We start from the raw sequence: 112894 nt of genomic DNA on the forward strand, positions 1-112894 counted from the left end.
AATAGTCATTGCCTTCGGCCGCGCAATAGACGGGATCGGGCAAGGTCGCTGTCTGGCTATACACGGTGGGGCGGTGCAGGTCCGACATCGACGGCGCGCGGAAGCCCTTGCCGGCGGAGGCGCGCATCAGCACCTGCTTGCTGGGCATGTAGGTCAGGCCGATCTTCGGACTGAGCGCCCCGCCCACCTGCTGATAGTGGTCATAGCGGCCCGACAGCTGCGCCTGCCACTGTTTGGTAAACGGCAGCAGCAGTTCGCTATACACGGCTTGTACCTTGCGGCTGTCACTGGTGGACATGCCACCCTCGGGCGCCGCATCGTCATTGATGTTGTCGCTCATCAGCAAGGCCGATGGCCGGAACTCCGTGCGCTCGCGGCGCATCTCGCCGCCGATCGCCAGCGCCATGTCGCCGCCGCCCATGGCCATCAGCGCGCGTGAGGCCTTGAAATCGATCGCATCCATGACGCCGCGCGCATGGCGTACCTCATCATTGACCTGGATGCTGTCGATCAGCGCCAGGCCTTCGGCACTGGAGGGTCCGAAGGGATTGATACGGCCATCGGCAATGCCTTCGCGCAGCTTGTCCTTCAGCAGATAGCCGTGCGTATCGCGGTCCCTGACGGTATTGACGCTGTGATTGAATCCCACGTCATAATCCCAGCCCGCCACGGTGCCGTTCGCTCCAACCACGAAACGCTGGCTTTCGCTGGTCAGTTCACTGGTGCGGTTGCCCGCTTCCTTGAGGCGCAGGCGCAGTTCCAGTTCGCCCGGAATATCGTCGTCGAGCTGGTCCAGGCCGGTGCCCGCCAGTTGCGGCACCTTGCGATAGTCCATGTAGCCGATCACCCGCGTCGAGGAGGCGACATAATTGGTGCGCGAACGGCTCAGCGCCACTTCTGCATACAGCTGATGGTCGGCATTCAGCTTCAGCACGCCCCGCGACAGGAAATTCTGCTTTTCCGATTTCGGGTACAACTCCGTGTCGCGCATGTAATCGTAGGTGCAGCCATCGACGCCGCCAGTGCCATTGGGCAGGTACAGGTTGGCGGGCGGGTTGCAGTCGGGGAGCGACAGGTTGATCTGCCGGTTGGTAATCGGCTTGCCGTTCAACAGGAAACCGGTCTCCTGCAGATAATCGCGCTGGGTTCCCGTCAGGCGGATATTCGCGGGACTGGTAAAGCTCGACAGCATGTGGCCAAGGCGCTCGGGCACATGCAGGTTCGGAATGAACTTGCGCTGCGAGGTGCTGAGGCGGTCCGTCTGCTGCGCGTCAAACACGGCGAAGATATTGTAGCCATCCGTGGCCAGGTCGCCCGTGCCGGCCGTGATGCTGGCAGTGCGCTTGCCGGCGCCGCCCTCCTGCGTGCCGCTGCCATACGCGTTGAGCTCCACGCCCTGGTAATCCTTGCGCGTAATAAAATTGATGACGCCGCCGATGGCGTCCGTGCCATACAGGGCCGAGGCGCCGTCAAGCAGCACTTCCACGCGCTGCAGGGCGGCGGCTGGGATGTTATTCAGGTCCACGCCCGCATCGTCGCCGGGCGAGGCGAAGTTCGCCATGCGCCGGCCATTGAGCAGCACCAGGGTCGATGACGTGCCCACGCCACGCAGGTTGGCGCTGTTGAAGCCCCGCTGGTCGCCGCCGATATTGATACTGGCGCCATCGGTCAGGCCGCCCACGTTGGCCGACACGCGCGCCATCAGCTCGGCCGCCGTCGTCACGCCGGCCTTTTCGATATCGGCGCGCGTGATGACCTGCACGGGCAGCGCCGTCTCCGATTCCAGGCGCTTGATGGCCGATCCGGTGATTTCCACGCGCTGCAGCTTGGGCTGCGCCGCTTCCTGCGCCGGCTCCTGTGCCAGCGCGCCATTGCCCAGCATGCCCAGCGCCGCAGTCATCCCCGCCGCGCCCACTGCCTGGCGCACGGCATGCGCAAGTACCGAGACGCGTGGCGGCATCGGCCTGTTTTGTTGTTTTTCTGTGTGCATTCCAATTCTCCTGATGGTGTTAACCCCGATTTTTATAATGACTTCTTTTTAGGTCCTGCCCTGCGCTGCTTTGCTACTGTTTTCCGTGGCCCCTGCGCACCATGCTCGCCGCCATACAGATAGGCGGCAATCACTTCGCTGAGGCGTTCTGCCTTGTCGACGTTGTCCTTGTTCGAGACCATCAGCGCCACGGCCAGCGCCTCGATCATGGCCAGTGCCGTACTGGCGCTGCTGGGCAGGACCGGATGCGTGCTTTGCGCATACAGCGCGTGGTCAGCCAGTTCCGCCAGGGGCGAGGCGGGTGAATCCGTGAGCGCCACAATGCGGGCGCCGCGATCGCGCGCGAAGCTGGCCAGGCCGATGCAGTCAAGCGTGTAGCGGGGGAAGGAAATCACCACCAGCACGTCTTGCGCCGTCAGGTTGACCAGGTGGCCGGCAGCCACTTCCGAACCGCCGATGCCCACCACTTCCACGACGTGCGGACAAAACGGCTGCAAGTGCTGCACCAGCATGCCGGCCAGGTTGGCCGACAGGCCAAAACCCATCACATACACCACATTGGCGCGCGTCAGGCGGCGCACCACGGCCTGCATCCCCGGCAGGGACAGGGCGCCGGCCGTGGCGGCGATATTCGCCGCCGCATATTCCAGGCTTTCCGTGACGGGCGAGGTGGCGCACGCGCGCCGCTCTATCGTGTGGCGCAGCTTGTCGACCGGCTGCAACAGTGCTTGCAGGGTTTCGGCCATGGCGCCGCGCATGGCCGAGTAATTCTTCTGGCCGATGTCGCGCGCGAAACGGCTGATGGTGGCCGTCGATACCTGGCAGCTGTCGGCCAGTTCCTCGATCCCCAGTGCGGTCACGCGCATCTGGTTGCGCAGCAGGTAGTCGGCAATCTGCCGCTGCGAGGCCGAACCGTTCGCCAGCACATGCATCAGGGCCTGTCCCAACGGAGACTGCGCAAAAGCGGCATCGGGCGACGACAGCGTGGCGGCCGATGCCGTGCGGAGGCTGCTGCGGGCAGGACTGGCGGATGGTTTCATATCACTGGCGGCCTGTGTTCTTGTGTATGGCGGATGGCGGATAAAAAGGCGAGAACGGGTCGCTGGAACTTACTGTACTCATATCAAAAACAAAACTCAACAAATATTTGTAAAAGAATTTTCATTGATTTACTTCGTGAAAATAATGCTACATAATCGACCGAAATCCATCAACCGCGCCCCGTTTTGGGGCAAATCCATCATGCAAGCACACCAGCATCCGATCTCCACGCCCCACGCCAGCGTCGCCTGCCAGTTGATCAGTTTTCACTTCGGCGGCGCGGCCGCCGACAGCCGCAGCGGCAAGAAGGTCTACATCCAGGCAGCGCTGCACGCGGACGAAGTGCCGGGCATGCTGGTGTCGCAATTCCTGCGCCGCGAGTTGCTGGCGCTGGAAGCGGCCGGCAAGCTCCATGGCGAAGTGATCCTGGTACCGGCGGCCAATCCCATCGGCCTGGCGCAAGCCATCCATGGCGCGCCGTTCGGCCGCTTCGACCTGACCACCGGCATCAACTTCAACCGCGCCTACCGCCACGTCGCCGATGAACTGAAGACCACGCTCGATGGACAGCTGGGACAGGATGCGGGCGCCAACGTGGCCCTGATCCGCCAGCATGCGCGCGCCGCCGTCGCCGCCTGGCAGCCCGGCACCGATGCGGAAGTGCTGAAAAAGACCCTGCTCGGCATGGCCATCGACGCCGACATCGTGCTCGACCTGCACTGCGACAATGAAGCGGCGCTGCATATCTATACGGGCACGCCGCTGGCCGCACAGATCGCGCCCCTGTCCGCCCTGCTTGGCGCGCGCGCCGTGCTGCTGGAACTGGCGGCCGGCGAAGAGCCGTTCGATGAAGCGTGCAGCCGCCTGTGGTGGGATCTCGACGCGCACTTCAAAGGACGCTACCCGATTCCCGCCGCCTGCCTGTCGACTACCGTCGAATTGCGCGGCGAAGTGGAAGTAAGCTACGACCTGGCCGAGCGCGATGCGCGGGCGCTGCTGCGCTTCCTCGCCATCGAGGGCGTGCTGGATATCGATGGCGCCGGCGACGACCTGCCCGCGCCGCAATGCCAGCCAACGCCGCTGGCCGGCGTGGAACCCATTCTCGCACCGCACCACGGCGTACTGGTCTACCTGCGCGAGATGGGCGACGTGCTGGCGGCCGGCGATGCGCTGGCCGACCTGATCGACCCGGTCAGCGGCGAGACGACGACTTTGCGCTGCACGGTCGCCGGTGTATTCTTCGCGCGCAGCGCCCACCGCCACGTCTTGCGCGGCATGAACGTCGGCAAGGTCGCCGGTGCCGTCGCCTTCCGCGGCGGCAAACTACTGAGCCAATAGAACACTCTCCGACATGAAAAAATTCAAGCTGCCGAATACCTTCGTCCTGCTATGCGGCATCCTGGCCATGATCGCGCTGGCGACGTGGCTGGTGCCGGGCGGGAAATTCGACACCCAACTGGTGAACGGCAAGCAGTTGATCGTTCCGGGCACCTTCCACTACATCGACAACAAGCCGCAAGGGCTGGCCGCGCTGTTGATGTCGCCCATCAAGGGCTTCGTCGACGCCAGCCTGATCATCGGCTTCATCCTGATCGTCGGCGGCGCCTTCTCGGTGCTGCAGAAAACCGAAGCCTTCGATTCGCTGATCAAGGCCATCGCCAAGGCCCACACCAGTTCGCGCTTCGTGCGCGCCGCCATCATCCCCGTGTTTTTCACCATGTTTTCGCTGGGCGGTGCCACCTTCGGCATGAACGAGGAGGCGATCCCCTTCATCCTGATCTTCGTGCCGCTGGCCCTGGCGCTGGGCTACGACACCATCACTGGCGTGTCGATTCCCTTTCTGGGCTCGCAGGTGGGCTTTTCCGCCGCCTTCCTGAATCCCTTCAATGTCGGCATCGCGCAGGGCATCGCGGGCGTACCCATCTTCTCCGGCATCGGTTACCGCCTGATCGTGTGGGCCATCGCCACGTTTGTCAGCATCGTTTTCCTGATGTGGTACGCGGCGCGCATCAAGCGCCATCCGGAAAAAAGCCCGACCTACCTGCTCGACATCGAAAAGCGCGGCGAACATTCTCTGGACCTGGACGGCTTTGCCGGCATGACGCGCAGACACCGCGCGGTGCTGTGGATCTTCCTGGCAACCCTGCTGACGATGGTGGTCGGCGTCGTCAAGTACGACTGGTTCATCGATGAAATCGCCGCCCTGTTCCTGGTGATGGCCATCGTCGTCGGCCTGGTCGGCCGGCTCGATGCCGACAGCCTGGTGGCGTCCTTCGTGCAAGGCGCGCGGGACATGGTGGGCGTGGCGCTGGTGATCGCACTGGCGCGCGCCACCATGATCCTGGCGCGCGACGCGCAGATCATCGACACCATGCTGCATGCGCTGACACCCCTGGTCGCCTCGTCCAGCCCCATCTTCGCCGCGCAAAAGATGTTCTTCATGCAATCGGTGATCAACTTCTTCATCCACTCGGGCAGCGGCCAGGCCGCGCTAACGATGCCCATCATGGCACCGCTGGCGGACCTGGTGGGCGTGACGCGGCAGACGGCAATCCTGGCGTTCCAGTTCGGCGAATTCACCACGCCGATGATTCCCACCTCCGGCATCACGGTCGGCGTGCTGGCACTGGCGCGCGTACCCTGGATTACCTGGGCCAAGTGGATGATCCCGCTGCAGCTGATCTACCTGGTGCTGGCGCTGCTGTTGCTGATTCCACCTTGCCTGATGCACTGGCAATGAAGGCCACGGCCCGCGCGGGAACACCCCGCGCGCGATAAATGGCTTGACCTTGTCCGCGCGGGAAGGTCCAAGGTGGCGGCATTCATGGAGATCCCTGTATGCCAAAAATCACAATTTTGCCCCATCCCGAACTGGCCCCCGCCGGCGCCGTGCTGGAAGTGCCGGCGACAAGCAGCATTTGCGATGCATTGCTGCTTCACAATATTGAAATTGAACACGCTTGCGGACAGGTCGGCGCATGCTCGACTTGCCACGTCGTCGTCGTGGATGGATTTGAATCGCTCAATGGCCTGGGCGATTATGAAGAAGATATGTTGGACCAGGCCTGGGGCCTGCAGCCTCAGTCCCGGCTATCCTGCCAGGCACGCCTGAACACCACAGACATTACGGTAGCCATTCCAAGGTATTCCCTCAATCATGCCAAGGAAAAACCGTAGGCCTGCTTGCTGGCGTTCATATGCATGCCGCAAGACGCTGCCCTTGCATGGGTATTGCCTGCTGCGGCTGTACTGACTACAGATACGACTGCCTGCGTTGCATCGCAACGCGCTTACAGTGCGGCCTTTTCTTCCGCGCTCAAACGCTTGGCGCTGACGTACACGGTATGCATGGTGATGGCGTCGGCGCTGGCGACGACCGTGGCTGGCGCGGCGCGGACCGGCGATACCGAAGCCGTGGCCATGCTGCTGGCGGCGCCAATGGCGATGATGGCAACGAAGATGGCTTCCATGTGTTTGGCGATGTTCATGATGTTTTTCCTTGAGGTTGAGGGACGTTGCTGTTTGTCCTGCGATGATTGAACTTTAGGCCCGCACCCGCCGGAACGCCATCGGATTGCGACAAGATGCACAATTTGCGGGACAGAATACAAAAAGCCCGGATTGAACGCGCAGATGCGCTGCGCGCGCGCGGTTTGACGCCTGGCAGCCCCATTCCTGGCCATTTCCCCGCCTTCCAGGCCGCTAAAAGCCCTACCGCCCGTCAACCTTGTTTATAATCGGCATACACTAAAGGACTTCTTTCATGACTGATCAATTCTCCAAAAAGGGCGAAGCCTGGTCGGCCCGGTTTTCCGAACCGGTCTCGGACCTCGTCAAGCGCTATACCGCTTCTGTATTTTTTGACAAGCGCCTGGCGCTGTTCGATATCGAAGGTTCGCTGGCCCATGCGGAAATGCTGCATGCGCAAGCCATCATCAGCCCTGCCGACTACGCGGAAATCCAGCGCGGCATGGCGCAAATCTCGCAGGAAATCGCCGCCGGCCAGTTCGAATGGCTGCTGGACCTGGAAGACGTCCACCTGAATATCGAAAAACGCCTGACCGAACTGGTAGGCGATGCGGGCAAGCGCCTGCACACTGGCCGTTCGCGCAACGACCAGGTGGCCACCGACATTCGCCTGTATGTGCGTTCCGCCATCGACGACATCACCGCGCTGCTGGGCACCTTGCGCAGCGCGCTGACGGACCTGGCCGAGCAGCACGCCGACACCATCATGCCGGGCTTCACGCACATGCAGGTGGCGCAGCCGATCACCTTCGGCCACCACATGCTGGCGTATGTCGAAATGTTCGGCCGCGACGCCGAGCGCATGGCCGATACCCGCAAGCGCGTCAACCGCCTGCCGCTGGGCGCGGCCGCGCTGGCCGGCACCACCTTCCCGATCGACCGCCTGCGCGTGGCAAAAACACTGGGTTTCGACGACGTCTGCCACAACTCGCTCGACGCCGTGTCGGACCGCGATTTCGCCATCGAATTCTGCGCCGCCTCCGCCGTGCTGATGATGCACGTGTCGCGCATGGCCGAAGAACTGGTGATCTGGATGAGCCCGCGCATCGGCTTCATCGACATCGCCGACCGCTTCTGCACCGGCTCGTCGATCATGCCGCAAAAGAAAAACCCGGACGTGCCCGAGCTGGCGCGTGGCAAGACCGGCCGCGTCTACGGCCACCTGACCGGCCTGTTGACCCTGATGAAAGGCCAGCCGCTGGCCTACAACAAGGACAACCAGGAAGACAAGGAACCGCTGTTCGACACGGTCGACACCGTCATCGATACCCTGCGCATCTTCGCCGACATGGCCGGCGGCATCACGGTAAAACCGGAAGCGATGCGCGCGGCCGCCCTGCAGGGCTACGCCACGGCGACCGACCTGGCCGACTATCTGGTCAAGAAAGGCTTGCCGTTCCGCGACGCCCATGAAGCGGTGGCCCTGGCCGTGCGCGCCTGCGTCGACGCGGGCTGTGACCTGGCCGACCTGTCCTTGGACCAGCTGCGCGCGTTTTCGCCATTGACGGGCGAAGACGTGTTTGAAGTGCTGACCCTGGAGGGCTCCGTGGCCGCGCGCGACCACGTCGGCGGCACCGCGCCGCGCCAGGTCCGCGCGGCGATCGCCCGCGTGCGCACGCAACTGGAAAAATAAACCGACGCTCCCGCCACGGGACCAGCCGGCGCCCCGCTGCAGCGATGCAGCGGGGCGTTTTTCATTGGGCGACGATTTTCGACAGCACGGAAAAAGCAGCCCCTGTCTGCGATGCTTCCAGCAGCAGGGTCAGTTCCGTATAGGTGCAGATGATATTGATCAGGTTGATGCGGTCCCAGGCCAGGCGCTTGAGGATGGCGTGATACACGCCCGGCGTATTGCAGGTTTCCGGTGCCAGGTGCAGGGTGACGGCCGTCACGCGCTCCAGGCGCGCCAGTTCCTGCTCCGTGCCAAAGACTTCTTCCACCAGCGATTGCAGGGAGCGGCTGCAGATCACCATCACTTCGTTGACGCCGCGCGTCACCGTGATGAACATGCCGCGCTGCGGCGCGGCCAGCGCCAGCAGCTGCCGCTGGCAGGCATAGGTCTGGTCCGAATAACGGTAGGTAAAAACCATCAGCTCGCTGCGCGTGCTGATTTCTCCTGCGCGGTGCGCCAGCACGATCTCGCCGCTTTTCTGCTGCGGCAGCCGCTCGGCCAGGCGGCGCAGCGCCATCACCACGGCCGCCTGGCCCACCGGCTTCCACAAATCGGTCTGCAATTGCGGCTGCAGCTGGCGCGCCAGTTCCGAAAGATTGAGCAAGCCCCGGCCCAATCCCTCGCTGAGAAAGGCCGATTCCATCACGATCTGTTCCACTTTGGTCGCTATCGAAAGCATAGTTCACGGGCCGGGAATTCCGGTGCACGCACCAGGAGCCGGCATCCCTTCCTGAAAAAGAGGACGCACTGCGCCAGCGGCCGCGCCAGATGGCGCGGTCGGTCTCACGAAACACCCTTGCGGGAAAATCCGGAGGGTGGCGGCTAGGAAGGCGGATGCAGCATCAGCGCCGCTCCAGAGGGAAAATGGCTGAAACCAACAGCAGAAAACAGAACTGGTGTCATGTGAAACTCCCGATTTTTTTCCCGATGCGCTGCATGAACGCGGTCATTGCCGCGTGCGCTTTTTTTGTCTTGTGCCCTCCCGCCAGCGGGCAGCACGAATTCCTAGTGTAGATCGCAATATTTGAAAAACGCAACAGTGTTTTGCGAATAAAACGGACGAGTACGGCGACTAGTCCAAAACAAAAAATTCGGTTTGTCACAGATCAATCTTTCGTACGATCCATGCCAAATAAATGTTCAATTCTTAACAAAAATTCGCGTAGTGACCCATTTCTTGAATTTTTTGACATGGCGATCTCGACACGTTTAGTGTCCCCCTACCCGGCGTGATCGCCATCACACAACGGCAGGCTAGCCGGGGTGGCCATCAGACAATCGCGGCCAGCTCATTCACCATTTCCTTAACCGATACCATGGAGCAGAAATGAATTTACGTTTGACGATAGTTGCCGCATCCATCGCCGCCCTGCCGCTGATGGCCACCACGGCCCATGCCGCCACGCCGCTGCCACACACCTTGATGGCCGCCCCGGTCACCCTGGCTTCGCCACAGGAAAACGCCAGCCTGGTCAACAAGCTGGCGGCACAGGCGCGCTCGCGCGGCCTGAATGCCGAACATGGCTTCGTTGTCGGCGCACAGCATCCGGGCGTCAGCGGCACGCGCGTGAGCCGCGTGCAGCACACCTACAAGGGCTTGCCCGTGTTCGGCTCCGAGACGGTCGTGGTCAGCAACAACGCCGGCGACATCGTCAGCGAATCCGTGTCGGACCGCGCCTCGGGCCTCGGTAGCGGCGGCGTCAATTCCGTCACCCGCAACGCCACCACCGATATCGATACCACGCCGGCCGTCAGCGCCGCCGCCGCCATCGCCGCCGCCGTGAAAAGCATCGGCGTGCCGGCCGTCGACCATGTGCCGCCGCATGCGCAGCTGCTGATCTACCCCGTCATGAAAACCGTGCGCGTGGCCGGCGCCGAAAACAAGTCGGAAGCGGCGCTGAACGCCCTCGACGTGCAGGACGTGGTCGACCACTACGAGCTGGCCTACCTGGTGCAGACGCGCATGATCAGCGGCAGCAAGCCCGTCTACTACGACACCGTCGTCAGCGCCAGGGACGGCCGCATCCTGCGCCAGTGGAAAGCCCTGAAAACCGTCGCCGGCATCGGCAACAGCCAGTACAACGGCCAGGTGCCGCTCAACACCACGCTGACCGGCAGCACCTACACCATGAAAGATCCGAGCCGCGGCACGGGCGGCAGCTTCGGCGGCATGGCCATCACGAATGCCAACCACGGCACCACCTCGGGCAGCGTGTACAGCAGCACCAGCAATACCTGGGGCGACGGCCAGCAGTACATCAGCGGCGGTAGCACCACCAACGCCAACGGCCAGACGGCCGCCGTCAACGCCATGTGGGGCTTGATGAACACCTACGACACGCACAAGAATGTGCTGGGCTGGTCCAGCCTGGACGGCAACAACACGGCCACCCACATCGCCGCCCACGTCAACACGGCCTACGACAACGCCTATTACGATGGCAACTGCAAGTGCATGTACATCGGCGACGGCGGCAGCGCGTTCAACAACCTCGGCTCCATCGACGTCATCGGCCATGAGATGGGCCACGGCATCACGGACGCCACCTCGGGCCTGATCTATTCGCAGGAGTCGGGCGGCTTGAACGAGTCGAGCTCGGACATCGCCGGCGAGATGGTGGAAGCGTATGCGCGCGCCGGCGGCACGGGCACCACGATTCCCAACACGGGCAACGATTGGATGACGGGCAAGGAGATCGCCAAGAATGGCCAGCCGCTGCGCTGGTTGTACAAGCCGAGCAAGGATGGCAGCAGCCCGAACGCGTGGAGCAGCACCATCAAGAACCTCGACGTCCACTACAGCAGCGGCCCGAACAACCGCATGTTCTACTTCCTGTCGCAAGGCTCGAATTCCACGTCCAGCAGCGACTACTACAGCTCCTACCTGAACAAGAGCCCGCTGGCCATGACCGGCATCGGCAGCGACAAGGCCTATCGCATCTGGTTCAAGGCCGCCACCACCAAGTTCACCTCGTCGACCAACTATGCCGACGCGCGCAACAAGGTGCTGCAGGCAGCCGAGGAACTGTATGGCGTGGGCAGCGCGGAATCGATCGCCGTCAAGCGCGCGTATGCGGCCATCAACGTCGGCACCGACGTCGATGAAACGACGACGGGCGGCGCCGTGACCATCACCAGCCAGCCGGCCAGCATCAGCGTCGCACCGGGCGCCACCGCCTCGTTCGCCGTGGGCGCCGGCGGCGGTACTGCGCCATACACCTACACCTGGTACCGCAACGGCGCCGTGATCAACGGCGCCACCTCGCCCGCCTACAGCTTCACGGCGCAGGCGGCCGACAATGGCGCCGTCTTCAAGGCCACGGTGACGGATTCCTCGTCGCCCGCCGTGACGGCCACGTCGAACAACGCCACCCTGACGGTGGGCACCAGCAGCGCCACCGAGCGCGTGACGAACGGCGGCTTCGAGTCCGGCGCCACGGGCTGGAGCGGCACCACGGGCGCCATCGGCACGTTCACGGGGCAAGCTGCGTACGAAGGCACGCAGTACGCCTGGTTGGGCGGCAATGGCGTCACGGCCAGCGAATCGCTGACGCAAAGCGTGGCCATTCCCGCCGCCGCCACCTCGGCCAGCTTGAGCTTCGCGCTGCATATCGACACGGCGGAAACGGGCAATACCGTGTACGACAAGCTGGTCGTCACCGTGAAGAACAGCGCCGGCACGGTGCTGGGCACCCTGGCCTCCTACTCGAACGTGAACAAGGCGGCCGGCTACCAGATCCGCACCTTCGACCTGATCGCCTACAAGGGCCAGACCGTGCAACTGTCGTTTGCCGCGACCGAGGACGCGTCGCTGCAAACCTCGTTCGTGATCGACAAGGTCAGCCTGGTTACCCAGTAAGCGGCTGAAGATGCGGGCAAGCCATCGATGTATCGGCTTGCCCGCACGGCACGATTGATTTTCTGGCAATTCCAGTCTACCCTGAGGCAGTGATTGCATCTTGCCTGCTGCCGGTACCCGCGACGAATTGAACTTTTTTTGGATGGTTCCTGACCGATGCCTACTTCGACCTTGCCCGCGCGCGCACTCCCCTTTTCACATCACCCCATTTTCACGCCCCAGGCCACCAGCATGGTCGCCTGAGCCGGACATGCAGTTCCACCTCCAGGTGCAGGGCCCGGCGGGCAGCCAGGCGCTGGCCATCGACGCCGCCAGCGAGGCCGAGGCGATCCGCGCGGCCGTGCGCGGCGGCTGGCGCGTGCTGGCCGTGGACGACAGCATCGTTGAAAGTGCGGGCGCCGCGGTCCGTCCGGGCAAGCAGGGCCTGCCCCTGCTGCAATTCAGCCAGGAGCTGCTGGCCCTGCTCGAAGCGGGCCTGAACCTGGGCGAGGCCATGGCCACCCTGCACAACAAGGAAACGCGCCCGGGCGCGAGGAGCACCCTGGCCGCCATCGTGCTCACCCTGCAGCAGGGCCTAAGCTTTTCCGACACCCTGGCCGGTTTCCCCGACATCTTCCCCGACATTTACATCGCCACCGTGCACGCGGCCGAACGCTCGGGCAACCTGCCCGAGGCGCTGGCGCGCTTTGTCGCCTACCAGCTGCAGTTCGACGCCATCCGCAAAAAACTCATTTCCGCCGCCATCTATCCGTGCATGCTGCTCGTCGTCGGCGGCCTGGTGACGTTGTTCCTGCTCGGCTACGTGGTGCCGAAGTTCAGCGTCGTCTACGAAAGCGCGGGCCGCGAGATTCCCTGGATGTCGCAGATGCTGCTGGGCTTTGGCCAGACCCTGGCCGCGCATCCGCTGCTGTGCGCCGGCGCGCTGGCCGCCGCCGTCGGCGCCGTGGTCTTTGGCCTTGCCAATGCCGGCGCGCGCCGCGCCCTGGTCTTGCGCCTCTTGCGCCTGCCCGTGTTGGCGGACAAGGCGGCCGAATTTCGCCTGGCCCGCTTCTACCGGGCACTGAGCCTGCTGCTGCATGCCGGCATCCCGCTGCACAAGGCGCTGGCCATGGTCGCGCCCATGCTGCTGCCGGCGCAGCAGGCGCAGCTGGGGCAGGCGCGCCGCGCGGTGCAGGAAGGCATGCCGTTTTCCACCGCCCTGGAACAGGCCGGCATGGCCACGCCGGTGGCGCAATCGCTGCTGAAGGTGGGAGAAAACACGGGCCGCCTGGGCGACATGCTGGAACGCTCGGCCAAGTTCCACGACGAGGAATTCGCCCGCTGGGTGGACTGGGCTTCACGCCTGCTCGAGCCGCTCTTGATGACCATCATCGGCGTGGTGATCGGCGGCGTGGTGGTGCTGATGTACATGCCGATCTTTGAACTGGCGGGGAGCTTGTCTTGAACCTTATCGTGAAGGTGCTGCCATGAACGCGCGCGACGAAGAACGGGCCGTGCTCGATGCGGCCATGCTGCGCCGCGCCCACGCGAGCGCGCTGGAACAGGGCCGTCCGCAGATGGCCGTGCTGCAGGAAACGGCGGCCCTGCCGCCCGAAGTGTTTTTGCGCCAGCTGGCCGCCCTGTTCCGCTACCCGGCCTGGACGATGGCCGAACTGCAGGCCGCCCTGCCCGCCTTTGCCCTGCTGCCCTACACCGATTGCGCCCAGCGCGACTGCGTGCTGCTGCAGCCGGCTGCGCCGGGCGCGCCGCCCGTGCTCGTCATCGGCAACCCGTTTGCCGAAGACCTGCTGCAGTGGGCCGACTTCGCCCTGTCCACGCCCTTCACGGTGGCGCTGGCCCATCCGGACGACCTGGCCGCCTACCTGCAGCAGCAGGAAAGCGTGCAGCAGGCGATGCAGGAAATGCAGCACGGAGATGACATTCCAGGACTCGACCAGAGCATCGAGGATATCTCGCTCATCCGCATCAGCGAAGACAGCAGCCCCGTGGTCAAACTGGTGAACTCCACCATCTACGATGCGCTGAAATTCCAGGCCAGCGACATCCACCTCGAATGCGACGTGGCCAGCCTGGTCATCAAGTACCGCGTCGACGGCGTGCTGGTGCAGGCAGGCCAGGTGCAGGGGCTGCAGATGGCCGAACAGATCATCTCGCGCATCAAGGTCATGGCCGACCTCGACATCGCCGAGCGGCGTATCCCGCAGGATGGCCGCTTCAAGGTGCGCGTCAAGGGGGCGGAAATCGACTTTCGCGTTTCCATCATGCCCAATATCTTTGGCGAGGATGCCGTGCTGCGCCTGCTGGACCGGCGCGCGCTGACGGAGGCGGCGCAGGCGCTGCGCCTGGAAAGCCTGGGCCTGAACGAGGATGCCATCGAACAGATCCGCCGTCTGGCCGCCAAGCCGCACGGCATGCTGCTGGTGACGGGGCCCACGGGTTCCGGCAAGACCACCACCCTGTACGCGGCCATCACGGAAATCAACACGGGCCGCGACAAGATCGTCACCATCGAAGACCCCGTCGAATACCGGCTGCCGCGCGTGCTGCAGATTCCCGTCAACGAAAAGAAGGGGCTGACGTTCGCGCGCGGCCTGCGTTCCATCCTGCGCCACGATCCCGACAAGATCATGATCGGCGAAATCCGCGACGATGAAACGGCGCAGATCGCCGTGCAGGCGGCGCTCACGGGCCACCTGGTATTTACCACCGTGCACGCGAACAACGTCTTTGACGTGGTCGGCCGCTTCCTGCACATGGGCGTCGACGCCTACAGCTTCGCGGCGGCCCTGAACGGCATCGTGGCGCAGCGCCTGCTGCGCCTCAATTGCGTCCATTGCGCCGTCGACGCCAGCGCCGAGGTGCTGGCCGACGCGCAGCAGCTGCGCGACAGCGGCCTGGCCCTGCATCAGGTGCAGGACTGGCAATTCATGGCCGGCAAGGGCTGCGGCCACTGCCGCGGCACCGGCTACAAGGGCCGCAAGGCCGTCGCCGAGGTGTTGATGCTCAGCGATACGATGCGCGAAATGATCTGCACGCGCGCGCCCCTGAGCCAGATGAAGGAAGAGGCGGCGCGCAACGGTTTTCGCCTGGCGCGCGAGGCGGGCCTGGACCTGGTGCGGCGCGGCGAAACCACTTTAGCGGAGCTCAATCGTGTCACTTATTGAACGCCTTACCCGCGCCACCGTGTGCCTGCACCTGGCCCCGCACGGGCTGCACGGCGTGCTGCGCCGCGCCGGGCGTCCCTTGCCCGACAGCGCCTTCCACCTGCCCATTGCGAATCCCGACGCCAGCTGGGAAGTGGCGCTGGCCGCCCTGCGCGGCTGGCTCGAACAGCACAATGAAAAAAAACTGCCGCTGGCCGTCAGCCTGGCCAGCCGCTGGTGCGCCATGCTGATGGTGCCGTGGAGCGGCGCCCTGCTCGACCGGAGCAGCGCCCAGCGCTACCTGCACAGCCAGTTCGGCGCCGTGTATGGCGAGGGCGCGCGCGCCTGGCGCCTGGCCGCCGAGGATGCCCCGTACGGCATGCCGCGCCTGGCCTGCGGCATCGATGCGGCCCTGCTGCAGGGCGTGCAGGACGCGGCGGCCGCGCATGGCCGGCGCTGCCTGTCCATCGAACCGATCGCCGGGCCGGCCTGGCGCAGCATCGCCGGGGAAAAACCTGCCGCCTTCGCCCTGGTGGAAGCGGGACGGCTGCTGCTGGCGACAGGCAGCGGCGGGCGCATCACAGCCCTGCACAGCCAGCCCTGTGGCGCCGCCTGGGGCGATGAACTGGAACGGGCATGGCAGCGCTGGAACTTGCGCGCACCGCAGCTCGACGCCATCGAACAGGTGGCCCTGATCGACGTGAGCGGCGTGCCGCAGGCGAATGTGCCCGAACGCTTCGTGCCCATCGCCGTGGCCGGCGCCGCCCACCTGATGCGGGAGGCCGCATGGGCCTGAGCCGCCTGGAATTGCTGCCGCCCGGCGCCGCGCAGACGTTCCAGGGCTGGCGCCTGGCCCTGTGCCTGGCGGGCGGCTTGCTGCTGCTGCCGGCCGCCGGGTACTGGCTGGTGCAGGCGCAGGAAACGCGGCGCCTGGAAACGCAGCTGGCGCAGTTGCAGCCGGCGCGTCCCGTGCGTGCGCCGCTATCGGCGAGCCAGCAGCGCGAACGCGACCTCGAACTGAAACAGGTGGCGGCCGCCGTGCGCCAGCTCAACCTGCCCGTCACGCGCCTGGTCAGGACGGTGCAGGCGCCGCGCGACGTGCGCGTGGCCCTCCTGGGGCTGGACCTGAACGCGCAGCAAGGACAGGATGGCGCCAGCGTGCTGAAAATCGCCGCCGAGGCGGAAACTCCGCAAGATATGCTCAATTACCTGGCCTTCCTGAACCAGCAGCCCATGTTCAGTTCCGTGTATCTGCTCAAGCACGAGATGAATATGAACACTCCCGAACACCCTTACCGTTTTCAGCTGGAGGCGCAATGGCGGCAATAAAACCCGTGCTGAAAGTCGCTACGCGCGCGATGCGTCCGCGCCTGCAACTGCGCCTGCCGCCGCGCCTGCAGTGGGAAGCGCGGCGCCTGTGGCGTACCCTGGGCTGGCCCAGCGCCATCGGCGCGGCCTGCCTGGCGCTGGCCGCCGTCGCCGTGCAGCAGGGCGACGCGCTGGCGGGACGCCAGCAGCCATTGCGCGCGCAACTGGCCGTGATGGCGAAACAGGCGGCGCTGCCGCCGGCACCCGTCACCCTCGATGCGGATGCCGACAGCCTGGCCGCCTTCCACGCCTACCTGCCCGCGCACGACAGCATTCCGGAGCAGCTGAAAACCTTGCTGGAAGTGGCGCAACAGAGCGGCGTCACCCTGGCCAAGGCCGACTACAAGCCGCAGGAAGACGGCAACACGGCCTTTTTGCGCTACCAGATCACCCTGCCGGTAAAAGCCGAATACGCGCAACTGCAAGTCTTTATCGTCGACGCCCTGCAGGCGCTGCCCACCCTGACCCTCGACTCCGTGCTGTTCAAGCGCGAGCAGATCGAGGCGGGCGAGATCGATGCGCGCATCCAGTTCATCCTGCTGGTGAAAAAGCCGGAGGTGCGTCCATGAAAAAAGCCGTACTGGGGACGGCTGCCGTGGCCACACTGCTGGCCGCCCTCTTCGCGCCCGAGGATGAAGGCAGCATCGTGGGCCCGGCCACGGCCACGCCGCGCCAGGTGGAACGGGTGGCGGTCGCGCCCCTCGTCGCCGCCATTGCCGCTGCGCCAGCCAATCGCGCGCTGGCCATCGAACCGCGCCGGGGGCTCGATGACGAGGAAGCGGCCACCCTGTTCGCCAAGCAAAGCTGGCAGCCGGAGACGCCGAAAAAGATCATGCTCGACCAGCAAGCGGCGCAGGCCGCGCGCACCGTCGCCGCCGTCGACGCGAACGCGCCGCCGCCTTTGCCCTTCCAGTTCCTCGGCCGTTTCGTCGACGAAGGCAAGGCCGCCTATTTTCTCCAGGCGGGCGAACGCAACGTGGTGGCGCGCCCCGGCGACACGCTCGAAGAGCGCTACCGCTTCGACGGCGTGGTGCAGGGTTCCCTGCAATTTACCTATCTGCCGCTCAACCTGAAACAGACACTCGCCGTAGGGGACCTCAATTGAAACGACGCACACCACGTACCGGCATCACCCTGCTGCCGATGCTGTCCCTGCTGGCCGCCTGCGCCGGCAACCAGGCCTATACCGACGGCCAGGCCATGCTGGGCGCCGGCCGCACGGAACAGGGCCTGGCCCTGCTGGAACAGGCGGCGCAGGCCGAACCGACCAACGCCAAGTACCGCATCGCCGTCACCAATGGCAGGATGCGCGCGCTGAACAAGCTGAATGGCGCTGCCGAGGCGCTGCGCCAACAGGGCAAGCTGCCCGAAGCGCAAGCGCTGTACCAGCAGGCGCTGGCGCTGGACGCCAGCAACGACGTGGCACAGCGGGGCCTGGCCGGCGTGGCGCAGGATGAACGGCACCGCAAGCTGGTGCAGGAAGCGCAGTCCAGCTACCAGCGCGGCGGCGCAGCGAATGTCGCGCAGGCGCAGGAAGCCTTGCGCCAGGTGCTGCAGGAACGTCCCGCGCAGCGCGAGGCGCAGGCCCTGAAAGGCCGCATCGGCGACGAACAGGCCAAAAGCAGGCCGGCCGGCGGCAAGCTGGCGGCCGCCTACCGCAAACCCGTGACCCTCGAGTTTCGCGATGCGCCCCTGCGCTCCGTGTTCGATCTTCTCAGCAAGGTGTCGGGCCTGAACTTCGTCTTCGACAAGGAAGTCGACCCGGCCCTGCGCGCCACCATCTCCGTGCGCGACACCAGCATCGAGGAAGCGATCGCCATGCTGCTGGGCGCCAACCAGCTCGAGCAAAGCGTCACCAGCGACAAGTCGATCACGATCTACCCGAACACGCCGCAAAAGGTGAAGGATTACCAGCAGCTGGTGGTACGCACTTTTTTCCTCGCCAATGCGGACGTCAAGACGGTGGCTTTTTCCATCAAGACCCTGCTCAAGGCCAAGGACGTCGTCACCGACGAGCGCCTGGGCATCATCATGCTGCGCGATACGCCGGAAATGGTGCGCATGGCCGAGCGCATCATCAACGTGCAGGACCTGGCCGACCCGGAAGTGATGCTGGAAGTGGAAGTGCTGGAAGTCAAGCGCACGCGCCTGATGGAACTGGGCGTGCGCTGGCCCGACCAGGCCAGCCTGACCCTGGCCGGCGTCGCAGGCAGCACGGGAGGCCTGGGCGGCCTGAAGGTGGCGGACCTGCACCGCATCAATGGCGAGAATATCAACCTGGGCATCGGCGGCGTCACCCTGAACGCCAACAAGACGGACAGCGACAGCAATATCCTGGCCAACCCGCGCATCCGCGTGCGCAACAAGGAAAAGGCGAAGATCCTCATCGGCGACCGCGTGCCCGTCATTACCGTCACGACGAATAACGGCGTCAGTTCCGACAGCGTCAACTACATCGACGTGGGCCTGAAACTCGACGTGGAACCGAACGTCTACCTGGACGACGAGGTGGCCATCAAGATCAGCCTGGAAGTGTCGAACGTGGTCAAGGAAGTGATCAGCAAGACGGGCACGCAGGCTTACCAGATCGGCACGCGCAGCGCTTCCACGGTGCTGCGCCTGAAGGATGGCGAGACGCAGGTGCTGGCGGGCCTGATCAGCGACGAGGACAGGGGCACGGCCAACAAGGTGCCCGGCGTGGGCGAACTGCCCGTGCTGAACCGCCTGTTCGGCAGCCAGAAGGATGACGCCATGCGCAGCGAGATCGTGCTGTCGATCACACCGCGCCTGCTGCGCAGCATCCGCCGCCCCGACCTGATGACGGCCGAATTCAACTCGGGCACCGAGGCGTCCGTGGGCGGGCGCGCCAGCGTGGGCGGCACACAGGAAGCCATTGCAGCGCCCGAGCAAGCCCCGCCGCGCGCCGGCTCGCCCATGACGGGCGGCGACGAGGCGCCCGCCGCCGACAAGACAAGCAAAGGTGGCCAGTGAAGCATAAAGGCTTTACCTTCATCGAACTGATGATCACCCTGGCGATCATGGCGACCCTGGCCACGGTGGCCGTGCCGATGGCGCAGGTGGCCTTGCAACGGGCCAAGGAGCAGGAACTGCGCAGCGCCCTGATCGAGATGCGCGAAGCGATCGACGCCTACAAGCGCGCTTCGGACAATGGCCGCATCAAGCTGTCGCTGGGCGCATCGGGCTATCCGAAAAAACTCGAGGAACTGGTCGAGGGCGTGCCCGACCAGCGCAGTCCATCAAAACAGAACATCTATTTTTTGCGCCGCCTGCCGCGCGACCCGTTCCAGCCCAGGGAAGCCGGCAGCGCGGCCGACAGCTGGAGCAAGCGCGCCTATGCCTCGCCGCCCGACAATCCCAGCGAAGGCGAAGACGTGTTCGACGTCGCCTCGCGCTCGACCAAGGCTGGCCTGAACGGCGTGCCGCTCAATCAATGGTGACCGCCATGCATACCCCGACCATCCGCCGCGGCTTTACCCTGGTCGAACTGCTGGTGGTGCTGGCGATCATCTCGCTGCTGCTGACGATCGCCATCCCCCGCTATTTCGGCTCGGTGGAAAAATCGAAGGAAGTCGCCCTGAAGGAAAACCTGCAGGTGCTCAGGAGCGGCCTCGATAAATACTATGCCGACAAGGGAGAATACCCGGCCGCGCTGGCCGACCTGGTGACCCACCACTACTTCCGCAGCGTGCCGCTGGACCCTGTCACGGAATCGGCCGCCACCTGGCAATTGATCCCTTCGCCGAATGGCGAGATCGGCGGCGTGGCCGACGTGCGCAGCGGCGCCAAGGGCAAGACGCGCGAGGGCATCCCCTTTGAACAGCTCTAGTGTCCGGCGCCGCACGCGGGGCTTCGCGTATATCTGGACCCTGATGCTGGTAGCCTTCATGGGCGTGGGCCTGGTGCTGGCCAGCGAACTGTTTGCCACGGCCGCGCGGCGCGACAAGGAGCGCGAGCTGCTGTTCATCGGCCATGAATTCCGCAACGCGCTGGGCCGCTACTACGACAGCACGCCGGGCGACGGGCGACCCCGCTATCCCTTGACCCTGCAGGAACTGCTGCGCGACCCGCGCTTTGCCAACACCCGGCGGCATCTGCGACGCCTGTACGCGGACCCCGTCACGGGCAAGGCGGAATGGGGCGTGCTGCGGCAGGAGGGACGCATCGTCGGCATCCATTCGCTGTCGCCGCAGCTGCCCATCAAGCAGGACAATTTTCTTGACGAAGACGCCAGCCTGCGCCGCAAGCAGCGCTACGCGGACTGGCACTTCACGTATCCGCACGACCTGGTGCTGGCCCCGCCCGATGCGGCCGGCGGCGCGCCCGGCCTCAAGCCGAAAGGCGCGAACTGATATCATGCCCGCATTCCATATTCAGCATCGAGCAAAGGAGCAGGCATGAGCATAGGTGGCACTTCCATCGAACAGGCATTGGCGTCGCTGTCGGACATGACGGGCGGCATGGTCGCCATCGGCAAGGACGAACATGCGCAGCGCATCGCCAGGGCGCAAGCGTTCATGCGCGAACAGGGCATCGCGGCCATCTACCTGAATGCGGGCGCCAACCTCACCTATTTCACGGGCACCAAATGGTATGCCAGCGAACGCATGGTGGGCGCCATCCTGCCGGCCAGCGGAGAGCTCGAATACATCGCTCCCGCCTTCGAGGAAAGCACCTTGCAAGGCTTCATGCTCATCGAGGGCCGTGTCAATTGCTGGGAAGAGCATGAAAGCCCGTACCAGCTGTTCGTCGACGTGCTGGCGCGCATGGGGATAGCTCAGGATGAGACTGCACCGCCGCGCGTGGGCCTCTGCGAAAGCGCGGCCTTCTTCATCTATGACGGCATCCGGCCGCTGGCCCCCGGCTACGCGCTGGAAAACGCGCGTACCGTGACGGCGTACTGCCGCAGCAGAAAATCACAGGCGGAAATCGCCCTGATGCAGCGCGTGATGGACATGACCCTGGCCGTGCACGTGGCCACGGCCAGCATGCTGTACGAAGGCATCACGACGGTGGAAGTGGAAGAATTCATCCAGCGCGCGCACCGCAAGGTGGGCGCACCCCGCTCGTACTTCTGCATCGTGCTGTTCGGCGAGGCGACCGCCTATCCGCATGGCGTGAATTACGTGCAAACCCTGAAGACGGGCGACACAGTGCTGATCGACACGGGCTGCCAGGTGATGAACTACATCTCCGACATCACGCGCACCTATGTTTTCGGACAAATCAGCGAACGCCAGCGCAGCGTCTGGAACAGCGAAAAGGCGGCGCAAGCCGCCGCATTCGCCGCCGCCCGCCTGGGCGTACCGTGCGGCGACGTGGACCGCGCCGCGCGCGTCTCGCTGGAAGCGGACGGCTACGGCCCCGGCTACAAGCTGCCCGGCCTGCCGCACCGCACGGGCCATGGCATCGGCCTCGATATCCACGAGTGGCCTTACCTGGTGGGCAACGACACGACGCCGCTCGACGTGGGCATGTGCTTCTCGAACGAGCCGATGATCTGCATCCCCGGCGAATTCGGCATCCGCCACGAAGACCATTTTTACATGACGCAAGACGGTCCACGCTGGTTCACGCAGCCGGCGCACAGCATCGACGATCCGTTCGGTTTGTGCGCGTAAGCCGGCGCTCCTGTGTTGGATTACGCTGCGCTAATCCAACCTACGCATACGCCAATACCTGGTAGGTCGGATTAGCGGGGCCGCCGAGGCGCGCAGCGCGCAATCCGACATCACCGCAACGCCAGGTAGGTCGGATTAGCGCTTCGCGCGTAATCCGACACGGCACCCTGCGCCAGCTTGAACACGGCCAGCGCCGTACCCAGCTGCACGGCCTGTTCCTGCAGCGATTCGGCCGCCGCCGACGCTTCTTCCACCAGCGCGGAATTTTGCTGCGTCATCTGATCCATGCTGCCGATGGCCACGCCGATGTCGCCGATGCCGGCGCTTTGCGCCTGGCTCGCGGCGCTGATCTCGGCCATGATGTCGGCCACCTTTTTCACGGAATCGACGATCTGGCCCATGGTCAGACCCGCCTCGTCGACCAGCTGCGAACCCACGTTGACCTTGGCCACCGAGTCACTGATCAATTGCTTGATTTCGCGCGCCGCTGCCGCGCTGCGCTGCGCCAGGTTGCGCACTTCGGATGCCACCACGGCAAAGCCGCGCCCCTGTTCGCCGGCGCGCGCCGCTTCCACGGCCGCGTTCAAGGCCAGGATATTCGTCTGGAAGGCGATGCCGTCGATGACGCCGATGATGTCGACGATGCGTTTCGATGCATCGTTGATCTCGCCCATGGTGGTCACCACCTGGCTGACCACCTGCCCGCCCTTCACGGCAACCGACGATGCCGACACCACCAGCGCATGCGCCTGGCCCGCGTTGGCGGCGTTGTCGCGCACGGTGGAAGTCAGGCTGTCCATGCTGCGCGCCGTCTGATCCAGGCTGCCCGCCTGCGATTCCGTGCGCGCGGCCAGGTCCGCATTGCCCTGGGCGATCTCCGCGCTGGCCACCTGGATGGTTTCGGCCGACGCCTTGATGTCGGAGACCATGCCGCCAAGCTTGGCGCGCATGTCCTTCAGCGCCGCCAGCAGGCTGCTCTGGTCGCCCGCCTCGGTCACGATGTGCATCGACAGGTCGCCATCAGCCACGGCGCGCGCGATCTGGCGCGCATATTCGGGTTCGCCGCCCAGTTGCTGCCAGATGGCGCGCACGACGAAGTGCGACACGGCCACCAGGCAGACGATGACGGCCAGCGCCACGGCGATGCTGGTATTGAGCGCATTGCGCACATTGGCCGCGCTGCGCGCTATGCCCTGCCTGAACTGCGCTTGCGCCTGTTCATTGGTCTTTGCCAGGTCGACATTGAGCACCGCCAGCGCGCCCTGCATGCGCGCCACGGTCGCCTGCGGATCGCCCTCTTCCATTTCCAGCATGATGCGCGCCGCGCTCAGGGCCGGCGCATAGTAGGCATCGAACTCCTTGGCCAGCCGCGCACCGTGCTCGCGCTGGCCGGGGATCGCCGCAAAGTCGCCCAGCCTGGCGCGCAGCTTGGTAGCCTGGCCGCCGACTTGCCCGATACGTTCCTTGTCGCCTTCGCTGACGGCATCGCGCAGGGCGTCGCCGACGGCGGCCACGTCCAGGGTCAGCGACTTGGCCAGGTCAAGCACGGGATAGTCGGCGCTTTCGGTGGCGTGGATGGAATTGAGCGTGGCCGTGGACAGATAGGCGCTGACGGCCAGCCCCAGCCCGAAAATCACGGCCGAGACGACAGGCAGCGCCCATATCTTGCGTTTGATGCTCATTGCTGTCTCCTGATGTTATCTCGTGCAAAAGACGGCATGCGTCGCCGCATGCCGTCATGGCGGCCTTATGGCGTCGTCAGCACCACTTTGACGCTGGCGTCGACGGCACTCTTTTCGATATAGCCGATGGCTTTCGGATCGGCGGCCACGGCCTTCTTCACGTCGGCGCTATTGGCCACTTCCTTCGGCAAGGTGGCCTTGCCCGTGAAGACCAGCTTGGACCACAGGGCCTTCGCTTGCGACGGTTCCTTGTCCGTCACCTTCTTGTAGAACTCGGCGCGCACGGGGGCGCTTTCCGGCTGGTCGATCGGTGTCATGGCCGTCGATTTACCGAGGAAAAACTGCGCCACCTGTTCATTCGTCATGGCGCCGGCGGCGCTCTTGGCATTGACGACCACCACCACTTCGGCCATGGCGGGAATGGCGGTCGACAGCGCCAGCAAGGCAGCCGCAAAAATAAAGGGTTTCATGCGGCACTCCTCAGAAAACGAAATCGATGGCGGCGGCGGCCACCGTGACAGGGCCATGGAAGCCCGGCTTGGCTTGCACAAACAGGCCTGGGCCATTCTTCGGCTGGATGCGGTCGATCTGCACTTTCAGGGCGGCCGAACGGTGGAAGTCCCAGCGCACGCCGATGCTGTGCGTCGATTGCTCGAGCTGGTTGCGCATGGTGGCCAGGGTGTCGACGCCGGCCGACAGGGCGCGCAGGGTCGGCGTGCAGGCGGCCGGGTAGCCGGCAGGGCAGGATGCGGGCACGGTGTTGTTCACGCGGCCATCGGCCTTCAGGCTGGCGTGGCTGTAGTAGGGCAAAAAGGCGCCGATGCGGTAGCCGCCCATCACGTACCACGAGGTGCTGTCGCTGACATAGCTGTCCGTCTTGCGCTTCGCATATTCGGACTGCAGCAGCACGTTGTTCCAGTCCAGGCCCAGGCCCACGGAAGTGAACGACGCCTTCTTGTCCTTGACTTCCAGCGCATCGGCCAGGGCGCTCAGCTGGGCGATCCGGTAGCCGCTGCCGGCCGCGCGCAGGCTGCCCATCAGGGTGTTCAGGCTCGGCGAATCGTTGATCGTCAGCTTGGTCTCGGCACGGCCGAAACGCACGGTGACGGGACCGTGTTCGGCCACCACGTTGAGGGCGACGATGGACTTGCCTTCCACCTGCACGGTCGAAGCAGGGCCCGTGGCCAGGGTGGCCTTGGTGCGGCCCAGCGCCAGCTGCGTGGTGATGCTGGTATCGCCCGCGCTGAACTGGTAGCTGCCATCGATGCCGTCGATGCTGTTCAGCGGTACCTGCGAATACATTTCGCCGGGTGGGCGCAGCATGGTGTTGGCATAGCCCACGTTGCGATAATCGGAAATCATGAAGACGGGCAGGCCCATGCGGCCGACGCGCACGCTGAAGCTGTCCGACACCTTGGCCTTGACGAAGGCCCACGCCAGCTCGGCGCCAAAATCGTCCTCACCATCCTTGCGCGCCAGGCCCTGCACGGTGGCCGACAGCCACGGGTTGACGGTCACATTGGCTTGCAAGCCCAGGTTGGAATCGACGCCCGTGCGGGCGGTGCGGCCGGCGCCGGCAGCCTGGTTCGGACGCGCGAACTGGGCGTTGTCGGTATCGGCCATGGTCAGGGCGGCCGTGCCGTAACCGCTGATCTTGACGGCGGGGCCAACGGCCTCCTCGGCATAGGCATGGCTGATGGCCAGGGGCATGGCCAGCAGGAAAAGCAGAACGTGTTTATTCATAGTAATTAAATACCCGTAGCGGTGAACGTTAATCGTGGAATGGGACTCGAGGTCGATGGCTCACCGGCCGTAACAGGCCGGGTCCATTTTTTCGCGCCGCCATCGCCTTGGGCGTCCTTGGCGGCGTGACCAGTGAGTAAAACCATGCTACATAGAAAAGGTTTTACGTTGGAAAGTTTTCTTGAGGCAATGCACGATTTCGCCCCTTTTCATGAAAAAAGCACGCGTTCTAGAGGGGTTTATCTAAATAGCACGCCGTGCAAAACCACACTTAGGCTATATTTTTCATACACTTATGGATAATTCAAGACGAAAAGAATCCGGATAAAAAAAAGCGCCGCCCGCGCGAAGATCGCGGGCGGCGCCGGTGCAGGCAGTCTTGCGTCTGAAGCTTATTCGCGCTTGGACACCAGGGTCAGGATGTCGTAGCTGGCGACCAGTTCCTCGTTCTGGTTGGTCACCTGCACGTCCCACGCGACCACGCCCTGGCCCACGCCAAAGACGTCCTTGCGGTTGCGATCGACCTTGCGCTTGCACGTGAGGCGCGCGCGGATGGTGTCGCCAATCGCCACCGGCGCGACGAAGCGCAGATTATCCAGGCCATAATTGGCCAGTACGGGGCCGACGCCGGGCGAGACGAACAGGCCGGCGGCGGCCGACAGCACGAAGTAGCCGTGGGCGATGCGCTTGCCGAACTGCGACTCTTTCGCCGCGATTTCATCGAAGTGCATGTAGAAGAAATCGCCCGATATTCCGCCGAAGGCGACGATATCCGCCTCGCTGACGGTGCGGCGGTGCGTGAGCAGCGAGTCGCCCGTCTTCAAGTCCTCGAAGTGCTTGCGGAACGGGTGGATCGGGCTTTCATTGACGTCAGCGCCGCGCACGTACTCGCCCGTGATGGCCGCCAGCATGGTCGGCGAGCCTTGCACGGCTGCCCGTTGCAGGTAGTGGCGCACGGCGCGCACGCCGCCCAGTTCCTCGCCGCCGCCCGCGCGGCCAGGGCCGCCGTGCTTCAGTTGCGGCAGGGGTGAGCCATGGCCCGTCGAATCGACGGAGGCCACGCGCTCGAGCACGTGCACGCGGCCATGCGTGGCCGCCACTTGCGGCACCACGCGCGCGGCGATCTTCGGATCGCGCGTCACCAGGGTGCTCACCAGGCTGCCCTTGCCGCGCGCGGCCAGGGCCAGCGCTTCGTCGATATCGTTGTAGCCCATCATGGTGCTGACGGGGCCGAACGCTTCCACGTCATGCACGGCGTCGTTGCCGAAGGCGTCGCGGCACAGCAGCAGGGTCGGCGAGAAGAAGCTGCCATCCTGCGCGCCATCGCCGAGCGGATTGAATCCGTCGGCCGCGCCGAATACCACTTCGTTACCCTGCGACAGGGTGGCGACACGTTCGGCCACGTCGTTCTGCTGTTCCTTCGAGGCCAGCGCGCCCATGCGCACGCCCTCGATGGACGGGTCGCCCACCACCACCTTGGCCAGGCGCTCGCGCAGGCGCGTGCCGACGGCGTCCATCAGATGCTCGGGCACGATGATGCGGCGGATCGCCGTGCACTTCTGGCCCGACTTGCCCGTCATCTCGCGCACGACTTCCTTGACGAACAGGTCGAATTCCACGTCATCGGGCGTGACGTCCGGCGCCAGGATGGCGCAGTTGAGCGAATCGGCTTCGCCGTTGAACGGCACGGACTGGGCGATCAGGTTCAGGTTCGTGCGCAGCTTGGCGGCCGTGGCGGCAGACCCTGTAAAGGTGACGAAATCCTGGCCATTCAGGCGGTCCAGCAAGTCGCCCGTGGAGCCGATCACCAGCTGCAGGCTGCCGGCCGGCAGCAAGCCCGATTCATGCATCATGCGCACGACGGCCTGCGTCAGGTAGCTGGTCGCCGTGGCCGGCTTGGCGATGCAGGGCATGGCGGCCAGGAAGCTGGGCGCGAATTTTTCCAGCAAGCCCCAGATGGGGAAGTTGAAGGCGTTGATGTGCACGGCCAGGCCGCCGCGTGGCACCAGGATGTGCGTGCCGGCGAAACCGCCCTTCTTGCCCAGCGCGATGGCCGGGCCTTCGTGCAGCACGTTCGACGACGGCAGCTCGTTGCTGCCCATGCTGGCGTAGGCGAACAGGGTGCCCGTGCCGCCTTCGATGTCGACCCAGCTGTCGGCGCGCGTGGCGCCCGACAGGTGCGAGATCGCATACAGTTCTTCCTTGCGCTCGACCAGGTACAGGGCCAGCGCCTTCAGGCGCGCGGCGCGCTGCTGGAAATCCAGCGCCATCAGGCCCGGCACGCCCGTCTTGCGCGCATACGTGACGGCTTCGTCGAAGTCGATCTTTTCCGCATGCGTGTGATAGATGACGCGGTTGTTCAAGGCGCTGTGCAGGGGCACGGCGGCGCTTTCGCCCAGCCAGCGGCCGGCGATCAGGCTTTGCAGGGTGGATATGTGAGCCATGTGGTTTCTCCGTAAAACGAGGGTGTTGGTGACGTTGGTGGTGGTGTCGGATGACGCGAGGCGCAGCCCCGCTGATCCGACCTACGCTCATATGGTTTATTGTGCGGCGGCGTTCTTGTGCAAATGCAGCGGCAAGGCCGATTCGAAATTGAGGCGCTGGCGGTTCGCCTCGACTTCCGTCAAGGCGTCCACTTCGCGCATCGTCTGCATGGAGCGCACGGCCAGTTCGTGGTACTGGCCCGTGCCCGAGCTTTTCCATTTGATTTCATCGTCGGTCAGCGCGCGGATGATCTTGGCGGGCGTGCCCACCACCATGCTGCGCGGCGCGACGATCATGCCCGCCTTGACGAAACTCATGGCGGCGACGATGGATTCCTCGCCGATGACGGCATTGTCCATCACCACGGCGTTCATGCCGACGAGCGCGTTGCGGCCGATGCGGCAGCCGTGCAGCACGGCGCCGTGGCCGATATGGCCGTCGACTTCGACCACCGTGTCGCAGCCGGGGAAGCCGTGCATGACGCACGTGTCCTGCAGGTTTGCCCCTTCTTCCAGGATCAATCGGCCGAAGTCGCCGCGGATCGAGGCCAGCGGACCGATATAGCAGCGCGGACCGACGATCACGTCGCCGATCAGCACGGCCGACGGGTGCACGTAGGCGCTGGGGTGGACGACGGGGGTGACGCCGTTGATTTCGTAAACTTTGACCATACAGACTCCTTACATGCCCAGATAGGCGCTTTGTACCTGCTCGTTATGCAGCAATTCGGGACCGGGACCGGACAAGGTGATGGCGCCCGTCTCGATCACATAACCCACGTCGGCGATCGACAGGGCCGCGTGCGCGTTCTGCTCGACGAGGAAGATGGTGATGCCCTGGTCGCGCAGTTCGGCGACGATACGGAAGATTTCCGCGATCAGGAGGGGCGCCAGGCCCATGCTCGGCTCGTCGAGCAGCAGCAGTTGCGGGCGGCCCATCAGCGCGCGCGCCATGGCCAGCATCTGCTGCTGCCCACCGGACAGCGTCCCGGCCAGCAGCAAGCGCTTTTCCTTCAGGATCGGGAACAGGCCGTACATGCGCTCCATGTCGCCCGCCACGTCCTGTGCGGGGCGTGTAAACGCGCCCAGGCGCAGATTATCTTCCACCGTCATGGGGCCGAACACTTGCCGTCCTTCCGGCACCTGGCAAATGCCGGCGCGTACGCGCTTGTCGGCGCTCATGCGGCTCACATCCTGGCCGGCGAAAGCGACGCTGCCGGCGCTGATCGGCTGCACGCCCGAAATGGCCCGCAGCAGGGTCGTCTTGCCGGCGCCGTTGGCCCCCACCAGCGCCACCAGTTGGCCCTGGCGCACCTGCAGGTCGATGCCGTGCAGGGCCTGGATGCGGCCGTAATGGCTGGTCAGGCCTTTGATATCGAGCACCAGCGGCGCTTGAGGTTTTTCCATCTTCATCATGCCGCCACTCCCAGGTATGCCGCCACCACGTCGGGATTGGCGCGCACTTCGGCGGCGGTCCCTTCGGCCAGCTTCTTGCCATAGTCGAGCACCAGGATATGGTCCGACAGATTCATCACCAGTTTCATGTCATGCTCGACCAGCACCACCGTCACGCCCGATTGCGCCACCTTGCGGATCAGGGCTTCGATCTCTCCCGTCTCCGTGTGGTTCAGGCCCGCCGCCGGTTCATCGAGCAGCAGCACTTTCGGCTTGGCCGCCAGCGCGCGGGCGATTTCCAAGCGTTTCAAGGCGCCGTACGACATCTGTCCCGCCTCGTCGCCGATATGCCGGCCCACGCCGACAAACTCCATCAGGCTCGCCGCCTCGTCACGACAGGCCGCATCGGCGCGGCGCACGGACGGCAAACGCAGCATGGAGGCGAACAGGTTCTGGTTCAGGCGCAGGTGCGCGCCCACCATCACGTTGTCGATGGCCGTCATGTTCATGCACACCTGCAGGTTCTGGAAGGTGCGGCTCATGCCGCGCCGCGCCAGCGCATCGGGCGACATGGCGGCCACGTTCTCGCCATTGAGCAAAATCTCGCCCTTGGTCGGCGTATAGACACCGGTGATCAGGTTGAACAGGGTCGTCTTGCCGGCGCCGTTCGGCCCGATCACGGAATGGATATTGCCTTCCTTGACGGTAAAGCTCACGTCCTGCACCGCATGCACGCCGCCGAAGCTCTTGCTCAGGTTGTTAATCGTCAGCATCTCACACCTCCTGTGCAGATTGAGGCGGTGCTTTCGGCGTAGCAGAACGCTTGCGCGAACGGCTGGCCAGGCTCGGCACCAGGCCCTTGGGCATGAAGATCATGGTCGCCATCAGGATCACGCCGAACACCACCGTTTCCCAGCCTTCAAAACTGGACAGCAGTTGCGGCAGGATCGTCAGCAGCGCGGCGCCGATGATGGAACCGAAGATCGACGCCATGCCGCCCACCACCACCATCGTCACCAGCTCGATCGAGTGGAAGAAACCGGCCAGGTTGGGCGTGATGAAGCCGATGTAATGGGCGCTGATGCTGCCCGCGATGCTGGCAATGACGGCCGACAGCACGAACACGCGCACCTTGAAGCGCGTCGTGTCGACACCGACCACGCGGGCCGCCACTTCCGAACCGTGGATGGCCTGCAGCGCGCGGCCGACAGGCGAATCGATGAGATTCAGGGCCAGCCACGTGACCAGCAACAGCAGCACGGCGCTCACCAGGTACCACGATTTTTCGCCGGCGATTTCCAGGCCGGCGATACTGAAGGCGGAGACGCCGATGCCGTCCGGGCCGCCCGTCCATTGCGTCTCGTTGTTGATCACGATGGAAATGATGATGCCCAGTCCCAGGGTCGCCATGGCCAGGGTATGGCCCTTGAGTTTCAAGACGGGACGGGCCAGCAGCAGCGCCAGCAAACCCGTGGCGACGGCGCCGGCGGCCAGCGCCGCCAGCGGCGGCCAAGCATAGTGCGTGGTCAGCACGGCCGACGCATACGCGCCCAGGCCATAGAAACCCGCGTGCCCCAGGCTGATCTGGCCCGTATAGCCCATCAAGAGGTTCAGGCCGATGACGACGATGGCGTTCAGCGCGATGCGGATCGCCACGTCATAGTAAAACGCATTGCTGAGGAACAGCGGCAGGATTGCCAGCACCAGGGCCAGCACGAGCAAGCCGCCATGGCGCGAGCGGGTAAGGAAATGTTTCATACACGCTCCGAATTCTTGGCGCCAAACAAGCCTTGCGGCAGGAAGAACAGGATCAACAGAATCAGCACGAAAGGCACGGCGTCCTTGTAGGCCGACGAAATATAACCGGCCGTCATGGCTTCGGCGATGCCAAGGATCAGGCCGCCGGCAATGGCGCCCGCGCCGCCACCGAGGCCGCCGAGGACCGCGGCGACAAAGCCTTTCAAACCCAGCATGATGCCCGCGTCATACGAGGTATACGTGATCGGCGCGACGAGGATGCCGCCCGCCGCGCCCAGCAGGGCCGACAGGCCGAACGAGAACAGCAGCACCTTGCGCGTGTTGATGCCCACCAGTTGCGCGGCCAGCTTGTTGTGCGAGGTGGCCAGCATGGCCTTGCCCATCAGCGTGCGGCCGAAGAACCAGCCCAGCACCAGCACGATGACGACCGTCACGCCCAGCACCCACAGGCTTTGCGGCAGCAGGCTGGCGCCCAGAAATTCGATCGGCGCGTCGCCGGAAAAGGCCGGCAGTGTATGCGTGTCCTTGCCCAGCCAGATTTGCACGAGGCCGCGCAGCACCAGCGAAGCGCCGATGGTAATGATCAACAGGGTGATGACCTGCGCATTTTGCGCCGGTTCGATCACGGTTTTTTCCATCAGCAGGCCAACGATGCCGGTGGCGATGACGGCCAGGATGATGGCCAGCGGCAGCGGCACGCCGGCGGCCGACATCACGGCGGCCAGCATCCCCCCCAGCATGATGAATTCGCCCTGGGCGAAATTGATCACGCCGCTGGTGTTGTAGATGATGGTAAAGCCCAGCGCCGCCAGCGCATAGGCGGAACCGACCGTCATCCCGGAATACAGAAATTGTAGAAATTGAGCGACTTCCATGGTGTCTCCATTATGTTCGGCTATGCGCGGGCCGCCTTCGAGGGCGGCCTCGCGCAGGTACTCTGGCTTACATCACTTCGACAATTGCCATTCGCCGTTCTTCACTTCCACCATGCGGAAAGCCGACAGGTCCAGGCCCATGTGGTCTTTGGCCGACATATTGAACACGCCGGTCGTGCCCACAAAACCCTTGGTCTGTTCCAGCGCCGTGCGCACTTTTTCGCGGTCCGTGCCGCCGGCGCGCTTGATGGCGTCCACCGACAGGTTCAGCGCATCGAGCGCGTAGCCGCCGAAGGTCGACGGGTCGATCTTGTAGCGCTCTTTATACGTCTTGTCGTAGCCGACGACGATGGCCTTTTGCGCGTCGGCGTCCGGCAGCATGGCGCCGATCAAGAGGGCAGGTGTCGGCAGGCGCACGCCTTCGGCGGACTTGCCCGACAGCTTCAGGTATTCGTCCGACGCCACGCCATGCGACTGGTACAACGGCAGCGCGGCCATGCCCAGCTGGCCATAGTTCTTGGTGACCACGGCCGGGCCCTGGCCCAGGCCGAAGACGAAGACAGCTTGCACGCCCTTGGTATTCTTGATGCGCGTCAGCTGCGCTGTGATGTCCGTGTCCTTCGGGCCGTAGGTTTCATCGGCCACCAGGGTGATGCCATATTTGGAGGCGACGATCTGCGACTCCTTGCGGCCGGAGGCGCCAAAGCCGCTCGTTTCCGACAGCAGGCCCACCTTGCTGATGCCGCGCTTCTTCATGTCTTCGAACACCTTCTCGGCCGCCATGCGGTCCGTATGCGGCGTCTTGAAGACCCATTTCTTGACCGGATCGATGATCACCACGGCCCCCGCCAGCGAGATGAACGGCATGCTGGCGCGGTCCACCAGCGGCGCCATCGCCATCGTCGCGCCGGTGGTGGTGCCGCCGATCAGCACATCGACCTTGTCCGACTCGATCAGGCGCTTGGTAAAACCGTTGGCCTTGGCCGCGTCGCTGCCATCGTCGTAATGCACCAGTTCAAGCTTGCGCCCCAGCACGCCGCCGGCCGCATTGATCTTCTCGATGTACAGTTGCAGGGTTTTCAGTTCCGGGTCGCCCAGGAAGGCGGCCGGTCCCGTGACGGACAGCACGGAACCGATCTTGATGTTATCGGCCGCGTACGCACCCGCGGCAGTCATGGCCAGCACACCGGCGATCAGGGTTTTCTTGAAGATATTGGCAATCATTGTGGTCTCCACCAGGTTGGCACTACGGTCAATTATGGTTGGCGCTTTTTTGCAAGCCTGCGCCTTTTTTGTTTTTACTTTGTTATACGCGTTCAATGACGACAGCAATACCCTGCCCCACGCCGATGCACATGGTGCACAGCGCATAGCGCCCGCCCGTGCGTTCCAGCTGGTTCAGGGCCGCCATCACCAGGCGCGCGCCCGATGCGCCCAGCGGGTGGCCGATGGCGATCGCGCCGCCATTCGGATTCACGTGGGCCGCATCGTCGGCCAGGCCCAAGTCGCGCGTGACGGCCAGCGCCTGCGCCGCAAACGCTTCATTGAGTTCGATCACGTCCATCTGTTCGATGGTAAGACCCGTCTGCGCCAGCACCTTGCGCGACGCGGGCGACGGGCCAAAGCCCATGATGCGCGGCGCCAGTCCGGCCGTGGCCATGCCCAGCACTTTTGCGCGCGGCGTCAATTTGTATTTATCCACGGCGGCGGCGGACGCCAGCAAAATCGCGCAGGCGCCGTCGTTCAAGCCCGAGGCATTGCCGGCCGTGACGGTGCCGTCGGCCTTGACCACGCCTTTCAATTTCGCCAGCATCTCGATCGAGGTGTCCGGACGCGGATGTTCATCCATCGTCACCATCTTCGGCTCGCCCTTTTTTTGCGGCACGGCGACGGGCACGATTTCGCGCTCGAACACGCCAGCAGCATGGGCGGCGGCCCAGCGCTGCTGGCTGCGCAAGGCCAGACCATCCTGGTCGGCGCGGCTGATGCCAAATTCCACGGCCACGTTTTCCGCCGTTTCCGGCATGGTGTCGATGCCGTACTGCGTTTTCATCTTGCCATTGACGAAGCGCCAGCCCAGGGTCGTGTCTTCGATCTTGGCCGCGCGCGAAAACGCGCTGTCGGCCTTGCCCATCACGAAAGGCGCGCGCGTCATGCTTTCCACGCCGCCGGCGATGACCAATTCCGCCTCGCCCGCCTTGATCGAGCGGGCAGCGAGCCCGACCGCATCCAGGCTGGAACCGCACAGGCGGTTGATGGTATTGGCCGGCACAGCGGCCGGCAAGCCCGCCAGCAGCGCGGCCATGCGGCCCACGTTGCGGTTGTCTTCACCCGCCTGGTTGGCGCAGCCGTAGAACACGTCGTCGATGGCGGCCCAGTCGACGGACGGGTTGCGCGCGATCAGCGCGGCGATCGGCAGCGCGCCCAGGTCGTCCGCGCGCACGCTGGACAAGGCACCGCCGTAGCGGCCAAAGGGAGTGCGCACGGCGTCACAAATAAAGGCTTCGTTCATGTTTGCTTCCTTGTTCGGGCTATCAGGAGAAAATCTTCGGGCGCTGGTCGACCACGCGACGGGCCTTGCCCGTCAAGGTGCGTTCGATGCCGGCTGCGGCCACCAGGCGCACGCGCGTGCTCACGCCCACGTGCGTCTTGATACGGTGTTCCAGTTCGCGCGCCAAGGCGTCCGTTTCGCTGGTCGAGACGGTGGACGTCAGGTCGATGCGCAGTTCGGCGATCACTTCAAGCTTGTCGAGGTGACCGTCGCGCGTGACCACCAGCTGGTATTGCGGCGCCAGCTTCGGCATTTTGAGGATCAGCTCTTCGATCTGCGTGGGAAAGACGTTCACGCCGCGGATGATCAGCATGTCGTCCGAGCGGCCCGTGATCTTGCCGATGCGGCGCATGGACCGCGACGTCGGCGGCAGCAAGCGCGTCAAGTCGCGCGTGCGGTAGCGGATGACCGGCAGCGCCTCCTTCGACAGCGAGGTAAATACCAGTTCGCCCTCTTCGCCATCCGGCAGCACTTCGCCCGTTTCCGGATCGATGATCTCGGGATAAAAATGATCTTCCCAGATGACGGGACCGTCCTTGCTTTCGATGCATTCGGAGGCCACGCCAGGGCCCATCACTTCGGACAGGCCGTAGATGTCGACGGCGTCAATGCCGGCGCGCGTCTCGATTTCCGAACGCATGGCATCCGTCCACGGCTCGGCGCCGAAGATGCCCACTTTCAGCGACGATTCCGCCGGGTCCAGGCCCTGGCGCGTGAATTCCTCGACGATGTTGAGCATGTACGACGGCGTGACCATGATGATGGACGGCTTGAAATCCTGGATCAGCTGCACCTGCTTTTCCGTCTGCCCGCCGGACATGGGGATGACGGTGCAGCCCAGACGCTCGGCGCCGTAGTGCGCGCCCAGGCCGCCCGTGAACAGGCCGTAGCCGTAGGAGATATGCACCATGTCGCCCGAGCGCCCGCCGGCGGCGCGGATCGAGCGCGCCACCACGTTGGCCCAGGTGTCGATGTCGTTCTGCGTATAGCCGACCACCGTGGCCTTGCCCGTGGTGCCGCTGGACGCGTGGATGCGCACCACCTGCTCGCGCGGCACGGCGAACAGACCGAACGGATAATTGTCGCGCAAGACTTTTTTATCGGTGAACGGGAATTTGGCCAGGTCGGCCAGGGACTTCAAGTCGTCCGGATGGACGCCAGCTGCATCAAAAGCGGCGCGGTAATGGGGCACGTTGTCATACGCGTGCTTGAGCGTCCATTTCATGCGTTCGAGCTGCAGCGCCTGCAGTTCATCCTTGCTCGCGCGCTCGATCGGCTCGAGGTCATTCGGGGCGGGATAGCGTTGGACCATTTCTGTCTCCTAATCGGTTCTTCAATTTTTCAAATCAGCTGCGGCAGTTCAAGCCTGCTCTTGGATGACTGCGCCCGCCACGCGGATGGACTTGCCGCGGAAGAGCGCGATGGCGCGTCCCTCCTGGTTGCTCACCTTGACGTCGTAGACGCCGCTTTTTCCCGCCAACGCCTGCTCGACGGCGTGCGCCGTCAGCACGTCGCCTTCGCGGCCGGGCGCCAGGTAATCGATGGTGCAGCCGGCGCCCACGGTGTTCATGTTGTAGCTGTTGCAGGCAAAAGCGAAGGCGCTGTCGGCCAGGGCAAAGATAAAGCCGCCGTGACAGGTCTGATGGCCATTGAGCATGTCTGCGCGCACCGTCATCGTCATGCGCGCATGGCCGGGGCCCACGTCGGCCAGGGCGATGCCCATGGCGGCAGTGGCGCTGTCGCGCGACAGCATGGAAGCGGCGGCCGCTTCGGCCAGGGCCTGGGCGGCGTAGATAGGGTCTTCCTTATGCATGAAACTGTGCTCCATTGGCGAGTTTGCGGCGCAGCAGCGGCGAGACCCGGTAGCGGTCTTCGCCATAGCCTTGCGCCAGGTGGTGCAGCACGGTCACGATATGGGCAATACCGACGGAATCGGCCCAGGCCAACGGTCCGCGCGGGTAGTTGACGCCCTTCTGCATGGCGATATCGACGGCGTCCACCGTGCACACGCCCTGGTTGACGGCGTCGGCCGCCTCATTGGCCAGCATGGCGACCGTGCGCATGACGGCCAGTCCTGCCACATCGTCGAGGCGCGTGACGATAAAGCCGGCGGCTTGAAACAAGCCCACTGCGGCAGCATAGGCACTGTCGCTGCACTGGTCGGCGCGGGCCACGGCGATGCGCCTGGCACTGGCGTAGTCGAGCGCCAGGTCGAACAGCACCGTATCCGGATGCTGGTTGTCATGCGCGCGCTGGGTGGCGCTGCGGCCGTCGGTGAGGTAGATGGCGGCGCCATTGCAATGCAGGGCGGGTGCCTCGTCATCAGATTTCCCGTCCTGCATCACGCGGCTGCTGACGGTGAGACCGGCATGTTCCAGGCGCTGCACCAGGCTGTGGACAATGCCGCTGTGGCCGCGTCCATCGCCGCCGATGGCAGAGGAAAGAGCGACGAATTCAGGCTGTGACTGCGCGCTTTCCGCCTGCGCCACGGGAGCAGGCGCACCTTCGCCGTACGGGTAAAAACCACGGCCCGATTTGCGCCCCAGGAAACCGGCGTTGACCATTTCCTGCTGCAACACGGACGGCGTGAAGCGCGGGTCGTTGAAGTAGGCGCCGAATACGGATTGCGTAACGGAGAAATTCACGTCATGGCCGATCAAATCCATCAATTCGAAGGGCCCCATGCGGAAACCGCCCGCTTCGCGCAGCACGGCATCGATAGTGGCGGCATCGCCCGCCTGCTCGTTCAACAGGCGCCAGCCTTCCGCATAGAACGGACGGGCGACACGGTTGACGATGAAGCCCGGTGTCGATTTCGCATGCACGGGGTTCTTGCCCCAGGCGATCGAGGTATCGTAGACGGTGGCGGCGACCTGCTCGCTGGTGGCCAGGCCACTGATCACTTCCACCAGCGCCATCAGGGGCACGGGATTAAAGAAATGCATGCCGACCAGGCGTTCCGGGCGACGCAGCCTGGCGGCAATCGCCGTGACGGAAATCGACGAGGTATTCGTCGCCAGGATGCAGTCGTCGCTGACTAACGCTTCGAGTTCGGCGAACAGGCCGCGCTTGACGTCGAGGTTTTCCACGATGGCTTCCACCACCAATGCGCAATCGCTGACATCGGCCAGGCCGCCTGCCGCCTGCAGGCGCGCCGTGGCGGCGGCGGCTTCGTCAACGCTCATGCGGCCCTTTTCCGCCAGCTTCGCATACATCTTGCCGATGTCGGCCAGCGCCTTGCTGACGGCTTCCGCGCGCGTGTCGTACAGTTTGACTCTGTAGCCGGCGGCGGCAGCTACCTGCGCAATGCCGGCGCCCATGGCGCCGCTGCCGATGACGGCGACGATACTGTTGTTGTCCAAAGCTGCCATATCAATGTCCCTTGAATTGCGGCGTGCGCTTTTCCATGAACGCGGCCACGCCTTCGCGGTAATCGCCACTGTTACCGAGTTCGCTCATCATGCGCGCTTCCAGCGCCAGCTGCTGCGGCAGGGTATTGGCGCCACTTAGCGCCAGCGCCTGCTTGGTGTAGGCCAGGCCCTTGGTCGGCGCCGTGGAAAAGTGCACGGCCAGCTTGCGCGTTTCCTGCGCCAGTTCGGCGTCGTCCACGCATTTCCAGATCAGGCCCCAGTCCTCGGCCTTTTCCGCAGTCAGTTTTTCGCCGAGCATGGCCAGGCCCATGGCGCGCGCCGAACCGATCAGGCGAGGCAGGAAGAAAGTGCCGCCCGTGTCCGGGATCAGGCCCAGCTTGCAGAACACTTCGACGAAACTGGCCGACTTGCCGGCGATGACGATGTCGCAGGCCAGCGCCAGGTTGGCGCCCGCGCCGGCGGCCACGCCGTTGACGGCGCAGATCACGGGCATAGGCAAGGCTTTCAAGGCCAGCACCAGCGGCGCGTAGTTCTTTTCCACCGACTCGCCCAGGTCCACGCCCTGCGAACCCGGTTCCACGGCGCGATCGGACAAATCCTGGCCCGCACAAAAACCGCGGCCCGCGCCCGTCAGCACAAAGACGCGCACGGAACTGTCGGCATTGACTTTCGCAATCGCGTCGCGCACTTCCTCGTGCATGGCTTGCGTAAAGCTATTGAGCTTGTCGGGACGGTTCAGGGTCAGGGTGGCGATGCCCTGCTCGATGGTGAAGAGGATGTTTTGGTAGCTCATGGCGTCTCGTTTTTTTTAATGGATACGGCAGGGCACGTGCCCTGCGCCGGCTTTATTCTGCCTGGTCGAAGTCCACCACGACCTTGTCGGTCAGCGGGAAGCTCTGGCAACTGAGGACGAAACCGCGCGCCACTTCATAGTCTTCCAGCGCGTAGTTGACGTCCATCTCGACCTTGCCATCGAGGATCTTGCAGCGGCAGGTCGAGCACACGCCACCCTTGCACGAGTAGCGCATGTCCAGCCCTGCCCGCAGGCCGGCGTCGAGGATGGATTCCTTGTCCTTGTCCATCGTGAAAGTAGTGTGGTTGCCATCCATGACGACGGTCACTTCCGTTTCCTTCACGGCATCCGCAGCCAGCTGCGCGCGCGGCTTGTGGGCGTTTTTCGGGATACTGGCGGCGAACAGTTCGACCTTGATATTCTGCTTGGGCATGCCGGCCGCCTGCAGGGCGGCTGAGACGCCGAGCATCATGTCTTCCGGGCCGCAGATAAAGGCATTGTCGTAGTCTTCGACTTTGATCCAGTGCTGCAGGAACTGCTCGCATTTTTCCTGCGTGATGCGGCCGTTGAACAGTTCGATGTCCTGCTGCTCGCGGCTCATCACGTAGACGAGGTTCAAGCGCTCCAGGTACACATCCTTCAGGTCCGTCAATTCTTCCTTGAAGATGACGGACGACGAAGCGCGGTTGCCGTAGAACAGAGTAAAACGGCTCAGGGGTTCCGTCAGCAGGGTCGTCTTGATGATGGAGAGGATGGGCGTGATGCCGCTGCCGGCCGCGAATGCCAGGTAGTGCTTGCGGTTGAGGCAGTCGAGCGGCACGTTGAAGTGGCCCATGGGCGGCATCACCTCGATCGTGGCGCCGGCTTTCAGGGTGTCGTTCGCCCAAGTAGAGAAAGCGCCGCCCGGCGTGCGCTTGATGGCCACGCGCAGGGTGCCGTCCTGCACCGCCGAACAGATCGAGTACGAACGGCGCACGTCTTCCGCATTGATATGGGCGCGCAGGGTCAGGTGCTGGCCCTGCTGGAAGCGGAACTGCTGCTGCAGTTCTTCCGGCACGTCGAACGTGACGGCGATGGTGTCGCGCGTTTCGTTGCGCACGTTCGCTACGCACAGCGGATAAAATTTACTCATGCTTCATCTCCAGTTTCTTCGGAACGTGTGCCTGATTTTTTTAGTGGCACTTGAAGTAGTCAAACGGTTCGCGGCAAGCCAGGCATTTGTACAGGGCCTTGCACGGCGTGGAGCCGAACTGGCTGGTCAGCTGCGTATGCGTCGAGCCGCAGTTCGGGCAGATGACGTCCAGCTTGGGGCCAGCCTGGCGCTTGACGCCACCTTTCAAACCACTGATGTCGATCACCTGCTGCTGCGGCGGGGCGATGCCATAGCCTTTCAGCTTGGCCTTGCCCGCCTCGCTCATCCAGTCCGTGGTCCAGGCGGGCGCCAGCTGGTTCACCAGCGTCACCCTGGCTACACCATGGCTGCGCAAGGCATCCGTGACGGCGTCGGCGATCACTTGCATGGCCGGGCAGCCCGAATACGTGGGCGTGATCGTCACGATGCAGGCATCGCCATCCGTGACTTCGACGGCGCGCACGATGCCCAGGTCCACCACCGAAATGACGGGGATTTCCGGGTCGGGCACGTCACCCAGCCAGGCCCAGACCTGGGCGGCGTCCAGCGCTGCCATGGGCGTGTTCATTACCACTCCGCCCCGGGATAGGCGCGCTGCAGGAACTGCATCTCGGCCAGAATAAAACCCAGATGTTCCGTGTGCGTGCCCTGCTTGCCGCCCTTTTGCATCCAGGCGTCGGGCGCCGGCATGGCCAGGGTGGCTTCGGCGAAGATCTCGGCCACGTGCTCGAGGAAGGCCTGGCGCAGCACCTCCGATGGCGGCGCGATGCCGGCGGCGACCATGGCCTGGTCGACGGCGTCGTACTTGAACATCTCGCCCGTGTACATCCACAGCTTGTCGGCCGCGGCCTGTGTTTTCGCGTGACTGTCCGGCGTGCCGTCGCCAAGCCGCACGACAAGATCGCCGCTGCGGCGCAGGTGGTACGTGACTTCCTTGAGCGATTTTTGCGCCACGTCGACAATGCGACCATCCGCCGATTTCGTCAGTTCCAGCAGCTGGAAGTAGTGCCAGCTGTCGAAGAAGAACTGGCGCATCATGGTGTCGGCGTAATTGCCGTTCGGCTGCTCGAGCAGCAGGCAGTTCTTGAAATCGTGGGCATCGCGCAAGAAGGCAATGTCGTCCTCATCGCGGCCTGCATTTTCCAGTTCGGCCGCATAGCTGAACCACAAACGCGTCTGGCCCAGCAGGTCGAGCGCCACGTTGGTCAGCGCCATGTCTTCTTCCAGCGCCGGGCCCTTGCCGCACAGCTGCGACAGCTGCTGGCTGAGGATCAGGGCATTGTCGCCCAGGCGCAGCAAGTAGTTAACCTTGTCATCCATTGCAGGCGCTCCCATCACAGGTTCTTGACTTCTTCCGGCATCGGGAAGAAGGTGGGATGGCGGTACACCTTGCTGTTCGACGGTTCGAACAGGGCGCCCTTGTCGCCGGGGCTGCTGGCGACGATGTCGGCCGCGCGCACCACCCAGATGCTCACGCCTTCATTGCGGCGCGTGTAGACGTCGCGCGCATGATTGACCGCCATGGTGGCGTCGGAGGCGTGCAGGCTGCCCACATGCTTGTGCGCCAGGCCGTGCTGGCTGCGGATGAACACTTCCCACAATGGCCATTCTTTGCTCATGTTGCTATCCCCTTTTATAGATATTTCAGGCTGCCGCTTTGCCAGCGGCTTGCTTGTCTGCATACGCGACCAAGGCGTCGCGGAACCATTCGCCCTCCTCATACGCTTTCACGCGCGTTTGCAAACGCTCGCGGTTGCACGGGCCGTTGCCCTTCAGGACATTGTTGAACTCGGCCCAGTCGATCTCGCCGAATTCATAGTGGCCCGTTTCCGCATTGAACTTCAGGTCGGGATCGGGCACGGTCAAGCCCAGGTATTCGATTTGCGGAACGGTCTGGTCGACCATGCGCTGGCGCAATTCATCGTTCGAGAACAGCTTGATGCGCCATTGCGCCGATTGGGCGCTGTTGACGGAGGCGGCGTCGGACGGGCCGAACATCATCAGGGACGGCCACCACCAGCGGTTCAAGGCATCTTGCGCCATGGCTTTCTGCTCGGGCGTGCCCTTGCACAGCGACATCATGATGTCGTAACCCTGGCGCGCATGGAACGATTCTTCCTTGCACACGCGGATCATGGCACGCGCATACGGACCGTAGGAGCAGCGGCACAGGGGGATCTGGTTGATGATGGCGGAGCCGTCGACCAGCCAGCCGATGGCGCCCATGTCGGCCCACGACAAGGTGGGATAGTTAAAGATGCTGGAATACTTGGCTTTGCCCGAGTGCAAGGCGGCCAGCAAGTCGTCGCGCGACACGCCCAGGGTTTCGGCGGCGCTGTACAGGTACAGGCCGTGGCCCGCTTCGTCCTGGATCTTCGCCAGCAGGATGGACTTGCGTTTCAGGGTAGGCGCGCGGGTCACCCAGTTACCTTCAGGCAATTGACCGACGATTTCCGAGTGCGCGTGCTGCGAAATCTGGCGGATCAGGGTCTTGCGGTAGGCGTCCGGCATCCAGTCCTTGGCCTCGATCTTGATGCCTTCGTCGATGCGCGCCTGGAAAGCGCGTTCTTCCTGCCCCATGTCGTCGATGGAGCGGACATTTTTGAGGCCGGTTTCAACCATTTGTGCGTACATGATCTGTCTCCCATGTCTGTGTTCTGCGCTGCGGCGCAAAGCGATACAGGGATAATACGATACATAAAACTATTTGCATACACTTGATTTGAATCATTTCGAAAATCCGTATCTTATGTGCATTTTTCGGGAGTATGATGTGAAAAAATAGTCCACGCCCCGGCGCATGGCAAAGTAAACTGCTGCCTTTATTGAAATGACCGCTACGGCCAGACCAGGACCACATGAAGAACACCGCTTGCACCGCATGGATAGCCGCCTTCCTCGCCAGCGACCCGCCCCGCTCGAAGTCGCTGGTGATGACGATCTTTGGCGATGCCATCGTGCCGCGGGGCGGCGCCATCTGGCTGGGCAGCCTGATCGAATTGCTGGCGCCGTTCGGCGTCAACGACCGGCTGCTGCGCACCAGCGTGTTCCGCCTGGCGCAGGAAGGGTGGCTCAGCTCGCAAAGGGATGGCCGCCGCAGCGCCTACGCGATATGTCCCGACGCACTGGCCCGTTTCGAACGCGCTTATCGGCGCATCTATGCGCCGCTGGTGGTGCACTGGGATGGCAGCTGGACCCTGGTGATCGGGCCGGCTGGCAGCATAGGCGCGGCCGAACGGGGCGCCCTGCGCAAGGAATTGTTATGGGCTGGCTACGGCTTGATCGCGCCCGGCATCTTCGGCCACCCGGCCAGCAATGCCGACACGCTGGAAGATATCCTGGTGCGCAACGAGGTGCAGGGCAAGCTGTACGTGTGCCATACCACGGAACTGCCGGGCGTCAGCACGCGCCCGCTGCGCGACATGGTGGGCGAATGCTGGGATTTGTCAGAAGTGATGGCCGGCTACGAAAAATTCATCGCCAGTTTCCAGCCGCTGCTGGCCTTGCTGCAGCAGGAACCCGCGTTCGATGCGGAACAGGCTTTCGTCATCCGCTCGCTGCTGACGCACGCCTACCGCCGCGTGCAATTGCACGACCCGCAACTGCCCGTGGAACTGCTGCCCGAACCGTGGCCCGGCACGCAGGCGTATGCGCTGGCGCGCGACCTGTACCGCATCACCCATGCGGCCGCCGAAGAACACATCCTGGCCACCCTGCGGCGCGAGGATGAACATGCGCCGGACGTGGAGCCGTGGTTTTTTGAACGTTTCGGCGGCCTGAACGCCTGAGAAAACCTACTGCGCGTCGGTATTTGCGGCCTGCGATGCTCACTGTACCTTCGTACAGTTGCGCTTCTCAACCACAACTCCCTTCCGCTCGCTACGGTTTTGTTCGGTGTTGTAAGTCACTGCCTGCTCACTGTTTCACCACCACTTGCTTGGCCCCCGCCAGCAAATCCTGGCCCAGCTTTTCCAGCGCATTGGCCTGCACCAGCATGGTGTCGAGGATGGCGACGTTGAAGGCGAATTCGGCCGGCGTGGTATAGCCGGGGAAACGTATGATGCGCAGCAATTCCTGCAAGGTGGTGCCCTTGCCCAGGTGCGCCAGGGCGTCGCTGAGGGCGCTGATTTTCTTTTCCAGTTCGCGTATGTGGTTATTATGGTCGTCCATGATGATCTCCCCGTGTTCAAGCTACCACGTTAGCAAAGCATGTCCCGTCTCGTTTGCGCCAGCACAAAGGCGTGGCTAAAACGGGTATCATCGCGCCATTGCACACGATGCAAATCCCATACGTTTTTATCAGGAACACACATGACCATTAAAATCAGCCAGCAATTCGACGCCGGCGCGATCGAGGTGCTGCGCGCCGACGATGCACAATCCATCGAGCTGAACATCCGCAAGGATTCCCACGCCGACATCACGCAGTGGTTTTATTTCCGCCTGCAAGGCGCGCAAGGCGAGGCGTGCACGATCCGCTTCATGAATGCAGGCAAATCCGCCTACCCGGACGGCTGGAAGGATTACCAGGCCGTGGCCAGCTACGACCGCGAAACGTGGTTCCGCGTGCCGACCAGCTTTGACGGCACGGTGATGACCATCGAACATACGCCGGAAGAAGAAAGCGTCTACTACGCCTACTTCGAGCCGTATCCATGGGATCGCCACCTGGCCCTGATCGACAGCGCGCAGGCGTCGCCGCTGGTGCGCCTGATCGACCTGGGCAGCACGGTGGAAGGCCGCGACATGAACCTGCTGGTGGTGGGCGACGCCGATGCCGAGAAAAAAGTCTGGGTCATCGCGCGCCAGCATCCCGGTGAAACGATGGCCGAATGGTTCGTCGAAGGCATGCTCGAAGCGCTGCTGGACCAGGCCAATCCGTTTGCCCGCCAATGCCTGCAGGACGCCGTCTTCTACGTGGTGCCGAACATGAATCCGGACGGTTCCGTGCATGGCAACCTGCGCACCAACGCAGCCGGCGCCAACCTGAACCGTGAATGGATGACGCCGACGATGGAACGCAGCCCGGAAGTGTTCCTGGTGAAACAAAAGATGCATGAAATCGGTTGCGACCTGTTCCTCGACGTGCATGGCGACGAAGGCTTGCCTTACGTCTTCGTGGCCGGCAGCGATGCACTGGAAAATTTCACTGCTGAACAAAAAGCCGAGCAAGACCGCTTCATCGCCGACTTCAAGGTGGCCAGCCCCGACTTCCAGGACGAGCACGGCTATGAAGACGGTCCGTTCACGCCGGAAGTACTGACCATGGGCTCGCCCCACATCACCCATGCCTTCGGTTGCCTGGCGCTGACCCTGGAACTGCCGTTCAAGGACAACGCCAACGATCCCGATCCGCAAACCGGCTGGAGCGGTGCCCGCAGCGCCGCCCTGGGCGCGGCCGTGCTGCAGCCTGTCCTGTCCACCTTGCGCGCCTGAGTGCCTGGGCCGACACGGCCCGATTGCTTCCATGCCCCGCACGCCGGGGCATTTTTTATGCCTGCATGGCAAGCGTTGTTGAACAAACGCTTTTTTTCGCGAACATCTTGCTCGTCAGAAATTATCGTCCTACACTTGACGACAGATTCGGGCCGCGCCACGCTGCGCAGCCCCGCAAGAATACTCGCCGGCCGGGTCGCCACGACTTGCCGGCCACAATAAATACGCATCCACGGCTTCGGCCGTGGCATCACGGCCCTATCCCTGCCGCGCCAGCTCTCTGTAACGCAAACTGACCGCATCAGCACCGTCATCGACGCCGCCTGCCCCCCATGGCCGGCCAAGGTCGGGACGGCGCCGAGCGCACGCTTTCCGCTTTTAGTCCAGGATGGATGACCTATGTCTAAGCTCAAAATCAGTACCCGTCTGGCCTGCAGTTTCGGCTTGATCATTGCTTTGCTTGCCATGGTGGCATTTGTTTCCGTGAGCCGCATCCGCAACATCAATGCATCGACGGAAAAAATCCTCAATGACCGCTATGTCAAGGTCATGCTGTCCAATACGATCCAGTCCGAAATCAATATCCAGGCACGCCTGCTGAGCAACGCCATCATCGGCGCCAACGATGCCGACGAAGTCAGTAGTGCCATAGGAAAACTCGAGGCGTCGCGGAAAAAGAACGCGGAACTGCTGGCGCGCCTGAAAACCCTGATCAACACGCCCAAGGGCCAGGAACTGTTCCAGGCCGTGATAAACAGCCGCGAAACGTATAGCAAGACGCGCGACGCGAATATCAAGCTGTTGCAAGAAGGAAAAACAGAAACGGCCGGCATCTTCCTGCTGACACAGTTACGCTATCCGCAAGAAAAATTCCTGACGACACTGGCTGCCATGGCCAGCTTCCAGGAGGGGCTGATGGCGGTCGAAGGCAAGCAGGCGCTCGCCGACGGGCGCATGGCCATCATCCTGACCTTGTCCCTGTCCATCGCCGCGACGCTCATCGCCATCGCGCTGGCCATCCTGATCAGCCGCTCCATCAGCCGTCCCATAGCCGAAGCCGTCAAAGTGGCGCAGCGGGTGGCGTCCGGCGACCTGTCGGGCACCATCGACGCGCGCGGCAGCGATGAAACGGGCTTGCTGCTGCAAGCGCTGAAGGCCATGAACGACAATTTGCAAGATATCGTGGCCCGCGTGCGGCACGGCACGGATGCCATCGCGCACGGCTCGCGCGAAATCGCCTCCGGCAATATGGACCTGTCCTCGCGCACGGAGCAACAGGCCAGTTCGCTGGAAGAAACGGCGTCCTCGATGGAAGAATTGACGTCGACCGTCAAGCAAAATGGCGAAAACGCGCGCCAGGCCAATCAGATGGCGCAATCGGCCTCCAGCGTGGCCAGCAAGGGCGGCCAGGTGGTGGCGGAAGTGATCACGACCATGGATTCCATCAATGCCTCGTCGAAGAAAATCGTCGACATCATCAGCGTCATCGACGGCATTGCCTTCCAGACCAATATCCTGGCCCTGAATGCGGCAGTGGAAGCGGCCAGGGCGGGCGAACAGGGCCGCGGCTTTGCCGTCGTCGCCACGGAAGTACGCAACCTGGCCCATCGCTCCGCCGCGGCGGCCAAGGAAATCAAGATCCTCATCGACGATTCCGTACACCAGGTCAGCCTGGGCAGCACCCTGGTCAACCAGGCGGGCAGCACCATGGAGGAGATCGTCAGCAGCGTGCGCCGCGTCACGGACATCATGGCCGAGATCACGTCCGCCAGCACTGAACAGGAAGCGGGCATCGAGCAGATCAACCAGGCCATCACGGAAATGGATGCCGTGACACAGCAAAATGCCGCTCTCGTGGAAGAAGCCGCCGCCGCGTCCGAAGCGCTGCAGGATCAGGCAGGCATCCTGGCCGAAGCCGTCAGCGTCTTCAAGCTCGATGGCACGCAAGCACTGCCGCCGGCCGTGCAGGCATCGCGGCCCGCACCACCGCCCAGCGCCGCCGCCAAGGCCGACAAACCCCAGTTGATCGCCAGCGCGCCTGCCAGCCGCAAGGCCGCCGCACCCGCCATGGCGGCGGAAGCGGAATGGGAACAATACTGAGCCGTGCCACAGGCAGCCGTTCCCGCTCCGCCCTGCGCGGCGGGAACGGCGCGCCGCCATGGCGCAGCGCAACATCGCAAATCGTTGCCATGCCGGCCATTGCTGCCTATACTGATCACAGCCCTTGCTGTCCTCTTTCTTGCTGACAACCATCCTGCCGATGACCAATAGACACCCGCCACGCGCCCTAGCGCTTTTTTTTCCGATCCGATTTGCACACGTGTGCATAATCGTGTTTTCCAGCCTCGCCGCTCCCCTGGGCATGGCGTCCGAACTCAGCCCTGCCGCACAGCTGGGACGCCAGATTTTCAACGATGCCAGCCTGTCCGCCTCGGGCAAGCAGTCGTGCGCAAGCTGCCACGACCCGGCGCACGCGCACGCGCCCGGCAACAGGCTGGCCGTGCAACTGGGTGGTCCCGATGGCAAGGCATCCGGCTATCGCGCCACGCCCTCCTTGCGCTACCTGGACCACAATCCCCCTTTCCGCCTTGACGGGGAAGGCACAGCCAACGGCGGCATCAACCGCGACGGACGCGCCGCCAGCCTGGCCGAACAGGCGGAACGGCCCTTCCTGGCACCGCATGAAATGGCCAATGCCAGTACGGACGAGGTGGTGGAACGGCTGCGCGGCACTCAGTATGCGGAGCAATTCCGGCGCGTGTTTGGCGACGCCATCTTTGCGCAACCGCAACAGGCATTCAGCCGCATCACCTATGCCTTGCAGCAATTTCAACAGGAAGAGCCGGATTTCCACCGCTACGACTCCAAATATGACCTCTACCTGGCCAACAAGGTTCCCCTGGAGCTGGCGGAATTGCGGGGCCTGGCCCTGTTCAACGATGAGCGCAAGGGCAATTGCGCGGCCTGCCACCCCAGCGTGCGCGGTAAACATGGCGCCCCGCCGCTGTTCACCGATTTCAGCTTCGACAACCTGGGCTTGCCGCGCAATACGCGCATTCCCGCCACCGCCGACCCCGCTTATTTCGACCTGGGCCTGTGCGGGCCGGACCGCACGGACCTGGCCGGCCAGCGCGCACTGTGCGGTGCTTTCAAGGTCCCCACCTTGCGCAATGTCGCCACGCGCCTCGTGTTTTTCCACAATGGCGTATTCGACAGCCTGGTCGACGCCCTGCGTTTCTATGTACGGCGCGATACGCACCCGGAAGAGTGGTATCCGCGCGACGCCCGGGGAAAAGTGCAGAAATTCAATGATTTACCGGCCGCTTACCGCGCGAATGTGAATACCCGGGAAGCGCCGTATGACCGCAAGCGGGGCATGGCACCTGCGTTGACGCCGGGCGAGATCGACGATGTGGTGAAATTCCTGGCCACCCTGACGGATGGCTACCAGGCGCAGCAATAATCGGGCAGGGGAACGGCCCATGCGGAACCGCCCCCCGGCCATCACGCCTTGGCCAGCTGGCGCAAGGCATCCACCAGCCGGTCCAGGTGCGACTCGGGTGTAAAGATGCCGGGCGTCACGCGCAGGCAGGCGCCCGACGCCAGGCCATCGCGGGGCACGGCAAAGATGCCGTGTTCCTGCACCAGTTTTGTCGACAGGGCAAAGTTGTCAGCCGTACTAGTCTTGCCTTTCAAGCGGAACGAGGCGATGGCGCTCGTCAAACGCGGGTCGCCGGATGCCAGCACCTCGATGCCGTCGATGCCGCGCGCCGCTTCCACCCAGCGGTTGCGCAGCAGCCGCAGCCGCGCCTGCTTGTTGGCCACGCCTATGTGCGCATGCAAGTCCAGCGCCATTGGCAAGCTCAGGTAGGCGGCGAAATTCACCGTGCCCGTATGCACGCGGGTGCGGATATCGTCGCCCGCCGTTTCTCCCATATACGGGTCGATATCGGCCACCCGGCCCCGCCGGATGTAGGCGGCGCCCACGCCCACGGGCGCGCCTATCCACTTGTGCAGGTTGATGCCGGCAAAGTCCGCTTGCAGGTCGGGAATCGTCATGTCCAGCTGGCCGACGCCATGTGCCGTATCGACGATCACATCGATGCCGCGCGCGCGCGCCATGCGGCTGATCTCGGCCACGGGCAAGACCATGCCGTTGCGGTGGTTGACATGCGTGAGCAGCATCAGTTTCAGCTTCGGCTGGCGTTCCATCGCTTGCGCGTAGGCGGCAATCACATTGTCATGCGTAAACGGTTCCGGAATGACGATGGACACCACCTCGGCGCCGCGCCGCTGCCGCAGCCAGCGCGTGACGGTGATCATATTGTCGTAATCGATATCCGCATGCAGCACCGTGTCGCCCGGACGCAGGCGGTTGTAGCCGGCGATCAATATTTGCAGCGCTTCCGTGGCGCCCCGCGTGAGGACGATTTCATCGACGCCCACGCCCAGCGCCGTGGCTGCCGCCACGCGGGCCGCCTCGAAATCCGCGGGAAAGCGCCTGCGCGCATACCAGGCGTTGTCGCGGTTGACCATGCTCAATTGCTGCTCGTAATGGGCCAGCACGGGCCTGGCCATGGAACCCCAGAAGGCATTGTCCAGTTGTACCACCGCATCGGTCGTGTCGTATTGCGCGGCGACAGCCTGCCAGTACGCCTGGTCGGTGGCCAGCATGTCCGGCGTGGTGCCGGGCGGGACCTTGGGCAGCGACGGCAGGGAGGTGGCAGCCAGCGGCGCGGCGCCCGCGCCACCAGGCACCAGCGGCAAGGCCGCCGCCAGCGAACCGGCGCACAGCAGCGCGCGGCGTTGAGGATTCATGTTCAAAAATTTCCCCTTAGAATTTGACCTTGTAGGGCGCTAGCGTCACCATGCTTGCCGGCGGCGGCAGTCCAACGCCTCTTCCGCCGGATGCCACCGCCACCGGCGCAGGCATGCACGAATGCCGCTGATGCATTCAAGAGCGCCGCAATGGCTGTCCGCCAGCACGGGCGCGCAGTCAGGACGGCGCTCAGCCGCCGGCCACCACCATGCTCTCGATGAGGATGGAACCGGTCTCCTTGGTGCCGCGGCGCAACACGTCGGCACCCACGGCGACGATATTGCGCAACATATCCTTCATATTGCCGGCGATGGTGATTTCTTCCACTGGGTATTGAATCACGCCATTTTCCACCCAGAAACCGGAGGCGCCGCGCGAATAGTCGCCCGTCACGTAATTGGTTCCTTGCCCCATCAGTTCCGTCACCAGCAAGCCCGTGCCCAGCTTTTTCAGCATGGCCACAAAATCGTCATCGGCGGCCGTCAGGGTCGAGGTCAGGTACAGATTGTGCGAGCCGCCCGCGTTGCCCGTCGTCTGCATGCCCAGCTTGCGGGCCGTGTAAGTCGACAGGAAGTAACCTTGCACCACGCCATCCTTGACGACGTCGCGGCTGACGGTTTTCACGCCCTCTTCGTCGAATGGCGCGGAGCCGACGCCGCCGATCACGTGCGGGTCTTCGAAGATCTGCACGTGATCGGGCAGCACTTGCGTGCCGAGCGAGTCCAGCAAGAAAGTGGATTGGCGGTACAGGGCGCCGCCCGAGGTCGCTTGCACATACGTACCGAGCAAGCCGGCCGCCAGCGGCGCCTCGAACAGCACGGGGCAAGTGCGCGTGCCCAGCTTGCGCGCATTCAGGCGCGACAGGGCGCGCTCGGCGGCGTAGCGGCCGATGGCTTCCGGACTCGCCATTTTGGCCGCGTCGCGCACGGACGAATACCAGTCGTCGCGCTGCATCTTCGCGCCCTTGCCGGCGATGGGCGCGACGGACAGCGTGTGGCGCGAAAACGGGTAGCCACCGATGAAGCCGCGCGAATTGGCGGACACGAAGTGCGATTGCTGCACGTGCACGCTGGCGCCTTCGCTGTTCGTGATGCGCGGGTCGACGGCAAACGCGGCCGCTTCGGCCCGCTGGGCCAGTGCGACGGCTTCCTCGGCGGAAATCAGCCAGGGATAGAATAATTGCAAATCGCGGGGAGACATTTCCAGCATGTCGGCGTCGGCCAGCCCAGCGCAATCGTCCTCGGCCGTGAAGCGGGCGATGTTGTAGGCCGCGTCCACGGTGGCGCGCAGGGCGGCAGGGGAAAAATCGGAGGTGCTGGCATTGCCGCGCTTGTTGCCGACAAACACCGTCACGCCCATGCCCTTGTCCTTGTTTTGCTCGATCGTCTCGATCTTGCCTTTTCGTACAGAAACGGAGAGGCCACCGCCTTCGCTGACTTCGACGGCAGCGTCGGTGCCGCCCGCTTCCCGCGCAAAAGACAACACATCACGGGCCAGTTGCTGCAATTGCTCTTGACTATGGGTAAATACGGAGTCGTTCATGCGCTGTTTTCTTCGGAAAGCCGCTAAAAAGGTTATCATAGCAGTCGTTTACAGTTTACAGGAGCGGTCCACAAGTCCTCTCCCGCCTTATATATCATGCCAAATCCAAACCGGGGAGCTTGCGGCTTCCAATCCTCCGAATTCGAACAGGAATATGAACGTCCGTCGAAATCGGAACTCAAGCGCCAGATGACCGTCCTGCAGAAGCTGGGCGAAGAACTCGTCAACGAGGCACGCGACCGCGTCAAGCGCGTCCCGATGCCGGAAGACGTGCGCGACGCCATCCTCGAATGCCAGCTGATCAAGGATCACGAAGGCCGCCGCCGCCAGCTGCAATACGTGGGCAAGAAAATGCGCACCCTGGACGAGGAAGAAGTTGCCGCCATCCAACGCACCATCGATAGCTGGAAAGGCTTGTCGAAAGCCGACACGGCCGCCATGCACGCGATGGAGCGCCGCCGCGACAAACTCTTGACGGATGACAAGGCCCTGACGGTCTTGCTGTCGGAAAACCCGGAATTGGACGTGCAGCACCTGCGCACCCTGATCCGCAATGCCCGCAAGGAGCAAGCCGAGAACAAGCCGCCAAAAGCCTACCGCGAAATCTTCCAGATCCTGAAACAGATCGCCAAGAAGCAAAACGGCGGCAAGGATGATGCGGATGAAGATGGCGTCGAGCCAGAAGTAGACGAATAAGCAACTGGGGTCAGACCCGGCGGGTCTGACCCCGAAATGAGCTAAAAACCGGGATAATCCCGGTTTTATTGTTTTTACGACACTCCAGACTTTTATAGGCGACCGATGTCCACCACTCTCGAAGACGAATTGATTATCGGCCTCGTGTCGATCTCGGACCGCGCCAGCGGCGGCGTGTATGAAGACCAGGGCATCCCCGCCCTGGAAAGCTGGCTGTCCGCCGCCATCCGCACACCGTTCCGCCTGGAAAAGCGTTTGATCCCGGACGAGCGCTCGCAGATTGAAAACACCCTGATCGACATGGTGGACCTGAACCACTGCCATCTGATCCTGACGACGGGCGGCACGGGCCCGGCGCGGCGCGACGTGACGCCCGACGCCACGCTCAGCGTGGGGACCAAGGAAATGCCCGGTTTCGGCGAACAGATGCGCCAGATCAGCCTGCAATTCGTGCCGACGGCGATCCTGTCGCGCCAGGTGGCCGTGATCCGCGAGACGCCCGAGCGCGCTTGCCTGATCATGAACCTGCCGGGCCAGCCCAAGGCGATCAAGGAAACCCTGGAGGGCTTGAAGGATGTTGATGGAAATCAATTGGTGAACGGCATCTTTGCCGCCGTCCCCTATTGCATCGACCTCATCGGTGGCCCTTACATGGAAACCGACCCGGCCATCTGCAAGGCCTTCCGTCCCAAATCGGCGCTGCGTCCGGCGCAACCACTACCAGAGGAAAATACATGAGCACCTTGCTGGAAACCATACAACTCGACAGTGCACCAAACCCCACCGTCTCCATCATCTGGATGCACGGCCTGGGCGCCGACGGCAACGACTTCGTGCCCTTGGTCAAAGAGCTCGATTTGCGCGGCTGCCCCGCCATCCGCTTCATCTTCCCCAGCGCCGGCACCATGCCCGTCACCATCAACAACGGCTATGTGATGCGCGCCTGGTACGACATCCTCGTGAGCGACCTCGTGCGCCGCGAAGACGAGAGCGGCTTGCGCGCCTCGCAGGCACAAATCGAGGCGCTGATCGCGCGCGAAAAGGCGCGTGGCATTCCCGCCAGCCGCATCATCCTGGCCGGCTTCTCGCAAGGCTGCGCCATGACCCTGCAAACGGGCTTGCGCCACGCGGAACCGCTGGCCGGCCTGATGTGCCTGTCCGGCTACCTGCCGCTGGCCGACAAGACGGCGCTTGAACGCACGCCGGCCAGCCTGCAGACGCCGATCTTCATGGCGCACGGCACGGCCGACCCCGTGGTGCCGATCACCCGCGCGCAGCAGTCGCGCGACTTGCTCACCAGCATGGGCTACAAGGTGGAATGGCACGAATACATGATGCAGCACTCGCTGTGCCAGGAAGAGATCGACGCCATTGGCGCGTGGCTGAAAAAAGTACTGGCCTAAAATAAAACAGGCGCGGTGTGCGCCGCGCCTGTTGTCATACGCAACGCCGGGAACGATCAGTTCGCCGGCGTTTTTTCATTCCAGATCTTCAGCATGTCGGCCGACGCTTCCGAGCGGATGCCGTTGTCCGTCAGTACCGATTCCGTCGCGGCCAGCATCTCCTTGCGCGGCACGACGAGCATTTCCGCGTCGCGCTGCTGGAAGCGGAACGTCAGCAGCTCATCGGTCTGGTCGCGCAGCAAGGCCACCAGGTGCGCCAGGCTGCGCACGGGCACGCCATTGACGGAATCGACGACCGAGAAGAAGCGGGTGCTGTAGCCATTCATCAGCTTGTGCGGGAAGAACGGCGCGGCGATCACCACCAGTTCCTCGCGCTCGCTATCGGGCGCATCGCCGCGCCGCGTCACCAGCGGATTGGCGGCAAAACTCATGCCCGCCAACATGGCCGCATTGCCATTGGGGCCCGCCATGAATTCCGTGGTGGCGCGCGAAAACACCATGGGACCAAAGATGAAATAGGACGGATAATTGCCCTGCAGACCGCTGATCAGCATCGGGTGCGCCGCCGAAACGGGTACCTTGATTTTCAGGGGCACGCCCTGGCGCACCACGCTCAAAGGCAGCTGGCCGTTTTTCGCCAGCTGCTGCACGCGGTACTGGAAGCGCACGCGGCTGTTGGCATTCAGCTTGACCATGCCCTGGTTATCGATGGGAAATTCGCCGATATGCGTGATGACATCCCACTCCTTGAGCGGATAGGTCGCCTCCTTGCTGGCCGGCGTCATCACGACGGCGCCCTCGATGCCCTTGGCCAGCTTCAGATACGTGCGCAGCGCGGGATTTTCCAGCGTTTGCGTCACGTCGCGCATGGCCGGCTTGCCCTGGGGCGCGCCGCTTTCCTGGTCGCGCAGGAACAGCTCGATTTCCTCGTTGGGAATGATGTAGCCGATGTTTTGCGCATTGAGCATGCCGGCAAAGGCCAGGCCTATCATCTTGTCGCCGGCGATCACGGGGCCGCCGCTATTGCCCGGGTTGATGGCCGCATCGATCTGGATGCGCAGGCCCGAGACGGGGAAGTTGTAGCGCACGAATTCGATGCGCGAGACGATGCCCTTGGTGATCGACAGCGAAGTGCCGCCCGTCGGATAGCCATACGCCAGCACGGCATCGCGCACGTCCGGCAAGACATTCGCCCGCGGCACCGCCTTGTGGCTGGCGAAAAAACTCTCGTCGTCGATCTTCAGCAAGGCCAGGTCCATGCCGCGCGAAATGGCCAGCACCGTGGCCGGGATCTTGTCGCCCGCGCCATTGGCCTGGATCTGCACCTGGCTCGCATAGCCGACCACGTGCGCATTGGTGAGGATGCGGCGGCCATCGATGACGACGCCGGAGCCCGTCACTTCCTGCGGTGCGGCCTTGCTCCAGGGTTTATACGGGTCCGGCCCGCGCAGGGTGGAAAACACCTTGACGACGGAATTTTCCAGCGCGGACGCGCTGGCCGTAGCGGCGCTCTCGGCGGCCAGCGCGCGCAGCGTCATCAAGGGGCAAAAAGAAAGGGCCAGCGCCAGGAAGGCGCGGCCCATCAGGGTGAAGCACGGACGAGTTTTCATTGAGCTTGTTGGCAATGGAAGGGAAGCAAAATTATATATTGAATAATTTCAACTTCATTACACTTTGTCCATCTTTGTCCGAAGAACTCCTCTAATCAGGCAGGCAGGGGCGGCACGCCCAAGGCCGGCACCGCCGTCTGTGCCCCATTCATCACCATGGCTAAAAATGTGTAGTAGCCGTTGATGCCCATCAAGTCGACCACGCCGTGCTCGCCGAACAGCGCCAGCGCCTGCGCATACGTGGCATCGCTGACACGCTTGTTCTGCTGCAACTCGATGCAAAAATCATGCACGGCTTGCTCATCTTCCTTCAGGGCAAGCGGTGCGTGCCGCGCCGCGATGGCGTCCACGGCGGCCTGCGCGATGCCGTTCTGCACGGCCAGCGGCGCGTGGATGGCCCATTCGACTTGCTGGTCCCACTGGCGCGCCGTCACCAGGATGGCCAGCTCGGACAGCCGCGTGCCTATGGCGCTGCGGTAGCGCAAGTATTCGCCCATGCGCTGCGCCGTTTCCATCAGCTCGGGGCTGCGGATCAGGGGCACGAAGGGGCCGTACAGAGCCCCGCGCGGACCATCGATGATGGCTTGCGCGGCCGCGCGCTGCTGCGGGTCCAGCCGGTCCAGCGGCAGCGGCGGCAAACGGTCGATATCGCTACCGGCCATCAGGCGGTCCAGGCGACGACGTCCTGCTGCTGTTCGCCCAGGCCGGCGATGCCCAGGCGCAGGCTGTCGCCTTTTTTGAGGAAGCGCTGCGGCTTGCGGCCCTGGCCCACGCCCGGCGGCGTGCCCGTGGCGATGATGTCGCCCGGTTCCAGCGTCATGAATTGCGACAGGTAGCTGACGATCTGTGCGACAGTAAAAATCATGGTTCGCGTATTGCCGGTCTGCATGCGCTTGCCGTTGACTTCCAGGTACAGGTCCAGGTCTTGCTCGTCGATGACTTCATCGCGCGTCACCAGCCAGGGGCCGACGGGGCCGAAGGTGTCGCAGCCCTTGCCCTTGTCCCATTGGCCGCCCCGCTCCAGCTGGAACGAGCGTTCGGAAATGTCGTTGACGACGCAATAGCCGGCCACGTATTTCAGCGCGTCCTCTTCGCTCACGTACTGCGCGCGCGTGCCGATGACGACGCCCAGTTCCACTTCCCAGTCCGTCTTTTTCGAGCCTTTCGGCAACACGACATTGTCGTCCGGGCCGTTCAGGCAAGTGATTGCCTTCATGAAGACGATGGGCTCCGCCGGGATCGGCATGCCGGACTCGGCCGCGTGATCAGCGTAGTTCAGGCCGATGCCGATGAATTTGCCGACTTTCGCCAGCGGCACGCCGAAGCGGGGATTGCCGCGCACCAGGGGCAGGGTCTTTTCGTCGAGCTTGGCCAGCTTGCGCAAGGCCTTGTCGGACAGTTGCGCGCCGTCAATATCGGCAATCACGCCGGACAGGTCGCGCAGTTTGCCTTCTTCATCGATCAGGCCCGGTTTTTCCTTGCCTGGACGTCCATAACGAACGAGTTTCATAGTCTTCCTTGGAGTTGATCATTGCCGCTGTGCAGGCTGTCATTTTACCGGATGGCCCGGCATGCCTGTAGCGGTCGATGAAAAACATCGCAAGTCCCGGCAGTTGCAAGGCTGCCAGGATGCCAAACGCCACCCGGTAGGCCTCGGGCGGATAGTGATGCCGGGCATCAACGGGCCAATAGCCAAGGACCAGGCCAAAACCCGCCTGCACCAGGAAGGCGCCCGTGAAAATGAGCAAGTTCAGGCAAGTGGCCGCCCTGCCCGTCAGGCTGGCCGGCATGCTTTGCGCGACGATCGCATACTCGAGGCCCGTTACCGTACCCAGCAGGGTAAACAGCACGGACAGCAAGGGCAGGCTGGGTACCACATTGCACGCCATCGCCACTTGCACGGCGACAAACAGGGCGATGCCCACGGCCGCCAGCTGCATCGGGGCGATGCCGCGCCGCGCCGCCCATTCCGTCAGCATGCCCATGCCGATGGCGCCGAAGATGACGGCCGCCATGCCCAGGTACAGCAAATACGCCACGTTATCGTCAGACAAGCCGCCCACGTCGGCCAGCCAGCGGCCTATCCACAAGCCCTGCACGCCAAAGAACACCGTGTGCGGCAGCAGGATCAGCGCGATGGTGCGGCGAAAACCAGGATCGCGATACACGCTCCAGACGCTGACCTTGCTCACCGAGTGCGCGGTGGCGGGCCTGGGCATGGCCGGCGTCAGCAGGCGGATCAGCAAGCCGACGGCCAGCGCGGCCAGCGCCAGGCCCAGGAAGACGCCGCGCCAGTCCGTGTAGTGCAGGGCCAGCTTGACGGGCATGGTGGCCGTGGCCGCGCCCAGGCCGCCCACGGCGATCAGGTAGCCGTGCACGGACGGCAGGCGAGATGGCGCGACGGCGCAGGAGATCGCTTTCACGGCCGCCATGAAGCATCCGCCCAGCCCGGCCCCCATCACGGCGCGCGCCCACATCAGCTCGGCAAAACTGTGGCCCCGGCTGAACAGCCACACGCCCAGGGCCGCCAGCGCCAGCAGCCACAGTTGCACCGTGCGGGGGCCGTAGCGGTCCAGCGCCATGCCCACTGGCAATTGCACCAGCGCAAAGGCGAGAAAAAAGGCGCTGGTCAGCAGGCCCAGCTGCGCTGGCGTCAGGGTAATGGCGCCCAGCAATTCGGCCGTCAGCACGGCATTGACGCCGCGCAACAGGCACGACAGGTAATGACCGAGCGCGAACGGCAGGAAGACCAGGCAAAACACGGCCACGCCGGAGCGGGCAGTCGCGGCGGTGCGATGCATGCTCAGGCAGCCTGTACCAGGCGGATGATTTTATGCGGCACCTGCGGCATAGGCTCATCCGTCTCGAAGAAGAATTTATCGTGGCCGAATGCGGGCTTTAAATCGTCCATCCACGTCGCTTGCGCATCGAACTTCGCATAAAACGGCCGGCGCACCCAGTCAGGGTTGCGCGCCTGCAAAAATTGCAGAGCAAACAGTTTCTCGCCATTGATGCTGACGATGCCGTCGATGACGATCTTGCCGGGGAAGGCGCTCATGGACGGTCCCCGTACCGTGCGCGACAGGCCCGACACCATCTGGTAGGCGGCCTGGAAAATTTCGTGCGCGCGGGCCAAGGGCAACTCGAAATAGCCGCGCGGCCCCGTATCGCGCTCGACAAACATGTAATACGGAATCGCTCCCAGGCGCGTGCCCGTCTGCCACAGCTCGGCCCAGCTTGCCGGATCTTCGTTGATGTGGCGTATCAGCGGCCCCTGCATGCGCAAGGTGGCGCCCGTGGACACGATGCGTTTCACCGCTTGCTGCGCGATATCCTGGCGCAGCTCGACGGCGTGGCTGTAATGGCCCATCACGGCCAGGTTCTTGCCCGCCTTGACGATGCGTTCGAACAGGCGCAGCAGCTCGTCCGCATCGCGGTCGGAGACGAAACGCTGCGGCCAGTAGGCCACCGCCTTGGTGCCGATGCGGATGTTCTGGATGTGTTCCAGGCCAGGCTCGAGCAGCGGCTCCAAATAGGCGGCCAGTTGCCGCGTGTTCATGATCATCGGGTCGCCGCCCGTGATCAGCACATCCGTCACTTCCGGATGCAGTCTCAGGTAGCCGGCCAGCTCGTGCGATTCGCGCGCATCGAATTTCATGTCGTCCATGCCGACGAACTGGGGCCAGCGAAAGCAGAACGTGCAATATGCGTGGCAAGTCTGGCCCGCGCTGGGAAAAAACAACACTGTCTGCGCATATTTGTGCTGCAAGCCGCGCACGGGCGCATCGTTGACCCTGGGCACGTTATGCGTCATCTGCCCTGCCGGATGCGGATTCATGCCCAGGCGCAGGCCGTGCACATAGGCGTCGATGGCCGCCTTGTCCCGTTTCACCAGCACCAGATCGCGCAACTGCGCGTACTGCTCGGGCGCCAGCATGTCGCGGTGCGGGAAGACCAGGCGATAGATGGGATCATCGGGAATATTGTTCCAGTCGATCAATTGATCGAGCACATATTCGTTGGTGCGAAATGGCAACACATGCGAGACCACTTGCACGGCTTCGCGCTGCTCTTCCGGCAGCCATTCCCATTGCCGCGCCTGCTGAATGGTTTGCCGGGTATATGGTTTGAATTTGCTGGGGAGTGGCTCGGTAAGGTGGTCGGACACGCTCGTCTCCTTGCTCAATAAATTACGATAACTGCCATAAAATCAGCCCAACCTCGGCCAATTCGCTCTCTTTTATCCGGATGCCGCGCACCAGCATGCTGGAAAATTCATCATAGTTCTTGCCGCAAGGAATCAAATTGCCACATATCAATAAGCGTTTCGATACGTCATCTACTGGCATCAAGCAAGACCTTAGTTTGTTCAATCGCAATTTGAGGCCAGCCACGACGACGTAAATTACGGCTTGGCAACACATCCTTCGATACCACCAGGAGTTCTCATGAAACGCTTGCTCACGGGTAGCCTGCTGTGCCTGGCATTTGCCAGCGCCAGCGTCAGTGCCGCAATTGAACCAACGGAAAAGGACGCCATCGCCATGGCGGAACGGGGTGCCGCCTTCATGAAGGCGCATGGCAAGGAAGAAATGATGAAGAAGATCACGGCGAAGGATCCCGATTTCGTGCAGGGATCGCTGTATGTGGACATGCGCGACATCAAGACGGGCATCGTGCTGGCCCACCCCATCAATCCTTCCATCGTGGGCAAGGACCTGACGGACGTGCCCGACGCCAATGGCAAGAAATACCGGCGTGAAATCATCGAACTGGCGCAAAAGCAGGGCAAGGGCTGGGTCGATTACCAGTACAAGAATCCCACCAGCGGCAAGATCGAACCGAAGACCACCTATATCCTGCGCGTCAACGATGTGGTGCTGGAAGCGGGCATCTATAAAAAATAGGCCATTCCCGGCGCAGCGCGGGGCGCGGCAGCTTGCCGCCGCGGCGCCCGCGCGCGCCGCGAACAGCCACTGCAGGAGTCAAGCATGCTCAATAAACTACGCATCGGACCAAAGTTGTTGCTCGCGCCCGTCCTCATCCTGCTGTTGCTGATACTCAGTTCCAGCGGGGCCTGGTACGGCATGGTACGGCAAAATGCCTCGCTGGAAAATATGGTGCAGGTGCGCATCACGCACCTGAAAGCCGCCTCCGACGTGGCGGGCGACGCCAAGCACGTGCATGGCAATATGTACCAGTTGCTGTCGTGGACCAATGGCAGCTTCGCCAAGGCCCGCATCGATGCGCTGGAGCAGCAGATCAAGGCACGCCATCTGGCCATCGGCAGCCAGCTGGCGGCACTGCGTTCCACGGCCAACGGCGCCGAACGGCCCCTGGTCGATGCCGCCATTGCGGCGCTGGCCGGCTATCGCAAGGCCGTGCTGGAAACCATGGAAATGGCGCAGATGGATCAATCGATTGCCACCAACTCCATGCTCAAGGCGGAGACGCAATTCGTCCAGCTCAATGCCCAGCTGGCGCAACTGTCGGCACTGGAAACCACCCTCAGCAGCCAGGCGCACGCGACGGCCAGCGCGGAATTCCACAGCCTGGGCTGGAGCTTGCTGCTGACGGTGCTGCTGTCCATCGTCGTCTCCATCGTCGTGACCATGCTGGTGCGGCGCGCCATGCTGGCGGAAATCCGCGGCATCGCCGACGCCGTGCAAGACCTGGCCGCCGGCAAGCTGATGGCGGGCGCGCCCAAGCAAGGCAATGACGAGATTGCCGCCACGTCGCGCGTGCTGGACCAGACCATCGCCAATCTGAACCAGACCCTGCGCACCATCATGGATGCCGTGCACTCGATCGACACGGCGTCGCGCGAAATTGCAACAGGCAATATGGACTTGTCAGCCCGCACGGAAATGCAGGCCAGTTCGCTGGAACAGACATCGAGCGCCATGGAAACCCTGACGGAAGCCGTCAATGACAACGCCGGCAATGCCCAGCTCGCCTGCGACCTGGCGGCACAGGCGTCGAACCTGGCCATGCAAGGGGGCGCGGCGATGCAGCAAGCCGTGAGCACGATGGCGACGATACGGGCCAATTCGCGCCAGATCGTGGAAATTATTGGCGTGATCGACGGTATTTCCTTCCAGACCAATATCCTCGCGCTGAACGCGGCGGTCGAGGCGGCGCGCGCGGGCGAGCAGGGGCGCGGCTTTGCCGTGGTGGCGTCCGAAGTGCGCACCCTGGCGCAACGCTCGGCGCAGGCGGCACGGGAGATCAAGACCTTGATCGCCACCTCCGTCACCACCATCGATGGCGGCAGCGTGGCGGTGCAGCAGGCGGGCGACAGCATGGGCGCCATCGTCGCGTCGGTGCAGCAAGTCAACGACATCATCCAGCGGGTCAAGCAGGCCAGCGCCGAGCAAGCCTCGGGCATCACGGAAGTGAACCAGGCCGTCACGCAAATGGATGGCGCCACCCAGCAAAACGCGGCATTGGTGGAACAGGCGGCCGCCGCCGCGGCCAGCCTGCAGGACCAGGCCGTGAAGCTGTCGGCCGCCGTATCCGTATTTACGCTGGAACAACACGCGAGCGCCGCGCCCGGCCCTGCTGGCGAGGACGCCTTCCAGGACTTGGCCAGCGCCGCCGCGGAAAGGCAAGCGGAACGGCGCGCGCTGCACAGCCCACTCCGTGGCAAGGCCAGGAGTAGCACCGCGAAAACGCCGCCGGCGCGCCAGCGCGGCGCCTGATTCCGCTAAGCGGCAGGCATGCGCATCGGCTTGCTCAGGTAGCGCGAGCCGGCCAGCACGAAGCGCCACGGCGTGTCCCTGGCCTTGGAAATGCCGATGCGGGGACCGGCCAGCACGACGGCTTCTTCCGCGTGCGCCAGCAAGGCAAACGGCGGCGCATCGAGCGGCAAGCCGTTGTGCGCCTGCGTGACGGCCAGCGCCTGGCACACCCGCCCCGGCCCCGAGCACAGCAGCCGCGCATCGTCGACGCCGCGCCGCGCGCGCATGCTGTCGATTCCCGCCAGCGGTTCGATGGCGCGTAGCAGCACGCCCGCGCCAAGGCCCGCTTCGCGGCACACAAAATTGAGGCACCAGTGAATGCCATAGGAACGGTAGACATAGGCGCGCCCCGGCGGACCGAACATGGACGCATTGCGCGGCGTCATGCCGGAAAACGTGTGCGAAGCCGGGTCCAGCCGGTCATAGGCCTCGGTTTCCACGATGCGGCCGCCCACGCCGCCGACCAGTACGGTAACGCCGATCAGCCGGCGCGCCACGACACTGGCATCGGCGGAAAAATCGATATCCGCAAGAATATGTTTCATCCGGCAATTGTAGCCGCCCTATCCGCCGCGCACGCATCGGCGCGCCTTGAAAACAAATAAAGCTTGAGCGTTTGACCATGCCAAGCAGCGGTGGCGCCGCCGGCCCATCATGCAATCGGTGCGCAAACAGGGAAAAAACAAGGTTTTTTTTCCAGTATCACTGCCAGGATGAACTATTGCCAGGCATAAACAGCGATAATCACCAGGCACCGCATGCGGCACCCGCCAGGCTGGCCGGCAACAGTGCGCGACAGACCAACCACCAGGCAAAATGATGATGAGAGCGGCAGCGCAAACACAGGCAGTACAGGACGATCCGGTCGATGCGCTGATGCGTTCCATCCGCATCCCGCCGCGTCCCAGCCTGCTGGTCGACCTGCAGCGCGAACTGGCCGAGGCCGATCCGTCGCCGCGCCGTATCGCGCGCATCATCGCCGACGATGTCGGCATGTCGGGCGCCCTGCTGAAACTGGCCAACTCGCCCTTCTATGGCGCCGCGCGCAAGGCCAAGTCCGTCGAGCAAGGCATCAATTTTCTCGGCATCAACCAGTGCAGCGCCATGATGACGGGCTTGCTGGCACGCCAGGCGCTGGAAGCGGAAGGCGTAGAACTGAGCAACTTCTGGGATGTGTCGGCCAAGCGCGCGCGCGCCGTGGTGTTTACCTCGCGCAAGCTGCGCATCGCCCCGCCCGACATCGCGCACACCTTCGGCCTGTTCTGCGATATCGGCGTGCCGCTGCTGATGAACCGCTTCCCCGACTACGTCAATACCTATGCGGCCGCGGCGAACGACGCGCACAACTGCTTTACCACCGTGGAAGACGCGCGCCACCAGACCAATCACGCGGCCATAGGCTGTTTGCTGGCGCGCAACTGGGGCCTGTCCTCGGATGTGGCCTGGGCCATCCTGCACCACCACGACTACCACGTGCTCAGCGATCCGTCGACCGACGACGCCATCCGCTCGCTCGTCGCCCTGTCGCTGCTGGCCGAAAAGGGCATTCAGCGCTACCATGGCAACAGTACCTCGCTGGAATGGGACAAGGGCGGTGAACTTGCCTGCCAGCATCTCGGCCTGTCGCAGGAAGAAGCCGCCGACCTGCTCGACGAACTGCACGAGATGTTCGATACCGACCATTGAGGTATCAGGCGGCCGCGTCCGCCTGTATGATCCGTCCCGGTGCCTGGCAAAGCCCTGGCGCCCGTTTCCGTTTGCCTGACCATATTTCTTAACCTGTTGATCGCCATGCCCAAAAATAAGCGCCCTGTCCCCCGTAAATCCGCCAACACGCCAGAAGACAAGGATGAAGCCGTCACGCGCATGCTGTGCACCATGGCCCTGAACCTGGCGGAACAGGAAGACAGCGAATCGCAGGGCACGGTGCTGGCCGAGCAAGCCGTCGAGTTCGGCCGCCTGATCCGCAAGGCCCTGAATCAAAAGAAGGATGAAATCCTGTACGACGCCATCGAGCGTTCCAAGTACGAAGACGTGGGCGCCTACCAGTACCTGCGCAGCCATATCGAGGAAGCGGCCTCCATTTCCGTGATTCGCCGCGACAACGCGCCGGCCATGGAAATCAACGCCTTCGTCGTGCCCCTGCTGGTGCAAAGCACGGGCGGCCTGAAGGAAGCGGACAGTTTCCAGGACCAGGACGCGTTCGAGGCCCTGGTGAAAAGTTTTCAGCAGGCAGAACTGGAAAGCGCCAAGGCCAAGGTAGTGCTGATGAGCCATGCCTACGACCTCGATGAAATCGACCGCATCACCTACAGCCACCTGCACGAGATGGTGCGCGACGCGTACGCCTCGATGACGGACAAGAAGATCGCCGCCACGCCGGGCCTGGAACGCAGCATCGTCGGCTGGGGCGAGACGGCCTTCGGCCCGCAGGACACGGCCGTGGAACTGCGCTTCCTGCTGGGCTTTGCGCTGAAGCGCGTGGACGACCCGTTCTATGCGGAACCGAAGGATGAAGCGGCGCTCGACGCCTGGTTCGACGCCCGCATGGCCCGCTACCAGCAGTGGACGGGCGACGTGGCCGAACTCGTCAAGCGCTGCCTGGCGCCGGCCGGCAGCGCGCTGGAAGTCAGTTTCCTCTACCAGGATCTGTTCCACGGCGGTAAGGAACAAGGCATGAGCGAGTATGCGATGCTGCAGATGATGTCCGGCATCAACCATGCGCTGGCGGAAAACAAGGTGGACGCGGGCGACGTTTCCGTGGTGGTCGGCCCGGCCGATGAACATGGCGAAATGTTGTTGCGCGTCAATGTCCATACGGGCGGCGGCGAGCTGCTGCACAGCGCCGACAAGCCGCTGGACCTGGCCGCCGACCTGCAGGACGAAGTCGACGACATCTGCGACGCGCTGGCCACCATCGGCGTGACGCAACTGTCCGTGGCGCTGAGATTCGATGCCAAGGGACAAGCGCTGGAAGTACAGGCCTACGCGCCGGCCTAAGCACCGGCGACACGATCAGCGCGCGGCCGGCTCCGCTTGGCCGCGCAGCGACAGCCAGGCCTGCAATTTCTGCGCATACGCCAAGGTGTAGGCCGGGCTGCTCGACGGCAAGCTGACGATGCGGTAGCGCTGCGCGTGCTCGCCCAGCACCTTGACGCCCAGCTTCGCGGCCGTGCCGCCGTTGAAGGCGATCGTGTGCAGCCGTGGCAGGCTGGCGGCCAGGGCCACCAGGTCGTTGTCGTCGCGGGCGCGGATATTGCTGTCCAGGCTGCCCGTGCGCTGCGCCTGCGCCACCACGTCCCACAGACCCACGCCGTGCGCCAGCAAGCTTGCCAGGCGAGCCGCATACGGCAGGCTCTTCAAATCCACGCCCAGCACCTCGCCCAGCAGCATCCAGAACCTGTTTTGCGGATGCGCATAGTATTGGCTGTGCGCCAGCGATTTTTCACCGGGCAAGCTGCCCAGTATCAACAGGCGCGTGCCGGCATCGACGACGGGATCGAAACAGCGCTTGCGCGCATCGGCAGCATGCTCGGGCAGGAAGACTGGGCTATTCAAAGCTGATGTCCGGAAGGGAAGACGAAGGAGCATTTTACCCGGCCACGCGACGGTGTAGAATTCCCGCACAACATTCCCTCGACAAGAGACGCCCATGCGCACCATCGACACCCTGCTGGCCCAATATGGCGAGAGCCACCGCAACCACGTCAATGAATGGGTGCACATCGTCTGCGTGCCGCTGATCGTCTTCAGCCTGCTGGGCTTGCTGTGGAGCGTGCATGCCAGCGTGGCGCTGCTCGGCAGTATTGTTGCCTTATACTACTATTACAAGCTGTCGCGAGCGTTTGCGGCGGGCATGCTGCTGATGCTGGCCATCATGCTGGGCCTGCTGCTGGCCATGCCCGCGCTGACCATCCTGCCCGTGTCGCTGGGCGTGTTCGTGCTGGCCTGGATCGGCCAGTTCATCGGCCACCAGATCGAAGGCAAGAAGCCGTCGTTTCTCGACGACCTGCGCTTCCTGTTGATCGGGCCGCTGTTCGTGCTGGGATTTTTATACCGGCGCCTGCGGCTGGCATATTGACGGGCGTGCCGGCTCCGCCCGGTAACAGATTTTTACTAATCGCAACTAGTTATCTTTAGTAAATGTCCTTATGATAAGTCATGCTCGTTGCCGGTCGACGTAATCGGCACATTATCTTTTTTGTCCAAGGGAGTTCTACATGAAAGCACCAATTATTGCAGTGGCATTGCTCGCCACCCTGGCCGGCTGCGCCGTACAACCGAACTCGGCGAATGTCTACAATGCGCGCCAGGCGCAAAATGAACAATCGGTTCGCATGGGCACGGTTGAATCCGTACGCCAGGTAAGCATCGACAAGGGCGAAACGGGCACCGGCGTGCTGGCTGGCGCGGCACTGGGCGGCGTGGCCGGCTCGGCAGTCGGCGGCGGCAAGGGCGCCATCGCGGCCAGCATCCTCGGCGCGGTGGCCGGCGGCATGGCCGGCAAGAGCATCGAAGCGAATGCCTCGAACAGGCCCGGCCTGGAAATCACCGTGCGCCTGGACAACGGCGACATGCGCGCCATCGTGCAGGACGCGGACGAACTGTTCCGTCCGGGCGAACGCGTGCGCCTGCTGTCCGATGGCCGCAAGACCCGCGTCACGCATTGATCTGCCGGCTGGCGTCCAGGCATCAGCCGAAGGCGCCGGCCGCCAGCAGCAGCGCGGACGGCGCCATGCCGTCGTGCGCCCCGATGGCAATCAAGGTTGCCGCAACAACATACACAAGCACGCTCCAGACTTTGATCTGCAATGAGGCCCGCATGGCGTCTCTCCTTCAATATTTCAATTCATAAATATTTACTTGATAATAATGTAAATATTTTCAAATATTTAACGTTTTCCAAAAGCACTGCGATGGCTCAATGCCTGCCGGCATCTCCGTTGTTTGCTAGGCAAGCACGACCGGGACACCGTATACTTGCGCGATGTCCTCTCCTCTCCTGTTCATCATTGCCTGCCTGATCTGGGGCTCCACCTTCTGGGCCATCACCCTGCAGCTGGGCGATGTCGCCCCCGCCGTGTCCGTGGTCTACCGCTTCGGCCTCGCTTGCGCCACCCTGTTCGCCTGGTGCGCGCTGCGTGGCGACCGCCTGCGCCTGCCCTGGCGCGCGCAAAAATGGATGCTGCTGCAAGGCCTGGCCTCGTTTGCCCTCAGCTATGTGTGCACCTACAGCTCGGAGCAATACCTGGTCTCCGCCCTCGTCAGCGTGCTGTTCGCGCTGATGGTGTTCTGGACGCCCTTGCTTAACCGCATCGCCTTCGGCACGCGCATCACCTGGAGCACTTGCTGCGCGGCATTCGTTGCCATCTGCGGCATCGTGCTGCTGTTTTACCAGTCCATCGGCGCGGCGCTGCACGACATCCTGGGGGGCGGCTCCGGTCATTTCCTGCTCGGCTTCATGCTGGCCCTGGTGGCGACGATATCGAGTACCGTCGGCAATGCCCTCGTCATGAAAGTGCGTGAACAGTCCGGCAACGTGATGCTGACCATGGCCTGGACCATGCTGTGGGGCACCTTGATGGTGGCCGCCTGGGCCATCGCCACGGGCCAGTCCTGGCAATTGCCCACGCGCACGAGTTACTGGATGGGATTGCTGTACCTAGCCATCTTCGGCTCGGTGATCGCCTTCAGCGCGTATTTCACTTTAATCGCGCGCATCGGCACGCAAAAGACCGTGTACATCGGCGTGGTCACGCCCGTCATTTCCGTGCTGCTGTCGGTGCAGTTCGAACATTACCGGCCCGCCCCCATCGAATGGGCGGGCATGGTCCTGTGCCTGTCCAGCGTGGCCTGGGCCCTGACGTCGGGGGCGCGCAAGACGAGTACCATTGCTTCCCTTTCCACCACTCCATCAACAAAGGCAACATGAGCACCTCTTCCTCCCTCGCCATCCGTCCCGCGACCGCATCCGACGTGGCCGCCATCTTCGGCATGATCCATGAACTGGCCGTGTTTGAAAAACTCGAACACATGATGATCGCCAGGGAATCCATGCTGCACGACAGCCTGTTCGGCAAGCACCCTGCGTGCGAGGCGCTGGTGGGCGAGGAAGACGGCGAGGTGGTGACGTTCGCCCTGTTCTTCCATAATTTTTCCACCTTCCTGTGCCGCAAGGGCCTGTACCTGGAAGACCTGTACGTGAAGCAGGCGGCGCGCGGCAAGGGCTATGGCAGGCAGATGCTGGTGGCGCTGGCGCAGCTGGCCATCGAACGCGATTGCGGCCGCTTCGAATGGTCAGTGCTGGACTGGAATGAAAACGCGATCAATTTCTACAAGGGCATGGGCGCCGACGTGATGCCGGACTGGCGCATCTGCAGGGTCGCTGGCGATGCGCTGACGCAATTGTCGGCGGGAACACCGAAAGCGGCCTGATTGGAAGGGAGACGGTAACGATGGAACTGCCAGTGCAAGTTCCAAAAAAAATCCCCGCGGGCTAGCGGCACCGCGGGGTGAACCCATTGTCAAGTGGGAGGGGGAGAATGCAATCAACGGTTATCAATATAAACGCTGCGGCCTGCCGCGGCGCCGACCTTTACATTTGCTTACCGGCCCTTACATTTCCCTTAAGACCGCCAGGCACGAACCATCGGAGACTTGATTATTTCCGTGGTTCAATCAACGTGCCATGCAAGCCTATGTGTTGTTGCGCAACAGCGCCGCCACCCTGCGATTTTTTATAGATTTGGTACACTAACAAGCAAGCGATGCAGCCGGCGACAAGGGCGGAAATGAGCATGCGACGATCTCCTTAGCGGTATGAGGGCCTGCGCATAGCAGTGTGCTTATGCCTCAGGGAAGATTCAGTGTGGCATCTTCAGTCCATGTGGCATTGTGAAATATCAAACGCGCTTGTTCGTCTGCCTTGTGGCGTTTGACACGACGCAAAGTGGCGGCATTCCGCTCACACAAAATAAACAAATCGATACGCACCTGGGAGCCACATCATGAATGTCTCTGCCAAACCGCTGGTCATGAAAATCTACCGCGCCTACCTGCGTTCCCGGCTGGAACGCTACACGCGCGACTTGCAAGCCATCGCCGAACAGCGCGAGAACGACTTCCAGGCCGAGCGCATCCTGCACCAGGCCGTCGTCTCGGTGCGTTCCAAGCTGCACTCGCTGTGAGGGCTTCAGCGCTGCCGGCCGGCAACGGCCCAGCGCTCCACCAGCTCGAACAGGCCTTGCGTCAGCAGGGCCAGCACGGCGGCGGGGATGGCGCCGGCCAGCAGCATGTCGTTGTCGTTCAGCGCCAGGCCGATGGTGATGCGTTCGCCGTAGCCGCCCGCGCCGATGAAGGCGGCGATGGTGGCCGTGCCCACGCTCATCACGGCCGCCGTTTTAATGCCAGCCAGCATCACCGGCAGGGCCAGCGGCAAGTCCACGTGCAGCAGGCGGTCGCGCCGGCTCAGGCCCAGCGCCAGCGCCGCCATGCGCAAGCCGGCCGGCACCTGCAAGATGCCCGTGCACGTGTTGCGCACGATGGGCAGCAAGGCATACACGCATAGGGCCACCAGGGCAGGCACCGTGCCTATCATGCCCAGCAGCGGGATCAATATCGCCAGCAAGGCCAGCGACGGCACCGTCTGCAGCACGCCGACCAGGGCCAGCACGGTTTGCCGCAACGGCGCCGAAAACGCCGCCAGCACGCCCAGCGGAATGCCGGCCAGGCAGGCGACGGCCAGCGACAGCAGGACCAGGGTGACGTGCTGGCGCGTCAAGGTCCACAGGTCGTCGCCGATGATCTTAGCCAGCAACCCGCTGCGCGCGGCGGCCGGTTTCTCCGCCTGCGTGCCGGACGCCAGCCATTGCCGCGCCACCTCGGAAAAACCCCTGCCGTCGATTTCCACGGCCGCATTCATGGCGATCATGTCGCTCTCGCCGATGCGCCCCTGCAGGCCTTGCAGCGCCCGCCAGGCGGCGGGAAAGCGCGGCGGCAGGTCGAGCCGGTACAGCAGCATGGCGTCATAGCGGGGGAAATACCGCTGCGTGTCGGCCAGCACACGCAAGCCGTACTGGCGGATCTTCGCGTCCGTCGAATAGATGTCGATCACGTCCACCTGGCGCTGCGCCAGCGCCTCATACGCGATGCCGTGATCGAGTCCGCGCGGGCGCTGCGGCAAGCCGTAGCGGGCGGCCAGCCCCGGCCAGCCATCGAGCCTGCCGATGAATTCATGCGACAGGCCGAATGTCAAGGCGGGGTGGCCCGCCAGCTGTTCCAGCTGCGTGATCGAAGCATCATCGCCGCGCATGGCCAGCGCATAGCTATTGTTAAAGCCCAGCGGCACGGCCACGCCCAGGCCCAGCGCCGCCAGCTCGCGCCGCATCTGATCCAGATCAATCGGTTTGTCGTGCTTGAGGATTTCGCTGGCGATGGTGCCCATGTATTCGGCATACACGTCGATGCTGCCCGCCTGCAGCGCGGCCAGCACGATGGCCGTGTTGCCCAGTCCCTGGCGATGTTCCGTCCTGGCGTACGGCGCGGCGCTCTGCTTGACGATTTCACCGAGAATATACGATTCCGTGAAGCGCTTCGAGCCCACCTTCAGGGTGCCGCCATCCATGGCAAGGGAGGACATGGGCGCGGCGGCGAAAACCAGCGACAACAGCAGGTAAAACAGCAAATAAGCAGCACGCACGCGGCGCTCCGGGACGGATGATCAATCCGCCAAGCTTACCACCGGCATGCGCCACACACCGCCATGCACCACGCCCGCGCACGGGTTCAGGCCCAGCGCATACGCCAGGTCGGCCGGGCGCGCGATGCGCCACAGGGCGAAATCGGCGCGCTTGCCCACTGCCAGGCTGCCCGTTTCATGCTGCAGGCCCAGCGCGCGCGCCGCGTGGCAGGTAGCACCGGCCAGCGCTTCCTGCGGCGTCAGCCGCCACAGCGTGCAGGCCATGTTCATCGCCAGCAGCAATGACGCCATGGGCGAGGTGCCCGGGTTGCAATCGGTGGACACGGCCATCGGCACGCCGGCCGCGCGCAATGCCGCGACAGGCGGTGGCTGCGTCTCGCGCAGGAAGTAATACGCGCCCGGCAGCAGCACGGCCACCGTGCCGTGCCGCGCCATGGCGGCGATGCCCTCGTCCGACAAGAATTCCAGGTGGTCTGCCGACAGGCCGCCGTAACGGGCCACCAGCGCCGCGCCGCCCAGGTCCGACAGCTGCTCCGCATGCAGCTTGACTGGCAGGCCCAGCGCTTGCGCCGCGTCAAACATGCACTGCGTTTGCGCCGGCGTAAAGCCGATGCGCTCGCAGAACGCATCGACGGCGTCAACCAGGCCATCGCCGGCCAGCCGGGGCAGCATCTGCGCGCACAGCAGCTCGATATACGCATCGGCCTGGCCAGCGTATTCGGGCGGCAGCGCATGCGCGCCCAGGAAGGTGGTGCGCACGGATACGGGCAGTTGTTCGCCTATCCTGCGCGCCACGCGCAGCATCTTCGCCTCGCTGTCCCCATCGAGGCCGTAGCCGGACTTGATCTCCAGCGTGGTCACGCCCTCGGCCAGCAGCGCCAGCACGCGGGGCAGGCTTTGCCGCAGCAATTCGTCGTCGCTGGCCGCGCGCGTGGCGCGCACGGTGGACATGATGCCGCCGCCGGCGCGGCTGATGTCTTCATAGCTGGCGCCATTCAGGCGCGCCTCGAATTCGTCGCTGCGGTTGCCCGCATGGACGATGTGCGTATGGCAGTCGATCAGGCCGGGCGTCAGCCAGCAACCCTGGCCATCGATCAGGGCCGCGCCGCTGGCCGGCAATTCGTCGCCGGGACCGAACCAGGCGATGCGGCCATCCTTGACGGCGATGGCCGCGTCAAGAAGCTCGCCATAGCCGTGCTCCATGGTGGCCAGATGGACGTTGTGGATGAGCAGGTCCCAGTCGTGCATCCGTTTTCCTCTCTAAGTGAACAGGTCGACGCGGAACAGCACGGTCGCCTGCAGCGCCTCCAGCTGCCACTCGCGCCCATCGTCGGCATCGAGCAGCAGCGCATCGTAGCGGGCCAGCGCGAACTGCTGGCCGCTTGCGCGCGCCAGCACGGGGCCAGCGCCGGCGACAAACAGCAAGGTGACATCGCTGCGCCGCGCCAGCCTGGCCGGCGCCGTGATTCTCTCCAGCTGGTGGCGGCAGCAGCTGCGCCGCGTCATCACGTTGAAATCCGTGGTGCTGCCTTTCACCTGCGCGTTGACAACCGCTTCGCCGGGAAACCACAGCATCGCATGTGCTGCGCTCAAAACCACCTTGCGCGTGCCGTCGAGCGTCAGCTGCACGCTGTCGCCCTCGACCAGCATCAGGCTGCGGTCGATGCCGGGAAAGCTGGAAAACGGCCCGCTGGCCGTGATCGTCGCCAGGCTGATACGCCAGTCAAAATCGTCGAAACCGGCGTCCGGCGGAGAAATGGCGATTTCCGTCGTGCTGCCGCCGCCGTTTTTCCACGGCGCGGCGCGCAGGGTTTCATGCGCGATGAAGGTCGCCATCAGAGTGCCCTCAGTTGCGCCAGCGTGCGCTTGTAGGCGGCGGCGATGGCGTCCTGCGCCACATGGCGTCCGCCGCGCACCTGCCACCGGCCGCCGCACAACACGTCGCGCACCAGCGTGTCGTTGCCGCAGAAGATGAAACTGCCCAGCACGTCGGCGATGGCGACGCCGCACAGGTTGACGTGGCCATCGTCGAGCACCAGCAGGTCGGCGCGGCAGCCCGGCGCCAGCGCGCCCAGCTTGCGCCCGGCCGCCTGCGCCCCCCCTCGCAGGGCCGCCTGCCACAGGTAGTCGCCCACATGGCGCTGCTCCGGCGCGGCGGCCACATTGCGCTGCTGGCGCTGCAGGCGCTGGCCATATTCGAGCCAGCGCAATTCCTCCACGGGCGACTGCGACACATGGCTGTCGCTGCCGATGCCGAAGCGCCCGCCGGCGGCGATGAATTCGGCCAGCGGGAACAGGCCGTCGCCCAGGTTTGCCTCCGTCGTCGGACACAGGCCCGCCACGGCGCCGCTGGCGGCCATCACCAGCACTTCGTCGGGCTGCAGATGCGTGGCGTGCACCAGGCACCAGCGCGCATCGACCCTGACCTGGTCGTACAGATACTGCACCGGGCGCCGGCCGCTGTAATCGAGGCACTGGCGCACCTCGCCCTGCTGCTCGGCGATGTGGATGTGGATAGGGCGCCCCGCGGGCAGCGCTTGCGCCACCTGTTTGATCTGCGTCACACTGGCCGCGCGCAGGGAGTGCGGCGCAAAGCCCACTTCCACCTGCCCGCCGCGCAGCGGCGCCAGCGCCTCGACGATGCGCAGCACGTCGTCCGCGTCCGTGCGAAAGCGCGCCTGCTCGGGCTTGAGGGGCTGTGCGCCGAAGCCCGCATGGCTGTACAGCACCGGCAGCATGGTCATGCCGATGCCGCTGAGGCGCGCCGCCGCCAGCACCCGTTCGGCCGTCTCGGCGGGACGCGCATACAGGGCGCCGCCCGCATCGCGCTGCAGGTAGTGAAATTCGCACACGGCCGTGTAGCCTTGGCGCAGGCATTCGGCAAACAGCTGCGCGGCGATTGCCTCCATCTGTTCCGGCGTGATCTGGCGCGCGAAGCGGTACATCAGTTCGCGCCAGGTCCAGAAGCTGTCCGGCGCATCGCCAGCGCCAGCGACTTCCGTCATGCCGCCCAGTGCCCGCTGGAAGGCGTGCGAATGCAGGTTGACCATGCCGGGCAAGACATATTCGGCCACTTCCGCACCCGCCGGCGGCGCGACATCCTCCTTGACCTGCGTCAGGTCGCCGGCCGCGTCCCACGCCAGCAGCACGTCGCGACGCCAGCCTTGCGGCAGCAGCGCGTGGCGCGCGAACAAACAGCCGCTCAACGCGCCACCCATGCCACGGCAGCTTCCATCATCCGGCGCAGCAGCGGCTGCACCCGGGCGGCCAGGTCGGGCCGGTAGCCGAACGGCGCCGCTGCATCCATGCCCGGTTCATTCATGTACAGGCACTGGCACATCTCGAGCTGGATCGCATGCACGCGCTTGTCCGGCTGGCCGTAATGGCGCGTGATGTGGCCGCCCTTGAAGCGGCCGTTCAGCGCCACGGTAAATTGTTCCTGGGCGCGCGCGATATCGACCACGGCGGACGTCAGGCCGCTATCGCAGCTGGCGCCATCGGCCGTGCCGAAGTTCAGGTCGGGCAGCTTGCCGTCAAAGAAGCGCGGCACGCGCGAGGCGATGGAATGGGCATCCCACAGCACCACGGTGCCGTGAACGCGCAGCAGGCGGTCCAGCTCCGCGCGCAGCTGCGCATGATACGGCGCCCAGTAGCGCTGCAACCGGCGCTGTACGTCGGCCGCATCGGGTTCCTTGCCGGCCAGGTACAGCGGCTCGCGGTGGAAGGTATCGTTGGGCAGCAAGCCCGTCGTATCCTGGCCCGGATACAGATTCGTGTCTTCCTGCGGGCGGTTCAAGTCGATGGTATAGCGCGACCAGCGCGCCGACAGCACGGACGCGTCCATCTCGTGCAAAAAGCCATACAGCTCGCGCAAATGCCAGTCCGTGTCGGCCTTGACCAAGGCTTGCGGCGTCATGCGCGCGGCGATATCGTCCGGTATGTCGGTGCCCACGTGGGGCATCGACACGAGCAGCGGGATGCTGCCCTCGTTGAAGCGGAAATCCATGCTTGTCTCCTTGCGCCCGCTCAAGCGTACAGCGGGGCGAACAAATTCTTGCAGGTGCTGCTCAATTCACCGTGCAGCACCATCTGCTTGGCCGCCTCGATATCGGGCGCGAAAAAGCGGTCGGCGTCGAAGAACGGCACCTTCTGGCGCAGCTGGTGGTGCACATGCTCGAGGTGCGGCGAGGTCTTCAGCGGGCGGTGGAAATCGATGCCCTGCGCGGCGGCCAGCAGCTCGATGCCGACGATGACGGCCGTGTTGTGCGCCATGTCGTCCAGGCGGCGCCCGGCGAACGTGGCCATGCTCACATGGTCTTCCTGGTTGGCGGACGTGGGCAGGCTGTCGACGCTGGCCGGGTGCGCCAGCGACTTGTTTTCCGACGCCAGCGCGGCGGCCGTCACGTGGGCGATCATGAAGCCGGAATTGACGCCCGGGTCGCGCACGAGGAAGGGCGGCAGGCCGGACAGCGTGGCGTCGATCAGCAGCGCGATGCGGCGCTCGGCCAGCGCGCCGATTTCGGCAATCGCCAGCGCCAGCGTGTCGGCGGCAAAGGCCACCGGCTCGGCATGGAAGTTCCCGCCCGAGACGATCTCCGCCTGGCCATTGGGGCCATCCTGGAAGATCAGCGGATTGTCCGTGACGGCATTGGCTTCGATCAGCAGGGTACGGCCGACATTGCCGATCAAATCGAGGCAGGCGCCCATGACTTGCGGCTGGCAGCGCAGGCTGTACGGGTCTTGCACGCGCTCGTCGCCTTCCAGGTGCGAGGCGCGAATCGCGCTGTTGGCCACCAGCTGGCGGTACATCTGCGCGGCCAGGATTTGCCCCGGCTGCCCCCGCACGGCGTGCACGCGCGCATCGAACGGCGCATCGCTGCCCTTGGCCGCGTCCAGCGACAGCGCGCCCGTGACCATGGCCGCTTCCAGCAGGCGCTCGGCCATGAACAGGCCGTGCAGCGCCAGCGCGTTCGACACCTGCGTGCCGTTGATCAGCGCCAGGCCCTCTTTTGCCGCCAGCACGACGGGCGCGATGCCCGCCTGCGCCAGCGCCTCGGGCGCCGCCATCAATTCGCCGTTGACGCGCACCTCGCCCACGCCCAGCATGGCCAGGGTCATGTGCGACAGGGGCGCCAGGTCGCCCGAGGCGCCGACGGAACCCTTGGCGGGAATGGCCGGCATGATGCCCGCGTTGTACAGGGCGATCAGGGTGTCGACGATCAGCGGGCGCACGCCGGAATAGCCGCGCGCCAGGCTGCCGATCTTCATCAGCATGATCAGGCGCACGACGGCGTCCGACAGCAGTTCTCCCGTGCCGACGGAATGCGACAGGATCAGGTTGCGCTGCAATTGCTCGAGTTTTTCATCGGGGATGCGCGTCTTGGCGAGCAGGCCGAAGCCCGTGTTGATGCCGTAGGCCGCATCGCCCTTGGCGACGATGGCCTGCACGGCGGCGGCCGACGCCTCGATGACAGGATAGGCCTCGGCGGCGAGGATGAGTTTCGCGGGTGCGGCCCAGACGGCGCGCAGGTCGCCCAGGGTCATCGCGCCCGGTTTCAGGGTCCAACTTTTGGAGTGCTGTGTCATAGTCATTCGCGTCTAAGTCTCAAGGAAGCATGGGAAGAATCAAGCCGTTGCGCTTGGCGCAGGCGGCCGCGGTTTCGTAGCCGGCATCGGCGTGGCGCATGACGCCCGAGCCGCTGTCGTTGACCAGCACCCTGGCCAGGCGTTTCGCCGCGCCTTCCGAGCCGTCGGCCACGATGACCATGCCCGCATGCTGAGAATACCCCATGCCCACGCCGCCGCCATGGTGCAGCGAGACCCAGGTGGCGCCGCCGGCCGTGTTCAGCATGGCGTTGAGCAGCGGCCAGTCGGAGACGGCGTCCGTGCCGTCCTTCATGCTTTCCGTCTCGCGGTTCGGGCTGGCGACGGAACCCGTGTCCAGGTGGTCGCGGCCGATGACGATGGGCGCCTTCAGCTCGCCCGTGCGCACCATCTCGTTGAAGGCCAGGCCGGCGATGTGGCGCTCGCCCAGCCCGAGCCAGCAGATGCGCGCCGGCAGGCCCTGGAAGGCGATGCGCTCGCGCGCCATGTCCAGCCAGTGGTGCACCTGCTTGTGGTGCGGGAACAGCTGCTTGATCTTCGCATCCGTCTTATAAATGTCTTCCGGGTCGCCCGACAGGGCCACCCAGCGGAACGGCCCGCGCCCTTCGCAAAATTGGGGGCGGATGTAGGCGGGCACGAAGCCGGGGAAGTCGAAGGCGTTCTGCACGCCCTGGTCGAACGCCACCTGGCGGATGTTGTTGCCGTAATCGACGGTGTGCACGCCCATGGCGTGGAAATCGAGCATGGCCTGCACGTGGGCGGCGCAGGAATCGGCGGCAGCCACCGTCAGGCGCGCGTGGCGCTGCGGGTCCTGCTGCGCCGCCTTCCAGTCCGACACGCTCCAGCCGCGCGGCAAATAGCCGTTGACCAAATCATGTGCGGACGTCTGGTCCGTGACCAGGTCCGGCACCAGGCCGCCCGCCTTGGCGCGGCGCACCAGTTCCGGCAACACTTCGGCTGCGTTGCCCAGGAGGCCAATGGAAATGGCTTCCTTGCGCTCGGTATGGTATTTGACCAGCGTCAAAGCTTCGTCCAGGCTGGCCGCCTGCTTGTCCAGATAGCGCGTGCGCAGGCGGAAGTCGATGCTGCTTTGCTGGCATTCGATGTTGAGCGACACGGCGCCGGCCATGGTGGCGGCCAGCGGCTGCGCGCCGCCCATGCCGCCCAGGCCCGCCGTCAGGATCCAGCGCCCGCCCCAGTCGCCGCCGAAATGCTGGCGGCCCGCCTCGGCGAAGGTTTCATACGTGCCCTGCACGATGCCCTGCGTGCCGATGTAGATCCAGCTGCCGGCCGTCATCTGGCCGTACATGAACAGGCCCTGGCGATCGAGTTCGTTGAAGTGTTCCCAGTTGGCCCATTTCGGCACCAGGTTGGAGTTCGCGATCAGCACGCGCGGGGCGTCGGCGTGGGTCTGGAACACACCCACCGGCTTGCCGGACTGGATCAGCAAGGTCTGGTCGTCTTCCAGTTCGCGCAGCGAGGCGAGGATCTGGTCGAAGCAGGCCCAGTTGCGCGCGGCGCGGCCAATGCCGCCGTAGACGACCAGGTGCTGCGGATTTTCCGCCACTTCCGGGTCCAGGTTGTTTTGCAACATGCGGTAGGCCGCCTCGGCCTGCCAACTCTTGCAAGCCATGACCGTGCCGCGCGGGGCGCGGATGGTACGGCTGGCATCAAAGCGTGGATCGGTGTCCATTGTGCTGTTCATGCTGTCTCCTCGTAGGGGGCGAGCGGACATGCGTGGTCCGCTCTGGTACTCCCAGCATAGGTTGTCTATACAACCAAGTCAACAGGTTTTTGCAAGCGCAAACTGCCTATTTTTTCTCGAACACGCGCTTGCCCGCCACCCACGTCTGCAGCACCTGCGTCTTGCCGATGGCGGTCGGCGCCACCTTGAACAGGTCCTGGTCGACGACGACGAAGTCCGCCCATTTACCCGCTTCCAGCGTGCCGATGACCTTTTCCTGGTGGGCCGCCCAGGCCGCGTCGAGGGTGAAGCAGCGCAGCGCCTCGGTGACCGTCATGGCTTGCTGCGGATACCAGCCGCCGTTTGGTACGCCCTCGCTGTTCTGCCGCGTGACGGCCGCGTGGATGCCTTCGAACGGATTCGGCGACTCGATCGGGAAGTCGGAGCCGCAGGCGATGCGCGAACCCTGCTGGAGGAAGGTGCGCCACGCATACGCGCCCTGGATGCGTTCGTGGCCCACGCGCTGCTCCGCCATGTTCTGGTCGGACGTGGCGTGCGTGGGCTGCATCGACGGCACGATGCCCAGACTCTTGAAACGGGGGATGTCGGACAACTGCACCACCTGCGCGTGCTCCATGCGGTGGCGCAGGCCCGCGCCGCGGTATTGCGCGATCAAGGCTGCATAGCCGTCGAGGATTTGATGGTTGCCCGCGTCGCCGATGGCGTGCACGTTGACCTGATAGCCGGCGCGCATGGCTTTTTCCATCTTCGCGCGCATGGCGTCATCTTTATAGAACAGCAGGCCGCGGGTAGAAGGATCGTCGCTGTACGGCGCCAGCAGGGCCGCGCCGCGGCTGCCCAGGGCGCCGTCGGACAGCAGTTTGACGGCGCGCAAGGCGTACATGTCGCGCGCATAGCTTTTTAATGGGCCGTTTTTCGACAGCGCGTCGAAGTCTTCCGTCGTGTCGGCAATCATGCCGTACACGCGCACCGTCAATTTTCCGTGGTCCGCATAGTCGCGGAACAGCCGGTCCTGCATCTGGCCGATGCCCGCATCGTGCACGCTGGTCAGGCCCGCCTGCGACAGCTGCGCCAGCGCGCCATCGAGGGCGGCGCGGTTTTCCACGTCGCCCGGCTTGGGCAGCACGGCAGCCATCAAGTCCATGGCATTGTCGACCAGCACGCCGGTGGCATTGCCGTCCGCATCACGCTCTATCTTGCCGCCGGCCGGATCCGGCGTGGCGCGCGTGATGCCGGCCAGCGCCAGCGCGCGGCTGTTGGCCCAGCCCGCGTGGCCGTCGACCCTGCGCAGCCACACGGGCCGCGCGCTTTCCACCGCATCGAGCTCTGCGGCCGTGGGAAAGCGCCCCAGCTTCCAGATTTCCTGGTTCCAGCCATTGCCGACGACCCAGCTGCGCTCAGGGTGCGCACGCGCGAAGTCGCCCACGGCCTGCACGGCGGCCTGCAGCGACGACGACCCGTACAGCATCACGCCGCTGGCAATCGTCCCCAGGCCGAACACGTGGCCGTGCGCGTCGATCAGGCCCGGCAGCACGGTCTTGCCCTGCACATCGACGTGGGTGGCGCCCTTGGCCGCCTTGCGTTTCACCTGCGCGGCGCTGCCGACGGCGAGCAGCTTGCCAGCGTCGTCAAACGCCAGCGCCGTAAAACGCACCACCTTGCCATTTGCGTCGAGCGTGTAGCCGTTGGCATTGTCGATGATGGTATCGGCGTGGGCGTGGCCAAGGGTGCCCAGGCAAGCGAGCGTGAGCAGGGTACGGCGCAAGGGCAAGGTCGGCATTTCCATCTCCAGGTCTTTTAGTCGTTAGCAAAAAGACGAGTGTATAGAAATTGGCAAAATGGTCAATCAGGCAGCGCGGGGCGGTCGTACCATCAGCCAGTAATCGCAGCCCGTGAGGGCTTGCGCGTAACGTCCCGCCACCACGAAGCCCAGGCGGGCATAGAACGGCAGGCTGCGTTCATTGTACGTCTCCAGGAAGCAGGCGGCACCGGCCGCATCGACGGCCGCCAGGCCAGGCGCCAGCACGGATGCGCCCAATCCCCGGCCCTGCGCGTCCGGGTGGATGCCGGCGATCGACAGGTACCACGCGTCCTGCAGACCATGCGGCGCCAGCGCGTGCTCCATGTTCTCGACGATGGCCGAAAAATGCGCGAAGCCCTGCTCTCCCAGCAGCACGCGCAAGGCGTCTTCGCGCTGCGCGTACGCAGCCTGGCGCTCGGCTGCCGGCGTATCCGTCGTCCAGATGGCGGCGCCATTTCCTACCGCATCGGCCAGGTCGACGCGCCCCGCCTGCTCGCCCTCGGCCAGCGCCAGCGCAAAATATGCTTCCAGCATGGCCAGCCGTGCCGCTTCGTCCTCACCGCAGGCCACGGTGACGGCGCGGTAGAACGGGTCGCCGATCAGGGCGGCGGCCAGGCTGCGGGCGGCTTGCGATGCTTGAGTATGGGGGGCGCTGGACATGGATTCTCTTTCTTTTCATCGTAACGGGGAAACGCCGGGCATCTTAACGCAAGCGCCCAGGCCTTGCGCCCAGTCAATACTTCCCCGCCGCCGCTGGCCTACGCTGGCGTTTTATCGCGGAGTTTCCATGGCCAGGCACCATGTCATCAGCACCACCGCGTGCGACGTGTTCTTCAAGCTCGTGGCCCACCAAAAGAAAAGCCTGGGCGCGCGCTTCGACAGCATGATCGTCACCTTCAGCGCCGACGGCCGGCCCGTGCTGGGCGCCACCCTGCGCAACGCGACTAGCGGCTGCGAACTGCACCGCCTGGCCGGCCAGCACGACGAATGCTGGTGCTGCGGCTACGACGAGCAGCTGGAATTCATCTCACAAAACAAGGTACCGCTGGCGCACGCCGACTACCGGCTCACCTTGAGCAACGGCGAAACGTGGACGGGAACGACGGATGCGAAGGGACGCACGGGGCGCGTAGCCAGCAAGCAGGAAGCGCTGATTACCCAAGCCGAATTCCTGCCGCACGCGGACAAATCACCATGCTGCGCCGGCGCCCCGAAACACGCGGCGCCAGCCGTCAAGCTCGTCCCGCTGGAAGGCATCAAGACCACCGACAAGGACGTCGGCTCGTCCGTCAAACAGGTCAAAGTGAAGGACAAGGTCGCCCGCTGACCAGGGGCGAGATCGACATGGCGTGGATGCTGTTCCAGGATGCGATCGACTACGGCAAGGTCAAGGTGCATGGCGAGCCATATCTATGGTTTGGTTTGCAACCGAAGAACGTGGCCATGACGCCGGATGGGGAGATTTATTTTCATGAGTCGGAATATCGGGAGGATTTTTCCATAGCTCAGCCAATAGACAAAAACTGGTTCATGCATGAAATGGTCCATGTCTGGCAGTATCAATTGGGCTATCCGGTTGCATTGCGTGGGGCGATCCGTTTCGGATTGAATTACGCGTATTTTTTAAAGCGAGGAAAAAAACTATCTGACTTCAACATGGAGGCACAGGGCAACTTACTGGCAGATTATTTCGGACTAAGGTATTTGAAAACACCAAAAGCTATGAATCAAAAAGAATACCGGAACTCCCTGATTCTCTACGAAGAGGTGATCAATGAATTTCTTAAAAATAGAAAAAGCAAGACCAATCTTCCTGGAAATGACATTGACCATGAGCCTTTGTTTGACATGCCGTGACGCGTACCCGATGTCCCGCATGGCCGAAGCCGAGATTAGCGCATTCAAAGGCATACCATGCTTTACCATTTCAAAAAAAGAAGAACGCCGCAATGGAACGCCAATGCTGGGCGCACTCATGGTTTACGATATCTCCATAAAGCCGCCTGTAGAGGTCTGGTCCTTCATTCTCCCTGGAGCGACGACCCTACCCATGCATGCAAAAACCTGCTATTTGTATGGCCAAGTACCAGCAGGAGCCGAATCGACTGCCGCGACGATGTTGAAAACAGGCAGGATGTACAGCGTCTTTTTGAATGGCAGGCCGGATGACCCATCTGACTCGACCTACGGCTACAAAGGGAAATTCTGTCTCATCACGACAGCTAACAACGGCCAACAGGTCATTCCCATCAAGCGCGACATGCAGGCCTGGATCGATGAAGTTTGTCCAGCAAACCTCCAAGCACAAAAGGGCCAATAATGCCCAACTGCCACAAGACCCAATTGATGCTTATCTTTCTGACCAGCATGAGTGCCTCGGCCACCTCCCGCATGGCATACGCGGAAGTACAGCTAAAAAACGGCATTCCCTGTTTCTCTATTTCTGAAAAGGAAGAAGCACGCAACGGGGTTCCGCAGATTAGTGCGGTCGTACTGACAGATGTATCCGTCAAGCCTGCAGTCAAAGTATGGTCTTTTCTTTTACCGGGCACAGCAACTATCCCTGTGCATGCCAAGTCCTGCCTTTTGTATGGGCTTGCTCCAGCAACGGCAGAGGTCAAGCCACCCAAAGCTCCGCCGCTGAAAACGGGGCGCATGTATGACGTCTTCCTGAACGGTGGGCCAGCCGATCCTTCAGATCCTACTCGCGGTTACGTCGGGAAATTTTGCTTGATGACAGGTATCTCCGGTGAGCGCAAGATTCTTCTTATCGACAGCGATAGCCAAGCCTGGATAGATGAAATCTGCCCCGTTCAGAAATAGGAAAAACATGATCTCCTTGCAGCAGAATGCCCTGTTCATACTGCTCATGTTCCTCAGCCTGCATGCCTGTGCAACATCACGCATCGCCGATGCTGAAATCAATTCAGTGAATGGCACGCCCTGCTTCACAATCTCACAAACGGAAGAGAAACGTAACGGCCAGCCACTCCTGGGAGCACTCAGCATTTCAGACCTGTCAGAAAAGCCCGCCGTTGGTGTGTGGAGTTTTTATATGACTGGTGGAAAAAAAGTACCGCTCTCGTCAAAAAGCTGCCTTCGGTATGGTGACCTTCCTCAGGGAGCGAACGGCATGCCTGCCCCTGAACTGCAAACAGGACGGGTCTACAGCATTTTCCTCAATGGAAGACCAAATGATCCTGCAGACCCCACTTATGGCTACATGGGAAAATTTTGCATAGTAGCCACGGTCACTGGTGAACGAAAAATCATCGCCATTGGCAGCGACACGCCAGCATGGAGACAGGATAGTTGCACGGAACATTTGCTCATCAGATAGTGCAAGGATCGCCATGCCATATCGTCACACACTGTTATTCCTGCTTGCCGCCTTGACGAACATCAACGCCTCGGCATGGTCGCGCATGGGCAAAGCCGCCGTCATGACGGAGGCGGGCCTTCCCTGCTTCAAGATTGCCAGCGAAGAGGAACGCTCAAGGGGGCCAGTCAGCCTGAAGATGCTGACGATCAGCACACCTGGGCCGAATGGCTGGAACAATGTATGGACGGTCATGTTTCCCAATGCCTCGTTTGGCGATCCCAGCTATCGTCTGCCAAACAAGGGATGCGTGCGCTACGGCAAGGCCCCCGAGGGGGCCGAGAGCAGCGATGCCGCGCCGCTGGTGGCGGGAAAAGTGTATGGCGTATCCTTCCTGGGAAGGCCGCCCTCCGCGTCCGATCCCACTTCGCGCTACTCGGCAGATTTTTGCCTGCTCGCGGCACCCGCCGGGGGGGTTCCAAGTGATTCAGCTGACAAATGGCAAGAATACCTGCGCTCCCGAGGAAAAGCCAAGATAGCGCGTACCATTGCATCCGTCACGCACAGACCACGCTTCGCGTTCAAGACTTGGGCGGAACCACCTCAATCGATTCCTCCCCCCGCCTCGCCGGCGCCCTGAACCATTCACCGGGCGGCACCACGTGCGATTCTTTCGGGTCGTCGATGTAGTGCGGCGAGGTGATCTGCACGTCGAATTCGTTGAAGACGTCGATGATGTTCTGGTGCAGGCGGTTCAGCACTTCGGCGCGCTGGCGGGGGACTTCGGCGCTGGCGTAGGCGACGAGGCGGTATTGCACGTAGTAATCCTGCAGGGCCAGCTGCATCACGTACGGTTTCGGCGTGGTCGACAGTTCCGTCGTGCGCGACGCGGCCAGTTCCAGCATGGCGTGCACTTGCCGCCACGGCGTGGCGTAGCCGATGGTGACGGTGGAGTCGAGCACGAAGCCGCCGCCGGGCTGGGCGCGCGAATAGTTTTTTGTCGTTTGCGACATCACCCAGGCGTTCGGCAAGGCGACCTCTTCACCCAGGCCCGTGCGCAGGCGCGTCTCGAACATGCCCACGTCGACCACGGTACCCTCGCTGTCGCCCACGCGCACATATTCTCCCTTGCGCAGGGCGCGCGTGTACATCAGGATCAGGCCGCTGGCGCCCTGGCCGACGATGCTCGACGCGCCGATCGACACCATCAGGCCCACCAGCACGGAGAGTCCCTGGAAGGCGGCCGTGTGCGAGCCGGGCAGATACGGATACGCCATGGCCAGCGCGAACAGCCAGATCACCACGCTGGCGATGCGGCGCGTCGGCAGGGCCGTGTCCTTGTCCAGCCAGCCGATCTGCAATTCGCCGCTTTCCACGCGCTTGAACAGCGAGGCGGCCGTGGCGGCGATCAGGCGCGCGATGGCGAAGATCACGCACACCAGCACCAGCCCCGGCAAGGCGCCGATGATGGCGTGGAAGACGTCGGCCGCCACATCGAACAGATAGCCGCTCAGGCTTTCGCCCCAGGAACGCGTGTACGGCAGACGGGCCAGCACGAAGGCGGCCCACAGATAGGTGGCCATCAGGCGCAAGCCCCACAGCACGGCGCTCAGCAGTTGATACGCGAAGGCGATGTAGTGCTCGGCGTCGAGCACGCGCACGTTTTTCAGGCGCACGTCGCGCAGGCGCGCGGCCAGCAGCACGCCGCTGCGGCGCTTGGCCCAGCGGTACAGACGCGTCAGGCCCATCCACACGAGCCAGAACACGAGGGTGGCGGCCGCGCACACGGCGGCGGCGATCGACAGGTAGCGCCAGCTGCTCTGCTCGCGATAGTCGAGCACAGCCTTGCGCAATTCCTCGGCCGCCATTTTCGCCACGCTTTCCGTCGTGTCGCCGGCCAGCAAATTGACGTCGCCGGGCACGACGACGAACAGTTGCACGCCATCGAGCAGCACCTGCGTGCCCTCGGCAATCATGCGCGTGCTTGTCTGCAAGGGGCCGTTCTTGGCCAGCACGCCTTCCAGGCGACGCTGCGCACCGATGGCCCGCTCATCGGGCGGATAGCCGGCCAGCGCGGCGCGGAAGACGAACACCTTGCGGTTGGCAAACATCAGCGGCGCCGTCTTGACGGCCGCGGCCTGCGACGGCGCGATGGCGGTCGCGGCTTCCGCAACGAGCGAGGATGCGCCCTCGTCCGCATGGGCTGCGGGCAGCAAAAACATGGTCAACAGGCACAGCAGGCGGAGCAACGCGGACATGGCAGAAATGAAAGAGTGACAAGGAGTAGCCATCATGACATGTAATTGCGGAAACTCAAGCGCCGCACCTACCGTTCAGCTCGCATCATGAAAAATGATGCCCAGGGTGTGGCGCAAGCCCGAGCGCAAACGCGACACGCCATGGCGCATATTGACGCGGTAACTGCCGCGCGTGCCGTTGACGGGGCGCTGCGCGACGGGAAAGAGGACGGCGTCGCCCTGCATCAACGACACGACTTCGGCGCGCGACTGCATGCGCGGGCGCTGCTCCGTCAGCACGAACTCGCCGCCCGTGAAATCGTCTTGCGGGCGCGACAGCAGCACGGCCAGCTGCAGCGGAAACACGTGCTCGCCATACAGGTCCTGGTGCAGGCAGTTGTAATCGCCTGCGCGGTAGCGCAAGAGCAAGGGCGTGGGCCGCGTCTGCCCAGCCGCATGGCAGCGCGCCAGGAAGTCCGCATGCACCTCAGGAAAGCGGCTATCGAGACCCATGCTGGCATGCCAACGGTTGGCAATCGCCGCCAGCGGCCGGTACAGCTGTTCGCGCAAGGCGGCCACCACCTCGGGCAGCGGATACGCCCAGTACTGGTACTCGCCCTGGCCAAAACCGTGGCGCTGCATCACCACACGGCTGCGAAAGCGCGACGCCTCGTCATACTGCGCCGCCAGCGCGACGCACTGCGCAGGACTCAGCAAGCCCTGCACGACGGCATGGCCATATTGATTCAGCTCATCCTCGATCTGCGGCCAGTCCAGCGCCCTCACCGTCCGCCCTCGCGCTCGAGCAGCGCCTGCTTGCGCTCCACGCCCCAGCGGTAGCCGGACAAGGCGCCATCGTTGCGCACCACGCGGTGGCAGGGGATGGCGACGGCCAGCGCATTGGCGGCGCAGGCGCCCGCCACGGCCCGCGCCCCGTTCGGCGCGCCGACGCGCCGCGCCAGCTCGGCGTAGCTGACGGTGCTGCCGGCGGGAATCTCGCGCAAGGCTTGCCACACGCGCTGCTGGAACACGGTGCCGCGCACGTCGAGCGGCAAGTCCAGGCCGATCGCCGGCGCCTCGACCAGTCCCACCACCTGCGCCACCGTCCGTTCGTAGTCGGGCTCGGCGCCGCGCAGCTCGGCGCGGGGAAAGCGGTCCTGCAAGTCGCGCAGCAGCACTTCCGGGTCGTCGTCGATCAAAATGGCGCAGATGCCCTTGTCCGTGCTGGCCACGAGGATGGCGCCCAGCGAACAGGCACCGATGGCAAAGCGGATCACGGCGCCGCTGCCGCCGTCGCGGAATGCGCCCGGCGTCATGCCCAGCAAGCCCGGCGTGGCGGCATAGAAGCGGCCGCTGGAATTGAAGCCGGCCGCATATAAGGTTTCCGTGACGTTCGCCGCGCCCTGCAAGCCGGCCTTCAGGCGCTCGCCGCGCCGCGCCGCCGCATAGGCTTTCGGCGTGATGCCCGTGTGCGCCTTGAAGACGCGGTGAAAGTGAAAGCGGCTCATGCCGGCGGCCCTGGCAAGGCTGTCCAGGTCCGGCAGCTCGTCGCTGGCGTCGATCAGGCGGCAGATGTCGGCCACCATGGCCGCCTGGCGCCGGGCCAGCGGCGGCAGATTGGGCTTGCAGCGCAGGCAGGGGCGAAAGCCGGCCGCCTCCGCCTGCTCGCACGTGGCGTGGAAAGCCACGTTGCGGCGCAAGGCGGGGCGCGCGGCGCAGGACGGGCGGCAATACACGCCCGTCGTGCGCACCGAGTAATAAAAGACGCCGTCGGCGTCGGGCGCGCGCCGCTGCAGGGCATCCCAGCGTTCATCGTCGGTCAGGTAAGCGTGTTCCATGGCGAACTCCGTGCAGGTCAAGAATAAGTCACCAGCATAGCCAGTGCCCGCGCGCGCGCCACTCCGGCGCTTGCTTTTGAATTCAAAAAAAGGCTGGCGGCAGCCATCGTGCTCGGTGCTAAAATCGTCCATCGCGCCTTCACCCGGAGGCGTGCCCTGCCCGCGCTTCGGAGAAACCGCATTGGACGAACAGAATACACAAGAAAATACGCCCATTTTCCAGCGCATCAAGGATTTTCTGCTGGCCGGCATCGCCTCCGGCCGCTGGAAGGAAGGCGACGTGATTCCTTCCGAGCAAGCATTGGTGAAACAATTCGGCGTCTCGCGCATGACGGTCAACCGCGCCGTGCGCGAACTGACGAGCGAACAGGTGCTGACGCGGCGCCAGGGGTCGGGCACCTATGTGGCGCAGCAAAAATACCAGGCGACCTTGCTGGAAATCAAGAGCATCGCCGACGAAGTGCGCGCGCGCGGGCATATCCACCGCAGCAGCCTGCAATTGCTGGAACGCATCAAGGCGTCGGACTTGCTGGCCAAGCAATTCGGCCTGGCCGCCGAACACCCGCTGTTCCATTCGCTGATCGTGCACTTTGAAAACGGCGTGCCGATCCAGGTGGAAGACCGCTGGGTCAATCCCGCTTGCGCGCCCGACTACATGACGCAGGATTTTTCCAGCATCACGCCCAATGAATACCTGATGGCCGCCGCGCCCCTGCAAGGCGCCACCTACAGCATCGAGGCGCTGTCGGCGCCGCGCGATATCGCCGAAATGCTGGCCATCGACACGAAACAGGCGTGCCTGGTGCTGCGGCGCCAGACGCGCTCGGGCGGCAAGATCGCCTCGATCGCCACGATGTGGCATCCGGGACACCGCTATCAGTTCGCCGGAAGTTTCAGTTAAGCACAGGCAAACAGGCCGCAGGCCTGAATGCCCATCTTATTAGCACGATTTCTGCACGCCTTTCTCTCAAATTCTCACCAAACAGCGAAAAAAATGGCCAGTTTCAGCGAAAAAAAATGCCATTTTTACTGTTTCAGAACTTAAATACTCCGAGTAAATATTCGATGCTATAGTTGCCGCCAGAAAGCGCCGCAGCGATTAATTCCGGCGCCAAAGTTGCACGCCGGCCCGGTTTAATCACGCCCCAGAAAGGGATGCATTTGTCGTTTCGCAGCCACACGAGTTTCAGCGCACCACGCCCCCGGCGCCTTGCGCTGCGCCGGCTCGCCCGTGCGATGCAGGCCGCGGGCATGGCACTGACCGTTCCGGCGCTGGCGCAGGCGGCCCCGAGCGGTGCGGCGACGGCATCGCTGTGGCCATATGCGGCGGCCGGTGCCACCGTCCTGGCCGCCGTGGCCGGCTGGCACGCCTGGCGCCTGCGGCGGCAGTTGCGGCGCGTGCAGGCAGGACTGCCAGCGGAACAGGCATTGGGACCGCAATCGACGCAAGCCCTGCGTGGCGGCGCCATGGCAGGCTGGACCTGGCGACGCCAGTCGGACCAGCTGGAATTTTCCAGCCTGTACCAGGATTTACTGGGCGACAAGCATGCCAGGCTGGAGCGCACGCTGGCCGACTGGCTGGCCGAAGTGCACCGCGACGACCGCGCGCGCCTGAGCCTTGCCTTTCGCCAACACCTCGATGGCCACGCACCGGGCCCCTTCAATTGCGAATTTCGCTTGCGCCACACGGACGGTCATTGGCGCTGGCTGCTGGCGCGCGGCGCCGTGCTGGCACGCGCTTCCGATGGCGCCGCCACGCAGGCCAGCGGCATCATCTGCGACGTCAGCGAACGCAAGGCCGATGAAGAGTCGCGCATGCGCTCCATGCTGGAAGCGGCACCCGAAGCCATGCTGGTGGCCGATGTCGAAGGCAAGGTGCACTACGCCAACCAGATCGGCGCGCGCTGCTTCGGCTATCCGCTGGCCGAACTGATAGGCATGTCGCTCGAGCAACTGGTACCGGAAAGCACGGACAGCCACTCGGCCGGCGACCCGCAAGCGCGGCACAGCCTGCCAGGCAGGGTAATGATGGCGCGCCGCCGCGACAGCACGCATTTCCCGGCCAAGGTCAGCCTGTCGCCGCTGCGCATGGCCGGCCAGGTGTTTTCCATCGTCTCGCTGCGCGACATGACGCAGCGCCAGCGCGCCGAGGAAGCACTGCACGCCAGCTCGGAACGCTATCGCCTGATCGTGCAGACGGCGGCCGAAGGCATCTGGATGACGGATGCCGAAGGCAAGACCACCTTCGTCAATCCGAAGATGGCCCACATGCTCGGCTACACGGTGCAGGAAATGCTGGGCCGCCCCATGCTCGATTTCATGGACCGCGACAGCCAGTTGCTGATGCAGCGGCGCCTTGCCAGCCACGGCAGCTTCGCCAGCCAGCCGGACCAGATCGACTTCCGCTTCTTCCGCAAGGACCAGTCCAGCCTGTGGGGCTTGCTGTCGAGCACCAGCATCCAGTCGGACAATGGCGAACCGGGCGGCACCCTGGCGATGATCACCGACATCACGGAACGGCGCCAGGCGTCGATCGCGCTGTCCAACTCCAGCCAGCGCATGGCGTCCGTGTTTGGCGCCGTCACCAACGGCCTGGTGGTGCAGGACAGCCACGGCCATATCCTGGAAAGCAACGCGGCCGCCGAACGCATGCTGGCCGCCAGCCCGGCCAGCCAGGCCAACCGCAGCCTGTGGCAAGCCATCCGCGAAGATGGCAGCGCCTTCGACCAGCGCAGCCATCCCGTGCACATCACCTTGTCGACGGGCCAAGCCATGCGCGACGTGCTGATGGGCGTGCAACAGCCCGACGGCAGCCTGTCGTGGCTGTCCGTGAATACCGAGGCCATCCGTGATGAATACGGCAAGGTCAGCATGGTCGTGGCCAGTCTGACCGACATCACGTACCACAAGCGCAGCGAGAGCGCCTTGCGCGAGCTCAATGAGCATCTGGAAGAGCGCGTGGCCCAGCGCACCGAGCAGCTGGACCAGGCCAAGCAGGTGGCCGAGGAAGCGAGCCTGGCGAAAGGCCAATTCCTGGCCAACATGAGCCATGAAATCCGCACGCCGATGAATGGCGTGATCGGCATGGCCTACCTGGCCCTGAAGACGGAACTGGAACCGCGCCAGCGCGACTACCTGGAAAAGATCCGCTTCGCCGGCGAGCATCTGCTGGGCATCATCGACGACATCCTCGACATTTCCAAGATCGAGGCGGGCAAGCTGGAAATCGAGCGCATCAATTTCAGCTTCGACCACGTGATGCAGACCCTGACCACCGTGGTGGCGCCGCGCGCGGCGGGCAAGAACCTGGAACTGCTGTTCGAGATCGACCCGCAATTGCCGGCCGTGCTCGTGGGCGACCCGCTGCGGCTGGGCCAGGTCCTCATCAACTACACGAATAACGCCATCAAGTTCAGCGAACAGGGCAGCATCACCGTGAAAGTGCGCAAGGTGGTGGGCGACGCCAGGCACTGCCTGGTGCGCTTTGAAGTGTGCGATCACGGCATCGGCCTGTCGCAGGACGAGATGAGCAAACTGTTCCAGTCCTTCCAGCAGGCCGACACCTCCACCACGCGCGAATACGGCGGTACGGGCCTGGGCCTGGCCATCTGCAAGCAGCTGGCCCAGCTGATGGGCGGCGACGTGGGCGTCGACAGCCGTCCCGGCGCCGGCAGCACCTTCTGGTTCACGGCCAACCTGGGCATCTCGGACCAGGCGGCGCCCGCCATGCTCGACAGCATGGTGCAGACGGCGGCGGCCATGCGCGCCAGCGCCGACGCGGCCCTGGTCATGCGCACGCTCAAGCATGCGCGCATCCTGCTGGTCGAAGACAACACCTTCAACCAGCAGGTGGCGCTGGAGTTGCTGGAAGAGGCGGGCGCCTCGGTCTGCCTGGCCAACAATGGCGTGGAAGCGCTGGACCTGCTGCGCCAGACCCAGTTCGACTGCGTGCTGATGGACGTGCAGATGCCGCTGATGGATGGCTTGCAGGCGACGCGCCACATCCGCGCCGATCCGCAGCTGGCGCACCTGCGCGTGCTGGCCATGACGGCCACGGCCACCAGCGAAGACCGCGTGCGCTGCCTGGACGCGGGCATGGACGATTTCATTTCCAAGCCCATCCAGCCGGCCATGATGTACCAGACCATCGCCAGCTGGCTGCCCGCGCGCGCGACGCCACCGGCGCCCGCGCGCAGCCGCGCCGCGCCCGCCTTCAAGACCACGCTGGCCGGCGACCCGCAAGTGATCGACCTGTCCATCCTGGCAAAGTTGCTGGGATACAATCCGCAAAAAGTGCGCAAGTTTGCCTTCAAGTTCCTGCAAACGACGCAGGATGGCTTTGCCGACATCGACGCGGCGCTGGCGCGCGGCGACGTGGGCCAGGTGCGCGAACTGGGCCACCGCATCAAGTCGTCGGCACGCACCGTGGGGGCGCTGGGCCTGGCCGAGCTGTGCCACAGCCTGGAAACGCTGGCGCCGGGCCCGCCGGCGGAGGAAGCCGAGCGGGCCGCGCGCATCGTCCCCCTGCTGTGGCCGCTGCTGGAACAGATTACCGAACAAATCATGAACAACACCAGCTTTGCCAATGATGATTAGCCACCGCCAAGCGTCCATGCGGCAAGGAACCGGCATCGACAACGATGCAGCAAAAAAACCGGAACCAGAAAGACTACGACCATGAACAATGTATCTTCTCCACAAGAACAAGCAGGCCTGACCCCGCTGCGCGTACTGCTGCTCGACGACGACGTCTTCATGCTCGACGTGCTCAGCGACATGCTGGAGCAATTGGGCCAATTCGACATCCGCTGCGAGTCGCACAGCGAACTGGCCCTGACCACCTTGCGCCAGCACCAGCCGGACCTGCTGATCTGCGACCTGTCCATGCCCGATATCGACGGCATCGAATTCCTGCGCATGGCGGCCGAAGGGGGCTTCCAGGGCGGCGTGGTGTTGCTGTCCGGCCTGCATTCGGCCGTGCGCCTGGCGGCTGAGCGGCTGGCCGTGGCCAATGGCCTGCATATCCTGGGCACTTTCCGCAAGCCGATGGAAAGCACGGAGCTGCAGCACATGGTGGCCCTGCAATTGCAGCACACCTCGCGCCTGTCGGGCATGCAGGCCTGAGGCCGCAGCAGGGGGCGGGGCGGCCAGCGGACCAGCGCACATGCGGCTTTGCCGCCCGGCCAGCGCAGTCCGGGCCGATCTGCCTCAAGTTTTTCTGCAATAATCGCCACGCTTTGAAAAAATGGGTTATTATTTCAGCCATCCCCGCCTGCATACCTCTGGTCGCACCTTCCAAGCATATTGAAGTCGTGCCCATTGCCCCCATCTGCTAGCTGTACTCCAGGAAGCATGGATGGCGAACCAGCGTATGGTGAATTCCAGGCATTATTGATCCCACCCTCATTTGAGGAAAATATGAGCGAAAATATCAAACACATTAGCGATGCATCTTTCGAAGCAGACGTCCTGAAATCCGACTTGCCAGTTCTGGTGGACTTCTGGGCGGAATGGTGCGGTCCCTGCAAGGCGATCGCCCCCATCCTGGAAGAAGTCGCCAAGGAGTACGCCGGCCGCATCCAGATCGCCAAGATGGACGTGGACGCGAACCAGGCAGTACCTGCCAAGTTCGGTATCCGCGGCATCCCGACCCTGATCCTGTTCAAGGATGGTGTTGCAGCTGCTCAAAAAGTAGGCGCCATGGCCAAGGGCCAGCTGACTTCCTTCGTGGACAGCAACATTTAATGTATGATAGGCAGCGCTGCGCCCGCAGCGCCGCCTGACTGGATAGACCGGGAAACGGCTTCGTACCATTCGTGCTGACCCTTCCCCCATAATTAATCAACGCCACGCAGTCCCCTCCCCTACCTTTACATCCCGTCTCGGGACACTCAACACATATGCATTTATCCGAACTAAAGGCCTTACACGTATCCGCCCTGCTTGAGATGGCGATCGGTCTTGACATTGACAACGCAGCCCGCTTGCGCAAACAGGAGCTGATGTTCGCTATCCTGAAAAAACGCGCCAAGTCCGGCGAACAGATTTTTGGCGACGGCGCCCTGGAAGTGCTGCCGGACGGCTTCGGCTTCCTGCGCTCGCCTGACGCCAGCTACATGGCGTCCACCGACGACATTTACATCTCCCCTTCGCAAATCCGCCGCTTCAATCTGCACACCGGCGATTCGATCGAAGGCGAGGTACGGACCCCGAAAGATGGCGAACGCTATTTCGCATTGGTCAAAGTCGACAAGGTCAACGGCGAATCGCCGGAGATGTCGAAACACCGCATCCTGTTTGAAAACCTGACGCCGCTGCACCCGAACGAGCCGCTGCGCCTGGAACGTGAAATGAATGGCCAGGAAAACATCACCGGCCGCATCATCGACCTGATCGCCCCGATCGGCAAGGGCCAGCGCGGCCTGCTGGTGGCGTCGCCGAAATCGGGCAAATCCGTGATCCTGCAGCACATCGCGCATGCGATCACGGCCAACCACCCGGACATCACGCTGATCGTGCTGCTGATCGACGAACGTCCGGAAGAAGTGACCGAAATGCAACGCTCGGTGCGCGGCGAAGTCGTCGCCTCGACCTTCGACGAGCCGGCCACGCGCCACGTGCAAGTGGCCGAGATGGTGCTGGAAAAAGCCAAGCGCCTGGTCGAAATGAAAAAAGACGTGGTGATCCTGCTCGACTCGATCACGCGCCTGGCGCGCGCCTACAATACCGTCATCCCTGCCTCGGGCAAGGTGCTGACCGGCGGTGTCGATGCGAACGCGCTGCAACGTCCAAAACGCTTCTTCGGCGCCGCGCGCAATATCGAAGAAGGCGGCTCGCTGACCATCATCGCCACGGCGCTGATCGAAACGGGTTCGCGCATGGATGACGTGATCTTTGAAGAATTCAAGGGTACCGGCAACATGGAAGTGCATCTGGAGCGCCGCCTGGCCGAGAAACGTGTCTATCCGGCAATTAACCTGAACAAATCGGGTACCCGCCGCGAAGAGCTGCTGATCAAGCCGAACGAGCTGCAAAAAATCTGGATCTTGCGCAAGCTGCTGTACTCGATGGACGAGATCGAGGCGATGGAGTTCATTCTCGACAAGATGAAGGCCACGAAGAACAACGCAGAGTTCTTCGACATGATGCGCCGCGGCGGTTAAATTCGCCCATCGTGTATCGTAGGTCGGATTAGGCCCGCAGGGCTGTAATCCGACAACATTGTTGGCGAAGACGGTGGTGGTGTCGGATTACGCGCTAGCGCGCTAATCCGACCTACGTTGCGCCCGGCGTAAGCACACGCGATCATGCAAAGCCGCTCATTGAGCGGCTTTTTTATTGCCTGCGATGGGAAAGCGCTATATAATCTGCGGTTGCATTATTTTAACCCTGGCAAGTGATCGGCAATCGGGTCAAGAAGCAGGACGACCGACGAAGTGCTGTTTGGCTACCAAACTAGAGAGAAGACCATGAAAGTCGATACCCATCCAGAATACCGCGAAGTTGTTTTCCACGATCTGTCGTGCGATTTCAAATTCGTTACCCGCTCGACCATCCAAACCCGCGAAAAAATCACCCACGACGGTAAAGAATACCCACTGGTGAAGATCGAGGTTTCGGCTGAATCGCACCCATTCTTCACGGGCAAGCACAAAATCGTCGATACCGCCGGTCGCGTCGAGAAGTTCCGTCAGAAGTTCGGTTCGGTTGGTTCGAAAACCGCAGTCGCAGCAGGCTGATTTTTGCCGCTTTGCGGCAAAAAAGGGCAGCTTCGGCTACCAGAGAAAAGGCAGCTTCGGCTGCCTTTTTTGTCTTTGGCCGCTTTACTTTATACTCGCGCATACCCCGACGCCATTCGACGCGTCTTACCATTTTTCTGATACCGACTATCGATGAAGCCAGTCCGCCTTCCCGCCGCTGCCACACTCGCGCTGCCACGCTGGGCCTTGTTTGCGCTTGGCCTGCTGTACATCCTGCCTGGCCTGATCGGCCGCGAACCGTGGAAAAACGATGACGCTGCCAGTTTCGGCATCATGTGGACCATGGCGCACGGCGGCCTGCACGACTGGCTGTGGCCCAATATCGCCGGCCTGTCCATGCCCGAGGAAGGCCCGCTGGCATTCTGGATCGGCGCCATCGCCATCAAGCTGTTCGGCTGGATCGACGGCGACGTGTTTGGCGCCCGCGTGTCGACCATCGGCATCTTCGTCATCAGCACGCTTTCCGTCTGGTACACCGCCTTCAACCTGGGACGCCGCCATGACGCCCAGCCGCTGCGCCTGGCCTTCGGCGGCCAGCCCGAGCCGGACGATTTCGGCCGCACCCTGGCCGACGCGGCCGTCCTGATCTACCTGGGCTGCCTGGGACTGCTGGCGCACAGCCACGACATCACCGCCGAAGCCCTGTATGTCTCGCTGATGGCCTACCTGCTGTACCGCGCCGTGCGCTACGTGGAAGGCGCGTCCGTGCGCAACGCGGCCCTGCTGGGCCTGGCGCTGGGCGGCCTGACCCTCACGCGCGGCTGGGTCACGCCGGCCGCGCTGACCATCGCCCTGTTCCTGTGCACCATCTTGCTGCGCCTGCCGCTGCTGCGCACCGCGCGCCACCTGGCATTGGCGGTCCTGATCGGCGCCGCCCTGACCCTGGTATGGCTGCTGCCGGGCGAACTGGTGCAGCCCTATGGCCATTCGCCATTGCAAGCGTGGCTGCGCTGGAACGGCGAGCAACTGGGCATGCCCAGCCTCCTGAGCCTGCAATTTTTCTATCGCGTCGGCATCTGGTTCTTCTGGCCGGCCTGGCCGTTCGCCGCCTGGGCCGTGTACGCGTGGCGCCGCCAGCACCACGTGCTGCATATTGTCGTGCCCCTGACCTTTGTCGCCATGCTGGCCATCCTGGCCCTGTGCCACCCGAATCCGGACCAGAGCCAGCTGCTGCCCCTGCTGCCGCCACTGGCCGTGATGGCCGCCTTCGGCTTGCTGACGATGAAACGGGGCGCCATCAACGCCATCGACTGGTTCTCCGTGATGGTGCTGACGATTTGCGCCGGCGTGCTGTGGCTGTTCTGGTTCGCCACCCTGACGGGCTGGCCGCCGCGCCTGGCGCGCAATGCCCTGAAACTCTTGCCTGGCTTCAAGCCCGAACTGGAACTGGTGGCCTTCTTCGTGGCCGCCTGTGCCACGGCGGGCTGGGTGGCCCTGGTGCACTGGCGTATCTCGCGCCAGCCGGCCGTGCTGTGGCGCGCCGTGGTGCTGTCATCGGGCGGCCTGATCCTGATCTGGGTGCTGATCATGACCCTGTTCTTGCCGGAGCTAAACTACAGCAAGAGCTACGCCAGCGTGGCCCACCAGATTTCCGTTCACCTGCCACCAGGAAACGCCTGCATCAGCACCAACGTCGGCGCGGCGCAACGCGCCACCTTCGCCTATTACGGCCACCTGCCGTTTGCGGGCGTGGAACACCAGCGTTGCGACTTGCTGCTGCTGCAAGATAGCGTGAAGGTGCGCGACAACAAGGAAGCCTTGCCCGAGCATCATGGCTCGGACTGGATCAAGCTGTGGGAAGGCCGCCGGCCCACCGATGACGTGGAACGCTTCCGCCTGTACCAGCGCGTGAAATAAACAGAAAAGCCGGGCTGGTCCCGGCTTTTTTCATGCGCATCGACAAGTTATCAAGAAATCACATAAAATTGCCAAAAGAAATACTTTATTGTTTTTATTGAATGAAACTTGTTTTTTACGTATAATTCGTGCCAGCGTGAAAGCGGCCACCCTGCTCTCCCGTCCCCACCGTCCACTCTTTACCATGAGAAGCCCATGAAATCCCTGTCGATGACCGTTCGCACCCTGCCCTTCATCAGCGCCGCCATGCTGGCCCTGTCCTTCAGCGCATCGGCGCAGGCAGCCACCACCATCGACCTGGGCGCGGCAAACGGCTATTCGGCATTTATCTTCGGCAATGTCGGCAGCGGCACCGCCACCGGCTTCCATGACGTCGAAGGCCGCCTGGCCGCCGGCGGCAATGTCTGGCTGAGCAGTTTTTCCGTCGGCCAGAAAAGCACGGCGGGCGCCAGCGCGCCCAGCATCGTCACGGGCGGCAACCTGAACATCGGCACGGGTGCCATCTATAACGGCGGCGGCCTGGGCAAGGCCGTGTATGGCGTCAGCAATCCGAACGCCACGATATCGACGCAGCAGTGGTTCGAACCGGGCACCTTCAACAAGGGCAACGCCAGCACCCTGGACTTCGCGGCCGCCAAGCAGCAGCTGACCACCCTGTCGAAGGACGTGGCCAAGCTGAAGCCGACCGGCACGGTCGTCATGGAAAACAGCGGCTACACGCTGCGCGGCGACATCAATGCGGACGTGAATATCTTCAATATCGATTCCGGCGCGCTGCAAAACCTGACCCTGGACCTGTCCTCGATCAAGAGCACGGCCCACATCATCATCAATGACAGCGCCAGCAGCATCAACCTGTCGGGCGGCTATGGCAGCTTTAGCAATTTCGCCGACCGCACGCTGTTCAACTTCGCGAACGCCACCAGCACCAGCCTGACCACCTATACCTGGGGCAGCATCCTGGCACCGAACAGCGATTTCTTCGGCACCGGCCACCTGGAAGGCACGCTGGTGGCCAACTCGGTCAGCGCCAAGAACGCATGGCAGTCGCAAGTCGAGATCGGCGCCACGGGCTTCAATGCCGTTACCGTCTCGGCCGTGCCGGAACCGGGCACCTACGCCATGCTGCTGGCCGGCCTGGGCCTGCTGGCCTTCCTGCGCCGCCGCACGCCGGCGCGCGCGCCGCAGGCACAACTGGCATAAGCTGCGCGCCAAAGCCATCCGCAACACCGGGCCGCGCCAGCGCCCCGGTGTTTTTTTATGGCCAACAAGCAAGCGAGCGCTTATTCCGTGCCCAGGCCCAGGTCCGTCGCCACCTGCTTGCGCAGCACATACTTCTGAATCTTGCCCGTCACCGTCATGGGGAATTCCTCGACGAAGCGCACATAGCGGGGGATCTTGTAGTAGGCGATCTGGCCGTTGCAAAAGGCGCGGATGTCGTCGCCGGTGGCGTGCGTGCCCGGACGCAAAATGATGCAGGCGCACAGTTCTTCGCCATACTTGGCATCGGGCACGCCCACGCATTGCACGTCGAGCACGCTCGGGTGGCGGTACAGGAATTCCTCGACCTCGCGCGGGTAGATGTTTTCGCCGCCCCGTATCACCATGTCCTTCGAACGGCCGACGATGCTGCAAAAGCCCTTGTCGTCGATGACGGCCAGGTCGCCCGTGTGCATCCAGCGCGCCGTGTCGATGGCTTCGGCCGTCTTTTCAGGGTCGCCCCAGTAGCCCTGCATCACGGAATAGCCGCGCGTAAGCAATTCGCCCTTCTCGCCGCGCGGCACGATGCGGCCTTCCGCATCGACGATCTTGACTTCCAGGTGCGGGTGGACGCGGCCGATGGACGAGACACGCATCTCGCGCGGATCGTCGATCGAGGTCTGGAAGCTGACGGGCGACGTTTCCGTCATGCCATACGCGATCGTGATTTCCGCCATGTGCATCAATTCGATGACGCGCGTCATGACTTCCATCGGGCAGGGCGAACCGGCCATGATGCCGGTGCGCAAGGTGGACAGGTCGTATTGCTGAAAATCAGGATGGTCGAGGATGGCGATGAACATGGTCGGCACGCCATGCAGCCCCGTGCAGCGCTCGGCCTGCACCGTCTCGAGCACGGCTTTCGGATCAAACCCTTCGCCCGGATACACCATGGCCGCGCCGTGCGTGACGCAGGCCAGGTTGCCCAGCACCATGCCGAAACAGTGGTACAGGGGCACGGGGATGCACAGGCGGTCCTGTTCGGTCAGGCGCATGGCCTCGCCGATAAAGAAACCGTTGTTCAGGATATTGTGGTGCGTCAAGGTGGCGCCCTTGGGCGCGCCCGTGGTGCCGGACGTGAACTGGATGTTGACGGCATCGTCAAACTGCAAGGTGGCGCTGATGTCCTCCAGGTGGGCCAGGTCGGCGTCCGTGATGCCGTCCATCAAGGCGTCGAAGTTGTGCATGCCCGGCGTGGCGGCCGCGCCCAGGCGTATCACGTGGCGCAGTTGCGGCAGGCGCGGCGACTGCAGGCCGCCGGCGCGGCAGCTGCCGATTTGCGGCACCACGTCCTGCACGATGGCCAGGTAATCGCTGGACTTGAAGCTGGGCGACAGGATCAGCGCGCTGCACTGCACCTTGTCGAGCACGTATTCGAGTTCCGCACGCCGGTAGGCGGGGTTGATGTTGACCATGATCAAGCCGGCTTTCGCCGTGGCGAACTGGGTCAGCACCCATTCGGCGCAATTTTGCGACCAGATGCCGATGCGGTCGCCCGGCTGCAGGCCCAGCTTCAGCAGGCCGGCGGCCAGGCGGTGCACGCGCTGCTGGAATTCCCGATACGTCCAGCGCACGTTCTGGTGCGCCACGATCAGGGCGTCGTGCTGGCCGTAACGGGCGGCGATGCCGTCCAGATAGGCGCCGATGGTGTCGCCGATCAACGGCGTCTCGTGGGCGCCGTGTACATAACTCATTGCTTGCATGCTGTCTCCAGGGTGGTTGGCGCGACGCGCTCTTGTTATCGTCAACGATGATGAAAATTATAGCCGCTTCCGTCCCGGGCCTGCGCCGCTGATCGCATGCCCGCCGCGGCGCGCCTGAATGTGCATTTCCTTGCAAACAGCAGCGCACGGCAGCATTAGTTGCCACGGCAACCATTCAAGCTCCTGTAGAATATTTTTGCACCAGCATGGCACGCCGGACGCCTCCCTACACTCTGACTAGTTTATGACCCAAGAATCACCGCGTGTTTCCGTTTTACTCATCGATGATGAAGCCATCGCGCTCGATTTCATTGCATACGGCCTCGAGCGCGAACAGGATGTCAGCCTGCGCTATGACGCCCGCTCGGAGCATGCCGTGCGCCTGGCGCGCGAAGTGGCCGCCACCATCGTGCTGGTCGACCTGCGCATGCCGGGCGCGGATGGCTTCGACGTCATCCGCCTGCTGCGCGCCGATCCCGCCACCGAACACATTCCCGTGGTCCTGCTGTCGTCCGAGGATGATCCATCGATCAAGGTGGCGGCGTTCGCCAGCGGCGCCAACGACTACCTGGTGAAATGGCCGGACCCGCGCGAGCTGCTGGCGCGCGTGCGCTATCACAGCGCGGCCTACGTTGCGCGCCAGCAACGTGACGCCGCCTTCATTTCGCTGCGCCTGAGCCAGGAGGAACTGGCCGTCAGCCAGTCCGCCCTGCACCAGGCGCAAAAGATGGAAGCCATCGGCCAGCTGACGGGCGGCGTGGCCCACGACTTCAACAATGTGCTGCAGATCATCGGCGGCAATTTGCAGCTGATCAAGCTGCTGGGCGGCGTCAGCGACAAGGCCATGAGCCGCATCGACATCGCCCTGGCAGGCGTCGAACGGGGCGCCAAGCTGTCGGCCCACCTGCTGGCCTTTGCACGGCGCCAGCCGCTGCAGGCGCAGCTGGTCAATCCCGGACAGGTGCTGCACGACATGGGCGACATGATCCGCCGCCTGCTCGATCCCCGCGCCACCATCGTCACCGATATCGAGGCGGGGCTGTGGAGCACCATGGTCGACGCCAACCAGCTCAATAATGTGCTGCTGAACCTGGCCATCAATGCCCGCGACGCCATGGCGGCGGGCGGCACGCTCACCATCCGCGCGCACAACATGCCGGCCGGCTCCCTGCCGCTGTCGGAAGTGGGCAATGAAAACTATGTCATGCTGGAAATTACCGATACGGGCGTGGGCATGGACCCGGCCGTGCTGGAACGGGCCTTCGAGCCCTTCTTCACCACCAAGCCCACGGGCCAGGGCACGGGGCTGGGACTGAGCATGGCGTATGGCTTCGTCAAGCAGTCGGGCGGCGAGATCCTCCTCAAGAGCACGCCGGGCGTGGGCACCAGCGTCAAGATCTTCCTGCTGCGCAGCGACGCCACGGCGCAGCCCGTCGAGGAAGTCGCGGCCATGCCGCTCAGCCGTGGCGTGGAAACCATCCTCGTCGTCGAGGATGAAGAGGAAGTGCGGCGTTCGACGGTGGAACTGCTGTCGGCGCTGGGCTACCGCGTCCTGCAGGCGGCCCATGCGGGCAGCGCCCTGAGCCTGGTCCATTCGGGCATGCCGATCGACCTGGTGTTTACCGATGTCATCATGCCAGGCGCAATCAGCAGCCTGCAGCTGAGCGAAGCCGTGCGCCAGCACTTGCCGGACACGCAAATCCTGTTTACCTCCGGCTACGCGGAAGGGGTACTGGCGCACGAAGGCCGGCTCGATCCCGGCGTCAACCTGCTGCAAAAACCGTACACGCCGGACGTGCTCAGCGCCCGCATCCGGCATTTATTGCGCCGCCGCAAGAGCTCCGTCTAAGTAGTTGACAACAATGAAAAATTGCCCAGGGCCAGGCGCCTTGCCGAAGGCAGTACGCATGATATGACGAAGCGAGGCAACGCCGCCATGGGCGTTTTCTCAGCCGCTATTGGGGACGCACGTAGCGGTGCGACCCGGGCGGCGGTTCGTTGAGCACCGCCCAGAAAATCCCCAGGTCGGCGATCGCGCGCACGAATTCCTCGAAATCGACGGGCTTGACGACATAGGCGTTCACGCCCAGTTCATAACTGCGCAGCAAATCCTGCTCTTCCTTCGAGGAAGTCAGCATCACCACGGGGATGCTGCGCAGCGCCTGCGTGCTGCGGATTTCCTTCAACACTTCCAGTCCATCGACTTTCGGCAGCTTCAGGTCCAGCAGCACGACGGCCGGATTGCCCGCCTCGCGCCGCGCGAACTGTGCGCGGCACAGCAGGTAATCGAGCGCTTCGGCGCCGTCGCGGGCGATGATCACTTCATTGGCCAGCTGGCTCTTGGCCAGGGCGATCAGGGTCAGTTCCAGGTCGTGCGGATTATCTTCCACCAATAAAATGGGTTTTAACATAGGCTAGCCTTACAAAACGATATCTTTGGGAATGCTGAACGAAAAAGTGGCGCCCGCGCCCGGCACCGATGCGGCCCACACGCGTCCGCCGTGGCGCTCGATGATGCGGCGCACATTGGCCAGGCCGATGCCCGTGCCGGGGAAGTCTTCCATGCGGTGCAGGCGCTGGAAGACGCCGAATAATTTGTGCACATACTCCATATTGAAGCCGGCGCCATTGTCGGCCACATGGAACTCCACCTCGTGCGGCTGCTCGGTGGCCGTCACGGCGATGCGGGCAATTTCCTTCTGGCCCGTGAACTTGACGGCGTTCGACAGCAGGTTGTACAGCGCCAGCTGCAGGAAGGTGGGGTCGGCATGCACCTGCGGCAAGGCGCCGATATCCCACTCCACCTGGCGTTCGCGGATATCGAGCGCCAGCTTCTGGATGCAGCCCCGCACCAGCTCGCGCATGTTCACGGGGCACGGGTGCAGCGAAGCGCGGCCCATCTGCGAAAAGCTCAGCAGGTCGTCCACCAGCTTGCCCGCCAGGCGCGCCGAATCCTTGATGTTTTTCAGGAAACGGCGGCGCTTTTCCAGGTCTTCCACGCCGGCCGTGTCCATCAGCAGATCGGAAAAGCCGACGATATGGCGCAGCGGCGCGCGCAAGTCATGCGAGACGGAATACGAAAACGCTTCCAGCTCCTTGTTGGCGCGCCCCAGCTCCTCGGCCAGCTCGGCCATCTGCTCGGCCCGCTCAAGCACGATGCCCAGCAAGGCGCCGCGAAACTCGGCAGCCAGTTCGATTTCGCCGTCATGCCAGGGCATGCTGATGCCATGGATGGTTTCGCGCCAGCTGGCAAAGCTCAGGCGCGGCGTCAATTGCCCCACGCCCTCCTTGTCCTGCGGCTTGCCGGCCCAGTCTATCGTGTGCACGACCTCGGGCCGGAACCACAGCAGATAATGGGGGTGGATGCGCGAAATCGACATCGCCAGCAAGCCGCTGGCATTGCGCGTGCAGGCGGCAGCGGGGGGGAAATCGCGGCTCAGCTGGTCGGTGTGGAACACGCCATCGTGCCCGCGCGCGCCCAGCCACTGCACCAGGGCGCGGATTGCGTCGTCGGCCGGCACGTCGCCATGGCCGAGTATCCGCTCGTCCAGCACGATGGCGGCGCCGCTGGCGCGGGCAAAGCGCAGCAGCTCGGGAAAGACGTGACTGAGGTTATCGGCAAAATCGCCCTGCTGCGTCAGCCCGGCCAGCATGCTGACCATGGTGCGGCGCACTTCCAGCCGGAATTCCAGCTCGCCCGCGTCCGTGCGCGTGGCGATGCACAGCGAGAGGATCTGTCCCAGCTGCTCGCAGACGGTGCGCTGCTCGAACGCGACCGGCATCGGGGTTTCATTATGGCAAGAGATCAAGCCCCACAGCTGTCCCTTGACCATCAGCGACACGGACATCGACGCCAGGGTGCCCATGTTGCGCATGTATTGCAGATGAATCGGGGAAACACTGCGCAAGGCGGCGAACGACAGGTCGCTGGGTACCCCGGTCAGCGGATGCTGCTGCGGCACCAGCCGCGCCGGCGTGTAGTTGGCGTCCTGGATCAGGCGTATGCGGTTGAGCATGTACAGTTCGCGCGCCTGGCGCGGGATGTCCGAGGCGGGGAAACGCTGGCCCAGGTAGGAGGCATAGCCCTCTTCCCGGCTTTCCGCCAGCACATGGCCATGGCCGTCGCGATCGAACTGGTACACCATCACGCGGCCAAAGCCCGTCACTTCGCGGATTTGCTGTGCGGCAAGGGCGCTCATCTCGACGATATCCTGCACATCATTGATTTTCAGCAGGAAGTGGCCCACCTTCGGATACAGGTGGCGGAAGTCGGGCGGCGCCGCGCGGCTCACCGCTTCGAACTCCAGCAGCAATAACTGGTCACAGACATGGGCCAGCACGTCGAAATGGCGGCCGTTGCCGATGCACACCGTGCCCAGGTAGCAGGGCTGCATGCCGGGCCCGCCGGCGGCCAGTTCCGGCGCCAGCTGCGCCGCCGCCGGCGCGCCGATGACGGCGGCCAGCTCCTGTCCCAGCGCCTGCGCGGCAGGCATGCCGGCCAGCTGCGCCAGGTTGTCGCTCGCCTGCAGGACGGTGCGCGCGCCCTCTTGCGGCAGGGCCAGCAGGAAGCCATGGGGCTGGATACTGCCGGGAATACGGATCGGTTCCTGCTCGCAAGACGACAGGTTCAGGTGCTGCGGGGCGGTAGCGGCTGGCATCATAGTGGTCATGTCGGCAACGCGGGCCGTTCTGGCGGTGAAAGGAAGCGATTCTACTAGAGGCAGATAGCTGGTGCCGCACCGCATGCTGCGCGGCCGGCATATCCAGGCCCGCCCGTTTGCATTACCATGCAGCACCGTCCGCTGGCGGACGTCAATTGATTATCAACAAGGGCAGCATGCATCCACTCGAACAGGGCTTTATTTTGACCCGCCACTGGCGCGACACGCGCGATGGCACGGAGGTCGATTTATGGCTGGCAACGGATGCAGGCCCCCGCCACGTGCGCTTGCCCGTGCAGACGGCCGTCGCCTTCATTCCCATGGAGCAGCGCGAGCAGGCGGAACGGCTGCTGCGCGGCGAACGCCACGCGGAGCTGCGCCCCCTGTCGCTGTGCGACTTTCACCACCGCCCCGTGCTGGGGCTGTACTGCAAGCAATACCGGCACTTGCTGAAACTGGAAAAGCAGCTGCGCGCCCACGGCGTCGACGTGTACGAGGCCGACATCCGCCCGCCCGAGCGCTACCTGATGGAGCGTTTTATTACGGCGCCGGTCGCGTTCAGCGGGGATACGGCGCAGGAGGTGCATTTGAAACCGGCGCCCGGCTACCGGCCAGGCTTGAAACTGGCATCGCTCGACATCGAAACGACGGCGCATGGCGAACTGTATTCGCTGGCGCTGGAAGGCTGCGGCCAGCGCCAGGTCTACATGCTGGGGCCGAAAAACGGCGGCGAAGAGACACTCGATTTCGACCTCGAATACTGCGATACGCGCGCACAGATCCTCGAGCGCCTGAACACGTGGATGGAGCGGCACGACCCGGACGCCATCATCGGCTGGAACCTGGTGCAGTTCGACTTGCGCGTGCTCAAGGAACATGCCGAGCGATATCAAGTGCCCTTGCGGCTGGGCCGCGGCGGCGCCGTGATGGAATGGCGCGAACACGGCGGCAGGCAGGAACACTATTTTGCGGCCGCGGCAGGCCGCCTGATCATCGACGGCATCGAAGCGCTCCGGTCGGCGACGTGGAATTTTTCTTCGTTCAGCCTGGAAAACGTGGCGCAGACGCTCTTGGGCGAAGGCAAGTCCATCGACAATCCCTACCAGCGCATGGCCGAGATCGACCGGCGGTTCCGCGAAGACAAGCCCGCGCTGGCGCGCTACAACCTCAAGGATTGCGAGCTGGTCACGCGCATCTTCGCCAAGACCGAGCTGCTGACCTTTTTGCTGGAGCGGGCCAGCGTCACGGGGCTGGCGGCCGACCGCAGCGGCGGCTCCGTGGCCGCCTTCGGACATTTGTATCTGCCGCTGATGCACCGGCAGGGCTACGTGGCGCCCAACCTGGGCGATGTCTCGGGCGACAACAGCCCGGGCGGCTTCGTCATGGATTCGCAGTCGGGCCTGTACGATTCCGTGCTCGTGCTCGACTACAAAAGCCTGTACCCGTCCATCATCCGCACTTTCCTGATCGACCCCGTGGGGCTGGTGGTGGGCACGGGCGGCGATGAGGCCGATACGGTGCCCGGCTACCGGGGCGCACAGTTTTCAAGGGTCAAACATTGCCTGCCGGCCATCGTGGAACAGGTGTGGCAGGGCCGCGAGGCGGCCAAGCGCGAACGCAACGCACCGCTGTCGCAAGCGCTGAAAATCATCATGAACGCGTTCTATGGCGTGCTGGGCTCGAGCGGCTGCCGCTTCTTCGACCCGCGCCTGGCCTCGTCGATCACCCTGCGCGGGCACGACATCATGCACCGCACGCGCGAGCTGATCACCGAACAAGGATATCAGGTGATCTATGGCGACACGGATTCCACGTTTGTCTGGCTCAAAACAGCGCATACGGATGAAGAAGCGGGCCAGATCGGCCGCGCCCTGGTGGCGCACGTCAATGCCTGGTGGGAACGCCACCTGCGCGAGGAGTTCGGCCTCGAGAATGCGCTGGAGCTGGAATTCGAGACCCATTACCGGCGTTTCCTGATGCCCACCATCCGCGGCTCGGAAGAAGGCAGCAAGAAGCGCTACGCGGGCCTCGTGGGCAAGCCGGACGGCAGCGAGGAGATGGTCTACAAGGGCCTGGAAACCGTGCGCAGCGACTGGACGCCGCTTGCGCAGCAATTCCAGCAAGAGCTGTACCGGCGCATCTTCCAGCGCGCCGCCTACCAGGACTATGTGCGCGACTACGTGGCGCGCACCGTGCGCGGCGAATGCGACGCTTTATTGGTGTATCGCAAGCGATTGCGCCGCCCGCTCGACGATTACCAGCGCAACGTGCCTCCCCATGTGCGCGCGGCGCGCACGGCCGACGCCTACAACCTGGCCCAGGGCCGGCCGCTGCAATACCAGAACGGCGGCTGGATCAGCTATGTGATCACGGTGGCGGGGCCGGAGCCGCTGGAAACGCAGCGCTCGCCCATCGACTACCACCACTACCTGACGCGCCAGCTGCAGCCCGTGGCTGACGCCATCCTGCCTTTCCTGGGCGACGATTTTTCGCGCCTGGTGTCCGGGCAGCAGGATTTGTTTTAGATCAATTTGCTGACCAGCATGGCCAAGCTGAGGTAATATCGGCGCCTGCCGGGCCAGTCCGCGGGCGCTGCGCGCGGCGGCAGCGTAAAATACGCCATGGCGAAAGAATAAGAGCTCCACCGAGGAAGAAGATGCCGTTCCAGACGAGAATCGTTCGCAACAGGATTTTTCCCGCTGAAATGGCGCATAATTTCACACTATGTTGTACCGGAAGGCAGCGCCGCGTGCGTCTGCCCTGCTAATTTTTGAATGAATTGACACCATGACCGAGATCACGTCCCTGAGAGACATCCCGCAAAAAAATATCTTCCGCAAGGGCGACACCTTTGTGCTGTTCGGCGAGCTGTTCGGCCGCGGCTATGTGAATGGCTTGCTGGACGAAGCGCGCAAGGCGGGCATGAACATCGTCGGCATGACGGTCGGCCGCCGCGATGAAAACATGGCGCTGCGTCCATTGAACGCGGAAGAGCTGGCCGAAGCCGAAGCCAACCTGGGCGGGCGCATCATCAACGTGCCGCTGATGGCCGGTTTCGACCTCGACGCGCCGGCCGGCGAACCGACGCCGACGGCCCTGCTGGCCGACATGACCCTGAAAAGCTGGCAGGAAGACAAGCTGGACTGGGCGCAGATCGAACGCTGCCGCGAAGCCGGCATCGCCCGCTTCACCGCTTCCGTGGCAAAAGCCATGGCCGAGCTGGACAGCCTGATTCCTGACGGCAGCAATGTGTATTTCGCCCACACCATGGCCGGCGGCATTCCAAAGGTCAAGGTCTTCCTGGCCATTGCCAACCGTATTTATAAAGGCCGCGGCGAGCGCTTCATGTCTTCGCGCGCCCTGCTCGACAGCGACCTGGGCAAGCTGATCCTGATGAACTTCGACGAAGTCACGGCCAACACCCTGCAGCACCTGATCGACGGCAGCGCCGCCATCCGCGCGCGCATCGAGCAAACGGGCGGCCAGGTGCGCTACAGCGCCTACGGCTACCACGGTACCGAGATCTTGATCGACGGCAAGTACCAGTGGCAAACCTACAGCAACTACACGCAAGGCCTGGCCAAGATGCGCCTGGAAAACGTGGCCAAGGCCGCGTGGGAAAAAGGCATCAAGGCCACCGTCTTCAACTGCCCGGAAATCCGCACGAACTCGTCCGATATTTTCGTCGGCGTGGAACTGTCGCTGTTCCCCCTGCTCGACGCGCTGAAAAAAGAAGGCGGCGGCGCCTGGGCCGACGAGCAGTGGAAAATCTGCCAGGGCTTGCTGGAAGACGGCGTCTCGCTGCAAGACTTGCTCGACCGTATCGCCGCCTACAACGGCGACGCCACCAGCGTGCAGTTCCGCAACTTCGCCGCCTGGCCGATGGACAACACGCCGGAACTGGCCGACGTCATGATCGGCACCTCGGACGACATCACCAAGCTGCACAAGGACCGCAAGGAACTGATCACCGACCACCTGAGCTCGCTGGTACTGGAAGGCACGGGTCCGCTGATGTTCCACGCCATGTCCGAGCCGCAGGCGCCCGTCGTCTGGCTCAACCACGACATCATCGCGCGCCAGCTGAACGCGGTTCACAACTGAGTTTGATGTAGCGTAAGGTAAGCTGCAAGACACCGACGGCCCGGCTCATCCCCGGGCCGTCGGCGTTTCCGGCACCGCGCTTATGTCCGTACGATGGATACGCCGCCGTCGGCCAGCAGCGCCGTGCCGGTGGTGAAACTCGAGGCCTCGGATGCCAGGTACAGCGCCGAGCGGGCGATCTCGTCCGGCGTGGCCAGGCGCTGCAAGGCATGCAAGCCGGCCACGAAGGCCTGCGCCTCGGGCGTAGCCGCCACTGCCCGCCCCATGGGCGTATCGGTGCCGCCCGGCAGCAGGGCATTCACGCGGATGCCGGCCGCGCCGTACTCGGCCGCCAGGGCCTTCGTCAGGCCGATCACGCCCGCCTTGCTGGCCGCATACGCGGCCATGCCGGGCATGCCCACCGTATGGCCGACGAAGGTCGACGTAAAGATCAGCGAGCCGCCGCCGCGCGCCGCCATGGCCGGCAACTGGCACTGGGCGGCCAGGAAGGCGCTCGTCAGGTTGATCTCCAGCGTGGCGCGCCAGTCGTCGATGGCGACCTCGGGCGTAGCCCCCATGGGTCCCAGGGTGCCCGCATTATTGAAGGCGATATCGAGGCCGCCGAAGCGCTCCATCGCCAGCGCGACGGCGCCGCGCGCGCAGGCGGGGTCGGCCACGTCGCCCGCGCAGGCCACGGCCTGCGCGCCGCCTTGCGCCAGTTGCGCCACCAGCGCCTCGAGTTCCGGCCGCCGGCGCGCCACCAGCACCAGCCGCGCGCCCTCGCACGCGAACAGGCGCGCCGCCGCATGGCCGATGCCCGAGCTGGCGCCCGTGATGATGGCGACCTTATTTTCCAATTGCAACATTTGCTTCCCCCTCAAGTGATTGAAAGGGAAAAGATAGGCTGGCAAGCCGGGCGCGGCACTCCGCTTCTTGCGCTGGAATCGGCGCCGTCAGACTTTCATCGGCAAGATCACCATCTGCAAGCCTTCCAGGTGCAGGCGCCGCTGCACGGCCAGCGAGGCCTGGTTGTGCAGCACGCGGGTAAACCAGTTATCGGTGGTGAAAATCAGCTTGCTGGTAAAGAAGATGGAGTTCGGGAATTCCTCGTTGATGGCTTCGCACAGCTTGGTGATTTCATCGACGGCATCCGTGCCGAAGCCCAGGTAGGACGAGGAAGCCATGCCGTGGCTGTGGCAAAAGTCGACGAAGAATTCCAGCGTGTCGGCCGCTTCCTGGCGCATCTGCGCCATCGCCCCCTCGCCGCCGTAGGCGTGCGCATCGACGGTGCGCGCATTGACGAACAGGAAATTCTTGAAGTGGCCGGGAAACATGCGCTGCACCCACAGCAGCGCGTGCAGGCCGCCGCCGCGCGAGGTGCCGACAATGAACACGGCCGTCTGCGCGTCCGGCTGCGGCTCGATGGGCACGATGGGGTCCACGTTCGCGCCGAAAGGCTGCTGCGCGAAGACCTCGTCCACTTGCACGATGGCCTGCTTGGTCTGCCGGTAGTGGCGGCGAATCACGACGCACAGCGCGGCGATGGCGGCAATGATCAATACCGTGGCCCAGCCGCCCTGCATGAAGCGCTGGTACAGCAAGATCGCCAGGATGCCGGCGCAGATGACGAAGCCGAGCAGCGACAGCAGCAGGCGACGCAGCCAGTGCGTGCCCGGCGTGCGGTTGCGCAGCCAGTACAGGCACAGGCCGAACAGGGAAATGGCGAACGTCAGGAAGACGGAAATCGAGTACAGCACGACCAGCAAGGTCACGCTGCCGCCCGTCCAGAACAGGATGGCCAGCGCCGCCAGGCCCATGACGACGATGCCGTTCTGCGTGACGAGGCGCGTCGACAGGTAGCGGAACTTGTGCGGCACCCAGGAATCGGCCGCCATGTTCGACAGCACCGACGGTCCGCCCAGGAAGCCCGTGTTGGCGGCGACGAACAGCAGGCCCGCCTCGAAGGCCAGCACGATCACCAGCAGCGCCTGGTTGAGCATCTCGCCGCCCAGGCCCATGCTGGCGATGATGGTCTTGAAGGTGGACGCGTTCAAGGTCTCGCCCGGCGTCGGCGTGGCGTTCCACAGCAGGTACAGCAGGATGATGCCGCCCGCCGTGAACGCCAGCGACAGGGCCATGTAGAGCATGGTGATCTTGCCGGTGCGCACCCGCGGTTCGGCCAGCAGGTTGACGTTGTTCGACACGGCTTCCAGGCCCGTATAGGTGCCGCCGCCTTGCGAATACGCAAGCAGCAGCATGCCGGCCACGCCCGCCCAGCCGATGCTGCCGGCCAGCGCCTGTGTTTCCGCCATGGTCACGGGCAGCAGTGCGGGCAAGTGCGAGGAGTGCGCGGCGACGCCGTAGACGATCAACAGCAGGTGCGTGATGACGAAACCGATGAAGATGGGCAGCAGGATCTGGATCGCCTCCTTGAGCCCGCGCAAATTCATGATGATCAGCAAGCCGATGAAACACATCTCGGCCCGCAATTTGTAGGGCTGGAAACCCAGCGGCAGGAAGGAGGCCAGCGCGTCGACGCCGGAAGCGATGGAAATGGCGATCGTCAGCACGTAGTCGAGGATCAGCGCGCAGCCGGAAATGAGGCCCAGGTACGGTCCCACCAGCCTGGTGGCCACGCGGTAGCCGCCGCCGCCCGTGGGAAACAGTTCGATCACCTGGTTGTAGGCCAGCGCGATGATGAAGACGGTGACGGCCGTGGCCAGCGCCAGGTACAGGCCCAGGTGGGCATGCGGCCCCAGCGCGCGGAAGGTTTCTTCCGGCCCATATGCCGACGAAGACAAGCCATCGGCGCCCAGCCCCACCCACGCCAGGAAAGCCACCAGCGCCATCGAATGGCGCGTCTCGGCCTTCATCGGGTCGAGCGGCTTGCCGAGGATAATTTCGCGTATCTTCTTGTTTTTCATGCGTCAAGCCGGCATGCAGCGCCAGCATCGGGCCGGGAATAGCGCCGATCATACCCGCAAAGATGCCTTGCCGAACGTTATGCAAAACACACGCCAAGCAAAAAACTTGCCGGATTGTGACAAATCAGTGATAATGCGTCTCGCGTTGCCGGGATGGCGGAATAGGTAGACGCACGGGACTCAAAATCCCGCGCTGGAAACAGCGTGCCGGTTCGATTCCGGCTCCCGGCACCATGATCATGTATTACACAGTCTTACCAAACATCAAAACCCGCATGCTTACAAGCTTGGCGGGTTTTTTGTTGTCTGGCACCGTCTCAGCCAACATCATCCCATCGCACGGATATACCGTCATTTTTGACGGTATATGGGAATAACGAAATTATGTATACCGTCAGGATGACCATGGCATTGACCGACACGTTCGTAAAGCAAGTGAAACTCGTAAAACCCACCGGCGACAAATATACCGATGGCGAAGGCATGTATCTGCTGGTATTGGCCTCAGGCAAATACTGGAGGATGGATTACCGCTATCTGGGCAAGCGTAAAACCATGGCGCTGGGTGTCTACCCTGCCACCACGTTGGCAAAAGCACGCCAACGCCGTGCCGATGTCCGCGAAAAGCTGGCCGATGGCATCGATCCCTCGCTGGCCAAACGCGAAGAGCGCGATGCCAGGACGATTGCAGCCAGCCATACGTTCGAGCTGGTTGCGCGCGAATGGCTCGCGAAGACATCCGCCGAACGCGCCACCACCACCCAGATCAAGGTGACCGGCTGGCTGGAAAAAGATGTCTTCCCTCATATTGGCAAGATGCCGATTTCCACAATCAAGCCACGCGATGTCCTTGTCACTGTTCAGAAAATGGAAACACGCGGTGCAGTGGAGTCGGCGCATCGCGTCAAACAGGTATGTGGCCAGGTGTTTCGCTACGCAGTAGCCAGTGGCTTGGCAGAGCGGGATGTGACCGCCGACCTGAGGGGAGCGCTGGCGACGGCGGTAACGACCAACTACGCTGCCATTACAGACCCAAAGCAGGTGGCAAACCTCATGCGCTCTATCCATGGGTACAGTGGGCACCCCTACTCGGTTGCGGCCCTGCGTCTTTCGCCATTGGTTTTTCAACGCCCGGGGGAGATCCGGGCGATGGAATGGGCAGAACTGGATTTGGA

Annotated in this window: 101 protein-coding genes, 1 tRNA gene and 2 pseudogenes (2 of these 104 only partly in view); 52 read left to right on the forward strand and 52 right to left on the reverse strand. The window is 63.7% G+C overall.

The annotated features are described in order from the left end of the window. Together AC3RCJ_RS26115 and AC3RCJ_RS26120 are read right to left on the reverse strand one after the other, a co-directional pair. Positions 1-1990, reverse strand: partial view of a TonB-dependent receptor gene (locus tag AC3RCJ_RS26115; protein ID WP_492957168.1) — the 5' portion only. It extends 788 nt beyond the left edge of the window; the window shows 1990 of its 2778 coding nt (coding positions 1-1990); it begins with the start codon at positions 1988-1990; the stop codon falls past the left edge of the window. 32 nt (positions 1991-2022) lie between these two features. Next, a complete protein-coding gene (locus AC3RCJ_RS26120; RefSeq protein ID WP_492957169.1) occupies positions 2023-3030 on the reverse strand; it encodes a MurR/RpiR family transcriptional regulator in 1008 nt (335 codons plus the stop codon). A 202-nt stretch (positions 3031-3232) separates the two neighbouring features. Between AC3RCJ_RS26120 and AC3RCJ_RS26125 the strand changes: the two genes are divergently transcribed. The 3 genes from AC3RCJ_RS26125 to fdx all read left to right on the forward strand — a co-directional run bounded on the left by AC3RCJ_RS26125 (position 3233) and on the right by fdx (position 6208). Next, the gene (locus AC3RCJ_RS26125; protein WP_492957170.1) at positions 3233-4369 is read left to right on the forward strand and encodes a succinylglutamate desuccinylase/aspartoacylase family protein; all 1137 of its coding nucleotides are present in this window, start codon (positions 3233-3235) and stop codon (positions 4367-4369) included. 13 nt (positions 4370-4382) lie between these two features. After that, the gene (locus AC3RCJ_RS26130) at positions 4383-5771 is read left to right on the forward strand and encodes a YfcC family protein (RefSeq protein WP_492957171.1); all 1389 of its coding nucleotides are present in this window, start codon (positions 4383-4385) and stop codon (positions 5769-5771) included. Between the two features lie 98 nt (positions 5772-5869). Then, entirely contained in the window at positions 5870-6208 is a 339-nt protein-coding gene (gene fdx, locus AC3RCJ_RS26135; protein ID WP_492957172.1) for an ISC system 2Fe-2S type ferredoxin, read from the forward strand. Between the two features lie 113 nt (positions 6209-6321). Here fdx and AC3RCJ_RS26140 read toward each other — a convergent pair whose 3' ends face one another. After that, positions 6322-6519 carry a hypothetical protein gene (locus AC3RCJ_RS26140; protein WP_492957173.1) on the reverse strand — a complete coding sequence of 66 codons (198 nt, stop codon included), beginning with the start codon at positions 6517-6519 and terminating at the stop codon, positions 6322-6324. Positions 6520-6794: 275 nt separating this feature from the next. Here AC3RCJ_RS26140 and argH point away from each other — a divergent pair, with 275 nt between their 5' ends. After that, the gene (argH, locus tag AC3RCJ_RS26145) at positions 6795-8192 is read left to right on the forward strand and encodes an argininosuccinate lyase (RefSeq protein ID WP_492957174.1); all 1398 of its coding nucleotides are present in this window, start codon (positions 6795-6797) and stop codon (positions 8190-8192) included. Between the two features lie 61 nt (positions 8193-8253). Here the strand turns inward: argH and AC3RCJ_RS26150 are convergent, their stop codons facing one another. Then, entirely contained in the window at positions 8254-8874 is a 621-nt protein-coding gene (locus AC3RCJ_RS26150; RefSeq protein WP_492957290.1) for a hypothetical protein, read from the reverse strand. Positions 8875-9558: 684 nt separating this feature from the next. Between AC3RCJ_RS26150 and AC3RCJ_RS26155 the strand changes: the two genes are divergently transcribed. The 12 genes from AC3RCJ_RS26155 (at position 9559) to AC3RCJ_RS26210 (ending at position 22240) form a co-directional block, all read left to right on the forward strand. Then, the gene (locus AC3RCJ_RS26155; protein WP_492957175.1) at positions 9559-12090 is read left to right on the forward strand and encodes a M4 family metallopeptidase; all 2532 of its coding nucleotides are present in this window, start codon (positions 9559-9561) and stop codon (positions 12088-12090) included. Between the two features lie 250 nt (positions 12091-12340). Next, entirely contained in the window at positions 12341-13534 is a 1194-nt protein-coding gene (locus tag AC3RCJ_RS26160) for a type II secretion system F family protein (protein ID WP_492957176.1), read from the forward strand. A gap of 22 nt (positions 13535-13556) precedes the next feature. Beyond that, positions 13557-15254, forward strand: a complete 1698-nt coding sequence (locus AC3RCJ_RS26165) for a GspE/PulE family protein (protein WP_492957177.1) — start codon at positions 13557-13559, stop codon at positions 15252-15254. Next, complete coding sequence (locus tag AC3RCJ_RS26170) at positions 15241-16029, forward strand: hypothetical protein (RefSeq protein WP_492957178.1); 789 nt, start codon at positions 15241-15243, stop codon at positions 16027-16029. The genes AC3RCJ_RS26165 and AC3RCJ_RS26170 overlap by 14 nt, the downstream gene beginning before the upstream one ends. Further along, positions 16020-16562, forward strand: a complete 543-nt coding sequence (locus tag AC3RCJ_RS26175) for a hypothetical protein (protein ID WP_492957179.1) — start codon at positions 16020-16022, stop codon at positions 16560-16562. Before AC3RCJ_RS26170 ends, AC3RCJ_RS26175 begins: the two co-directional genes overlap by 10 nt. Beyond that, positions 16550-17170 carry a hypothetical protein gene (locus AC3RCJ_RS26180; protein ID WP_492957180.1) on the forward strand — a complete coding sequence of 207 codons (621 nt, stop codon included), beginning with the start codon at positions 16550-16552 and terminating at the stop codon, positions 17168-17170. Before AC3RCJ_RS26175 ends, AC3RCJ_RS26180 begins: the two co-directional genes overlap by 13 nt. Next, complete coding sequence (locus AC3RCJ_RS26185; RefSeq protein ID WP_492957181.1) at positions 17167-17706, forward strand: hypothetical protein; 540 nt, start codon at positions 17167-17169, stop codon at positions 17704-17706. The genes AC3RCJ_RS26180 and AC3RCJ_RS26185 overlap by 4 nt, the downstream gene beginning before the upstream one ends. Next, positions 17703-19592: a secretin GspD/PilQ domain-containing protein gene (locus tag AC3RCJ_RS26190; protein WP_492957182.1), complete on the forward strand. Its 1890-nt coding sequence runs from the start codon at positions 17703-17705 to the stop codon at positions 19590-19592. Before AC3RCJ_RS26185 ends, AC3RCJ_RS26190 begins: the two co-directional genes overlap by 4 nt. Continuing rightward, positions 19589-20059 carry a type II secretion system protein gene (locus AC3RCJ_RS26195; protein WP_489629746.1) on the forward strand — a complete coding sequence of 157 codons (471 nt, stop codon included), beginning with the start codon at positions 19589-19591 and terminating at the stop codon, positions 20057-20059. Before AC3RCJ_RS26190 ends, AC3RCJ_RS26195 begins: the two co-directional genes overlap by 4 nt. Positions 20060-20064: 5 nt before the next feature. Further along, the gene (locus tag AC3RCJ_RS26200) at positions 20065-20448 is read left to right on the forward strand and encodes a type IV pilin protein (protein WP_230502007.1); all 384 of its coding nucleotides are present in this window, start codon (positions 20065-20067) and stop codon (positions 20446-20448) included. Next, entirely contained in the window at positions 20435-20971 is a 537-nt protein-coding gene (locus tag AC3RCJ_RS26205; RefSeq protein WP_492957183.1) for a type II secretion system protein, read from the forward strand. The genes AC3RCJ_RS26200 and AC3RCJ_RS26205 overlap by 14 nt, the downstream gene beginning before the upstream one ends. 45 nt (positions 20972-21016) lie before the next feature. Beyond that, positions 21017-22240: a M24 family metallopeptidase gene (locus AC3RCJ_RS26210; protein ID WP_492957184.1), complete on the forward strand. Its 1224-nt coding sequence runs from the start codon at positions 21017-21019 to the stop codon at positions 22238-22240. A gap of 110 nt (positions 22241-22350) precedes the next feature. On the opposite strand, the gene AC3RCJ_RS26215 is transcribed toward AC3RCJ_RS26210, so the two are convergent. The 20 genes from AC3RCJ_RS26215 to paaA all read right to left on the reverse strand — a co-directional run bounded on the left by AC3RCJ_RS26215 (position 22351) and on the right by paaA (position 42657). Continuing rightward, positions 22351-23922, reverse strand: coding sequence for a methyl-accepting chemotaxis protein (locus AC3RCJ_RS26215; RefSeq protein ID WP_492957185.1), 1572 nt, complete (start codon positions 23920-23922; stop codon positions 22351-22353). Positions 23923-23987: 65 nt separating this feature from the next. Continuing rightward, positions 23988-24392, reverse strand: a complete 405-nt coding sequence (locus tag AC3RCJ_RS26220; protein WP_492957186.1) for a type 2 periplasmic-binding domain-containing protein — start codon at positions 24390-24392, stop codon at positions 23988-23990. A gap of 10 nt (positions 24393-24402) precedes the next feature. After that, positions 24403-25665: a hypothetical protein gene (locus AC3RCJ_RS26225; RefSeq protein WP_492957187.1), complete on the reverse strand. Its 1263-nt coding sequence runs from the start codon at positions 25663-25665 to the stop codon at positions 24403-24405. 392 nt (positions 25666-26057) lie between these two features. Continuing rightward, positions 26058-28109 (reverse strand): phenylacetic acid degradation bifunctional protein PaaZ, encoded by a 2052-nt coding sequence (paaZ, locus tag AC3RCJ_RS26230; RefSeq protein WP_492957188.1) that lies wholly within the window; start codon positions 28107-28109, stop codon positions 26058-26060. 96 nt (positions 28110-28205) lie between these two features. Beyond that, a complete protein-coding gene (gene paaY, locus AC3RCJ_RS26235; RefSeq protein ID WP_492957189.1) occupies positions 28206-28820 on the reverse strand; it encodes a phenylacetic acid degradation protein PaaY in 615 nt (204 codons plus the stop codon). Positions 28821-28829: 9 nt separating this feature from the next. Beyond that, positions 28830-29561: an ABC transporter ATP-binding protein gene (locus AC3RCJ_RS26240; RefSeq protein WP_492957291.1), complete on the reverse strand. Its 732-nt coding sequence runs from the start codon at positions 29559-29561 to the stop codon at positions 28830-28832. After that, positions 29561-30316: an ABC transporter ATP-binding protein gene (locus tag AC3RCJ_RS26245; RefSeq protein WP_492957190.1), complete on the reverse strand. Its 756-nt coding sequence runs from the start codon at positions 30314-30316 to the stop codon at positions 29561-29563. The genes AC3RCJ_RS26240 and AC3RCJ_RS26245 overlap by 1 nt, the downstream gene beginning before the upstream one ends. Before the next feature lies 1 nt (position 30317). Further along, entirely contained in the window at positions 30318-31301 is a 984-nt protein-coding gene (locus AC3RCJ_RS26250; RefSeq protein ID WP_492957191.1) for a branched-chain amino acid ABC transporter permease, read from the reverse strand. Further along, a complete protein-coding gene (locus AC3RCJ_RS26255) occupies positions 31298-32176 on the reverse strand; it encodes a branched-chain amino acid ABC transporter permease (protein ID WP_289946154.1) in 879 nt (292 codons plus the stop codon). The genes AC3RCJ_RS26250 and AC3RCJ_RS26255 overlap by 4 nt, the downstream gene beginning before the upstream one ends. Before the next feature lie 72 nt (positions 32177-32248). Continuing rightward, on the reverse strand, positions 32249-33400 hold the full coding sequence (locus AC3RCJ_RS26260; RefSeq protein WP_492957192.1) for an ABC transporter substrate-binding protein: 1152 nt from the start codon (positions 33398-33400) through the stop codon (positions 32249-32251). 82 nt (positions 33401-33482) lie between these two features. Further along, positions 33483-34688 (reverse strand): 3-oxoadipyl-CoA thiolase, encoded by a 1206-nt coding sequence (pcaF, locus tag AC3RCJ_RS26265; protein WP_492957193.1) that lies wholly within the window; start codon positions 34686-34688, stop codon positions 33483-33485. A gap of 22 nt (positions 34689-34710) precedes the next feature. Next, a complete protein-coding gene (gene paaK, locus AC3RCJ_RS26270) occupies positions 34711-36039 on the reverse strand; it encodes a phenylacetate--CoA ligase PaaK (RefSeq protein WP_492957194.1) in 1329 nt (442 codons plus the stop codon). Positions 36040-36087: 48 nt separating this feature from the next. After that, positions 36088-36540 (reverse strand): hydroxyphenylacetyl-CoA thioesterase PaaI, encoded by a 453-nt coding sequence (gene paaI, locus AC3RCJ_RS26275; protein WP_492957195.1) that lies wholly within the window; start codon positions 36538-36540, stop codon positions 36088-36090. Continuing rightward, complete coding sequence (paaH, locus tag AC3RCJ_RS26280; RefSeq protein WP_492957196.1) at positions 36533-38098, reverse strand: 3-hydroxyacyl-CoA dehydrogenase PaaH; 1566 nt, start codon at positions 38096-38098, stop codon at positions 36533-36535. The genes paaI and paaH overlap by 8 nt, the downstream gene beginning before the upstream one ends. A 1-nt stretch (position 38099) precedes the next feature. After that, positions 38100-38891, reverse strand: a complete 792-nt coding sequence (gene paaG, locus AC3RCJ_RS26285; protein WP_492957197.1) for a 2-(1,2-epoxy-1,2-dihydrophenyl)acetyl-CoA isomerase PaaG — start codon at positions 38889-38891, stop codon at positions 38100-38102. A 52-nt stretch (positions 38892-38943) separates the two neighbouring features. Further along, positions 38944-40023 (reverse strand): 1,2-phenylacetyl-CoA epoxidase subunit PaaE, encoded by a 1080-nt coding sequence (paaE, locus tag AC3RCJ_RS26290; RefSeq protein ID WP_492957198.1) that lies wholly within the window; start codon positions 40021-40023, stop codon positions 38944-38946. A 40-nt stretch (positions 40024-40063) separates the two neighbouring features. Next, positions 40064-40591, reverse strand: a complete 528-nt coding sequence (gene paaD, locus AC3RCJ_RS26295; RefSeq protein WP_492957199.1) for a 1,2-phenylacetyl-CoA epoxidase subunit PaaD — start codon at positions 40589-40591, stop codon at positions 40064-40066. Then, a complete protein-coding gene (paaC, locus tag AC3RCJ_RS26300; RefSeq protein ID WP_492957200.1) occupies positions 40591-41343 on the reverse strand; it encodes a 1,2-phenylacetyl-CoA epoxidase subunit PaaC in 753 nt (250 codons plus the stop codon). Before paaC ends, paaD begins: the two co-directional genes overlap by 1 nt. Positions 41344-41357: 14 nt before the next feature. Then, positions 41358-41642 carry a 1,2-phenylacetyl-CoA epoxidase subunit PaaB gene (gene paaB / locus AC3RCJ_RS26305; RefSeq protein ID WP_034746356.1) on the reverse strand — a complete coding sequence of 95 codons (285 nt, stop codon included), beginning with the start codon at positions 41640-41642 and terminating at the stop codon, positions 41358-41360. Between the two features lie 25 nt (positions 41643-41667). Further along, on the reverse strand, positions 41668-42657 hold the full coding sequence (gene paaA, locus AC3RCJ_RS26310; RefSeq protein ID WP_492957201.1) for a 1,2-phenylacetyl-CoA epoxidase subunit PaaA: 990 nt from the start codon (positions 42655-42657) through the stop codon (positions 41668-41670). Positions 42658-42881: 224 nt separating this feature from the next. On the opposite strand from paaA, the gene paaX reads away from it, so the two are divergent. Further along, a complete protein-coding gene (gene paaX, locus AC3RCJ_RS26315) occupies positions 42882-43811 on the forward strand; it encodes a phenylacetic acid degradation operon negative regulatory protein PaaX (protein ID WP_492957202.1) in 930 nt (309 codons plus the stop codon). A 127-nt stretch (positions 43812-43938) separates the two neighbouring features. Here the strand turns inward: paaX and AC3RCJ_RS26320 are convergent, their stop codons facing one another. Beyond that, positions 43939-44193, reverse strand: coding sequence for a hypothetical protein (locus AC3RCJ_RS26320; RefSeq protein ID WP_492957203.1), 255 nt, complete (start codon positions 44191-44193; stop codon positions 43939-43941). Between the two features lie 141 nt (positions 44194-44334). Here AC3RCJ_RS26320 and AC3RCJ_RS26325 point away from each other — a divergent pair, with 141 nt between their 5' ends. The 3 genes from AC3RCJ_RS26325 to AC3RCJ_RS26335 all read left to right on the forward strand — a co-directional run bounded on the left by AC3RCJ_RS26325 (position 44335) and on the right by AC3RCJ_RS26335 (position 48922). Further along, the gene (locus tag AC3RCJ_RS26325) at positions 44335-45459 is read left to right on the forward strand and encodes a M14 family metallopeptidase (protein ID WP_492957204.1); all 1125 of its coding nucleotides are present in this window, start codon (positions 44335-44337) and stop codon (positions 45457-45459) included. 399 nt (positions 45460-45858) lie between these two features. Beyond that, positions 45859-47559, forward strand: coding sequence for a methyl-accepting chemotaxis protein (locus AC3RCJ_RS26330; RefSeq protein ID WP_492957205.1), 1701 nt, complete (start codon positions 45859-45861; stop codon positions 47557-47559). A gap of 232 nt (positions 47560-47791) precedes the next feature. Further along, on the forward strand, positions 47792-48922 hold the full coding sequence (locus tag AC3RCJ_RS26335) for a cytochrome-c peroxidase (protein ID WP_492957206.1): 1131 nt from the start codon (positions 47792-47794) through the stop codon (positions 48920-48922). Positions 48923-48963: 41 nt separating this feature from the next. Here the strand turns inward: AC3RCJ_RS26335 and AC3RCJ_RS26340 are convergent, their stop codons facing one another. Both AC3RCJ_RS26340 and pmbA read right to left on the reverse strand, forming a co-directional pair. Beyond that, positions 48964-50277: an aminotransferase class V-fold PLP-dependent enzyme gene (locus AC3RCJ_RS26340; protein ID WP_492957207.1), complete on the reverse strand. Its 1314-nt coding sequence runs from the start codon at positions 50275-50277 to the stop codon at positions 48964-48966. Positions 50278-50467: 190 nt separating this feature from the next. Next, complete coding sequence (gene pmbA, locus AC3RCJ_RS26345; RefSeq protein ID WP_492957208.1) at positions 50468-51820, reverse strand: metalloprotease PmbA; 1353 nt, start codon at positions 51818-51820, stop codon at positions 50468-50470. Between the two features lie 96 nt (positions 51821-51916). On the opposite strand from pmbA, the gene yjgA reads away from it, so the two are divergent. The 3 genes from yjgA (at position 51917) to AC3RCJ_RS26360 (ending at position 53919) form a co-directional block, all read left to right on the forward strand. After that, positions 51917-52516: a ribosome biogenesis factor YjgA gene (gene yjgA, locus AC3RCJ_RS26350; protein ID WP_492957209.1), complete on the forward strand. Its 600-nt coding sequence runs from the start codon at positions 51917-51919 to the stop codon at positions 52514-52516. A 105-nt stretch (positions 52517-52621) separates the two neighbouring features. Continuing rightward, positions 52622-53254, forward strand: coding sequence for a molybdopterin adenylyltransferase (gene mog / locus AC3RCJ_RS26355; protein ID WP_492957210.1), 633 nt, complete (start codon positions 52622-52624; stop codon positions 53252-53254). Beyond that, the gene (locus tag AC3RCJ_RS26360) at positions 53251-53919 is read left to right on the forward strand and encodes an alpha/beta hydrolase (protein WP_492957211.1); all 669 of its coding nucleotides are present in this window, start codon (positions 53251-53253) and stop codon (positions 53917-53919) included. Before mog ends, AC3RCJ_RS26360 begins: the two co-directional genes overlap by 4 nt. Positions 53920-53975: 56 nt before the next feature. Here the strand turns inward: AC3RCJ_RS26360 and AC3RCJ_RS26365 are convergent, their stop codons facing one another. From AC3RCJ_RS26365 to AC3RCJ_RS26385, 5 genes are all read right to left on the reverse strand, one after another. Then, positions 53976-55529, reverse strand: a complete 1554-nt coding sequence (locus AC3RCJ_RS26365) for a S1C family serine protease (protein ID WP_492957212.1) — start codon at positions 55527-55529, stop codon at positions 53976-53978. Positions 55530-55624: 95 nt separating this feature from the next. Continuing rightward, entirely contained in the window at positions 55625-56191 is a 567-nt protein-coding gene (locus AC3RCJ_RS26370) for a carboxymuconolactone decarboxylase family protein (RefSeq protein ID WP_492957213.1), read from the reverse strand. Continuing rightward, positions 56191-57039 carry a fumarylacetoacetate hydrolase family protein gene (locus AC3RCJ_RS26375; protein ID WP_492957214.1) on the reverse strand — a complete coding sequence of 283 codons (849 nt, stop codon included), beginning with the start codon at positions 57037-57039 and terminating at the stop codon, positions 56191-56193. The genes AC3RCJ_RS26370 and AC3RCJ_RS26375 overlap by 1 nt, the downstream gene beginning before the upstream one ends. Further along, complete coding sequence (locus tag AC3RCJ_RS26380; RefSeq protein WP_492957215.1) at positions 56984-58330, reverse strand: MFS transporter; 1347 nt, start codon at positions 58328-58330, stop codon at positions 56984-56986. Before AC3RCJ_RS26380 ends, AC3RCJ_RS26375 begins: the two co-directional genes overlap by 56 nt. 2 nt (positions 58331-58332) lie before the next feature. Continuing rightward, a complete protein-coding gene (locus AC3RCJ_RS26385) occupies positions 58333-59697 on the reverse strand; it encodes a KamA family radical SAM protein (protein ID WP_492957216.1) in 1365 nt (454 codons plus the stop codon). A 280-nt stretch (positions 59698-59977) separates the two neighbouring features. Here AC3RCJ_RS26385 and AC3RCJ_RS26390 point away from each other — a divergent pair, with 280 nt between their 5' ends. Both AC3RCJ_RS26390 and AC3RCJ_RS26395 read left to right on the forward strand, forming a co-directional pair. Further along, complete coding sequence (locus AC3RCJ_RS26390) at positions 59978-60436, forward strand: cache domain-containing protein (protein WP_492957217.1); 459 nt, start codon at positions 59978-59980, stop codon at positions 60434-60436. A gap of 84 nt (positions 60437-60520) precedes the next feature. Continuing rightward, positions 60521-62230, forward strand: coding sequence for a methyl-accepting chemotaxis protein (locus AC3RCJ_RS26395; protein WP_492957218.1), 1710 nt, complete (start codon positions 60521-60523; stop codon positions 62228-62230). A 5-nt stretch (positions 62231-62235) separates the two neighbouring features. Here the strand turns inward: AC3RCJ_RS26395 and AC3RCJ_RS26400 are convergent, their stop codons facing one another. Continuing rightward, positions 62236-62814, reverse strand: coding sequence for a DNA-3-methyladenine glycosylase (locus AC3RCJ_RS26400; protein WP_492957219.1), 579 nt, complete (start codon positions 62812-62814; stop codon positions 62236-62238). Between the two features lie 274 nt (positions 62815-63088). Between AC3RCJ_RS26400 and AC3RCJ_RS26405 the strand changes: the two genes are divergently transcribed. Together AC3RCJ_RS26405 and AC3RCJ_RS26410 are read left to right on the forward strand one after the other, a co-directional pair. After that, complete coding sequence (locus AC3RCJ_RS26405) at positions 63089-63955, forward strand: HDOD domain-containing protein (protein ID WP_492957220.1); 867 nt, start codon at positions 63089-63091, stop codon at positions 63953-63955. A 105-nt stretch (positions 63956-64060) separates the two neighbouring features. Next, entirely contained in the window at positions 64061-65269 is a 1209-nt protein-coding gene (locus AC3RCJ_RS26410) for a hypothetical protein (protein ID WP_492957221.1), read from the forward strand. Positions 65270-65284: 15 nt separating this feature from the next. Here AC3RCJ_RS26410 and AC3RCJ_RS26415 read toward each other — a convergent pair whose 3' ends face one another. After that, on the reverse strand, positions 65285-65827 hold the full coding sequence (locus tag AC3RCJ_RS26415) for a DNA-deoxyinosine glycosylase (RefSeq protein ID WP_492957222.1): 543 nt from the start codon (positions 65825-65827) through the stop codon (positions 65285-65287). A gap of 94 nt (positions 65828-65921) precedes the next feature. Between AC3RCJ_RS26415 and AC3RCJ_RS26420 the strand changes: the two genes are divergently transcribed. Both AC3RCJ_RS26420 and AC3RCJ_RS26425 read left to right on the forward strand, forming a co-directional pair. After that, on the forward strand, positions 65922-66350 hold the full coding sequence (locus tag AC3RCJ_RS26420) for an Mpo1 family 2-hydroxy fatty acid dioxygenase (RefSeq protein ID WP_492957223.1): 429 nt from the start codon (positions 65922-65924) through the stop codon (positions 66348-66350). A 139-nt stretch (positions 66351-66489) separates the two neighbouring features. Continuing rightward, complete coding sequence (locus tag AC3RCJ_RS26425) at positions 66490-66939, forward strand: outer membrane lipoprotein (protein ID WP_492957224.1); 450 nt, start codon at positions 66490-66492, stop codon at positions 66937-66939. Between the two features lie 22 nt (positions 66940-66961). Here the strand turns inward: AC3RCJ_RS26425 and AC3RCJ_RS26430 are convergent, their stop codons facing one another. After that, positions 66962-67093, reverse strand: coding sequence for a hypothetical protein (locus tag AC3RCJ_RS26430; protein ID WP_492957225.1), 132 nt, complete (start codon positions 67091-67093; stop codon positions 66962-66964). A 163-nt stretch (positions 67094-67256) separates the two neighbouring features. Between AC3RCJ_RS26430 and AC3RCJ_RS26435 the strand changes: the two genes are divergently transcribed. The 3 genes from AC3RCJ_RS26435 (at position 67257) to AC3RCJ_RS26445 (ending at position 69456) form a co-directional block, all read left to right on the forward strand. Beyond that, positions 67257-68201: a DMT family transporter gene (locus tag AC3RCJ_RS26435; protein WP_492957226.1), complete on the forward strand. Its 945-nt coding sequence runs from the start codon at positions 67257-67259 to the stop codon at positions 68199-68201. Continuing rightward, positions 68198-68704, forward strand: a complete 507-nt coding sequence (locus AC3RCJ_RS26440) for a GNAT family N-acetyltransferase (RefSeq protein WP_492957227.1) — start codon at positions 68198-68200, stop codon at positions 68702-68704. The genes AC3RCJ_RS26435 and AC3RCJ_RS26440 overlap by 4 nt, the downstream gene beginning before the upstream one ends. 572 nt (positions 68705-69276) lie before the next feature. Next, positions 69277-69456 carry a hypothetical protein gene (locus tag AC3RCJ_RS26445; protein WP_034746290.1) on the forward strand — a complete coding sequence of 60 codons (180 nt, stop codon included), beginning with the start codon at positions 69277-69279 and terminating at the stop codon, positions 69454-69456. 5 nt (positions 69457-69461) lie between these two features. On the opposite strand, the gene AC3RCJ_RS26450 is transcribed toward AC3RCJ_RS26445, so the two are convergent. From AC3RCJ_RS26450 to AC3RCJ_RS26490, 9 genes are all read right to left on the reverse strand, one after another. Continuing rightward, on the reverse strand, positions 69462-70907 hold the full coding sequence (locus AC3RCJ_RS26450) for a glycine betaine ABC transporter substrate-binding protein (RefSeq protein ID WP_492957292.1): 1446 nt from the start codon (positions 70905-70907) through the stop codon (positions 69462-69464). Between the two features lie 81 nt (positions 70908-70988). Beyond that, positions 70989-72215, reverse strand: coding sequence for an imidazolonepropionase (hutI, locus tag AC3RCJ_RS26455; RefSeq protein WP_492957228.1), 1227 nt, complete (start codon positions 72213-72215; stop codon positions 70989-70991). A 12-nt stretch (positions 72216-72227) separates the two neighbouring features. Continuing rightward, positions 72228-72803, reverse strand: coding sequence for a HutD/Ves family protein (locus AC3RCJ_RS26460; RefSeq protein ID WP_492957229.1), 576 nt, complete (start codon positions 72801-72803; stop codon positions 72228-72230). After that, positions 72803-74185 (reverse strand): formimidoylglutamate deiminase, encoded by a 1383-nt coding sequence (locus AC3RCJ_RS26465; protein WP_492957230.1) that lies wholly within the window; start codon positions 74183-74185, stop codon positions 72803-72805. Before AC3RCJ_RS26465 ends, AC3RCJ_RS26460 begins: the two co-directional genes overlap by 1 nt. After that, positions 74170-74973, reverse strand: a complete 804-nt coding sequence (gene hutG / locus AC3RCJ_RS26470) for an N-formylglutamate deformylase (protein ID WP_492957231.1) — start codon at positions 74971-74973, stop codon at positions 74170-74172. Before hutG ends, AC3RCJ_RS26465 begins: the two co-directional genes overlap by 16 nt. A gap of 20 nt (positions 74974-74993) precedes the next feature. Next, complete coding sequence (hutH, locus tag AC3RCJ_RS26475; protein WP_492957232.1) at positions 74994-76553, reverse strand: histidine ammonia-lyase; 1560 nt, start codon at positions 76551-76553, stop codon at positions 74994-74996. Positions 76554-76572: 19 nt separating this feature from the next. Further along, positions 76573-78276, reverse strand: a complete 1704-nt coding sequence (hutU, locus tag AC3RCJ_RS26480; RefSeq protein ID WP_492957233.1) for a urocanate hydratase — start codon at positions 78274-78276, stop codon at positions 76573-76575. A gap of 106 nt (positions 78277-78382) precedes the next feature. Beyond that, a complete protein-coding gene (locus tag AC3RCJ_RS26485) occupies positions 78383-80056 on the reverse strand; it encodes an amidohydrolase (protein ID WP_492957234.1) in 1674 nt (557 codons plus the stop codon). 66 nt (positions 80057-80122) lie between these two features. Beyond that, positions 80123-80737 carry a GNAT family N-acetyltransferase gene (locus tag AC3RCJ_RS26490; RefSeq protein ID WP_492957235.1) on the reverse strand — a complete coding sequence of 205 codons (615 nt, stop codon included), beginning with the start codon at positions 80735-80737 and terminating at the stop codon, positions 80123-80125. Between the two features lie 127 nt (positions 80738-80864). Between AC3RCJ_RS26490 and AC3RCJ_RS26495 the strand changes: the two genes are divergently transcribed. The 6 genes from AC3RCJ_RS26495 to AC3RCJ_RS26520 are packed head-to-tail and all read left to right on the forward strand — an operon-like array spanning position 80865 to position 84036. Continuing rightward, positions 80865-81404, forward strand: coding sequence for a hypothetical protein (locus AC3RCJ_RS26495; RefSeq protein WP_492957236.1), 540 nt, complete (start codon positions 80865-80867; stop codon positions 81402-81404). Positions 81405-81421: 17 nt separating this feature from the next. Beyond that, positions 81422-81934: a Rhs element Vgr protein gene (locus AC3RCJ_RS26500; protein WP_492957237.1), complete on the forward strand. Its 513-nt coding sequence runs from the start codon at positions 81422-81424 to the stop codon at positions 81932-81934. Positions 81935-81953: 19 nt separating this feature from the next. After that, the gene (locus AC3RCJ_RS26505; protein WP_492957238.1) at positions 81954-82397 is read left to right on the forward strand and encodes a hypothetical protein; all 444 of its coding nucleotides are present in this window, start codon (positions 81954-81956) and stop codon (positions 82395-82397) included. A 26-nt stretch (positions 82398-82423) separates the two neighbouring features. Beyond that, positions 82424-82900 (forward strand): hypothetical protein, encoded by a 477-nt coding sequence (locus AC3RCJ_RS26510; protein WP_492957239.1) that lies wholly within the window; start codon positions 82424-82426, stop codon positions 82898-82900. Positions 82901-82907: 7 nt separating this feature from the next. Then, positions 82908-83417 carry a hypothetical protein gene (locus tag AC3RCJ_RS26515; RefSeq protein ID WP_492957240.1) on the forward strand — a complete coding sequence of 170 codons (510 nt, stop codon included), beginning with the start codon at positions 82908-82910 and terminating at the stop codon, positions 83415-83417. Between the two features lie 13 nt (positions 83418-83430). Next, positions 83431-84036 (forward strand): hypothetical protein, encoded by a 606-nt coding sequence (locus AC3RCJ_RS26520; protein WP_492957241.1) that lies wholly within the window; start codon positions 83431-83433, stop codon positions 84034-84036. On the opposite strand, the gene AC3RCJ_RS26525 is transcribed toward AC3RCJ_RS26520, so the two are convergent. The 3 genes from AC3RCJ_RS26525 to ada form a co-directional block, all read right to left on the reverse strand. Next, positions 83978-85654 carry a mechanosensitive ion channel family protein gene (locus AC3RCJ_RS26525; protein ID WP_492957242.1) on the reverse strand — a complete coding sequence of 559 codons (1677 nt, stop codon included), beginning with the start codon at positions 85652-85654 and terminating at the stop codon, positions 83978-83980. The genes AC3RCJ_RS26520 and AC3RCJ_RS26525 overlap by 59 nt on opposite strands. Positions 85655-85729: 75 nt before the next feature. Continuing rightward, positions 85730-86419, reverse strand: a complete 690-nt coding sequence (locus tag AC3RCJ_RS26530) for a 2OG-Fe(II) oxygenase (RefSeq protein ID WP_492957243.1) — start codon at positions 86417-86419, stop codon at positions 85730-85732. Then, positions 86416-87471, reverse strand: a complete 1056-nt coding sequence (ada, locus tag AC3RCJ_RS26535; protein ID WP_492957244.1) for a bifunctional DNA-binding transcriptional regulator/O6-methylguanine-DNA methyltransferase Ada — start codon at positions 87469-87471, stop codon at positions 86416-86418. The genes AC3RCJ_RS26530 and ada overlap by 4 nt, the downstream gene beginning before the upstream one ends. Positions 87472-87652: 181 nt before the next feature. Between ada and hutC the strand changes: the two genes are divergently transcribed. The 9 genes and pseudogenes from hutC to AC3RCJ_RS26580 all read left to right on the forward strand — a co-directional run. Beyond that, positions 87653-88372, forward strand: a complete 720-nt coding sequence (gene hutC, locus AC3RCJ_RS26540) for a histidine utilization transcriptional repressor HutC (RefSeq protein ID WP_492957245.1) — start codon at positions 87653-87655, stop codon at positions 88370-88372. 350 nt (positions 88373-88722) lie between these two features. After that, positions 88723-92067, forward strand: a complete 3345-nt coding sequence (locus AC3RCJ_RS26545) for a PAS domain-containing hybrid sensor histidine kinase/response regulator (RefSeq protein ID WP_492957246.1) — start codon at positions 88723-88725, stop codon at positions 92065-92067. A gap of 81 nt (positions 92068-92148) precedes the next feature. After that, the gene (locus AC3RCJ_RS26550) at positions 92149-92595 is read left to right on the forward strand and encodes a response regulator (RefSeq protein WP_492957247.1); all 447 of its coding nucleotides are present in this window, start codon (positions 92149-92151) and stop codon (positions 92593-92595) included. Positions 92596-92889: 294 nt separating this feature from the next. Continuing rightward, the gene (trxA, locus tag AC3RCJ_RS26555; protein WP_492957248.1) at positions 92890-93216 is read left to right on the forward strand and encodes a thioredoxin TrxA; all 327 of its coding nucleotides are present in this window, start codon (positions 92890-92892) and stop codon (positions 93214-93216) included. 155 nt (positions 93217-93371) lie between these two features. Further along, entirely contained in the window at positions 93372-94634 is a 1263-nt protein-coding gene (gene rho / locus AC3RCJ_RS26560) for a transcription termination factor Rho (RefSeq protein ID WP_034746249.1), read from the forward strand. 306 nt (positions 94635-94940) lie between these two features. After that, positions 94941-95210, forward strand: a complete 270-nt coding sequence (locus tag AC3RCJ_RS26565) for a type B 50S ribosomal protein L31 (protein WP_034746247.1) — start codon at positions 94941-94943, stop codon at positions 95208-95210. Positions 95211-95363: 153 nt separating this feature from the next. Next, positions 95364-97088 carry an ArnT family glycosyltransferase gene (locus AC3RCJ_RS26570; RefSeq protein WP_492957249.1) on the forward strand — a complete coding sequence of 575 codons (1725 nt, stop codon included), beginning with the start codon at positions 95364-95366 and terminating at the stop codon, positions 97086-97088. Positions 97089-97334: 246 nt separating this feature from the next. Then, positions 97335-98114, forward strand: a pseudogene (locus tag AC3RCJ_RS26575) (choice-of-anchor A family protein); the annotation flags it as partial. A gap of 66 nt (positions 98115-98180) precedes the next feature. After that, positions 98181-98291: pseudogene (locus tag AC3RCJ_RS26580) on the forward strand (PEP-CTERM sorting domain-containing protein); the annotation flags it as partial. Between the two features lie 80 nt (positions 98292-98371). Here the strand turns inward: AC3RCJ_RS26580 and AC3RCJ_RS26585 are convergent. Continuing rightward, entirely contained in the window at positions 98372-100051 is a 1680-nt protein-coding gene (locus AC3RCJ_RS26585; protein WP_492957250.1) for an AMP-binding protein, read from the reverse strand. Positions 100052-100295: 244 nt separating this feature from the next. Here AC3RCJ_RS26585 and AC3RCJ_RS26590 point away from each other — a divergent pair, with 244 nt between their 5' ends. Beyond that, a complete protein-coding gene (locus AC3RCJ_RS26590) occupies positions 100296-101900 on the forward strand; it encodes a response regulator (protein ID WP_492957251.1) in 1605 nt (534 codons plus the stop codon). 106 nt (positions 101901-102006) lie between these two features. On the opposite strand, the gene AC3RCJ_RS26595 is transcribed toward AC3RCJ_RS26590, so the two are convergent. Further along, positions 102007-102462 (reverse strand): response regulator, encoded by a 456-nt coding sequence (locus AC3RCJ_RS26595; RefSeq protein ID WP_492957252.1) that lies wholly within the window; start codon positions 102460-102462, stop codon positions 102007-102009. A 9-nt stretch (positions 102463-102471) separates the two neighbouring features. Continuing rightward, positions 102472-104712, reverse strand: a complete 2241-nt coding sequence (locus AC3RCJ_RS26600) for an ATP-binding protein (RefSeq protein ID WP_492957253.1) — start codon at positions 104710-104712, stop codon at positions 102472-102474. A gap of 176 nt (positions 104713-104888) precedes the next feature. Between AC3RCJ_RS26600 and AC3RCJ_RS26605 the strand changes: the two genes are divergently transcribed. Continuing rightward, positions 104889-107237: a DNA polymerase II gene (locus AC3RCJ_RS26605; RefSeq protein WP_492957254.1), complete on the forward strand. Its 2349-nt coding sequence runs from the start codon at positions 104889-104891 to the stop codon at positions 107235-107237. A 262-nt stretch (positions 107238-107499) separates the two neighbouring features. Further along, complete coding sequence (locus AC3RCJ_RS26610; protein WP_492957255.1) at positions 107500-108816, forward strand: enoyl ACP reductase FabMG family protein; 1317 nt, start codon at positions 107500-107502, stop codon at positions 108814-108816. Positions 108817-108896: 80 nt separating this feature from the next. Here AC3RCJ_RS26610 and AC3RCJ_RS26615 read toward each other — a convergent pair whose 3' ends face one another. Further along, the gene (locus AC3RCJ_RS26615; protein ID WP_492957256.1) at positions 108897-109661 is read right to left on the reverse strand and encodes an SDR family oxidoreductase; all 765 of its coding nucleotides are present in this window, start codon (positions 109659-109661) and stop codon (positions 108897-108899) included. Positions 109662-109748: 87 nt separating this feature from the next. Beyond that, positions 109749-111719 (reverse strand): APC family permease, encoded by a 1971-nt coding sequence (locus AC3RCJ_RS26620; RefSeq protein ID WP_492957257.1) that lies wholly within the window; start codon positions 111717-111719, stop codon positions 109749-109751. A gap of 147 nt (positions 111720-111866) precedes the next feature. Here AC3RCJ_RS26620 and AC3RCJ_RS26625 point away from each other — a divergent pair. Together AC3RCJ_RS26625 and AC3RCJ_RS26630 are read left to right on the forward strand one after the other, a co-directional pair. Continuing rightward, positions 111867-111953 (forward strand) — tRNA-Leu (locus tag AC3RCJ_RS26625). A gap of 171 nt (positions 111954-112124) precedes the next feature. Beyond that, on the forward strand, positions 112125-112894 hold the 5' portion of the coding sequence (locus AC3RCJ_RS26630) for a tyrosine-type recombinase/integrase (protein ID WP_492957258.1). The gene runs 448 nt beyond the window's last position; the window shows 770 of its 1218 coding nt (coding positions 1-770); the start codon lies at positions 112125-112127; its stop codon lies off the right edge, out of view.

Source organism: Janthinobacterium sp. GW822-FHT07H11, from assembly GCF_058798615.1.

Excerpts from the sequence above, each read along its gene's own strand:
- hutG (WP_492957231.1), bottom strand. The coding sequence starts at position 74,973 with ATGGATTTCCGCTTCAACGAGGGCAGCATCCCGCTGCTCGTGTCGATG.
- AC3RCJ_RS26440 (WP_492957227.1), top strand. The coding sequence starts at position 68,198 with ATGAGCACCTCTTCCTCCCTCGCCATCCGTCCCGCGACCGCATCCGAC.
- paaA (WP_492957201.1), bottom strand. The coding sequence starts at position 42,657 with ATGTACGCACAAATGGTTGAAACCGGCCTCAAAAATGTCCGCTCCATC.
- AC3RCJ_RS26330 (WP_492957205.1), top strand. The coding sequence starts at position 45,859 with ATGTCTAAGCTCAAAATCAGTACCCGTCTGGCCTGCAGTTTCGGCTTG.
- paaC (WP_492957200.1), bottom strand. The coding sequence starts at position 41,343 with ATGGATGACAAGGTTAACTACTTGCTGCGCCTGGGCGACAATGCCCTG.
- AC3RCJ_RS26130 (WP_492957171.1), top strand. The coding sequence starts at position 4,383 with ATGAAAAAATTCAAGCTGCCGAATACCTTCGTCCTGCTATGCGGCATC.
- AC3RCJ_RS26260 (WP_492957192.1), bottom strand. The coding sequence starts at position 33,400 with ATGATTGCCAATATCTTCAAGAAAACCCTGATCGCCGGTGTGCTGGCC.
- AC3RCJ_RS26520 (WP_492957241.1), top strand. The coding sequence starts at position 83,431 with ATGCCATATCGTCACACACTGTTATTCCTGCTTGCCGCCTTGACGAAC.
- AC3RCJ_RS26615 (WP_492957256.1), bottom strand. The coding sequence starts at position 109,661 with ATGTTGCAATTGGAAAATAAGGTCGCCATCATCACGGGCGCCAGCTCG.
- AC3RCJ_RS26320 (WP_492957203.1), bottom strand. The coding sequence starts at position 44,193 with ATGGACGACCATAATAACCACATACGCGAACTGGAAAAGAAAATCAGC.
- AC3RCJ_RS26550 (WP_492957247.1), top strand. The coding sequence starts at position 92,149 with ATGAACAATGTATCTTCTCCACAAGAACAAGCAGGCCTGACCCCGCTG.
- AC3RCJ_RS26595 (WP_492957252.1), bottom strand. The coding sequence starts at position 102,462 with ATGTTAAAACCCATTTTATTGGTGGAAGATAATCCGCACGACCTGGAA.
- AC3RCJ_RS26150 (WP_492957290.1), bottom strand. The coding sequence starts at position 8,874 with ATGGAATCGGCCTTTCTCAGCGAGGGATTGGGCCGGGGCTTGCTCAAT.
- paaH (WP_492957196.1), bottom strand. The coding sequence starts at position 38,098 with ATGGCAGCTTTGGACAACAACAGTATCGTCGCCGTCATCGGCAGCGGC.
- paaG (WP_492957197.1), bottom strand. The coding sequence starts at position 38,891 with ATGAGCTACCAAAACATCCTCTTCACCATCGAGCAGGGCATCGCCACC.
- AC3RCJ_RS26420 (WP_492957223.1), top strand. The coding sequence starts at position 65,922 with ATGCGCACCATCGACACCCTGCTGGCCCAATATGGCGAGAGCCACCGC.
- rho (WP_034746249.1), top strand. The coding sequence starts at position 93,372 with ATGCATTTATCCGAACTAAAGGCCTTACACGTATCCGCCCTGCTTGAG.
- AC3RCJ_RS26590 (WP_492957251.1), top strand. The coding sequence starts at position 100,296 with ATGACCCAAGAATCACCGCGTGTTTCCGTTTTACTCATCGATGATGAA.
- AC3RCJ_RS26250 (WP_492957191.1), bottom strand. The coding sequence starts at position 31,301 with ATGAAACATTTCCTTACCCGCTCGCGCCATGGCGGCTTGCTCGTGCTG.
- AC3RCJ_RS26200 (WP_230502007.1), top strand. The coding sequence starts at position 20,065 with ATGCATACCCCGACCATCCGCCGCGGCTTTACCCTGGTCGAACTGCTG.
- AC3RCJ_RS26460 (WP_492957229.1), bottom strand. The coding sequence starts at position 72,803 with ATGGCGACCTTCATCGCGCATGAAACCCTGCGCGCCGCGCCGTGGAAA.
- pcaF (WP_492957193.1), bottom strand. The coding sequence starts at position 34,688 with ATGAACGAAGCCTTTATTTGTGACGCCGTGCGCACTCCCTTTGGCCGC.
- AC3RCJ_RS26570 (WP_492957249.1), top strand. The coding sequence starts at position 95,364 with ATGAAGCCAGTCCGCCTTCCCGCCGCTGCCACACTCGCGCTGCCACGC.
- AC3RCJ_RS26165 (WP_492957177.1), top strand. The coding sequence starts at position 13,557 with ATGAACGCGCGCGACGAAGAACGGGCCGTGCTCGATGCGGCCATGCTG.
- paaI (WP_492957195.1), bottom strand. The coding sequence starts at position 36,540 with ATGCATAAGGAAGACCCTATCTACGCCGCCCAGGCCCTGGCCGAAGCG.
- AC3RCJ_RS26435 (WP_492957226.1), top strand. The coding sequence starts at position 67,257 with ATGTCCTCTCCTCTCCTGTTCATCATTGCCTGCCTGATCTGGGGCTCC.
- AC3RCJ_RS26225 (WP_492957187.1), bottom strand. The coding sequence starts at position 25,665 with ATGAATAAACACGTTCTGCTTTTCCTGCTGGCCATGCCCCTGGCCATC.
- AC3RCJ_RS26445 (WP_034746290.1), top strand. The coding sequence starts at position 69,277 with ATGAATGTCTCTGCCAAACCGCTGGTCATGAAAATCTACCGCGCCTAC.
- AC3RCJ_RS26210 (WP_492957184.1), top strand. The coding sequence starts at position 21,017 with ATGAGCATAGGTGGCACTTCCATCGAACAGGCATTGGCGTCGCTGTCG.
- AC3RCJ_RS26510 (WP_492957239.1), top strand. The coding sequence starts at position 82,424 with ATGCTTATCTTTCTGACCAGCATGAGTGCCTCGGCCACCTCCCGCATG.
- ada (WP_492957244.1), bottom strand. The coding sequence starts at position 87,471 with ATGGAACACGCTTACCTGACCGACGATGAACGCTGGGATGCCCTGCAG.
- AC3RCJ_RS26245 (WP_492957190.1), bottom strand. The coding sequence starts at position 30,316 with ATGCTGACGATTAACAACCTGAGCAAGAGCTTCGGCGGCGTGCATGCG.
- paaZ (WP_492957188.1), bottom strand. The coding sequence starts at position 28,109 with ATGGCTCACATATCCACCCTGCAAAGCCTGATCGCCGGCCGCTGGCTG.
- AC3RCJ_RS26360 (WP_492957211.1), top strand. The coding sequence starts at position 53,251 with ATGAGCACCTTGCTGGAAACCATACAACTCGACAGTGCACCAAACCCC.
- AC3RCJ_RS26490 (WP_492957235.1), bottom strand. The coding sequence starts at position 80,737 with ATGTCCAGCGCCCCCCATACTCAAGCATCGCAAGCCGCCCGCAGCCTG.
- AC3RCJ_RS26180 (WP_492957180.1), top strand. The coding sequence starts at position 16,550 with ATGGCGGCAATAAAACCCGTGCTGAAAGTCGCTACGCGCGCGATGCGT.
- paaD (WP_492957199.1), bottom strand. The coding sequence starts at position 40,591 with ATGAACACGCCCATGGCAGCGCTGGACGCCGCCCAGGTCTGGGCCTGG.
- fdx (WP_492957172.1), top strand. The coding sequence starts at position 5,870 with ATGCCAAAAATCACAATTTTGCCCCATCCCGAACTGGCCCCCGCCGGC.
- AC3RCJ_RS26185 (WP_492957181.1), top strand. The coding sequence starts at position 17,167 with ATGAAAAAAGCCGTACTGGGGACGGCTGCCGTGGCCACACTGCTGGCC.
- hutH (WP_492957232.1), bottom strand. The coding sequence starts at position 76,553 with ATGACACAGCACTCCAAAAGTTGGACCCTGAAACCGGGCGCGATGACC.
- AC3RCJ_RS26255 (WP_289946154.1), bottom strand. The coding sequence starts at position 32,176 with ATGGAAGTCGCTCAATTTCTACAATTTCTGTATTCCGGGATGACGGTC.
- AC3RCJ_RS26175 (WP_492957179.1), top strand. The coding sequence starts at position 16,020 with ATGGGCCTGAGCCGCCTGGAATTGCTGCCGCCCGGCGCCGCGCAGACG.
- AC3RCJ_RS26610 (WP_492957255.1), top strand. The coding sequence starts at position 107,500 with ATGACCGAGATCACGTCCCTGAGAGACATCCCGCAAAAAAATATCTTC.
- hutI (WP_492957228.1), bottom strand. The coding sequence starts at position 72,215 with ATGCACGACTGGGACCTGCTCATCCACAACGTCCATCTGGCCACCATG.
- trxA (WP_492957248.1), top strand. The coding sequence starts at position 92,890 with ATGAGCGAAAATATCAAACACATTAGCGATGCATCTTTCGAAGCAGAC.
- hutU (WP_492957233.1), bottom strand. The coding sequence starts at position 78,276 with ATGAACAGCACAATGGACACCGATCCACGCTTTGATGCCAGCCGTACC.
- AC3RCJ_RS26160 (WP_492957176.1), top strand. The coding sequence starts at position 12,341 with ATGCAGTTCCACCTCCAGGTGCAGGGCCCGGCGGGCAGCCAGGCGCTG.
- mog (WP_492957210.1), top strand. The coding sequence starts at position 52,622 with ATGTCCACCACTCTCGAAGACGAATTGATTATCGGCCTCGTGTCGATC.
- AC3RCJ_RS26485 (WP_492957234.1), bottom strand. The coding sequence starts at position 80,056 with ATGCCGACCTTGCCCTTGCGCCGTACCCTGCTCACGCTCGCTTGCCTG.
- AC3RCJ_RS26585 (WP_492957250.1), bottom strand. The coding sequence starts at position 100,051 with ATGCAAGCAATGAGTTATGTACACGGCGCCCACGAGACGCCGTTGATC.
- AC3RCJ_RS26545 (WP_492957246.1), top strand. The coding sequence starts at position 88,723 with ATGGCACTGACCGTTCCGGCGCTGGCGCAGGCGGCCCCGAGCGGTGCG.
- AC3RCJ_RS26620 (WP_492957257.1), bottom strand. The coding sequence starts at position 111,719 with ATGAAAAACAAGAAGATACGCGAAATTATCCTCGGCAAGCCGCTCGAC.
- AC3RCJ_RS26215 (WP_492957185.1), bottom strand. The coding sequence starts at position 23,922 with ATGAGCATCAAACGCAAGATATGGGCGCTGCCTGTCGTCTCGGCCGTG.
- AC3RCJ_RS26600 (WP_492957253.1), bottom strand. The coding sequence starts at position 104,712 with ATGATGCCAGCCGCTACCGCCCCGCAGCACCTGAACCTGTCGTCTTGC.
- yjgA (WP_492957209.1), top strand. The coding sequence starts at position 51,917 with ATGCCAAATCCAAACCGGGGAGCTTGCGGCTTCCAATCCTCCGAATTC.
- AC3RCJ_RS26125 (WP_492957170.1), top strand. The coding sequence starts at position 3,233 with ATGCAAGCACACCAGCATCCGATCTCCACGCCCCACGCCAGCGTCGCC.
- AC3RCJ_RS26375 (WP_492957214.1), bottom strand. The coding sequence starts at position 57,039 with ATGAAACTCGTTCGTTATGGACGTCCAGGCAAGGAAAAACCGGGCCTG.
- AC3RCJ_RS26390 (WP_492957217.1), top strand. The coding sequence starts at position 59,978 with ATGAAACGCTTGCTCACGGGTAGCCTGCTGTGCCTGGCATTTGCCAGC.
- AC3RCJ_RS26505 (WP_492957238.1), top strand. The coding sequence starts at position 81,954 with ATGGCCGAAGCCGAGATTAGCGCATTCAAAGGCATACCATGCTTTACC.
- AC3RCJ_RS26605 (WP_492957254.1), top strand. The coding sequence starts at position 104,889 with ATGCATCCACTCGAACAGGGCTTTATTTTGACCCGCCACTGGCGCGAC.
- AC3RCJ_RS26340 (WP_492957207.1), bottom strand. The coding sequence starts at position 50,277 with ATGAATCCTCAACGCCGCGCGCTGCTGTGCGCCGGTTCGCTGGCGGCG.
- AC3RCJ_RS26495 (WP_492957236.1), top strand. The coding sequence starts at position 80,865 with ATGGCCAGGCACCATGTCATCAGCACCACCGCGTGCGACGTGTTCTTC.
- paaB (WP_034746356.1), bottom strand. The coding sequence starts at position 41,642 with ATGAGCAAAGAATGGCCATTGTGGGAAGTGTTCATCCGCAGCCAGCAC.
- paaX (WP_492957202.1), top strand. The coding sequence starts at position 42,882 with ATGAAGAACACCGCTTGCACCGCATGGATAGCCGCCTTCCTCGCCAGC.
- AC3RCJ_RS26515 (WP_492957240.1), top strand. The coding sequence starts at position 82,908 with ATGATCTCCTTGCAGCAGAATGCCCTGTTCATACTGCTCATGTTCCTC.
- AC3RCJ_RS26365 (WP_492957212.1), bottom strand. The coding sequence starts at position 55,529 with ATGAAAACTCGTCCGTGCTTCACCCTGATGGGCCGCGCCTTCCTGGCG.
- AC3RCJ_RS26240 (WP_492957291.1), bottom strand. The coding sequence starts at position 29,561 with ATGAAGATGGAAAAACCTCAAGCGCCGCTGGTGCTCGATATCAAAGGC.
- AC3RCJ_RS26220 (WP_492957186.1), bottom strand. The coding sequence starts at position 24,392 with ATGAAACCCTTTATTTTTGCGGCTGCCTTGCTGGCGCTGTCGACCGCC.
- AC3RCJ_RS26465 (WP_492957230.1), bottom strand. The coding sequence starts at position 74,185 with ATGGGTGGCGCGTTGAGCGGCTGTTTGTTCGCGCGCCACGCGCTGCTG.
- AC3RCJ_RS26525 (WP_492957242.1), bottom strand. The coding sequence starts at position 85,654 with ATGTCCGCGTTGCTCCGCCTGCTGTGCCTGTTGACCATGTTTTTGCTG.
- AC3RCJ_RS26450 (WP_492957292.1), bottom strand. The coding sequence starts at position 70,907 with ATGTCCTCCCTTGCCATGGATGGCGGCACCCTGAAGGTGGGCTCGAAG.
- AC3RCJ_RS26120 (WP_492957169.1), bottom strand. The coding sequence starts at position 3,030 with ATGAAACCATCCGCCAGTCCTGCCCGCAGCAGCCTCCGCACGGCATCG.
- paaY (WP_492957189.1), bottom strand. The coding sequence starts at position 28,820 with ATGGTCAAAGTTTACGAAATCAACGGCGTCACCCCCGTCGTCCACCCC.
- AC3RCJ_RS26425 (WP_492957224.1), top strand. The coding sequence starts at position 66,490 with ATGAAAGCACCAATTATTGCAGTGGCATTGCTCGCCACCCTGGCCGGC.
- AC3RCJ_RS26500 (WP_492957237.1), top strand. The coding sequence starts at position 81,422 with ATGGCGTGGATGCTGTTCCAGGATGCGATCGACTACGGCAAGGTCAAG.
- AC3RCJ_RS26370 (WP_492957213.1), bottom strand. The coding sequence starts at position 56,191 with ATGGCCGGTAGCGATATCGACCGTTTGCCGCCGCTGCCGCTGGACCGG.
- AC3RCJ_RS26410 (WP_492957221.1), top strand. The coding sequence starts at position 64,061 with ATGCCCAAAAATAAGCGCCCTGTCCCCCGTAAATCCGCCAACACGCCA.
- AC3RCJ_RS26395 (WP_492957218.1), top strand. The coding sequence starts at position 60,521 with ATGCTCAATAAACTACGCATCGGACCAAAGTTGTTGCTCGCGCCCGTC.
- AC3RCJ_RS26380 (WP_492957215.1), bottom strand. The coding sequence starts at position 58,330 with ATGCATCGCACCGCCGCGACTGCCCGCTCCGGCGTGGCCGTGTTTTGC.
- AC3RCJ_RS26155 (WP_492957175.1), top strand. The coding sequence starts at position 9,559 with ATGAATTTACGTTTGACGATAGTTGCCGCATCCATCGCCGCCCTGCCG.
- paaE (WP_492957198.1), bottom strand. The coding sequence starts at position 40,023 with ATGAGTAAATTTTATCCGCTGTGCGTAGCGAACGTGCGCAACGAAACG.
- AC3RCJ_RS26140 (WP_492957173.1), bottom strand. The coding sequence starts at position 6,519 with ATGAACATCGCCAAACACATGGAAGCCATCTTCGTTGCCATCATCGCC.
- argH (WP_492957174.1), top strand. The coding sequence starts at position 6,795 with ATGACTGATCAATTCTCCAAAAAGGGCGAAGCCTGGTCGGCCCGGTTT.
- AC3RCJ_RS26430 (WP_492957225.1), bottom strand. The coding sequence starts at position 67,093 with ATGCGGGCCTCATTGCAGATCAAAGTCTGGAGCGTGCTTGTGTATGTT.
- AC3RCJ_RS26405 (WP_492957220.1), top strand. The coding sequence starts at position 63,089 with ATGATGAGAGCGGCAGCGCAAACACAGGCAGTACAGGACGATCCGGTC.
- AC3RCJ_RS26565 (WP_034746247.1), top strand. The coding sequence starts at position 94,941 with ATGAAAGTCGATACCCATCCAGAATACCGCGAAGTTGTTTTCCACGAT.
- paaK (WP_492957194.1), bottom strand. The coding sequence starts at position 36,039 with ATGGTCCAACGCTATCCCGCCCCGAATGACCTCGAGCCGATCGAGCGC.
- pmbA (WP_492957208.1), bottom strand. The coding sequence starts at position 51,820 with ATGAACGACTCCGTATTTACCCATAGTCAAGAGCAATTGCAGCAACTG.
- AC3RCJ_RS26325 (WP_492957204.1), top strand. The coding sequence starts at position 44,335 with ATGACCATTAAAATCAGCCAGCAATTCGACGCCGGCGCGATCGAGGTG.
- AC3RCJ_RS26400 (WP_492957219.1), bottom strand. The coding sequence starts at position 62,814 with ATGAAACATATTCTTGCGGATATCGATTTTTCCGCCGATGCCAGTGTC.